Genomic DNA, 114,517 nt, shown 5'->3' with positions numbered 1-114,517 from the left:
ATGGATGCGATGGCTTTCATCTTCCCGACCCCCTGCTATTGAGTCTGTGGAACCAGACGCGCCCGGCGGTACTCCTATGTCGGCCGCTGGTGGCGAAAGGCGCCGCCGGAATGCCGGCACTTGCCAGCAGGATGGCGAGCGGCACGGTCAGATCACTGGATTTCTCTTCGGAATAGATCATTGTTCCTTCTCCTCGGCCCTGGCGGCGGAGGGCACCGCCGGGGGGCGGCCTTTCGTGACCGCTGCCAACGAACGACCTGGGTAAGGGGTCGTTCCACGCCCCAGGACCTCAGTCTGACAGACCCCGGCCTTTGGTCTGAAACCCACTTCAATGTGCGTTGCTGGCGCTATTTGCGGATCGTAAGGCGCTGCGGTCGCGGACACAGGCAGGAGATCGAAGGAGATGGCATGATCCAACCGCCGGGAAGCTGGACGCAGGCGCCTGGCGATGCGTCTGCCGCAGATGCGGAAAGCTGATAATGGGAGCTCGCGACCTGTGGAAGTTCGAGCTCTTCGAGCCCTCCAGATGGAGTCGAGTCGCGCGACTCTCTTCCGGGGCGAGCATTCAAATTCGAACCTGGTGCGCACTGGATCCTTCTGTTGGGTGTGACGCAACCGAACTCTATGACACGACGATCATTCCTCGAGCCCTTTGTCGACAGGCGCCATCGAGCTTTCGTTGAGCAATTGCGAGATCGCGGTGACCAGCTGCGCGAGGGCGAATGGCTTCTGAAGCATGACACTCTTCGGAACACCTTTTGATGCCCACTCGGCGGAACTGTCCCCACTCGTGTAAACGACAGGCATCCCCGGCGCGATTTCGCGCGCAGCGCGGGCCACCTCCCAGCCGTCCGGCCCGTCTCCCAACCGGATATCGGAGATCAACCCTTGCACGGGCGGATCGGCCGCGCCCAGATACTGCATGGCCTTCCTTCCGTCAGATACCGTATGCACCTCGAATCCCGCGTCGGTGAGCACGTGTTGGAAGACCTGCAGCACCGAAGCGTCATCATCGACGAGCAATATTGTGATCGGCTGCATCTGGCATCCCTCGGAAAGCAAAGACTCGCTCGGCAACGCGCGATAGATGAAACGGTTCCACTGAACTGTCGTATCGAAATGCGAGCGCAGGGCGTTTGCTGCCCTGCAATCGCATCCATCCGCGATATTCGGTCAGAGCGCCTTTAGCGGCTGTCCCTGGCGACAAGAAGCCCCGCGACCATTGCCATTTTATTGGCGCTTGCCGAACAATCGAGTCTGCCCATCTAAGTTCATGGCTCGAATCGAACAAGTACAATGGAAGAGGTATGGAAAATGCGGATAGAACACGCTTTCCTTTTCGATCTCGACGGCACGTTAGTCGACAGCGTTTACCAACACGTCCTAGCCTGGAAAGAAGCACTCGAGGCCGAGAGCATCGAACTATCCATCTGGCGGATCCATAGAAAGATCGGGATGAGCGGGGGACTATTCACCAATCAGTTGCTTCGTGAAACCGGGATCGAGATTACTGACGAGAAGAACGAACGGTTGCGTCAGCTTCATGCGGCCGCGTATCGCCGACTGGGAGCGCAAATAAAACCGCTGCCTGGGGCGAGCGAACTCCTTCAATGGCTTTCGAGTGAGAATATCCCCTACGCGATTGCAACAAGCGGCCGTATGGAGACCGCCGCAGTCAATATAGCGGCACTTGGCGTCGATCCGGGATCGTTTCCCGTGATCACACGCGATCAGGTGAAATATGCCAAGCCGGATCCGGATCTATTTGTCGCTGCGGCCGAGGCCTTAGGGGTTGCGATCGAAAAATCCATTGTTGTCGGGGACAGTATCTGGGACATGCTGGCGGCTACCCGATGCAGGGCGCTCGGCGTCGGGTTGCTGAGTGGAGGCTACGGCCGCGAGGAACTCCGGGATGCTGGAGCGATCCGGGTATACGAGGATCCTGCCGATCTGCTCTATCATGTCGACGAAGTGGGAGGGCGGCGATAGGTAGCTCCGCCACCGTTGGCACCTCACCCAGGCAGATCGCAACAGCTATTATGTTGGCGATGTTGGTGGATACACGGACGCCGGACATATCAGGACGAAGCGCTCATCGCCTGACTTCCCCCGGCGCAATCAATGTTTGTCATCCGGCGCTTTGACGTCGAGGAAGCTAGCCAGACCATCGTATTCTCGTTCATCAGGCAAGACCCGTTTGGTTCTCGCCCCGTCGTACATCTCATTGCAGCCTAAGTGGCTAGTCATCGACGGGGCCGCCGGTCCCGTGATCAAGGGATTTTCTGAATTCCACCCGAAGACTTTCGAGGATTTCCTTGCGGGAGTGGCCGTGAGTATAGAAGTCTACGACCCGCGTCACAAAGCCTTGATGATCTGGAGAAATTTCAGTTCATTGAATGCATCGGTGATGATCGCCTGGAGTGCTCGAGGTCGTCAACATAAATCGCGAAATCACAAAGCACGCCCAATTCCCACCCCGCAGACAAAGGCAGGGAGTGTCAGTCATCTCCCAGCCGGCCCTAAGCGGCTGAACCAAGCCATGATAGCGCGAATGCGTCCCAGGATTTAATGAAATTCCGGGCACCTCAAACCAAGGGGCGACGCTCCTCCAAGCGGCCTCTCGGAACACAAGGCGAGGTATTTAACGGCATAAAAATCGGAACTCAGAGCCGCTTTGCACATTTATGAAGCAAGTACGCCGAGCGAATACGCGAATACGCCGCTCACTCTCGCTCGGTTTCGAGCGGCAAAATCTGTGACGTCCTCCCAAACCCGCCCGTAACTCGGGCGGGTTTGGTTTGGCAGCGACATTGCCAGGACGAATGGTTGACTGACGAGTGGGCGTCCTCGTCGCTGCATGTGCGTTTTGACCGCCACGCCTCGTCGCGGACGAAGCCGTTCTATTCATGCTCTCTGTGGCGCGAGACCTTCTCGCGGTTTCCGCAGGTCCGCATGCTGCACCAGCGGCGCTTGCCGCCGCGCGACGTGTCCAGGAACAACCAGCCGCAACGGGGGCAGGAATGCAACCTTTCGCGCGGCAAGGTGAAGAAGCCTTCGATCGAGAGCATGGCAAGGACGGCGGAAACGGCGTCGGGGTCCCGCCACCGGGCAAGGGCCAGGTCGGGTCTTGTGCCGTTCAGTCCCACCGCCCCGCCGGAAAGTCCGCTTGCTGCGCACTCGAAAAGGAAGCCCAACGCTTCCGTCGCGGGCGGCTCTTTCGCGGCAATCGATCCGAAGATCCGAGCCGATGCCTCCCTTATCGCATGGATCCGCTCCACGAAAGGCTCGCCTCCTATCCCGGCGACCGCTTCGGCCTTGCGAGCGCCGGCAAGCCCGGACGCCTTGAGCCAGTTTCCGATGTCCCGGGCAGATTTGAGCAGCTCGTTGTCGGGCTCGGGCACCCTCCGGTTGAACACGGCGTTCGCGAGGTCGAGGGCGGGATGCCCGCCAATGAAGTGCTCTTGCACCCGTTTCGTCTGCGTGCTCGCCACGGAACATAACCTCTTTTTGCGTGTTATCCGGTTACAAGGTTCGTAACCGCTATTATAGCGATATCCGGTTTCGATGCCAGACGATGCTCCTGTCAAAGCGTGAGAAGGAGAAATGAGAGATGCCAAACTATCGCCACAAGACCCGCCACGAGACCGTCAATGTCCAAGGCTTGGACATCTTCTACCGGCATGCTGGAGACCCGGACATGCCGGCGATCCTGCTGCTGCATGGCTACCCGACGTCGTCCTACATGTATCGCAACCTCATCGAGCCATTGGCAGAAACCGCCTATGTCGTCGCCCCGGACCTGCCCGGTTTCGGCTACTCCTCCGCGCCATCCGCCGATGCTTACGACTACACGTTCGATAACATTGCCGACACGATCGACGCGTTCCTCGCTGCTCTGGACCTCCAGAGGTTCTTCCTGTTTGTCCACGATTTCGGCACGCCCGTGGGCTATCATCTCGCGACGCGCCGGCCGGACCGCATCCGTGGCCTGATCGTCCAGAACGGCAATGCCCATGACGAGGGGCTGGGGCCAGGTTGGGACGCTCCGAAGGCGTTCTTTGCCGATCCCACCGAGGAAAATAGGGCGAAGCTTCCCGACTGGATGAATTTCGAGACAACCCGCTACCAGTATATCGGAGAACAGCCGGAGCGCCTGATGCGTCTCTATCCTCCAGAGGGCTGGCATCTCGACTGGGAGCGCCTTTCACGGCCCGGAAACATCGACATCCAATTTAAGATCTTCTCCGACTACGGGTCGCACATCGAGCGTTTCCCGGCCATACGGGCCTACCACCGCGAGCACCAGCCGCCGTGCCTTCTGCTTTGGGGCAGGCACGACCCCTTCTTTGATATCAACGAGATCATGGCATACAACCGCATCCTTGATGCGCTGGAAATCCACGTCTTCGAAAGCGGACACCAGCTGTTGGAAACCCATCACAGAGAATGCGCGGCTCTTGTGAGCCGCTTCATGCTCGACGTGGACGCGGGGCGAGCTTAGATTCCTCCAAGCGACGGCATCGCGAGCATGACCGTGGCGGGCATCATCGGTTTTCTGGGTTGGCCTACCTGCCGCTCCGGATAGCCGAGCCAGCGCTTGATGAGCCCCGCCAATGTGAGACCGGTGCAGCTTTGAGGGGAGCGGTGCGTGATCGGTCTGCGGAACATCGCCGAGCGTGCCGTCTTTAGCTAGCATCCACGATCCAGGAGGATATCCGCATGCCCAAATTCATCACCATCGGATAAGGCGATCAGGCGGGATATGACCGTACTGAAGCGGCGGTGCGCGACAAGGCTCACGCGCATGACAAGGAACTTCAGGACAAAGGGGTCCTGATGGGGATCGCCGGCTCCCCGGTTCAGGTCCGAAACCACGCTGTCGCGAAAATCAAAACGACCCAAGGGCCGTTTCTGCAATCGCCCCTGCCACTCGCCGGCTTCGCCGTCATCGAAGCGGACAGCCTTCAAGACGCAATCGACATGGTTTCGTGGACACCCTGCGCTGTCGCGCAAGGGGTCGTGGAAGTATGGCCGTTGGAGCAACCGAAGTAAGTCGCGGATCAAGTTGACCGCACATCGCTCTTGGGAGGCAGGAAGAATGTTCGTTGTCCTGGGCGCAACAGGTCACATCGGATCGGTCGTTGCCGAAACCCTTTTGAACGAAGGGCATGAGGTTACCGCCGTCACGCGGGACACCGCAAAGGCGGCCTCTCTGAAGTCAAAAGGCGCGCAGATCGCCGTGATTGACGTTGGCGATACGCCAGCACTTCGCGCTGTGTTTCGCCGTGGTCGTCGCGCTTTTCTTCTCAATTCCCCGGCGCCCATCGATATGGACACCGATGCCGAGGAAAATCGCACCGCGGCAAGTATCGCCGAAGCCGTCGAGGGATCGGGTCTGGAGAAGGTCCTTGTCGAGTCCACCTACGGTGCACAGCCCGGCAACGTGATCGGCGATCTTTCCGTGCTCTGGAACTTCGAAACAAGTGTCGGCTCCTCCAAAAGCCCGATGGCAATCAATCGAGGCGCGTTTTATTTCACCAATCTCGACATGCTTCTCGACGGCGCCCGGGAAGGCACGATCCCGACGATGTTTCCGGCCGACCTCAAGATTCCGATGGTCGTGCCTTGCGATCTAGGTGCCGCCGCCGCCAGGCGTCTGACAACCGGCCTCGATGAGATCGGCATTCGATATGTCGAAGGACCGGAGCGGTATTCGTTCGACGACATAGCGATCGCCTTCGCCAACGCTCTCGGTCCTGCCGTCAACGCAAAAACGATCGAGCGAGCGGACTGGGAGACGAGTTTCCGGGGCATGGGCTTTTCAGAGACCGCCGCGCGAGCCTATGCCAGGATGACGGCCGCAACGGTTGATCGTCTCGAACTGCCCCGATCTCCTTCGCGAGGATCAATCAGTCTCCAGACCTACATTTCTGAACTGGTAAGATCGCGGGTCTCTTGGGGTACCTAATGTCTCGGATGACGGGAGGGTTGATGCGATCGTCTCAAGGACGTCATTGCCGGATCACTCAACATCGCAACCCGTCATACCCACCCAGACACGACCAAAATTTTAGAGGAAGGACTTAGTCGACACCGGCATTGTGCCGTAGATAGCCAAAGGGGCGCTCCCCTGATCCCGCACCTCTGTTCCTTGCCATGAATGGCGGACGCATGGCATTAAAGTCCGAGAAGCAAAGCGGCCCGCGAAGGACCGCTTGCGCAGGCGGCGTCGTGGCCGGTATCGCTGCCAACTACGCGGTGGCGGGGCTTTGCAACCTGCTCAGCAGATACTCGATCGAGCGCCAAACGGAGTTGCGTTCCGCCTAGCTTTCGACTGGCTTTAGCCAAGCTCATCTTGTCGCAGCGCTGCCGCAAGCGATTTGTCCGTGACAATCGCGTAAGATCCAAATTGTCCGCGGATATCATATAAGCCCCGTTCAGATCCGCCTTATGTGCCATGTAATCGCCTCCGTAGGTGGACGGAAAACTAGGAAGTGTGGTGTGCATGGTTCCAAGGATTGAGGATACTCACGCCAGTCGGCTCAAAATCAGCGGCGTTGCGCGTTACGACCGTCATGCCGTGGACAAGAGCTGTTGCCGCAATATACGCATCGTTGATCGGTTGGGGATCTGGAACGTGTAACCTGGCCGCCATCCTCGCGACGGCGCTATCCACCGCCAGGATCCGATCTTCGAAGGCCGGCAAAACTTGCGTTTCAAGCCAGCCTCTAAAAATAGTGCCCTGTTCCACATCGCGGCGTTCCTTTTGCAAAACACCGATTTCAAGCTCATGAATTGTGACTGCCGATATGAAAAGGGTTGCCGTCTCCAGCGTTTCGACCCACCGCGCAACATTGGGATCAGCTTTGCCAAGCCGAACCTTGCGCAGTTCGGAAATGACGTTTGTATCCAGCAACAACATCAATCAAGGTCCACCGGCGCCGCACGCTCAAGACGCGACGGAATTTCCAGGTCAATGTCAGCAAGTCGAGGCATGGCAAGCAGATCCGCAATATTCTGCCTTTTCCCGGTAAGACGATGATAGTCCTCGATGCTCAGCAGAACCTGCGCTGTTCTTCCCCGGTTCGTGATGAACACCGGCCCTTGGCGCGTCGCCTTCTGCGCCTGATTGGCGTTTTGCTGAAATTCGCGGCTCGATATGGTTGTGATTGACATGGCAACACTCCTCGCGAATACTTAATGTTGACACATTAGAACATAGCGAGCGTATTGCAAGCTTTAAAGGCCCAGAACGGCTCCCACCGATTTAACATGGTATGGCGGCCGCGTTAGATCCGGCCCTACCGGGCGCTGTTCACAAGGACATCACGGGTCGTTTGCCGTAGAGGCGACCCGAATGACAAGATCGCCTGCCGCTGACCCGAAATCGGGTAGCACATCAGCAGCGCCGGAGCGGCTGGCGTCGTCTTTGACCTCCCATTCCGCGCCGGGCACCGAGCGTTGCTTGTTGGCGTCCGCCGCGATCAGAATTGCATCAACGGCAAATCCTCGTGCGCCAACCAGCCCCTGGGCAAGACGCCGTCTCGAACATGTGCCGCAAAATGTCGCTTTGCCGAAACCGACCATGACGGTTCTTCGAGAAGCTGGAATGATCCGGCACCCTGCCGTCCTGGCTCGGTTGAGTTGCCGCTAGGCTCAGGAAGACGCGACTTTCGATTGGATAATGAGGGGGAGATTCCGAACCAAATAGCGATACCCACTAATGACACGCCTATCAGGACGCCGATTGTTGAATATAACAAAATCATGCGATCGCTCCTCTTGCGAGCGCCCATGATAACACTGCGCATAATTTTTCAACAACATCCGCCTGAAGCGGACATCGCGGCTCTTAAGTAAAGGTCATTGTGGGCCGACCGCTTATACCAAAGCTGACATCCGCCGGCCACGCGATCGAACTAGACTATGGCGCGCCGGCCATTAGTCGGCCTCTCGGCATTTCGATAGAATATCGTCGACGACGGAGGTGAACGGCGCAGTGGCGTCAATGGTCGTCGTGTTCTTGGGATTGTCTTCTTTCGTTGCATGCAGTCGCACAACCACTTCTCGTTCGGCTGGTTTTCCGCCAAACTCGTCTTCAGGTCTGTTGGCAAGCCGCCTCTTCAACGTGTCTAAATCGACGTCGAGAACGAAAACCCCGTCAAACAAATCAATAAAGTGATGGAAATTCCTTGAGCCGCCGCAGAAGAAGGAAATCGGGTGGCTTCGATCGGCCACCAAGGATTTGACTTTGTCGACATCCCAAAGGTGGTGCTCGTGCCCAAAGGCCACATCCAGACTGTTCTGCCTATGCCGCAGAGCGATCCAGCGGTTTACCCGTTTGGAGATCGCCTTGATAAGCCAACTCACGGTCACCGTGGATGGCGGGGTAACCGCGCTGCTGCAGTTCAGTGACGACCGAGGTCTTGCCAGTCCCGGAAACGCCTTCGATCAAATAGTTCCTGACGCCCATTTTGCTCTCGTTCGATGAACTGCACTTCTTGGCAATAGCCACCCCTGTCGCCTTATGGCGCAGGACGGATACGGTGTACAAATCAATATTATGCACAGATTTCCGGCTTCCATTCCAACGGGCTTGCACGAGGACTGTGTCACCGGACGATAATGCTGCAGGAAGTTGTTGACGACGAAGAGGAACGTCGGAAGACATCAAAAGATGAATGCCTGATAGGGATCATGGTTTCTGTACACCAACATACCGATGCGCGAAGAATTGAGGCGGACCGCACGGCCACGTGCAGGGGCTAAAGCACGGTTACAGGAGAGATTGGCCGCACGATCCATTCCGCCGAACATCCGAGGCGGTCGGATGTTCCTAGTCCTCCGGCGCCTTAATTTTCATCAACCGACACGAAAGCCACCTGCGATGCAAAGATCGCCTCAGCGTTGTAGCCGCGCTCGACACCTCTGCGGCATTCCGGTAGTTATTGCGCCTGCGAACTGAAGGTTTTCCGCGGCATCGGGGCGCCGACCGAGACCAAGCAAATGCGCTGCAATTGATCGCAACTTTGATGATTTGACCGGGCCGATTGCGGGCGATGCGATATCGGCTTCCAAGGAGCTTCTGCCGATGAGCCTGCCAACGGATGCTTTGAGTCCAAAACGCCATATGGGCATCGACCTGTTTCGGGTCGTCTCCTTCGTTGCTGTTGTCGCAGTTCACGCGCGCGGCTTTTACCTCGGGCCGCGGGCAACAGAGTTTTTCTTGCTCGTTCCACGTTTCGCAGTGCCCTATTTCTTTCTTGTCGCCGGATATTTTCTCAGCCGGAAACGCGTGTCCCTGGTTTCCACGGCCAAGCTTTATCTTACTCGGCTTTTCCCTGTGTTTGCCGGATGGCTGCTCATATACCTTTTGGCGCATGAACTAATTTTTGGCGATAGCGGGATTTTGGGCGTCCGACAGCTTCTCGTTGAAGGAGTTCCCGCTTACCATCTTTGGTTCCTGCCGTCTTTGGGTGTGAGCGCCGTTACCTTCGCCCTGTGTCTGAAGGTCTCAGGCATAAGAGGAGCACTCGTCGCCGGGATATTGCTCTACTGCCTGGGAGTGCCTTTCGTGGAACTGAATGTGGAGGGGCCTTCACACTGGAACTTCCGCGACGGACCGTTTTTTGGCTGCATCTTCATCGCGATCGGCTATTGGATCGGCAAGTCCGGCCTATCGCTGACGATAAAGCAGTCTGTCGCCATCGCATCGGCCGGATTTCTGCTTCAGTGCCTCGAGAGCTTTTTATTGTGGCGCTTTTTCCAGGTGCCGCCGACACGTGACATCGATTATTTCATATCGACCGTCCCTTACGCCGTCGGGATTTTTTTCCTTGCTCTTGGTTGTCAAAGCCACGTGCCGGGCACCGTCGCGAAGCTTGGCGAGAAGACGCTCGGATCGTACTGTATCCACCTTTTGTTCCTGTGGATGGTTCAGACCGTGTTTGTGCCGTCTTCCATCGCACGCGTGTTAATCACCATTGTCATCGTCAGCATCGCTTCGCTCATTGCTAGCAACTTGATGTCAAAGGTAAAGCTTTTGTCCCTGCTCGTGGAGTGACTAACGTTCAATGCAGCCGAGGCCACCGTCGCCTGTCGGCCCTCGCGGCGACAATAAGCGCAGGAGGCGCGAGAGCTGATTATAGGTGCTCGCTACTGAATGAAATGAAAACGCGACGGAAACGGGTATAACGCCTTCACGCGGCAAGGACTCGTCTAAGAGAGGTCAAAGGCGAGCCCAAGCCATGAGTACCAGGGGGAAAACCCGATGGCACTTGGGATCACGCAGTATCAGTAGCTGTGGAAGCCCGAAACGCGTGATCTCAATAAACGCCCAGCGGAAGGGAAGGTTCCCTGCGATCGACCAGAGAAGAAAAACCTCTCTTGCGAAAATCTGCGACAATCTACGAATATCCTCAGGGGCCGGTGCATCCTATCATCTCCGTGCGCCGGCGAACGGCTGAAACCGCGGCGCAGGGGGGGAATCCTCCTTGGCCGGGGTAACGTGGGAAATAGCCCCGGCCTTCACATCCTAAGCTGAATCTCGAAATCGTTGAGGGTGCAACTGCCCCGACGAGTACGATGCGGGCTCGCGCTGGCCATCGATCAACGCGAGCCCTTTCGCACCGCGTGACAAGAGGGGAAGGGGTTCGCCTCCGCCACGCAATAGCAGAATGACAGACGATCAAACGAGAGCAAATTAGTTAAAACGGCTTAGGTCGGTCCCCCGCGCCTTCAGGGAAGGTGCGGGTGCTTCGGGCGCCGAATACCTCTCACTCAGGGCATCGATAATCTCCATGGCAGTGGATTCATCAAGGCGTGTTAGCGGCAGAGTTTCAGCAATGACAGCGACCTTGTGCGTTTGCGTATGGACAATCGACCAGCTGCCATCCCCGTCGCGTCTGGCGTAATACTGCAGGCGTATTGGCATATTCACGTCTACCTCTGTTTCTCGGCAATACTGGCGAGTAACTGTTCCAAGCTGTCTTCGTTCCTGACGCCGTGCTGATAGAAATAGATGATCTGGGTTGCGAGCTCGTCGCAGGCGTCGTGACGCGTTATGTGCCCGGTCGCGCAGATATGATCGAAGACTCTTTTGCAGATCACAATATCTTCGTTCTGCAAGGGTGCATCGTTCGCAGCGAAATCATCTCTGGTCATGGTTCAACACTCCCCAAGAAGATGATCTATTTTCGTAGATCGATCCTGAACGCAGGATGAAAAGCAAATCGCTGACCGTCCATGCAGCGCTTTGATCTGCATAGCTGTTCGACCTTCCTCGATGCCTCTCGCGCATTGGACGCCCAGATGCCCAGCCGTTGCAAGGCAGGATGTTCTGCCTCTGCCAAGGGATGGTATTGATCGCCCATCGCCACTGGCGGGCGGGCGGTCCGCTGGTAAGGTCGAGATAAATGCGCCCAATTGCAAATCGCCATCCAAGGAGACAACGTCCTGGTGGTCCTCGCCCGGCCATGTCTCCCGCCATTTGTATTTCGGCTGGTATTCGGGGTGCATCCGGCTTTCGCATGCAGTTCATTTCCGGCGCGACTTGTGGGTACTTATTGTGTAGTCAATCGCGGGTTCCCATTGCCCTTGACGGTGTCCGGCGTACACTGCCCATGCCGGCCCCGATTATCGGCTGAGACCGGTTGGGCGATTATACGTCCTCTTGCCATCACAGAGGAGCACGAGATGTCTCTTCAGGATTTACTTCCCCTCGATGAAAGCCAGATCGACACGGTCACGACGGTGGTTCACCAGTGGTGCAAATTTCATCGTGTTCCGATAGAGAGCGGCCGTGGCCGTGTGGCGATGACGACCGCCGTTAGTCTCGCAATCGGAGGCGAGCATTCATCTCAAGCGCTCGCCGAGGCCCTCGGCCGCGCTATGCGGATCGAGCAGTTCAAGCGGCCGGTAGACTAGCATCCTCGTAGATTTCGCGGTGGATATTTGCGCATTGCGCGATTTAATTGTTGGATGGCAAAGCTCCCGCGTTCCTGGCCTCTTCAGGCCACCGACCAACCATTGCGAACGCGACCGCGAAAGCCTCGCGATCCGGCGTAGGCCGAACCTTCCCCTCGATCCCTTGGGTTACGCCTCAAGCACGAAGCCCAGGGGCGCGGCCTGAGAGTTCCGCTTATTCGAGGCGAACCTTGGCGGCCGTTGCTGGAGTCGCCAACGTTACTTCTGTGGCGTGTCCGCACTCTTCCCAGCGAGGCGATGCCGCTGTAGGGTGCCGAACGTGCGCCTGACCATCCCACCCGGAGGCTCTGTATGGCCGAGATCTTGTTGTTCCACCACGCACAAGGGCTGACCCCGGGTGTGCGCGCGTTCGCCGACGACTTGCGGGCTAGCGGTCACATCGTGCATACGCCGGACCTGTTCGACGGACGCACGTTCCAGAGCATCGATGAGGGTCTCGGCTACATCGGTGAGATCGGATTCGACGACATGCGGGAGCGCGGCGTCAGCGTCGCCGACGAGCTGCCTCCCAAGCTCGTCTATGCCGGGTTCTCGTTCGGTGTGCTGCCGGCGCAGAAGCTGGCACAGACACGGCCGGGAGCCCGCGGAGCCCTGCTCTTCTACTCTTGCCTGCCGATCAGTGGCGAGTGGGCCTTCGGGCCCTGGCCAGACGGCGTCGCGGTCCAGATTCACGGTAAGGAAAACGACCCGATCTTCGTCGGCGAGGGCGACATCGACGCCGCCCGCGAGATCGTGGAGAAGGTCGAGGACGCGGAGCTTTTCCTGTACCCCGGCGATCAGCACTACTTCGCCGACAGTTCGCTCCCATCGTATGACGCGGATGCGACCGCACTACTCACCATTCGAGTGCTTCAGTTCCTGGATCGCGTTTGATCCATGCCGGCGTCTTGGCTTGAGCTCAGTCCCGAAAGGTCGTCCCGCAACAGTGCCTACTTTCCAGCCGCGATAGCGATCGATCCTTGTAACATCGTCGTTCTTCGATGGGCGAGAAAGGCAATCCGCAATCGATCCATTTCAAAATCCGCTTTCGGCAATACCACGATTGCAGCCAGCCGAACCCTTTAAAGAACAACTACTTGAGATTTTTAATGTCCGGTGTTGGCGGGCGCAATCCGGCCGACCGCAGAATGGGTATTGTTATGCCGAGCTTGCCATCCCGCCCTATCGGAAATCTCGAGCTTTAGGGAACTGGCTCGGCATAGTATCCGGCTCGGGATAAATTCCGTTTCTCCACATCGATACGCTGAAGGTGAAGAGCCGAAACTTCCACCGACATAGGGGGGTGCCGGAGTGCGAGCGCCTCGAGCCGGTCCAAAAAGTGGTTCGGACGATCCAGAATCTGGATCGTTCTGCTCGGAGGTTCGACGCCTCGTCGTTAGCGCGCCGGAACTTGCCGACCGGTTCAGCGTTGCCGTCGTTGAGGAGGAGTTCCAATGTCAGTCCCTTTCGAGCCTATTGTACCGCGGCCGGCCCCGCCGCCGGATCCTGACCGTATTCCCGGCGATGAGTCGCTTCCCGATCCCGAACCCGATGAGGGCGCCGCGCCAGTCGGCCGGATGTCGGCACGCTGCCCAACAGGGGAACTCCATTTTCGAGGCGTCCGTCTGCAATCCGAGGGTCGGCCATGAGCGAAGATTGGAGAGCTGATCTCAAGGCAGCGCTCGAGGACTTCGTAGATACCTATGTGGTTAGGGGCGCGAGACAGGCTGACGTCTACGATGCTATCATCGAGGAGATCGGAAATCTGCGGGCGAACTACGAGCGGGATCCTGATCCAGCCGAAGATCGTGCGCGAGCCGATGTCGAGGAACCGTCGAACGACTGGCCCGGCGCTCAGCGCTGAGCACCAGGCAATAAAAAAGGCCGGGGCGAAACCGCACCGACCTTCTCAACATCGCTCTTCACACCAGTGCCAGTACATCCGTGGTCAAAAGCAGATAAGCGACTTCGGCAGTCGCGAACGCTCGCGTGGAGCGCTCACCAGCAACGCCGATGAGCTGCAGATAGCCGATGATTGTGTTGGTTTCAAGGGCGCGGCGGGGATGCGACGTCGTCTTCTACCCGGCATCTCCGCGAAACGAGGCCGGGATCGCTATTATAGCCTCTACTGGAACCTTCGCTAGGAACGGAGGTTAATTGCGCGAGGTCGCGGTGTGTCAATCGGACACGACGGAGATGATGAACGCACCGGTTTTTCCGATTTCTCGGTGCGGGCAACGAAACGCCAGGCGAGCATCTAACCCGTCCGCCGTGACCTTCCTCTGAAAGGCAACCTCGCCATGATCAATCCACCGAGCACCCAGCCAGATAGTCCGGAACGAAAGGTCGAGCTCGACCAAACTGTCGACTACGCCGTCCAGATCCTCGTGGAGGAGGCCCACCTCGTCGGTTGGACCCGCGTCGAGTTCCTGACCGCAATCCTCGACGCCGCGAACGCCCGGTTGTCGGCGATCGAAGAGGAACGCGAACTTGAAGCAGGCGGCAATTGAAGATCGCGACCTACACGTCAACGGGGTGAACGGTCGTCTCGAGGTTCTTCTTGGGTGGCTCGCTGAGGCCCGACGTCGTATGTTTGCAAGAATTGATAGCGCCTCAAGAGAAGTTTCCGATGAAAGCGATCGAAGAGGCGGGATAAGGCGCGGTCTGGCAGGGTCAGAAATCTTGGAACGGCGTGGCCCTGCTTGCCAAGGATCAGGAGCCACACCTGAGGCGGAAAGGACTTCCGGGCGATCCGGACGACCTTCACAGCCGATACATCGAGGCGATCGTCAAAGGAATCGTCATCGGCGGCTGCATCTTCCGAATGGCAACCCGTATCCGGGGCCTAAGTTCGACTACAAGCTACAAGCTGTCCGGAAATAAGGCGGCGGGCAAGGTTCTCAAGGTCGTCCTTTACGGCTTGCCCGCGGCGATTGGGTCGAGGATCGCTCAAGCGGCTACCGTTCCGACCATGACCTTCTCATCGTCGTCAACACCAAGAGCTTTTCCGAAGAGCATGAGCTGTGGGAGGCGCTGGAGGAACGATTGCTACAGGAACAGATCAGCCACCGGATTGAAAACCCGGTGATCCCGATCGTGCACTGCCTGGCAGACGTGGACGACCAGCTTTCGCGCGGCCGGCCGTTCTTCACCGTCATCGCCAGGGACGGCATCGTGCTCTACGAGGAGCCCGGCCATCCCCTCGCCCAGCCGAAGGCGCTGACACCGGAGGAGGCAAAGGCCGAGGCGCAGCGGTATTTCGATCAGTGGTTCGCTATATGAACGGTGTCAACTTTCGGAAGCCCAGTTCACGCTGGCACCCACCGCCGGTGTTCTGACCGGAGTCCGCGTGCCAGGATCATCCCTAAAATGGAGGGTGACTGCCCTAACATTGGAAAGCCGGCCGTTGCGCTAGGCCTTTGACTCCAAATGAGAAAACGAGCATATAGCGATCGAAGTCTTTCCCAAAGATTCGCTAGTAACATCAATGGCAACTTCCAGATTGACACGCGAAAAACGCCTGCTGCTCATCGCTGAATATATGGCAGGAGCAAAGATTATAGACTCCCTAGCGAAGAAATATGGCGTTCATCGCTCGTATCCAGTTCTATACAGACGCTATTCTAAGTGCGGAGGCACGCGTAAAGCCGCATGACTAGATTCTGTATATTTGCCGACTTTCGAGACTCTGAACCTTTATTTCGGCGACCAACCCAAAAATGGATGGTGACTATACAACATTAGCGGTCGAAAAAATGCGAGGACGCTGATGCTGTATCATCTGCTCCTGTTTAAAGGCCCGCCATCACCCCATCCTTGGCGGGCCTTTTCCATATTGGTGTCCGCGTTGAGTGACCTCGTTCGCAATTCCGGGGCTCCTTTCTAAGGTACGGCTGTTAGAGCGCTCAAAAGATCCTCTTGCGCTTATATGTTTAACCTTACCAGCTAACCGTAAGTCGCAGTGGCGCTTGCACGTCTGCGGAGATTTCGTTTTGCTGATTCAACACAAGACCGTTGGAGGCAACCATGAGAGAGACCGTTCCTCAGGGCATCGTTGACAGGCTGGAGCACGAATGGCGTATGATCGAGCGTAATCGGCCGACACCCTCACCGAAATTTCGACCAGAGGAACCAGTCGCTTTTCCTACACTGAAGGATGCCGGGTCTGTTGATGACCGGCCTGCGAACCCTTGACTCATAGCGTTTTTTCCAAGCGCTGACCAGTTCCACAAGCTGTGCCTTCGGCCCATTTATAGATTGGCTTTGGACTTGCGATGTGGATAAGAACGCAGAGCCGGGATCCAAACGATCCGAGCGGCATTGCCATCGCAAATGAATTTGAGGCCTTCAACGAGGCATTGCAGGGTATTTACGAGGTTCAGCAACTAGACCGCAGCGAAGTTGCCTCCGGCGAAGACATTGGAGTCGTTGTCCGCGTCTGTCGACCGACGCTGCATATAGGATAGGCTCATCTGGCCCAGTAGCGATTTAGTAAATGGCGGAAAGGCCTTTCTATGAGCACGTATGAAGCGGCTGCGCACGCGACGGAAGCCGCTAACATCAAAAGACGTGGCTGATCGCCGATCATCTTGTAGAACGGCTGCTGCCACAGGTACAGAGAGAAGGAAAGGAGGCCGACCACCCGGAGTGCCGTCGAATTGAAGATCTCCAACAACCATGCTGGCGAGTCACGGAATGAGATCAGGGATAAGGCTAAAAGGAAGGTGCCGATCGAATATTTGATTTCGTCCGGAACCGGATTGAGGTTCAACAGCATTCCGACAGTTCCCACGCACAAAGAGAAGTATTTGGGAAATGTTAGATGCCGGAGCGCCAGATAGATGATCGCACCGAAGAAGATGGAGCTGGCCCGGACATCCGTCCTCCAATAGACGGAGTAATAACCGCCTCCGGAGATTGTTTGCATCGCGCCGTTCGCCAAGCAAATCGCACAAAGAACTGACAGGATCGTTGCCGCAGCTGTCTCATTTCTAGAGACAGTTAGCGCGGATACCGCAAGGACGACATAAGTCCATTCCTCAATCGACAACGACCAGAGATGGTCGATCTCGTCGATGCGGGAAGCGTAAATCGACACATAGTTTTGAGTGAAGGTCAGGGCGCCAATGATGTGGTGGACCGGTATCTGATACAACGAAATCATTATCGCCACGAAGACAAACAACGCAGGCCATACGCGCGATACACGTCTTTTTAAGAAGGTGGCAACAGGCTTCTTTTGAACGAATAGGATATCCGCCATCAGTCGTCCGGAAAGAACGAAGAACAGTTCAACGCCAAGCCTTGACACATTGAAGCCTGGGATCGGAAAGAAGTGGCCAACAATGACGCCAATGATCGCGAAGCCTCGCCAGCCATCAAGATAGGCGATATGGCCCTTGTCAAACCGAGCCGGCGTGGCAGCCGTAACACCGTCAGATTTGTCGAGAATGGCTTCGGATTCCGCCACAACATTTCTCCTCATTGCCGGAGCCAAAAAAGGGCTCGCTGGCTGAGCGAGCCCTTGCACTATGGGGTGGAGTGCAGTTGCCTTGGGGAAGGCACTGCAAGAGACCATTGCTGCATTGCGGAATAAAGTAAGGAATTAGGACGAGCGCCGTCTACTCCAAACGTGTAGGTTTCACTTTCTGACGTTTAGTGAATCGAGGCCGATGACATTACAGCAACAGTCTTCAGCGTAGTAACAAAATTATATGTCAGGTCGCCCTTGAGCGACGATCAGCGCACGCACCATCTCATTCAGGATCAAAATTGCTCCAAGATTCGTATGTAACCATTGCCGCTGCTAATCTGATGCCATTTTTATTTTTCGCGTCGGCGCCGCGACCGCGCCCTGGCTTCGTTGCGTTCACTCTGGCACGATCCAAAGCGAGGATTCAGTGGATATTAGCCACAACTGTCGACCGCTCGTGAACCGTTCCAATCCCGGCCCTAGCGTGAACGCATGACGAATCGACTAAAATATCTCATCCTTGCCACTCTCGCGTCACTGGTGATCTGGGCCGGCGTAATTGGCGGCGTGCTCTGGATTACAAGCGACAAAACAGATACAGGCTTCACCGCTGGGACCCGAAAGTGATCGGACATAGTCCCTCATGAGATCCCGCCCCAGCTTCTGCGACAAGCTGAGACTGCGGACCCTGACCCGACCAAAGGTAGGCGTACGTTGCATTTGCTGCAATGAAATGGCAGTTAGCAAAATAGGATTACTTGACTGTCCGGACGAGCCTTGCCTCCAGTCCGGAAATTGGCAACTGTCGGCATTTTTGAACGAGCCACGTGGCAGCGGCCATTTCGTTTTCGTTCAGAAACCAGCTAGTCACCTGAATCCGAAGTTCGGCTCATTGTTTTCTGGCAGAAACGTTTGACGGCGGCGAGGATTTCGTCGGCGGATTTGACCCATTTATAAGGCTTGGGGTTTTCGTTGTGTGCCTTGATGAAGGCGACGATATCGGCTTCGAGTTCTGCCGTTGATCGATGGACGCCGCGTTGCAATTGCTTGCGCGTCAGCTCTGCAAACCACCGCTCAACCTGATTGATCCAGGACGCTGATGTCGGCGTGAAGTGAACATGCCAATGCGGTCGGCGGGCGAGCCAGGCCTTGATCTTCGGCGTCTTATGGGTTGCATAGTTGTCCATCACGAGATGTATGTCCGGTCCCTCGGGCATCACGGCGTCGATCCGTTTGAGGAAGTCGAGGAACTCGGTTGCCCGGTGACGCTTGTAGCATTTGCCGATCACCGCACCGGTGGCAACGTCGAGCGCCGCGAACAAGGACGTTGTGCCATTGCGCACATAGGTGTGAGTGCGGCGCTCAGGCACCCCCGGCACCATGGGCAAGACAGGCTGCTCGCGATCCAGTGCCTGGATTTGCGATTTTTCGTCAACACAAAGCACGACAGCTCGATTTGGCGGCGACATGTAAAGACCGACAATGTCCTGCACCTTGTCGACGAACAGAGGGTCGGTCGACAGCTTGAACGTTTCTGACCGATGCGGTTGCAGCCCAAACGCGGTCCAAATCCGACGGATGGTCGTGTGCGAAAGCCCGGTCTCGGCGGCCATGGAGCGGATCGACCAATGGGTGGCGTCCTTCGGAGTGCTGTTCAGCGTCCGCTCGATCACTTGAGCAACCTGGACATCCGATACTGTGCGTGGGCGACCTGCGCGATATTCGTCGGTCAACCCTTCAATGCCTTCCTGCACAAACCGCCGCCGCCACTTGCCAACCGTGTGCTCGTGGACACCAAGGCGTTCAGCGACGTCTTTACTCTGCAATCCCTCCGCGCAGAGCAGAACCATCCGGCATCGATCTGATAGTGAACGCGGCGCTTTGTGCCGCCGAACCTGAGCTTCGAGAAAAGCCCGGTCCCCATCGCTCAATACAACAAAATCCGCCTGCCGGCCTACCATCACCAATGCCCCTTCTCCATTCAAGGCATATACAATGATATTTACTTCAGTTCCAGGTGACTAGGGCGTACACTCATAACGACCGAATCCAGATGCGTGTTGCAGCCAGCTTGATGGCAGCGAGAAAGTTACGCGGGTCTTTGTCGTATCTGGTTGCGATGCCTCGGAACTGTTTGAGTTTGTTGAAGAAACGCTCGATTAGATTGCGTTGGCGATAGACCCAAGCACTGAAAGGGAAGCTATCCTTGCGGTTCCGTTTTGCCGGGATGTTGGCCCAGGCCCGTTTCTCCTTTGCCAAGTCTCGCAAGGCATTGGTGTCATAGGCACGATCGGCAAGCAGGATCGTGCCTTTGCGCATGTTCTGCAGCATGGGTTCTGCCATCCGATTATCATGGGCTTGTCCCGCTGTCAGGTCGAGACCAATCGGTCTGCCATCAGCATCGACAACCGCGTGGATTTTCGTCGTCAAGCCGCCGCGGGAACGTCCCATGCAGCCATCGTCTCGATCCCCCTTTTTCCCGTGGCCGCATGCTGATGAACGCGAACACAGGAACTGTCGATCATGACGATGTCGCCGTCGAAGGCCTTTGCGACCTCGCGCAAGACATGATCCCAAACGCCAGCCTTTCTCCATCGCACAAAGCGGTTGTAGCACGTGGTGTAGGGCCCATATCGCTCCGGCACGTCGGCCCAGGGCGAACCAGTGCGGAACCGCCATAAAATGCCATTGATCACCCGGCGGTCATCGACGCGCGGCACACCGCGGCTCTTGTTCGGCAAAAGCGGCTGAATGATCGCCCATTCGAAATCTGTCAGATCAAAACGACGACGGGTCACGCGAGGCCTCCAAATCAAAGCCTCATTGAATCATCATCTTAGCACTCAGGAAACCCGGTTTATGAGTTCGCGGCCTAGTTCATCAAAGCTCGGTGAAAATCTCCAGAAAGCGTTCGCAGGTTACCCCGTGCTCAACCGGTTCCAATTGAAAGCAGGTCCGATGACATGAATAGCGAGCGCGACGAGCATGAGATGCACTAGGGGAAGCACACATGCCAGATGCTCCACCTGTGCGTCATTGTCGCATAAACCACAGAGCACAGTGAAACGAATGGAAGCAAGAAGATTGCTGCCAAAAACAGAATTGAAACGAAAAAGAAGAAGCTGTTTTGAATGGTTCTGTACATGATGCTGTTCGATGGATGTGTCGCACTGATACAGCGCGTTAACCATGAAATCATCACCCAAAATGGGGTGGGCGAGCCTGCGATGCGTCTTGCAGGACTAGATCTCACAACACTCCGGCCGCCCATCGCAATAGCTTGCGCGGTGGGTATCGCGGGCAGTTCAACACTCCGCGACGATGGAATGAAACGTCTAGGGCTCGCGTCTAGATGAACTGCTGCACAACCCAGCACTGCCAGCGCGCTTGGCGAAGTTTCCCGAACGCGAGTTCGCAGCTTATGTTATTGTTTTTAAAAACCCGCGTTCTGACAACCAACTTTTCAATATTCGCCTTATCGACTCAGTCCTACGGGGACTATCTGGTTCGGTAAGGCTAAATGCATCTAACGCTGCAAGCTCATTTCTGACGATACGGAAATTAATTTGTTCGCTATCGATTCGAGGCCTTCCAAGCGGCCTTCCTTCACCTTCCAGCGGCGTGGAGCGAACACGTGGCCTTCCACGTTTCGGCCAGTCAGGCGGGCGATAGCCGTTCTCAAACGCCCGGACCATCTTTTCAACGAGAGGGGATATAGGCCGTGGATTTTCTTCGCGTTCCATCTCCCAAACGCGCATAGGTGTTGCATAGCCCAAAAGTTTGGCGAGCTGAATCTGAGTTAGATCTAAGGACAGTCGGACTTTTCGAAGCTCTATATTTGACATTCGTCGCAGCTTATTCCTGGTTGAGCGACTTATGTTTGCTGGCACAGTCATTGAAACCCCAATGAAATATCGTAAATTACAGGCGTTACGATAGATACGCCTGCCGACTGAAATAAATAATTCGTCCTTAATAATTTTGTTTCAATTTGTACAGATGATTCTTTAACGACTAACTGTCCACCACAGGGTTTAGTCAAGCTTGGGTCCAGGACTGATCATTGTACATCGACGGTTCCCGGCGCACATGTTGTAACCGTAAAACAAATTGGAGAACGCCGTTTAAGTAGCGAGAGAATGCACCCTTTCCTCTTCCAGAACCACCGCAACAGCCTGCCGAGCAGACGGCACTGAGGTCAAGAAGTCTTTGAGAAGTGCCATTGGCGATCCGGCCGCATTAGCTGGCGATTTTTACTGCAGACATTGCTGGACGCTGTTTTCCAGCGACCCTTAAAGCCTAAAACTGGAGCGCTCGTTCGAGACGTAGTCATTCTGGTCTTGCGGGAGATCCTGAATATTGAATAGTGATAATTACGTCACAGGGCGGCGATGGCTAAATAGATCCCCGCCCAAATCCACATTGAAATCTCAAGCGCAAGTGCCAGGCACCCTGCACGATAGGTCATGTCTTCCTCCCCGTCCGCTCCACCAAACGCGACAGAGGGTACGCGAATAAGCACGATTGTAAATCGGCAGTTTGGGTTACAGATGCGCTGTTTGCCTACTCACAACTCATCATAATACGGGGCAAGGTATTGTCGCCGACGATCGCCAAGGGTGATTGGCGGCGCTTTCTGTCAATCCACACGCCCGATCCGGAGTCGCTTTGGGGCCGCCTCCATCTGGCGTGATTCGCCTAAAGTATCTCCATGAGAATAGGAGGGTTCCCGCTCGGGATCGATCAATCGCCACTCACGTCCCAAGCGTTCGAACAGGTAGCGAGGTATACAATTGATCATTTAATGCCTCTCAAAATCTGGCGCCGTCCTCTGGACAGTCTGCATCTTCCTTCATTTCGAGCAAATTAATTCCCCCTGCAGCAGCACGGGCTCGATTGCGCATGAAAAATATAATTATTTAACTCCTTGTGCGTCCATAAAATTCTTTAAATTCTTTATATAAGAATGATTTTATCAAATAAAAATAGAAACTATTGCGTTATGATACGACACAGATCATATTGCGAAATATTATATATACTATTAATTGTAAGAAATATACACAAATTTTGTCTAAAAGATATACTCCACCTCCGCTCCAATAGTAATCCGCGCAAATATAGTTCCCATTAATAGGAATAATAACGCATTTTCGCTTTATTCAATTCACTGCGCCTTCACAAAACATTATTCATCTTGCATTAACCATCACCCGTGCTAGCTTATTGCTGCGGTGCAATATAAGCCCAGAAATGGTGCAGGGACATTAACCAACTGTTAATTTTGCGGATGACGTCGACAAACAGCCGAAGTAAAGAAGCGGCAACCTCAGATTTGAAAGAAGAGCGGACGACTATGTTGATGGCTACACGTAGAAAAGATAGTGTAAACAATATCTTTACGGCAGGTATCGTGACACAGCACATTGGTTCTGATTGGACTTTTCCGCCTGCGGCCCAGCCTATCGCTAAAGCTGCTACTTGGAACTTTGCATTTAAGCGTATCCTCGACGTAATAGTCTCCGCGACCGCACTTCTTATATTGGCGCCGTTCTTGGTGGTCGTCGCCTGCTTAATCCGGCTTGAGAGCAAGGGCTCCCCCATTTTCTCACAAATGCGTTGGGGCAAGGATGGGAAGAAAATCCGAGTATATAAATTCAGATCAATGCGCTCAGACCTTTGTGATCCAACCGGCGTCAAGCAAACGGTGAAAAACGATCCGAGGATTACGCGTCTTGGCGCAATTTTGCGCAAAACAAACCTGGACGAGCTTCCGCAATTGTTCAATGTGTTTCGAGGGGATATGTCACTCGTTGGTCCTCGCTGCCACGCCATCGGGATGCTTGCAAGTGGCATGCTCTATGAGGAACTCGTACCGAACTATCATCGTCGGCATGTGATGCGGCCAGGTCTGACCGGCCTTGCCCAGATGCGCGGACTGCGGGGCCCCACCGATAGTAGCGCAAAGGCTCGCGCCCGCATTTATTCGGATCTCTATTACATAGAGAACTTTTCTTTCGCGTTAGATCTGAAGATACTTGTAGGCACCATCAAGTCCGAATTGACCCGAGGACAAGGCTTTTAACGCATGTCGGCAGATGCGCTGCGTTAGCCATAGGAACGATGCTATTTCGTACTTGCGGTGACAATCGGATCGGTCCCGTGAGATACTGCGCGCGAAATCCAAACACCGGCGCCGATAACAAGCATCCACATCAACGCTGAAATCTGGATCGCCACCAGAAGAGACTTCAATCTCAAGCTCATTTCACAACTCCTGACATGGGCTTAGACTACAGTTGCCATGCTAATAGGTCGTGAAATTCATTGGTTACCAGAGTCTTTTTGCCAACGCCAAAACAAGAGTGTCCGAGCTGGGCAGTGGCGATTCCGGTATACTATCCTCACGTCAGTAACGACTGTGATCGAAGCAAGCATTTTATATCTCGGTACCGGCTGCACGGAGGAAGTGTTGCGAGTTGACTATTGGCAGTAAGCCGCGCCTTGGCCATCAACAAAACAACGGCCATGCGTCGCCCCCATGCTGCTACCGTCATTTCGGTTTTTGCCAGAGCGCATTCCAGGCTGTTGTCCGCCAACGTGCCCCTGCACTTCACCGTTATTTATATCAAGCTCGAAATTTTTGGTGCCAAACGTCCCGGTGTAGGCATTCGGCCCATCCTGCTGAACCTCATAATTCCGATATTGAGCGACTGCAGGAAAGCAAAATAGCGCAGGAATGAAAAACAAAAGCAACCGCATCGTAGTTCCCGTTCCGAGTAAGGACCCATGCCGTGACGGAATAGCCATAGATTAATCAACAGGTATATCGTGACGACAATAAGACCACTGACCTGTTAAAAATAGCTGAGGTCATAAATACGTCATGTCACACATACTGTTTTTTAGATATAGAGATTATCTGTTCGCGTATAGGTTAAGCAACATTGACAGCAGCAAGACAACAGATTTACCAAGTTATTGTTTTATTATCGATTATTATCGACTTGTCGGCGGTAATCATTTAAGCGAGAAGGTAGTTTATAGATGTTGATGGCAGTTCTCTGGCTTTGATTTCCGAGGCGGTCCTAATAATTTGCGTTCCGACAATTTTGTCGTGCGAGGTGTTCAGTGCGTAGAGTACAACGTGGAAGTTCATCGACGTCTGCAAGTCACGACCTGACCCGAAAGGTCGGCAGACGGTGCCGATCAGGCTTTATCGCAATCGCCGCCGCCAGCGCTCTAGTCAATATCCTTTACCTGACCGGCTCCTTCTTTATGCTTCAGGTTTACGACCGGGTTATCCCAAGTCGGAGCATAGCCTCGCTGGTTGCATTGGCCATCCTCGCGGCGTTGCTTTATTTATTCCAGGCCGCGTTCGATATTGCTCGCAGCCGAATTTTAGTGCGGATTGCGGGGGTTTTCGATGAGGTCATGGCCCGTCACGTCTTCCGGACAACCATCCAATCTACGCTGAAAATGAAACCCACAGGTGATGGGCTGCAGCTTGTGCGGGATTTCGACCAAATCCGGAATTTCCTCAGCACTTCCGGACCATCGACGTTATTCGATTTGCCGTGGATACCGCTTTATGTGGGCATTTGCTTTCTCTTCCATCCGATCATCGGCATCATGACGATTTCCGGCGGCGCGATACTCGCATTACTGACTTTCGCTGCAAATCGCAGTAGCCATAGGTCTTCCCGGCGGATTTTCGAGCTTGGCAACAACAGAACCGCCTCTATTCAGGCTGCTCAGCGGAATGCGGAAGTCGTTCATGCTCTAGGTATGTCGGACGCGCTCGCAGAGCGATGGCTACTTCAGAACAATGTCTATCGCGCCAGCTATGAGCAGAATTCGGATGTCGCCAACACCTACTCGGCCTTTTCAAAAGTCTTCCGGCTGGTTCTGCAATCGGCAGTTCTTGCCGCAGGGGCAGTACTTGTTATTGAAAACCAAGCATCCGGCGGCATCATTATTGCCTCGTCGATTTTGACCTCTCGCGCCTTGGCTCCCGTCGAGCAAGCGATATCCAACTCGCGTGGATATGCAGCGGCGCTGCAGGCATGGCGGCGGATGAAAGAGCTTCTCAATGCATTTTCTGAACCACCTTTCCCGTTGTTGTTGCCCGCCCCAAAAGGATCCCTCACCGTTGAGAATTTAGCGAGTGGCGCGCCCGGCCAGAATCAACCGCTCATTTCAGGCGTGAGTTTTGCCGTGCGGGCAGGAAGTGCCGTCGGTGTTGTCGGCCCGAGCGCATCCGGCAAATCAACGCTCGCACGGACGCTAACTGGGGTTTGGCCGATCTATCGAGGAAGTATTCGCTTGGACGGAGCTGCTCTCGACCAATGGGACGCCACCGAAATCGGTTCGCATATCGGCTACCTGCCGCAAGATATCGAATTGTTCGCGGGCACGGTGGCAGAGAACATATCCAGGTTTCAGCGCAATCCCGCGGCTGAGGATATCATCGCTGCAGCAATCGCCGCCGGCGTCCACGACCTCATCCTTCGTTTGCCGAACGGCTATGAAACAGAAATTGGCGCAGGAGGCAGCATGCTTTCTGCTGGCCAGCGCCAGCGTATAGGCCTTGCGCGAGCGCTATATGGCGATCCTTTCCTTGTTGTTCTCGACGAGCCAAACTCAAATCTTGATGCCCAAGGGGAGGCAGCCGTGACCGCTGCGATTCGCGGCATCAGAGACCGAGGCGGAATTGCTATCGTCGTAGCACATCGGCCGAGCGCCTTGTCGGGTGTGGATAATATTTTGATGATCAAGGATGGTCAGCTGCAGATGTTCGGTACGAAGGACGAGGTTCTCAACAACGTTCTAAGGAAGCAGGTGCGCCCCGTTACGTTGGAGCGAACAAGTTCCTTGAAGGTGGTGGATGCCGCTCAGGAGCAGCACGGATGAGCGCAGCTACGCCTTCTCAGGCATCATTGTCGAAACATGTCGTCTTCGTAGGTGCGCTTGGCGTGTGTCTGGTCGCCGGAATCGGCGGTTGGGCCGCGACCGCTTCTCTTTCTGGTGCGATCGTCGGTGATGGAACCGTCATTATCGATGACAACGTCAAGAAGATTCAGCATTTGACTGGCGGCATCGTTTCGAAAATGGCGGTTCGTGAAGGCGAGCACGTGGATGCTGGCGATCTCTTACTCCAGCTCGATGGAACATCCGTTCAGGCTAACCTTGCCATTATCAATAGCAGTCTGGCACAGCTTTATGCCCGCCGCGCCAGGCTCACTGCGGAGCGAAGCGGAGCGGCCACGTTTACGGAATCCGACGTTGATTTGCGTGGCTTGGAAGCCAACGTTGATCGAAATCTAATTGACGGCGAAGTCCATTTGTTTGCAACGAGGACTGCGTCACTTGTGGGTATGAGGAAACAGCTGGCCGAACGCAAAAGCCAACTCGCCTCCGAGATTGAAGGTGACACGATTCAACTACAGTCGATCGACGACGCCACCGTCTTGGTCCGCGAAGAATTGCGGGCTGCCGAAGAGCTTTATGAGAAGAAAATCGTTACGCTGCAGAAGGTGAATAGCCTGCGGCGTCAAAAAGTTGAACTCGACGGGGATCGCGGTGAGCGCCTTGCCTCTCGTGCCCAAGCAAATGGCAAGATCAACGAGATCAACTTGCAAATCTTGCAGCTTGATGAGGACCGGCGCTCAGAGATTGCGAAAGATCTCGCTGACGTCGAGGGAAAGATAGCCGAACTTGAGGAAAGGCAGGTTGCCGCCGAGGATCAAATCCGGCGTCTTGAAGTCCGAGCCCCTTTGAACGGTAAGATATTCCAGCTTGCCGTTCATACGATCGGAGGCGTTGTCAATCCGGGTGAACCCCTGATGCTTCTTGCGCCCGACGAGCGAGCCCTCACCGTTGAAGCAAGGATCGCAACCCGAAGCATTGACCAGATACACCTTGGTCAACCTGTCGATATACGCTTTACGGCTTTCGATCAGAAAACGACGCCAGAGGTGCTTGGCAATGTCTCATCAATCTCGCCGGACGTAATCAGCGATCAAAAAACCGGTATATCTTATTACGCTGTTCGTGTTGTTCCGACGCCGGAAAGCTTGGCTGACCTTAGCGGGCTCAGTCTTTATCCAGGCATGCCTGCCGAAGTGTTCATCAAAACCGGCGAGCGCACCGCTCTCTCCTATTTTGCAAAACCGCTCACAGATCAAATGAAGCATGCATTCAGAGAAGAATAGTATGGGGGCGTTGAAGAAATTGATGCTACAGCATTTGCTCAGCCGTCCCTTAGAAGGTCCTGATCGGATAGCCCTCGCCTCTTAGCACCAGAACTGGCCAAGGCATTCGATCCACAACAGGCTTGGTCGCTGGCAAGGACCAACCGCTTCAGCAGTCCCTTACCTCGACTGCAATACTAATTATGAAGCAGGAGTTTGCTTGTGCGACCTGATCAAACGGGCGGTCGCCGGCCCGCACGCCAGCGACTCCTCACTGCATTTTCTATCTCTACTCGGTCTTCTTGCCGACGGCAAAGTGGCTGAAGCCGTGGCGCGTGATTTCGGCGATGGGATAGATATTGCGCAGGTCCACGACGACAGGTTTCTTCATCGTGATCTTCAGGCGCTTGAAGTCGAGCGCGCGGAATTCATCCCATTCGGTAACGAGCACGATGGCATCGGCGCTCTCGGCAATCTCGTAAGGGTCATTGCCGTAGGTCACCGGCCCGAGCATTTCCTTGGCCGCTTGCATGCCTTCCGGGTCATAGACGTGAACCGTGGCGCCGCCGTCGAGCAAGGCCTGGATGATGGTGATCGACGGCGCATCGCGCATGTCGTCGGTGTTCGGCTTGAAGGTCAGGCCGAGGACGGCGATCTTCTTGCCGCGCACGCTGCCGTCGCAGGCGGCGATCACCTTACGACCCATGGCGCGCTTGCGGTTGTCGTTGATTGCAACCGTCGTTTCGATGAGGCGCATCGGGCTGTCATAGTCCTGCGCGGTCTTGACGAGCGCCAGCGTGTCCTTCGGAAAGCACGAGCCGCCATAGCCGGGGCCGGCATGCAGGAACTTGTCGCCGATGCGCTTGTCCATGCCGATGCCCTTGGCAACCTTTTGCACATCCGCACCGATCTGTTCGCAAAGGTCGGCGATCTCGTTGATGAAGGTAATCTTCATGGCGAGGAAGGCGTTTGCGGCGTATTTGATCAGCTCCGACGTGCGGCGCTCGCAGAAATAAAGCGGTGCCTCGTTGAGGTAGAGCGGCCGGTAGACTTCGCGCATGACTTCCGTGGCGCGCGGGTCTTCGGTGCCGATGACGATGCGGTCGGGGCGCTTGAAGTCGGTGATGGCAGCACCTTCGCGCAGGAATTCCGGGTTCGAGACGACGGCGATGTCCTTGCCAGGGAACTCTTCGCGGAAGATGCGCTCGATCTCGTCGCCGGTGCCGACGGGAACGGTGGACTTCGTGACGACGACGGTGAAGCCGCTGACGGCTGCGGCAATCTCGCGCGCGGCGGCATAGACGTAACTCAGGTCGGCATGGCCGTCGCCGCGGCGCGACGGCGTGCCGACCGCGATGAAGACGACATCGGCGTCTGCAACCGGTGCAGCCAGATCCTTGGAGAAATCCAGGCGGCCGGCGCTGCGGTTGTGCTCGATGATGGCATCGAGGCCCGGTTCGAAGATCGGCACTTCGCCGCGTTCAAGGGCGTCGATCTTCGCTTCGGATTTATCGACGCAGGTGATGTGGTGGCCGAAATCCGCAAGGCAGGCGCCGGAGACGAGACCGACATAGCCCGAACCAATCATAACAATGCGCATGAGCCCTCACTTGATTGCGTTAGAATAGCGATATTTTGTGGTTTGCATCACTGCCGCCCAAACTCGTCGACGATGCGGATGATATCGTCCTCGCCGAGGTAGGAGCCGGTCTGCACTTCGATCAGTTCGAGCAAGATCTTGCCCGGGTTTGCGAGGCGGTGCACCTCGCCGAGCGGGATATAGACAGACTCGTTTTCCCGCAGCATCTGCACATTGTCGCCGATCGTCACCTCGGCCGTGCCCTTGACGACGATCCAATGTTCCGAGCGGTGGTGATGCTTCTGCAGCGAGAGCTTCTTGCCGGGTGTGACGAAGATGCGCTTTACCTGGAAACGGTCGCCGTTGAAGATCGAGGTATAGCCGCCCCACGGCCGGTACGAGGTCGGATGGGTCTGCGTCAGTTTCGACGTCGCGGGCAGGGCGGCGAGCGTCTTGACGAGGTCGCCGACGCTCTGGCTGTCCTGCAGCTTGCCGACATAGACGGCATCCTCACTGGCGATCACCGCGACATCTTCCATCCCCTGGACGGCAAGATGCACGCCGTGGCTCATCACCAGCGAGTTGCGGCTGTTGACAAGCGTCGTATTGGCGGTCGCCACATTGCCGTTCGGGTCGCGCGTCCCGGTTTTCCAGACGGAATCCCAGCTGCCGAGATCCGACCATTTGAAGGGCGAGGGCACGACAGCGGCATTGGCCGTCTTTTCCATGATCGCATAGTCGATCGAGATGCTGGGGGCCTTCGCAAAGGATTGGGCGTCGAGACGGGTGAAGTCGAGATCGCGCGTCGCCTTCGCAACAGCCTCACCGGCAGCGGCGACGACGTCCGGCGCATAGTTGCGCATTTCCGCCAGCAGCGCGCCCACCTGGAACATGAACATGCCGGAATTCCAGTAGAAGCCGCCGGCAGCCACCATCTCCTTTGCCTTGTCCAAGGGCGGCTTTTCGATGAAGCGCTTCACGGTCTGTGCGCCTGCCGAAAGGTTCTCGCCGCCTTCGATATAGCCGTAGCCGGTTGCCGGCTCGGTCGGTTTGATGCCGAAGGTCACGAGCTTGCCGCTGGCGGCCGTTTCGCGCGCGGCGCGGACGCTGTCGAAATAGCTTTGATCGGCGACGATCTCATAGTCCGAGCCGAGGACGTGCATGATCACGTCCTTGCCGAAAAGGTCGGCGACGAGGGCGGCAGCGGCGGCAACGGCGGGTGCGGTGTTGCGGGCAACCGGCTCCAGCAGGATCGCCTTCAGCGGGTGATCGAGTTCGCGGGCCTGTTCGGCCACGAGGAAGCGGAATTCCTCATTGGTCAGCACGACCGGTGCTTCGTAGAGGGCCGCATCGGAGACGCGGGCGAGCGTTTCCTGAAACAGCGTCTTGTCGCCGATGAACTGAATGAACTGCTTGGGGGCTGCAGCGCGCGACAGCGGCCACAGGCGTGTGCCCTTGCCTCCTGCCATGATCACGGGAACGATCTTTTGCGTCATCGGGTGCGTTTCCTCAAAATCTTCTGTCTTCAATCAGTTCTGTGCGGCCCACTGCCTGATCCGGCTCAGTCCGGCTTCAAGCAACTGGCTTGCGGCATGTTCGGTTTGCGCTTCGACGTAGCAGCGCATCTCCGGCGCGTTGCCCGAGGGGCGAAAGTGGATGATGCGCCTGTCGGCCAGCGTGACGCGCAAGCCGTCGATGTCGCTCGCCGTGGACGGGCTTCCAAGGGGCTTCAGGAAATCCGCCAGGTTTTCCGGTAAGGCGCGCAGGTAAGCCATCAATTTTGCGCTCGTCTCGACGGGGAAGTTCTCCAGCCGATCGGCCGCCGCGATCGGGAGATTGTAGGAAGCGGCAATGGCCGACAGCGGCTTCTTTTGCGCCGCTGCCAGCGCAAGGACTGCCAGGATCGGCAGGAAGCAGTCGCGTGTCGGCAATGCCTCCAGCGTCCTGCCATTGACGCTGAAATCCGAACCGGTCAGCAGGCCGCCATTGGCCTCGAAGCCCATCACGCGGTCCTTGCCTGCGAAGATCGCCTCCTGCATGCCGGCGATGACGAAGGGTGAGCCGACGCGCGTGCGGGCGACGGCAAAGGCGCCGGCGGCTTCGATGCCGGAGTTGGAGGTGACAGGCGTGACCACGGTCCCGGCATCCAGAAAATTCGCAGTGATCAGCCCCAGCAAGTCGCCGCGCAGGGGCGTGCCGTTCTCATCCGTCACCAGTGGCCGGTCGCCGTCGCCATCGGCCGAAACGAGCGCATCAAGTGTCAGCGACTGCGCCCAATCCTTGAGGAGCGCAACGGTCTGCGCCGAAACGGCTTCTGTATCGACCGGGATGAAGGTCTCCGATCGTCCAAGCGGGATGGCTTCGGCGCCGTAGTGCGACAAAAGCTGCACCATCATGTCGCGGGCAACGGTGCTATGCTGATAGACGCCGATCCTTTGGCCGGAAAGGGCATTTTTGGAGAGAATGCCGGCATTGCGCGCCATGAAGGCTCTAGCGCAGTCGCCGGACCGGTCCTCGACCTTCGCTTTTTCCGCCATTGCCGCTTCAGGCAGGGAGCGGTCGAGCTTGACGGCAAGATCGGAAATCGCGGCTTCGTCCGCCTTGTCGATCTCGCCATCGGGTCGGTAGAATTTGATGCCGTTGCGGTCCGCCGGGATGTGCGAGCCGGTGATCATCAGGCTCGCGGCCTTGTTTCGGGATCCGTAAAATGCCAGCGCTGGTGTCGGGACGGTGCCGCAATCGGCGACCCTGAAGCCAAGCGCGGTCAGCGCGAAAGCGCATGTCGCAGCGATTGCAGGGCTGGAATCGCGAAAATCGCGGCCGAGCATGACGAGGTCGCCTTTTTGCGCGCGCCCGCTCTCGAGAAGATATTGCCCGAACGCTGTCGCGTAGACCATCGACGCCCTGCCTACCAGATCGGCGGAAAGGCCGCGCAGGCCGCTTGTTCCAAATTTCATAGGATAGTTTCCCCGGCAAGTGACGCCGGTATTAATCACGACATGGTACAATGTAAAAACAAATATCAGCCTATAGTTAAAGTGAGCGCTTCAATGCCGTTGAGGAAAGTGTCCGCGTACAACCTGAACATAATAGCTTCCTGGCGAGCTCGAACTCAGAAACCCATCGAAAATATCGGGCGGCACCTCGGAAAACTCGCGACGCTGCCCATTTGACAGATAGATCTTTAGCCGACGAGAATTATTGTCGTAATCGACGGATTCAATCAATTTTGAATTCAGAAGAGTTTTCACGACGGTGTTTCTCTAAATCAAATGACCTATTGCAAAGCTACGCTGCACCGCACAATTGTCAAGTCGTTAAGGTTAATCAATTCTCCACGAAACGGAAAAAGTCTTGGAAAATCTTATTTTGTTGAGATCTTCGCTGGCGATACTTCTATGAGTTCCTCTGGAATTGCGCGCCAGCGCGTCAGCCTAGCTTGCCTCTCAACTGACAATACCGCGAATCTTTCCAAAATATATGGACGCAGTCCCTCTCCGGCGTTCCTTAACACATCTCGCACGGCCTGCGGCGCAGCATAGATCAGAAGAGTACTCACATCTCGCCTTAGTGCCGGCTCTGCTGCATGAAGCGTTTCCTTGCTGAGTTGCTTCCAAAGAGAAAAACGGGCCCGCAAGCCCGAAATACTGGCTGGATCCAAGGCGACGGCTGTCGATAGAAGAGCAGCCTGTTCGCTCGGTTGTTCGCCGCCTGCCCGCCTTACCATCGCATACCGCGTCCAATACTCTGACACAGCCGGAGAGCAGCTAACTGCATGCTTCGTGAATTTCTCCGCCCGTCGCACAGAGGTAATCCACGCGTCGAAATTCCGATCAGGGCTCTGGCTATCCAAGTCAGCCAAGACGATACCAAGACCCGCGTTTAGGATATCAGATCGGCAGTAGCCGTCGGTGTATACCTTTTCGGAGAGTTGGGAGTATTCGGCCAGCACCTCACGGAGCCTGGGATCCGATGCATCAAACTTTTCATTGAGATAAGTGAGATCAATGAAGCGGAGCGTCTGGGTGGCTTCAATCCACGAGATCACCAGGACCGCGGATACGGGAACGAGAACAGCAACTCTCTTAAGCAGCGACACGGCGTCTTTTAGTTCGCATCAGCATAGTATGACGTGTAGCGCGACATATAGTACGCTTCAGAACCATGGGTCTCATAAAGTTTCAACTTCTTCGTGTCGACCTTGTTCAGGATCACGCCCACACATTTTGATTTGATATCCTCGTCTCTCGCAAGAGTCGCCGAGACGATCTTTCTGGACGTCTGACCCCACTCAATCACGAAGACGAAGTCATCTACGAGTGGCTCTATGCCGCGGGCGTCAACGACCGGAGCAAGCGGCGGCAAGTCCAGAACGATATAGTCGAACTTCTCGCGCGCGAATTCGAGCAAATCTCTCATCCCAGACGACGATAGTAATTCTGACGAATGCGGGATCCTATGGCGAACAACGGCGGGAACAAAAGCCAAACCGCTTTTTTCATTGAGTAAAACGACGTCTTGCAATTTGGCGCCCTTCATCAAGATTTCCAACAGGCCACTTTCTGCATGGGCCGCCATCCTTTTGGTGGCGCCGGGATTTCTAAAATCGCAATCGATGAGGATTACCCTGGAACCCTGCGATGCAGCCAGCTCGGCAAAATTGATCGCGACCGTCGACTTTCCTTCACCCGGAAGTGTGGAAGCCACCGCAACAACGCGACCGCCTGGGCCGCTTTTACGAAGATCAACACCAATTTTCGCGCTACGCAATGTCTCGGCGAAGATCGACAACGGATGGTCTAGGACGAACTTGGCGAGTGACCCAGTCTTTCTTAAGCTTCGACGAGCGCCGGATGTTTCCGAAGCCTCATCTCCCGTTGGCGCATCCTGGCATATGGGCAGTGAACCCAAATACTCGAGGTCGAGCTCGCCACGAATCTGTTCACCGGTTCTGAAAAAGCGGTCCCGCAACTCCCTTACCGCGCCAATTCCCGAACCCACTGCCGCTCCCAAAACGCCAAATAATCCAAGCACCATCAATTTCCTCGGATAGCTTGGACGCTGCGGCTTCACTGGACGGGTGATAATTCGTGCTTCGGTGATTGGAAAGGATTGCTGCTGTATTGCTTCCTGGTAACGTTGAAGGAAAGTTTGATACAGATTTTTGTAAGCTTCCGAGGAGCGCTCCAACTCTCGAAGCTGTACGCCGTTTTCGCCGGCAGAAGCGCTTTCAGTTTTCGCTTTCTCAACGCTTTCTTGCAGAGAAATCTCGCGAGATTGAGCAACATCCAGCTCGTTCTTATAACTCTCGGCTATGCGATTGAGTTCGTCGAACATCAATCTGCGATATTCCTGCATCTCATCGCGAAGGCGGACGGCGCGCACATGATCGGACCCGAGCCTGCTTGAGATATCGGCTTCGAGCTTCGATGCTGCGAGATATTTCTGCCGCAGCTCGTTGGAAACCGAACTTTCCAGAACTTCAGGCACGATAGCGTCAGATTGGCCCGAGTGAATAATCTGCTGAATGTGATCATACTTGGCACGGGCCTGTGCAGTTTCGGCTTGTGCGACGATAAGGGTGCTATTCAATTGCGCGAGTTGCTGATCTGCAATCAGGCCATTGCCGGTCGCCAACAAATTGTTGGTTGCGCGGTACTGCTGAACTGCCAGATCGCTCTCGAGTGCTTTCTGCTTGAGTTCGTCTATGCGTGCTTGCAACCAGTCGCTTGCCCTTCGGGTGGCATCATATTTTGCTTCAAGCTTGTCTGTAATGTAAATATCTGCAACGGCGTTGGCGACCGCTGCTGCGATGTCTCGAGAGGGCGACGTAAAACTCACGTTGAGGACGTATGACCTTCCGACACGCGCAATCGACATATTACGCTGTATGATGGCAAGCGCTTGCCGCTGATCCTCTTCTTCTTCGCGGGGTTCCAATTTGGAGCTTACGAAAAGAGACGGAAGGTTCAAAATCGCAGATACTGCGCTTCTGGCGGTCGACAACGCCGTCGAGCCCGATGCCATGAATTCCGGGTTCTTCGACAGATTGAGCTTCTCGACGACCGCAAGACCGATAGTATCCGATTTTAGCAACTCAACCTGGCTCAGGATTGTTGCGTCGTCATCCGCAATGGCCTGATCCATAGACAGCCGGTTCACCAAACCATCATTGCTGCCTCCAATGAGAAGGCTGGCGGTTGCAGTATATCGAGGAACGGCAGTGACAATATATCCGCACCCCAGGATGATCGCGATCAGCATGGTTGCAGCAACTGTCCGCCATTGACGGCGCGCAATTCCTACGGCGCGTTCCAGATCCAGCGCATTTATGAGCGGGCCGTTGTCTTCCCACACAAAGGGCGAAGCTGGTTTGTTACCTGGTGAAAGCAAAGGCAGACTCCACTCAACGATTGTCCTGCAACCCGCTCGCCTAAAATGGGCTCGTCCCTACGGTTTCATTGATATTGGTGATAGTCGTAACAAGCCGTCGCGAACGCGAGCCAATTGTAAAATCGCCCGCTGTTGTCGCGACACTGCTATCTCCTCCGAGTCCGCCGGAAGAATCGCCCGCAGTACCCCCACCGATCGCAGCGGCGCCGCCGGCGCCGCCGGCAGCACTTGCGCCCGGCCCGAGCGCTGCCGTCTGAACTTCGTTCAGTGTCGATAGAAAGGCTGTTGTCACTTCTGTCGAGTTGGCGGCTGCTACTTTTTCCTGTATCGCGAGAACATATTCCGGGCTGGTACTAGCGCAGGCCCGCGCGGTGCGAGCTAGGCCGGAACCCAAGGCGGCTTTCTGCGATGCATTGAATTGGGGAATCAACCCCATCATTGGATCAAGGGTTTCGGCACTTGAGCCCGCCAACGCGCGAACGCGCGCAACCATTTCAAATCCGCCATTGGGATATATTGTGTTTAGGGCTGACGGAGTCCCAAGAAAAGAGCCGATGTCAGCATCAGCCAATTTCGCGGGCATGACGAAGCAACCGACGGCATGAGACTGCCCAAACGACTGTTCCGGCAATGATCCTAATAGCAAGAAAGCTGTAATTACATTTCTCATATTCAGCATATTGCCCAAAACCTTCATCCAATTTCTTGTCCGAGATCAATATTTCGAAGTCTTAAAGCTGGCAAGAACTACAGATCAATTGATGAAATCAAGGTTAAATCATCAGTTGACTAGGCTCCTGCCAGCATCCTTGGCATCAGCCGCATCTGTCGCGGCGCCCGAGGTCGTCGAAGTCACCGAGTTCACGACATTAAGGAATTTAACGAGTTCGACAGAGTCCGAATTCGAAATGTAGATGATGTCCTTATCCTGCATCGCAAACTGTTGCACAGCAAAGAAAGATGCAGGATCGCGCATGTTAGCGCGGAAAATAACCGGGATTTCTGCGGCTGAGAACTTCGATGTGTCGGCCCCAAGCCCCTGCATGGTCTTGCGAGCCACCTTGCGATAGAGGAAGACTTGACCAGGATCTGCGCGCGCGTCGAGCATGCCGCCAGCCTTACCGAGAGCTTCACCAAATGTGAGCTTTGTGTCCTCGAAATCAAACCGGCCATTGAGACCCGCTGCGCCATAGACCGAGTACGTCCGTCTCTCGCGATTGATAAGAACAGTATCCCCAGGCGCAACGTAGATGTTTTCGGCCGGGGTTGTCTGTAATTTGTCGTAGGATATCGTTCCCGTTTTCCCACGGCGCTGCAGCGTGACGTATGTTTCGATACTTGGGGCGCTGATGCCGCCAGCCGCAGAGATAACATCCAGCACACGGTCCCCGGCAGAAGTCACTTCGAACTTACCTGCGCGATTGACATCGCCGAGAACGGCTACCTCGCTGGAGTGACTCGTTACCATGGTGATTACGACCTGAGGCTCAATAGCGCGGTTGGAAAGCCTTTCCTCGATCTCCTGTTCGACCTGCTCTTTCGGTCGTCCAGCAGCACCGATGCGGCCAGCATAGGGTACGGTTAATGTGCCACTACGGTCGATGGTTTGCGAAGGCAATGTGATAAAATTGCCAGGACGGCTGCCCGCCACTTCGGTCGGGATAAACAATCCCCCGGCCTGCGCTTCGAAGATTGAAACCTGCACAATATCGCCCACGCCTAACGGGATCTCAGGAGCCCCCCCGCGTCCGCCGCCAAAGCTGTCGCGTATCGAAGCACTTGCGGCCTCAGTGAAGCTTGGAAGAACATCCTTACTAATATCAACGAGCACGTAGTCGATGCCGACTTTTCGTCCTTCGGTTGAAATTCGAACGGCGGCTTGTTTTTCGACAGCCATGTCATCTGGACCTGATCGAGGCAATGCCGTACAGCCTGGCAAAGCAACGACTATTGCTATGAACGGAAAAAATATTCTCTTTGACAAAACTGATCTCGTGCGTGCCCGATAATTGCTACCGAGATCGCATATATCGGAAACTTGTAAAAGGCGTTAAATATCGCTTTATCTTAGATAACTAGTTCCATGTGGCAGGTCAGCAACATTGACCCAAACTTGGTCGATGGAGAAACGCTCGAATCACTTGGCATTAAAGAACAATCTTAAAGATATAAACTATGGAAGCATTAAAATCGATAGACTATCCTTTGCTTTGATCTTCATCGATCGCCGACTTCCTGATTGTACGACAGCAATTTTTTCGGAAATCCCTGTCGAGATATCAAATACCCGAGCTTCGCTCGATTCTAAGACAACGCTGGGCGGAAGTATTATTTCAACTTCGCTCTCGCTCTTTGTAGGCGACCAAAACGGCAGCACAAACTCGCCGCTGGAAAGTCGTTTCCATTGCAGCAATACTAAAGGATCGGCACTCTGTGAGGTGAATGTCGCGCCAGCAGGGACGAGATCATTAAGGTCCGGGAGCGCCTCAATCGTCCGCTTATAGAAGTCGAAAGCCGGCTTTCTTTCACGAAGATCGTTGCTCACTAGCCCAAAATTGTGTTCCTGCTTGGCGGGATCATTCCCGTCATTCTTGAGATCGTACCAGAATACAGCTTCCAGTGGTGCAATCTTCTGCACACGAGCATCCGCAAACAGTGCAAGCAATCGGGACAGGTATTTTGCTTTGAGGGACTCGTCGCCAATTGCTTGAAGTCCTTCGCGGGAACTAGAATAGCCAAATTCGGTGAAATACAAATCGAGTTTTCGGTTGTTCTTGTTATAGCTCTGGACCTCTGTCCAGAATTTTCCGATGGCGCGCTGGATTTGCCCGTAATCCTTGGCAGGTGGGAGGAACGGATCCACCTCGGGCGGCTTGCCCAAACTGTATGGATGTGCCGAAACGCCATCTGCGAATTCCAGCACACCGGCTTTAAGAGTTCGTCTAAACCACCGCATGCCATCGTGCCACGACAGACTAGCAAGCCCGCCAATGATTATCTTGACGTTCGGATTAGCTCGCTTAACTTCCAGGGCAATCTTGCGATAGACGTCGACATATTCTTCCGGCGTGCCATTCCAGAAGGACTTCAAATTTGGTTCATTGTGCATCTGCACGGCGACAATGGACGGATGCTTTTTCACGAGCTCGGCCAGCCAATCGGCAAATTCAGCGTTAACCTTTTCGAAATTCTTCGCTTTTGGGGTCGCAGCCAAGACGGCCAGAAGTACCCGGCGGTGATTCTGGTCATAGAGCGTTAGCCACCCATCAACCAAACGCCTTCGTTGCTCTAGCTTGGCCTTCTGCGCACGATCGAGCGTACCATCATCAACAAGCGCACGCCGCGGGTTGGCAAGCGCATAAAGCCCCTCCGTCACCCACAGAGTCCCCAAGTCATTTATGACAGGCAATGTGCGGCTTGGGTTCCAGCTATCGTCCCTGCCATCATAGAAAGTCGACGTATGCAGAAAGTGACTGGCAACACCGAAAAACGGCGTCCGCACGGGTCCGTCGGCCTCGGCCGACACGGCTTTACTTAGGCAAAGCAAGTTTAAGATCACGCTGACAATAAAATGGCGCATGCTCATTTTCGATCTCCAAACAAGTCCGGTTTCAGGTGCCCTCTATCGCATAACAAACGATCTAAGGGTTGCCCTCAGACCAATGACATTGAAGATTATGAGCGTTGTCCCAAAGACGAAGGCACCGACTGAAACAGAGACAAGCAAGCCGACAACGCCGCCGATATCGTCAGTTAGCCTCAATGCGAGCCACATGACGATATTTGCGGCTCCGATTTTCAATATTTCCGCCCAGGCGACTTCGAATCGCAAGACCAGCTTCGAAATGCAAAAGCTAACGCCCACCCCAGCAAGGCCGCCAATCAGCATTCCCATCGAGAAGACTTGCGATGAAAACCCGTGAAAGATACCAAGCAAAACCGCTGACACGATTGAAACAACTCCAGTGAAAACCGGGCCGACAATGCCTATCTGCGAACGTCCGGTGACTACAAAGATCGTATCAAGCGCAAAGCTTCTGAAGCCTATGAGACCGGCTCCAACCATCGCCCATGCAATGTTCATATTGTACGTTGACCGGTATTCATTAGGAAGGAACAGGGAGGCGAACGCATCGTTGACGGAAAGAAACCCGATGACGGAGGCAGAGATAACGGCGAATACGATTGAGATCTGACGCGTTATGCGCTGGTTGACGATGCCATCATCGCCGAATTCACGCGCGCGAACCGTTGCCTGGAAGATCAACAGGTTGATGCTTACGCCAAGAACCCCGATCACCTTCTGGGAAATGTCCATCGCCAGCATCATCTTCCCTGCTTCATCGAGGGGAATCTGATGGGTGGCGATTAGCCGCAACAGAGGGGCAAGCGAGGCAGTGGCAACTGCTGAGACTGCAACCCCAAGCCCAAATTTGACCATGAAAATCAGGGCCTTCCAATCCATTCGCATACCCTGCTCTGCTTGCAGAGGGTTGCGGGAGAAGATGAGCACGATTGCAAAAGAAGCGGCCCATGCCCACATCGCGTATAGTGCAGAGTTGGTTAGGTACGCGACGGTACAAAGAACGCAAAAGCCAAGCAGCGACCTCAGGATCAAATTCCGGATGTATGCTGCATCTTGAAACTCCGCTCGAAAGCATGCCTGGCGAGCTTCAAAAAGCGCTTGACTGGTTGCAAAGAGCAGCGACATGCTCAATATCGCCAGATATATCTGATGGGGGAAGAGAAGGCCGTAAAGAGCGACACCAAAAAGAAGCACAGCAATTGCGCGGTTTGCGGAATTGAGAACGTGTTTTCGCTTTGCGCTTTCCGTAGGGTCTTTTGCGACTCCATACCGCATGATCGAGATGCGGCTCCATTCGAACAGCAACGCCACCACGAACAGGCCGATTGAGGAGGCGAGACTGAATAGCGCAAACTGTCCTGCATCCAATATTTTGGGCAGCACGATTATGCCGGCCATGTTCAGGCCATTTGCTGCAAGCAGAGAAACAGGCAGAAGGACAGTCGTGGTGCGGGTGCGCAAGCTTTAACCTATTGTGGATGGTTTTTCGGGCTCGGCTCCAGCAGGCGAGCACTCTCGGCTAGCGCTGCAACCGAATTGTGGCGCACTTGACCCATTGTGTACGGGAAGCGGCGAACTGCGGCATGCATGAACGGCACACCGGCAATGAAGAAGGAGAAGTAGCCATAGGTGCCAAGATAGCCGATATTCCAAATGGCAAGAAGGCAGATGACGATCGACGTTGGGTTGTTGGAACGCCAAGTTCTATAGATGGATACCAAGAGCGCCAGGATCCATGCTCCGAAATAAAGATATCCAACCTCACCATATCGCATGTAAAATAGCACCCATCCGTAATGGGCGTTTGAATAGTTCAATTTCCATTCCCATGTGTATCGAACATCGTATGAGGCGCCATGTCCGGCACCAAATAAAATCCCGCCCCGCCCGAGACTGCTGACCATCTCTCCTATTGCGTCGGCTTCCGCCTCGCGTTCGCCAATCGAACCTGTTCTTGCGGACAGGTCGACGCTCTCAAGACCCGTGATGCGCCGAGATAACGCACTATCCTCGGGAAGAAGTGCAAAAACGGTAACGGCCATGAAAGCGAAGGCTGTAGCGATCGACACAACACGATATGGATGTCGGCCGACATGGCGTACCAAGTACATCAGTACTGCTGCTGCCAGAAAAAGCAGGGTGGTCCGGTTCCAGCTTTGGATCGTCGCGCCCAAAATAACGACCGTCACGAGGAACTTCGCGACATTTGCGGGCGATAGCCCCTTTAATACAATCAGCTCTGCCAGCAGAAGCGACAAACAAACGGCACTTGAAACAGACCCCCCCAGCGTAATTGATGATGAGGGATTGACGGCCATTGCGACCACGGAAAGCAAGATCATGCTGATCGCGAAATAGCGATTGACAGTGAAAACTCTCGCGAAATGCGTGTCTGCCGTGCTGCGCGGATCGGAGAAAATGACCAAATTCGCCAGCACGATGACCACGTTTACTGTGTCTATTGCCAGTCTGGTAAAGGAATTGCCCCACCATAATCCAACCAAAACACCTTGAAAAGTCATGAGGCTTAACAAGATGCCTATAGCTCCGACCCGACCCAGATTGGGTCTCAGGGACGTTCTGCCAAGGGCAATTAGCAGTAACTCGAGAGCGACAAATCCATAGAATAAGAATTGCTTCGGCTGATTAACTGTTATCGGCGGAACTCGTAGTATTATTTCATATATAATGCGTGCAATAAAATCCGGTATCAAAAAATAGTATATTAGTCGCTCAAAATATGTTGGTCTGAAGAACAAAATTTTCATACTTTTGATCTTAACGAGGGTGATCGGAAATTCCTGCTTTCAGTCCTGCTAGCGCTAGTCTTTCTTCAACTATGTCACCCGGCCAAATGAGCCAATACAATTCCGACGTCAATATCAAATGCCGTCATTTTTGCGCTGACCCGCTTAAAATTAGAAGGGCCGACCGCAGCCAGCCCTTCGTTTTACAGCGTCATTCGCTGGCTCAAACGGGTGCACCCCAATCAAGGCCGATGAACTTGATGCTATCGCCGCCATTGAAATGGAACGTCACGGAATCGCCGAGGGTATCAGCGGTTGCATGACCGTCGGCCACCAACGCCTGCAGATCATCTACGGAATCGATAGTAAAGACTACCTTGCCGTCGACATAATTGTTGTAGAGGTTGATCTTATCGCCGGCGCTAAAGTCGGTGATCGTATCGTTGCCATCGCTGTGCTTGAAGTTGAATGTATCATTTCCGCTTCCGCCCGTGAGAATGTCGTCGCCCGTTCCGCCGGCAATCTCATCATCTCCGGCGCCGCCAAAGATCAGATCCTTCCCGCCTTGCCCCCCGAGAATGTCATTCCCAGCGCCACCGGTCGCAAGGTCATCACCTTCACCACTCATGACTTTCGTATTGCCGGAGCCTGCGAATGCAACATCGTTGCCAGTTCCGACATTAATCAGGTTACCATTCGCGTCGCCAAAGATCGCGTTCGGCTGGGAGTTGCCGTTGATGTTTGCACCGGTCGCGGTTCCAAAATTCTGCAGTGTGAGCGTGCCGGATCCATAATTGATCACGAGATCACCACCCTCGATATGCGAGGTGACGCCATCGCGCAACAGGAATGCGTTGAGGTCATCCTGGGAGGCAATCGTCAGCTGCCTGTTTTCCATGTTGCTAAGCGTGCCGATAGCAAACGTCAGAACGTCGCCCTCGCCGAAGTTGAGATCGGTAATGCGATCATTTCCTGCATTTGCTTCAAGGAAGAACTTATCGTTGCCGTCGCCGCCCGACAGGACGTCGTTTCCCGTTCCGCCGCGAAGATCGTCTGCTCCTGCGCCGCCGAGAAGGACGTCATCGCCTGAGCCGCCATTCAGCAGATCATTTCCGGCGCCCCCATACAGCAGATCACTGCCGTCGTCGCCTCTAAGGATGTCGTTCCCCTCACCGCCGAAGACAATATCATTGCCGGCGCCGGCCTGCGAGATGCCGCCTACACCACTCATAAATAGTAGGTCATCCTTAGAAGAACCGTTCAGATTGGCTTGGCTCTCATCGGCGATTTTCGTACTGTCGATATCTGTAATACTCGAAACCATGACTTAGTCCCTCTTACAACCGTTACATAGTAAATACGGTACATTTAACCGTCGATTAACTGATTAATTTCTTATTAACTTTGGGTCAACAGCAATGAGCAAACATTTGTATTTTAATCTTAATAACACTTGGTCTCGAACAAGGCTCATTCTCCCGGTTGTCACAATCACGTAACTATTTTTGGGTTCATTTAAATTTTCCGAAAGAGTGTGACTGATATGGCTCACGCCGAGGACTTTCACAATACAATCTTGTGCAGCGCACCATGAGCGTTTACCTTTATCGCAAATAGCTTTTCGTCAGCATACTTTTCATGCCATGAGAGCTTGCATGGATAGCGTGATCAATTTAACTCCTTGCCAACATTAATAGCACTTATTCAAGTGTCGAAACGATACAAACCGTCCACCGAACCAGTTCGGCAAGCCAAAAGGTGAGCTTTGAAAGTCGCGATCGTACATGACTGGCTATATGTCATGGGGGGAGCCGAGAAGGTCCTTCTGGAGCTTTTCGAACTATTTCCCGATGCAGAGCTTTTTACTCTTATTGATTTTCTGCCTGAAAGAGATCGGGGGTTTCTCGAAGGTGTCAAAATCCATACAAGCTTTCTTCAAAAGGCCCCTTTTGTTCGAAAGCGGCACCGGCAATTCATCGGGATTATGCCTTTAGCAATTGAGCAGTTTGACTTTTCTCAATTTGATCTCGTGATCTCATCATCTAGCTCCATCGCAAAAGGCATTATTACTGGCCCTCGTCAGGTTCACATTTCGTATGTTCATTCTCCAATGCGTTACGCGTGGGATCAGCAGGCGGTGTATTTAAAGGAAGCACGCATGCACCGAGGCGTGAAGTCGGCGATTGCGCGGCTTCTGTTGCATTATTTAAGAATGTGGGATTTCAGGACGGCGCATGGCCCGGATTTGATGATTGCGAATTCGGCTTTTGTCGCTCGCAGGATCAAGAAGACCTACGGGATTGAGGCTACGGTGATTAACCCCCCCGTTGATCTGCAATACTTCACGCCTGAACTCCAGAAGCAGGACTATTATGTTACGGCGTCGCGAATGGTGCCGTACAAGAAGATCCCGTTGATTGTCGAAGCATTTTCAAGAATGCCCGACAAGCGTCTGATCGTTATCGGCGACGGGCCGGACTACGAAAAGGCCAAGAAGCTGGCTGCGCCGAACGTAGAAATTATGGGTTATCAGAGCAGCGACGTCTTGAGGAGCACAATTTCGAAAGCCAAGGCCTTCGTCTTTGCCGCTGAAGAGGATTTCGGGATCGTTCCTGTCGAAGCCCAGGCATGTGGTACACCAGTTATTGCTTTCGGAAAGGGCGGCACATCCGAAACCGTGCGCGGCCTCGATCAACCTTTTCCAACAGGCGTGCACTTTTATGAGCAATCCGCTGATGCAATCGTTGAAGCTGTGAACTTGTTTGAACGGCGCGCAAACGAAATATCAATTGAGAGCTGCGTTGCAAATGCGCGGAACTTCTCTCGGGAACGGTTCAAGGACGCCATCGAACGTCTTGTAGGGCAATATTTTCCGGAGGCGGCGGTCAAAAACAATGCGTAAGATAAAAGCCTTGTATCTATCGCCAGTCCCGAATTTCAAAGGAGGCGCCGAATACTCGCTCTTTGATCTCCTATCAAATCCTGGTATTGAGCCTGTCCTCGCAGTCCCCGCTCCTGGGGAGCTTGCGGACAAGGCCGGTTCACTTGGCATCCCTGTCGAAGTCATTAGTTTCGGCGCCATTCACGAGGTGCGCCGGCCATTCAAGTTCTCAGATGGTCTGAGGGTCGTTGCCGACGCGTGGCGAGCTGCTTCGCGTTTGAAGGAAGTCTCTGAAAAGAATTCAATCAGGATCGTGCACACAAACGGCCTGAAGGCTCATGCGATAGCTGCATTGATGCGGTTACGCTCGCCGACAAAGGTCGTCATGCACTTCAGGGATATTGCCTACACAAAGCAGGAAAAGCTCGTCTGGAAGATGCAGGCGTATGCTGCGTCGCGGGCCGTTTATGTTTCACGCGCTTGTTATCCAGGCGAAAAAATGCCTCGAAAAGGCAGAGTAATCTCCAACGGGATAGATCCTCGGCCAGCAATCGTTCTCGGCCTGTCCAATCCGCTGCGTATTGGGTTCATAGGGCGGATCCACCCTCATAAAGGCCTTCACGTCTTATTGGATTGGATGCATTTAGCCAAGAGCAAGGGCATCCTTTTGAAGCTATTTGTCCGCGGACGCTTTTCTCAAGAAGCGCCTGAATACGAGGGTGAGATTAAGGCGCAGATCGATGCGCTCGGTCTTTCAGACCAGGTCGAGTTCCAAGGGTTCTTCCTCGACCCAAATGAAGTTTATCAGAATTTGGACGTGGTATGTGCGCCGGCCCAGGCTGCGGAGCCCTTTGGGCGTACCGTTCTCGAGCCAATGAGCATGGGACTTCCTGTCATCGCAACTCCGACTGGCGGTACCGTCGAGATGGTCATTCACAATGTGACTGGTTTTGCGGCGAACAATGCCGACGACTTTCTGAATGCAATTCGGGTGATCCAGGACGAGCCAGATACGATCAACCGGATGGTTGTTGCCGGCCGCAACCATATAAACTCGAACTTCAGCAAAGAACGGCTCCACCAGTCAATTTATGATATGTACAGGGAATTGTTGAGCACTTGATGCCCATCTCGGAAACAAGAAAAGCGATAGCATTTCGGATCGCTTATCTTTCAATTATTGTGATATCGATCCTATCATTTGGATCGGCCACGCCTTTTTCCTTGTCATTGGTGACTATCACGATGGCTGGGCTATTTGTCTTGGTTGTCGCAACGACATCGCTCACGCCACGGACTTGGCACATCCTCCTAGCCGTTGCTGTCTTTTTGGCAATTTCTTTGACGTGGAGCGCAATCCAGGTAACCATCGACGCATCGGTTTATCCTGCCGATACGATATATTCCACGCAATTTTTTGCGTTTCCCGTCATCACTTTCATGGTTGGCTTCGCCATATGCCGCAACAGTACAGAGGCGAGAGCTCTTGTTAAGTCCTTGGGTTTATGCGGTGCCGGGGTCACTATTTTCTGTTTCTTACAGTTCCTAGTGAACGCTGATCTCGTGTTAGGGCACGTTAAGGAATTTTACGTCGACAGTTTCACCGCAAGCTTCATCAATCGAAATAATGCGGGAACGTTCATTGGTCTTACGGCTTTGATATTGCTTCGCCAACTCTGGGCTAGCTGCCGCAACATCTCTTCAGCCGACTTTTTCGGCGCGATTTTTCTTTGGCGATTAAGGCCCGATCGTAACATGCGGACGGCCATTTTTTATGTGGTCTCACTGCTCCTCATTTTGGTGTGCTTGATGCTAACAAAATCAAGAGGAGCGCTCGGATCGTCGGCAATAGCTATTCTTGCGCTCGCACTGTCGCTCCTCTGGCTACGAATGAGTGCGCGCTACAACAGAAGGAAGTTTCTACTGAACTTTTCGCTTCGGGCTGTTGCGCTGCTAGCCATCTCCATCGCAACCTTTTTTGTGGTAGGAGAACGTGTCCGCTTACGCGCTGAGACAATAGGCACTGCAGACCCGAGGTTTTGCGCACTGCCGTCTATGGCAAAAATGTTGACGGATCATTGGGCGCTAGGCACTGGCGGCGGGACCTTCGTCCACGCATTCCCTCAATATCGCAATCCCGAATGCGGATTGAGCGGGGTCTGGGAAAAGGCCCACAACTCATATCTGGAATTCTGGATCGAATTCGGGCTCGCTGGCCCCGCGTTAACGCTTGTTTGCATTCTCCTCTTCGGGATCTACGCACGCTTGCTCTTTTCGATGAGAACCATGAGATCATATGCCGCTTTGGCAGTTGCAGCCATCCTACTGGTTGGAGCGCACGCATTTGTCGATTTTTCTATAGAAATCCCCGGTATCGCTGCCTTTTTTGCAGCAATATTGGCCGGCTGCACTATGGCGTCTGTGGCCACGGCATCGTCGTCCTCGGCATGGAATATGCGTTCGCAGACGGCGGTCTAGTGTAAACTGAAATTTGCCGATTGTTTGATGGCAACGAAAATTGTTTCGCCCCTTACCAGGCTGTACTTAGACACTTCTGGTTCGTGCGCAATATGCTCAGTGACCTCGAAGCCGACCCTTCGAAGACAATCGCCGAAGTCGCTGCCATAGTAACGCAGATGATCGCTTTGGCCAAAAAGCAGGTCGCGCTGTTTTGTATCGGATATGTTGGAATCGGTGAACGACTGCTTCCACTTCTGGACCACCGGCGCCGTCAGAAGTACCCGTCCAGTCGGACGTACGACTCTGTATAATTCACGCATGGCAGCAATGTCGTCAGGAACATGTTCGAGCACTTGATGGCAGATTACCGTATCGAATGTGTTATCAGCAAACTCGATCTTCTGGATATCGACCTTTACCTCTTCACGGATCGGCACAAAATCGGCCCGGACATACCGCGCGGCACGTATCTTGTAAGCATCAACGAAACAACGTTCCGCGCCAAAATGGAGAATCTCTGCGCCATCGATCCAAGTTGGATTGCTCTGAGTGAGGAGGTGGTGCTGCCTATGGCGCTCCACAGAGCTGCATCTGTAGCAAGCCGCGTCGAAGCGCAGTGGAATTCCCACTGCGTAAAAGAACCCCTGATATCCGCAAATAGGGCACTCGCGCTTATGCCGGCCCCGAAACTGCCAGATAACTTGAAGCAGTCTACGGCACCGCGCCAATCGATCCGCGATTGCACGCGGAAGGAAGCGGCGGATTTCTGCTGCGGTTTTGCGATCCATACGCCAACCTGATGCCGTCTCAGTGAATGAACCCTAATCAGCATTCAGATGATGATTCGCGCAAGATAGAGCAGAGAAGATCCAATGGAATTTAGATTGAGTATCCTTTATAGAGCACCGCTCGCTGGCCGCAGCACATTGGGCCATCATAGCGAAACCCAGATGCGCGGGTTTTCGGTTGATTCTATTTTTACCCACCGGAGATCGGTTTGATCCCACCGGCGGATTGCATTGGTTCTATTATCAAGAACCAGATCGCCCTGGCTGGTACGAACGACGACTACCGCGTGCCCCTGACCATCGCCGGTAAATGCCACGGCAAGTCTGATCGCTCTTGAGGAGAACCCAGCGCGAATAAGCTCTTGGCGCTTCGTAACGGCATAGTCGTGGCAACTTCCGGCCGGACCGCCGATAATCCACTGTTCCTGACCGGGCGGATCCAAGAGGGGGCGGATTGCCCGGTTGATACGGAGGTTGATCTCAGAAATCTTGACTCGCATCTGCGGAGTGAGATCGATTTCCCGGGCGCCACCAATCGCCTTGCACTGATCTGGTGTCGCCATGCAAAACTTGACATGGGCGAACGGTGCAAGAGTGGCCGGCCCTTCGGCCAGGTAAGTAGCCCTTGGCACGGCCCCACGTGCAAGTGAGCCAGGACCGGCCGCGAAAGCGATGGAATTAGGCGTTACAGCAAAGGCTAGCGCCATCGCAGCCATTGCATGGAAATACTGCTTTGCTGATCTTTCCGGGTTTGGCATCGTCCGTCTCCTGTATTTTCTTGGGAGATCATGCCCGTTCCAAATTGAAACTCCGTGCTCAACTTATCTAAAATTGTCTGGAATAGCAAAATAGACTGTCTCGCATGTCAGACCTTTACTGCCGCTCGTCCGAACGCGCCAAGTGCAGTGAGCATGACCATTGTTTAAAAATGAGATCATTTAAAATTTAAACGTTCAGCTTAAGGCGACCCTCACGAACGCCGCGTATTGTTTCCCTCGACATCCGAAGACGGGGACAAGAGATGAAGAGAAAGCTTCTATACGCCGCCATTACGCTGACAGCCGTATCTTTTGCGCAGGAAAGCAACGCGCTTGGGCCTGCCAGCTTGGGCCGAAATTTCGGGCAAAGTGCCGTAGCGGTCGATTTGCGTTCGCCGGACACGGCAACCGAGGTTGGATTCATCCGTCCGATCCGGCCAACGCTTAGCTTCAACGCGGCACCGGTCACGGCAACGGATCCTGATGGGCGGATGATTGCGCCAGCCTCCCGGTTCTTCAGCGGAGCTATCGGCCAGATCGTTCAAATTGTTACTGAGGCTTTCTTTAAGCAACAACCGACTATCGGCACACGAATCTGATGATCGCCGCGGCTAAAACAGCTGAACGAGTGCCGTTGCTTGACGTCTTCCCAATAGGGCATTCGCAATTGACAGGATATTTTCCGGAAAACATTCCTCTGTTAGAGCAGATTATGTTTTTTGCTGTTTTGTGCGTTGCGAAATCTTCGTCGATTGTCTATGAAGTCTCATGGCGACTCTAGTCAGAACTTCTGCGTGGCTTGTGACTGCTGCGATAGTCTTTGTCACTGTATGCCCTATAGCTTGGCGGCCGGTTGATATTGCTTCGGTAAATTTTGATCGTGCCGCGGCGTTTGCGCTTCTTTCCTGTCTCTTTGTCATCGCTTACCCGAAACGCCTGATGGTCTGCGCCATCACGATTGTGGCGAGCGCCGGCCTCATTGAGCTTCTTCAATTCCTTTCGCCAACCCGGCATCCCCATTTCGATGATGCAGGGTTCAAAGCATCCGGTGCGCTAATCGGCTGCATCATTGCTACTGTTGCGAACCGTTTTTTCGCCAGGACTTCCCCCTTTCTCAGGCGCGTGACAGCGTCGAAAGTGCCGTTGCGATGCGACACGCCCTAGCTTTGGCCGCACGAAGTTTCAAAGTGCCCATGAAACGCCAAAGCCGTTAGTGTCTAACAGACCTGAGGCATTCCACGACCTATTAGCGCTTCGATCTGCCTGAAAGGAGTAGCATGGGTGGAGATACGTCAGTATCTCCAAATGGTAGTTTCCCTTCTCGACGAGTGTAGATTGCATTTATCGGAGGGTAATTCATGAAGATTGTCGTGTTCAATGTTAAGTTTAGCGAAAATCTTGGCGATGGACTTCTGTCAGACTGCATGAATTTACACTTGGCAACAGATGGCATTGACGTAGAGGTATTGGATCTTGCAGGCCGCGTCCGGGTTGGAACAAGTAGCCGCCGTGGACTCATTTTGGCTCTTTTGAAACGTCTTCCGCGCCTCGCCCGACAACAAGTGGTTCGATTTGGTTTACGAAAAACGCTCCATACATGCAGGGAACTTTGGGAAAGAAAGATTGCAGAAGCCGATGCCGTTGTCATTGGCGGCGGTAATCTCTTTCAGGACGATGATTTGAATTTTCCGCTTAAGGTCGGCGCAGTGATGGAAATAGTCGCCAGGCATCAAAAACCTCTGGCTGTGTTTTCTGTTGGTGTAACGGAACGATGGTCTCATTCGGCAAAAAGGCTATTCGGCCAGTTGAACCGTACGAAGTTGGTGCACTTCTCCGTCCGCGATGCTATCGCTCTACAGAACTGGCGAAAGCACTTTCCCTCCGGGCCGGTGCCGAAACTTTGCCCGGATCCTGGGCTGCTTGCGAAACATCTCCTCACTATGCCGGCTCTGCGGATCGATAATTCCGTCGGCATATGCGTTACGGCTCCGGCAATTCTGGGACGGCACGCAACACAAGCTGCTTCCTCGATCCCATTGATGGATATCGGCGCATATCGTGAGGTTATACGCCATCTAACGACTGCCGGTTTTAGTGTTTTGCTGTTTTCAAACGGCGCGCGCGAAGATCAGCGCTTCTTACGAGAGGTCTATAATGAATGCATCGCAGCAGGTGCTGCCTCGATATCTTCTCTGAGGCTTGCCCTGCGCCCTTACACCTCAGAAGACCTCTTAAATCTCATCCGCTCAAATAGCGTTATTATCGCCCACCGCCTTCATGCTTGCATTGCAGCCTACTCGCTCCAGATTCCACATCTGGGGCTCGGTTGGGACAGCAAGGTTGAGGGTTTCTTTGAGAGCGTAAACCGCCGCAGCTACTTCATAAATGGGCCGAACGTTCTTCCGCCGGATATCCTTCGTCTCGTGGCCAAGGCGAAGAGCGAAGGAATAGACCAACAAGACCACCGCACAAAGCTCGAAGAGGCTTTGCAAGGGCTCCTTGAGGCCCGCTCCGCGTTGATTGTTGATGGTCAGTCTCAAGTGACCAGCTTGGCAAGGCGCGCCTAGCGTCCCGCTTCGACGCCGTGGTCGGCTAGGTCCGGACCATTCTCGATGCGCTTTCCGGGGGTGATATGTACTCGCGCGCGATAGTCCAAATTCCAGAGATCGCGCTCGGCGAACTGCAACAACCGGATCGCCGATCCTTCTTGAACAATCGATCTGTTGCATTCCAATCAAAACCCTTCCACGCCCGACGCCCGTCATGCAGCGTCAGCCATAGTAGTGCCAGGACAGCGTCGTTGATCTTGTCCTCATCGATGTCCATGCCCCAATGATAATATGCCCGCGACGCAATATCGTACGGCCTTCAGCGTATGCGTACCGTTCTCCTGCGCCACCACAGAAAGGTGACCGAAAAACCGTTGATCACAACGGATACTCTAGGTAGGTTTTCTTGGACGTGGCATTACCATGTCGCAGCGACTGAACATACTGAAGCGGGAATAATGATTTCTAGGTCGCGGATAAGCTCTTTGCTTTTGAATTAGCGAAAACCTTGCGAAGGGACAGAGCGGGTTTCTCGATGTATCTCCACGACAGAGTTGCGAAGACGACAACGCCGATCAAGACAGCTGGTCCAAGCAAAGCAAGCTTAGCGTAGGTTGGAAAACCGACCAGATATGGCGCTGTTAGCCATATCATAGTCTGCGAAATGGGCCAGCCGTAGAGGTAGATCCCATAACTTAGATCATTTTCGACGAGCCTGTCGAACAGCGGAAATTTGCAAAAGCCTAGGTAGATCATGCAATAAGTTAGGAAAACACCACTTATTGGCGTTGCCACGTCGGTGATGATGCTTAGATAGTATGCCAGCGCCGCAAAGATAAACAAGCCAGGATGCAAATATATCCGATCAGCATTTACGTACGCGGCGGCACCCATAAAGAACAGAAGCACGATATACCAACTTGTAAAATGCGTTTGGTCAGCTCGGACCGAGTACGATTCATCATAAAATTGCAGGCCCATCCAGATTAACGTCACCATGAACGTGATGATCGTCAACTTTCGATGATGCTTCAGAAGACCGGTCGCCAAGATGGCCAACATAATCAAATAGCAATAGAATTCAGCCGGGAGCGTCCAAAGATTGCCGTTGACAATTCCTGGCCAAGGATTGTCGAGGAATACGCCCGGAAGCAAATAATATACGTGACCCACGATATTCCCGAAATAACGGTAGAGCTCTGGATCAGAAAAGTATGCCGCGATTGGCAAAACGGTCACGATCGGACCAATAACCAGGGCGGAAAGTGCAACTTCGACGCTTAAGGCCGGAAGGATACGCAGCGCTCGGTTTGTAAAAAAGACCCTAACGCTTTGTGACCGTAATGCGCTTCCCATGATGAGAAAGCCGCTCAGCGCGAAGAAAATCCCTACAAGCGAGTACAAACCCGGCCGAAGAAGCTCAACGACAAACGAACCGTAGGAATTTGCGGTTAGGATAGCACCTTTTGTGTATCCGCCGTCGGTAATAGAATTGGCTTTGCCGCCAATAATCATTACTCTTAAATGGTGGAAGAGAATCAATATTGATAGGGCATGCCTCAGAAAGTGAAACCCCGGACCGATGCCTTTGTTTTCCTCAATCGCGTCCTTAAGCAGCATATACTATGACCCTTCAATAGAAAATATCCAGAGCCTTACATTAACTCGATAACGAATTGAAGACGCCACAGTAGATAACGCCTAGAATAATGCGGGAAAGTGTGCGGATGTGAGCTTACCACGGAGCTTTTCATCCGACTGCGACACTCCTGTGCTCGCTATGACTACTAAGCAGCCGGCAACCTTCCGATGGCGACCGGCTCCCCATCCTCTGTCCGGCTGTCAAACGCCATCTCATCCGCAAGCTGCCGGATTCGGTTGAAATCCTCAGCCCCCTCGAAGAGGGCGCCCCCGAGCTTGAGCTTGAGGTCGAGTGGCGCCTCCTCGGTTTCGAAGGCAGCCTGCGAGACGCGCCTGCGGATACGTGCGCCGATGTCTTGAGCGTTTTCGGGGCTGGCGCCGGGCAGGAAAATGCCGAGTTCGTTTGAGGCGAGCCGGGCGACGAGGTCACCACTTCTGACCGAGCTTCTGATGATATCGGCAAGCGACAACATCACCGTGTCCGCCCATTGCGGGCCATAGCGGCGGCTGATCGTTTCAAGTGTCTCAACGACGACGGCGACCATGATGCCACCAGCGTCCGTCGCGATTTTCCGGCGACGGTCGGCATAGTTCTGCATTGCAGCTGCAAAGGCGGTGCCGGTGAGCGCGTTCGTCACCGGATCATGCCGGGCCGTATGGTCAACGTTCGCCTGCAGCGCCGCAAGTTCTGCATTTCGGAGCTGCAGAGCGAGGAGCAGCGGAAATGCAACAACAAGCGAAACGACGATGATGCTCATAAACCCGGCCAAAAATGGTTTATCCGGGAGAAGATTGTTTAAGACAAATAAAAGACCGAGCGACCCTGCCAGGCAGCACGACGCGCCGATCGCAGCAAGCAGCAAGGCGGATTTTACTATGGCGGGGGAGTAACGTTTGATAAAATGCATGGCGGTCAAATACTCGCTAGGGAAGAACCCAAAGCTACCCCACAGCGCAACAAATCCCGGTAAAAAAATCCCATAAAATTGTTGCTTTAGACGCGGAACCTCATCAGCTCTCTCCGCTGTGAGCTGTTGCGGGCAGTTGGTACGAAGATAGCTTAAGGAGACTTGCCTAGGCAACATCGCTGCCGCGAGCAATGATCTGGACTTGAGCGTTTTGCCCGGGTGTTGTCTTCGCGATCGCCTGCTTTTTGAGATCTGCCCTTCTTATCGTCCCGGCGATTTCGATCGATGTTCGATATCCGAGGGACCAGTTTATCATCGATCCGGCGAACCGAACGCTGTTGAGCCAAAAGGTCGCCGGCCTTGAGCGCTTCGGCTCCTTGGCGTATCAGTTCTCTCCATCGATCAAGCCCATGGGCGACGCCAGCGCTTTCTCCCTTTACGGCAACCGCCCCCGCGTCGATCAACCGTCCGACAAGGCGCAGGGCTGCCATCGAAACCTTCACCGTCTCCACCTAGGTCATGCTCGGCCCAAGGACATAGAGCACGGATTGGTGATTGGCGCCTTCCTCGTCTGCCGCGTTCCACGCTCTAGGTTCGACCCGATCCCAGCACACGGCGAATGACTGCTCCATACGATCATCCGGCTCGGCCTGAGAATAGTCCTCGTCGACGCTGAATCCCGTGGCGAAGTCGCGGATGCCTGCGATGCCGCACCGGACAAAGCCGCCAGGTTTCGATGCTTGCCCAGAAAAACAGAGAGTACGTGCCGGGCGTTGCGATCCACTTGCCTCGGCTTGCGTCATGGTCCCTGGTCAGACGAATCTGTGCCAGGCCAGACCTTCGCATGACAATTGTCGGAACGCCGGCGTACTTCGCGATGAATCCTAAACCGACGATGCCACAAGACCTCGCCTGCCATCGCTGCATCGACCTGCGCATGCTTAGCGACAGCGGGCTCAGCCAAAGCCGCAAGACCGGCTAGATGCTTCGCCGATTTCTTGCCCGCTGTTATTGCAACTCGGGTGCCATCATGGCTTTTCGACTTTGTAGCGAGTCCGACGGCGCCCGGTTTTAGGCGTCGCGCTCTCTCCACTCCCCCGCTGCTGCAAATACCGCGCTGGCATCGCTAACAGTTTCCACATGGGAATATGCCGCCTGCCCCGCGGCCGCGGCGTCCGCTCGCATGATCGCGGTCACGATCCGGCCGTGCTCCTCATAGGATTTCGCCAGACGCCCGGGCAGACGGAACTGCGCCCGCCGAAAAGGTGCGAGCCGCGCCCGCGTCTGGGTCACCATTTCGAAGACATGATCGTTATGCGCGCCGCGATAAAGCCGGGTGTGGAATTCGGTGTTGTGAGCCGAATATTCCTCTTGCGCGCCGGCATGCACCAGCCTCATCGATCCTCGATGCATCAACTCAAGCGCGCGCCGCTCATCGACCGTCATACGGTCAGCCGAAAGCCTGGCGCAGATCGCTTCGAGTTCCGCCATCGCCTCGAACATCGAATGCAGATAAATCTCGGTGACCTTGGTAACGACGGCACTGCGGTTTGGCTCGCGCACGACCAATCCCATGGCACCCAGCTCGCGCAAAGCCTCTCGCACCGGCGTGCGCGAAACGTCGAAACGAAGGGCGAGCGAGACCTCGTCCAACTTCGCGCCCGGCAGGATTTCACCTGTGACGATCATGTCGGAAATCGCCCGGACCATCTGCTCGACAGTCGTTCCGGTGCGGATCACCTCTTTGCGTCTAGCCTGCTTCACCATGCGAATCTACTTGCTCGAACACTCTGCATACAGATGCCGTTCGGGACTTCATAAGTCAAATTGCGCAGCAACATATTGTTAAATTTTCACTTTCTGGTCAGAAACCCGCATGTACCACCGGCACGTGGCGGCAACGCGGAGTCATAATGAACAATAAATACGTCGTGATTATTTCTTATGCAAACATGCGATCAATCTGTATGCACTTTGCATAACGCAGTTCTTCGCATCAATAGGAACGTATAAAAATCAGTGAATTAATTTCTGGCACGCACATTGCATGCACTTTTCTGTACTCGTTCGCAACCGGCCCAGCGCCGCAAGGAGCATCGCGATGACCAAACTCCTTTCCATGAACCGCCGCAGTTTCCTCCAGGCTTCCGCTGCCAGTGCGCTCGCCGGCGCCATGCCGGGCCTGATGAACTCCTCCGCCGCAGCCCAAACCGCTCTTACCGTCGGTTTCATCTATGTCGGCCCCAAGGACGACTACGGCTACAACCAGGCCCATGCGGAAGGCGCCGCCGTCATCAAGGCAATGCCGGGCGTGACGCTGGTCGAAGAAGAGAACGTTCCGGAGACCGTCGACGTCCAGAAGACGATGGAATCCATGACTAACCTGGACGGCGCGACCCTGCTCTTCCCGACCTCCTTCGGCTACTTCGATCCCCACATGCTGGCCATGGCGGCTAAATATCCCGATATCCAGTTCCGCCACTGCGGCGGCCTGTGGCAGGAAGGCAAACACCCGGCCAACACCGGCTCCTATTTCGGCTATATCTTCCAGGGCCAGTATCTGAACGGCATCGCCGCCGGCTATGCGACAAAAAGCAAAAAGATCGGCTTCATCGCCGCAAAGCCGATCCCGCAGGTTCTGCAGAATATCAACGCCTTCCTGCTTGGGGCGCGCACAGTCGATCCGACCATCACCTGCCAGGTGATATTCACCGGTGAATGGTCGCTCGCCGTCAAGGAAGCCGAAGCCACCAACGCGCTGGTCGACCAGGGCGCCGATGTCATCACCTGCCACGTCGACAGCCCGAAGGTCGTCGTAGAGACCGGCTCCGGCCGAGGCGCCTTCATCTGCGGTTATCACGCCAATCAAAGCCCGCTCGCCCCCGAAAAATATCTCACCGGCGCTGAATGGGCCTGGGGCAACGTCTACAGCGACTTCGTCAAAAAGGCGCAGGCCGGCGAAAAGCTCGGCAACTTCGTGCGCGGCGGCCTGAAGGACGGCTTCGTGAAGATGAGCGCGCTCGGCCCCGGCGTGTCCGAGGCGGGCCGCAAGGCTTTCGAAGCCACGCAGGCGGACATGATGAAGGGTGGCTTCTCGGTCTTCAAGGGACCATTGAAGGACAACAAGGGCGATACCGTCGTGGCTGCCGACGAGAGCTACGCCGAAGACGCGATCGAGCTCGAAAGCATGAATTACCTGGTCGAGGGCGTCGTCGGGTCCACAGCGTAAACCGCGAAGGGAGAAGCGCCATGACCATCGAGGCCAATGATCCCGCAATATCCATCGCCTCAGAAAAACCGGCTTCGCTGCGCCCCGTCCTCGAATGGATCGCGCGGCGAGCCGAGCCGATCGTCATCGGTCTTGCGGCCATCCTGATCGGACTTGCGCTCTTCTCCCTCTTCATCCTGATGGTCGGCAAGTCGCCGGCCACCCTCTTCCAACTGATGTATACCGGCGGCTTCGGCAGCTGGTTTTCGGTGCAGAACAGCCTCAGCCGCGCCGCACCCCTTCTCCTGACGGCGCTCTGCGTCGCCCTGCCCGCCCGCCTCGGCCTCGTCATCATCGGCGGGGAAGGAGCGGTCGTGCTGGGCGGCGTTGCTGCCGCGGCCATGGCTCTGCCGCTCGCCGGCGCCGCGCCTGTTTTCCTCAGCCTCATTCTGATGGCGATCGCTGCCATGGTGGTTGGCGGTATCTGGATCGGCCTTGCCGGTTTCCTGCGCCACTACCGCGGCGTCAACGAGACTATCTCGTCGCTCTTGCTCTCCTATATCGCTATCGCCCTGATGAACCAGTTCGTCGAAGGGCTGCTGCGCGATCCCGCAAGCCTCAACAAGCCGTCGACCAAGCCGCTGCCGGCGGAATACATGCTCGGCAATATTCCCGGCATGGATGTGCACTGGGGTCTGGTCGTCGGCATCCTCGCCTGCATCGTCTCCTGGATCGTGATCGAGGCGACCAGCTACGGATTTGCGGCCCGCATCGCCGGCGGCAACGTGCGCGCCGCGCAGATCCAGGGCTTGGCGGTCGGCAAGCTGATCGTCGGATTTACCGCGCTGGCCGGCGGTTTCGCCGGTCTGGCGGGCATGATCGAAGTGGCGGCGGTACAGGGAAGTGCCAACGCCTCGCTGGCGGCCGGCTACGGCTATACCGGCATCCTCGTCGCCTTCCTCGCCCGCCACAACCCGCTGGCGATCATCCCCGTCGCCATCCTGCTCGGCGGCATTGATGCTTCGGGTGGCCTCATCCAGCGGCGCATGGGTCTGCCGGATGCGACGGTTCTGGTGCTGCAGGGGACGCTCTTCATCGTCATTCTCTTCTGCGAGACCTTCTACGGACGGTTCAAGGTCTTCAATCCCGATCTTTGGAAGAGGAGCCGGTGATGGAGGAAACAGCGATCGGCATCTGGGGCGTTCCACTGGCGATCTTCGCCGGCGCCATCCGTGTCTCGACCCCGTTCATCTTTGTCAGCCTCGGCGAGACGATTACCGAACGCTCCGGGCGTATCAACCTGGGGCTCGAAGGGACCCTCGTCTTCGGCGCCATGACGGCCTATGCGGTGGCGGTGATCACCGGTTCGCCGACCCTCGGCGTGCTCGCCGCCATGGTGGCAGGCGCGATCTTCGGGCTGATCCATGGCTGGATCTGCAAGTTCCCCAAGGTCAACGACATCGCCATCGGCATCGCCATGATGCAGTTCGGGCTCGGGCTCGCCTTCTTCCTCGGAAAGTCCTTCATACAGCCGGTGGCGCCGAAACTGCCCTCGATTCCGCTCGGCGGCTGGGCAACCTCTCCGCAGATCCAGGCTGCACTCAACATCAATGTGCTGTTCTTCCTCGGCGCAGCGCTGGCACTCTTCCTCTTCTGGGGGTTCAAGAACACCCGCATCGGCCTGATCCTGCGCGTCGTCGGCGACAGCACAGACGCGGCCCGGGCCATGGGCATCCACCCGGACCGGGTTCGCTTGCTGGCGACGGCAGCCGGCGGCTCACTGGCGGCGATCGGCGGCGCCTATCTCTCGCTCTTCTATCCCGGCTCGTGGAACGAAGGCATCTCGTCGGGCCAGGGCCTGATGGCGGTCGCACTGGTCATTTTTGCGCGCTGGAACCCGATCGGCTGCTTCCTGGCCGCGCTTCTTTTCGGCGGTGCCGGCGCGCTCGGCCCGGCGCTGCAATCGGTCGGCGTCACACAAGGCTACTACCTCTTCTACGCCGCGCCTTACGTGCTCACCCTCATCATCCTGATCGCAACATCCTCGCCCACCCGCTCGCTCGCCGGTGCGCCGGGTGCGCTGTCGCTCACGAAATAACGGAGCTTTCCGATGAACGGACTTGGCGGTCTCAACAAATCCGAACACGGCGTCGGCATCGGCCTCGTGCAACTTCAGTTGCCGGTGACGGTCACCAAGGCCGATCTTGCGCGCCAGACGCAAGTGATCGTCGATCTGGTCGCCAAGGCGCGGCGCAACCAGCCTGGCATGGATCTGGTCGTCTTTCCCGAATACGCCCTGCACGGCCTCTCCATGGACATCAATCCGGAGATTATGTGCACGCTCGACGGGCCGGAGGTCGCGGCTTTCAAGCAGGCCTGCAGGGACAACGCAATCTGGGGATGCTTCTCGATCATGGAGCTCAATCCGGGTGGCATGCCCTACAATTCCGGCATCGTCATCGACGACGAGGGCGAGCTGAAGCTCTATTACCGCAAGATGCATCCCTGGGTACCGGTTGAGCCTTGGGAGCCCGGTAATTTCGGCATTCCCGTCATCGCTGGCCCGAAAGGTGCCAAGTTCGCGCTCATCATCTGCCATGACGGCATGTTCCCGGAGATGGCGCGCGAATGCGCCTACAAGGGCGCCGAAATCATGATCCGCACGGCCGGCTATACGGCGCCGATCCGCGAAGCCTGGCGCTTTACCAATCAGGCCAACGCCTTCTGCAACCTGATGGTCACCGCGAATGTCTGCATGTGCGGCTCGGACGGCACGTTCGATTCCATGGGCGAAGGCATGATCTGCAATTTCGACGGCACGATCATCGCCCATGGAACCTCCAGCCGGCCCAACGAGATCATCACCGCCGAGGTGCGTCCTGACCTAGTGCGGGAGGCCCGGCTCGGCTGGGGCGTGGAGAACAACATCTACCAGTTCGGCCATCGCGGCTATGTCGCCGTCGCCGGCGGCGCACAGGATGCGCCCTACACCTATATGCACGACCTCGTCGCCGGGAAATACCGCCTGCCGTGGGAAGACGAAATAAAGGTCAAGGACGGCACGTCCTGCGGATTTGACAAGCCGATGCGCCGGTACGGCGAACCCCTCAAACCTGCCGCGGAATAGGAGAGAGATTGATGGACGCGATGGTCGAAACCAAAGGGCATTTTGTCGACGCCGATCCGTATCCGTGGCCCTATAACGGCGCTCTGAGGCCGGACAATACCGCCCTCATCATCATCGACATGCAGACGGATTTCTGCGGCAAGGGCGGCTATGTCGACCACATGGGCTACGACCTGTCGCTGGTGCAGGCGCCGATCGAACCCATCAAACACGTGCTTGCGGCCATGCGGGCCAAGGGCTACCACATCATCCACACCCGCGAGGGCCATCGTCCCGACCTCGCCGATCTGCCGGCCAACAAACGTTGGCGCTCACAGCGGATCGGCGCCGGCATCGGGGATCCCGGCCCCTGCGGCCGCATTCTGACGCGTGGCGAACCCGGCTGGGACATCATCCCCGAACTCTACCCGATCGAAGGCGAGACGATCATCGACAAGCCCGGCAAGGGCTCGTTCTGCGCCACCGACCTCGAACTCATCCTCAATCAGAAGCGCATCGAGAACATTATCCTCACCGGAATCACCACCGATGTCTGCGTCTCGACGACGATGCGCGAGGCGAACGATCGCGGCTACGAATGCTTGCTTCTGGAGGACTGCTGCGGTGCGACCGACTACGGAAACCACCTCGCCGCCATCAAGATGGTGAAAATGCAAGGTGGCGTCTTCGGCTCCGTCTCCAATTCTGAAACGTTTGTGAGCCAGCTGCCATGAGCACCGTTCGCGACACGCCCCTCCCCAAGGCCGGCAAAGCGGTCGGCATCGATACGCTCGGCATGACCATGCGCTTCGGCTCGTTCACCGCGCTCGACAACGTCTCGATCGCCGTTCCCGCCGGCTCATTTCACGCGCTTCTTGGCGAAAACGGCGCCGGCAAGTCGACGCTCGTCAAATGCATCATGGGCTTCTATCACGCGACATCCGGCTCGCTGTCGGTCGACGGCCACGAGGTGGCAATCGCCTCACCCAGGGATGCCGCGACCTATGGGCTCGGCATGGTCTACCAGCATTTCACACTGGTTCCGTCTCTGACCGGCGCTGAAAACCTGGTGATCAGCCGTACCGAAGTACCTGGGGTGATCAACTGGGCCCGCGAACGCAAGGATCTGGCGGCCTTCATGGAACGCATACCGTTCAAAATCCCACTCGACAGGCCGGTGAGCGAGCTTGCCGCCGGCGAAAAACAGAAGCTCGAAATCGTCAAGCAGCTCTATCTCGGCCGCTCCTTCCTCGTACTCGACGAGCCGACCTCCGTGCTGACCCCCGCCGAAGCCGATGAGATGCTCGGCATCGTGCGCGGCATGACCGAACGCGGCGAGCTCACCGTGCTGATGATTTCCCACAAATTCCACGAGGTGACGAAATTCGCCGACGCTTGCTCGATCCTGCGTCGCGGCAAGCTGGTCGGCACCGGCAAGGTAGGCGAGCTCTCCACCGCCGAGATGGCGGCGATGATGATCGGCGACGTCAAGCTCGCCGAGCTCGACAGCCGTCTGCCGGTGGCGGAAGCGGCAAGACCCGTGCTGACTGTAAGCCAGGTGAAAGCCGCGGACCGGTCCGGCCTGAAGACGATCGAAATCGACGAGCTTATGGTCCGCTCCGGCGAGATTGTCGGCATTGCAGGCATTTCCGGCAACGGCCAGAAGGAGCTGACAGAAATTCTCGCTGGCCAGCGCCCGACCGATACCGGCCAGGTCATAGTCAATGGCGAGGCTTACGGCGCCACCCGCGAGGAGACCCGCAAGAACAAGGTGCGTTTCATCCCCGAAGAGCCGTTGCAGAACGCGTGCGCGCCTAAAATGACCGTCAGCGAGAACCTTGCCTTCCGCACCTTCGACTTGAAGCCGGACGGCAAGGACGCGATCTGGCTGAACAGGAGCAGCATGAAGAAGCGTGCGTCGGCGCTGATCTCAGATTTCAAGGTCAAGACGGCCTCTTCCTCCTCGCCGATCGCAGCACTTTCGGGCGGCAACGTGCAGCGTGCGGTGCTCGCCCGGGAACTGACTGGCGATGTCGATCTGCTGATCGTCTCGAATCCCTGTTTCGGCCTTGATTTCTCGGCCGTCGCCGAAATCCGCGCCCGCATCATGAAGGCTCGCAATGCCGGAGCCGCGGTCCTTCTTCTTTCGGAGGATCTCGATGAGCTCCTCGAGATGTCGGACCGCATCATGGTGATCTCGGAGGGCAAACTCGTCTACGAGACGCCGGCGCGTTCCGCCGATATCGGCGTCATCGGCGCGCATATGGCAGGGCATCACTGATGGTCGCAATCAAGGCAGAACCCTTTCCCTTTGCCGTGAAGCCCGGCGCGCTGGCGCTGATCGTCATCGACATGCAGCGCGATTTCGCCGAGCCCGGCGGCTTCGGTGCAAGCCTCGGCAACGACGTTAGCCGCATCACCAGGATCGTGCCTGATGTCAAGCGCCTCATCCAGGGCTTCCGCGCTGCCGGCCTGCCGGTCATCCATACGATGGAATGCCACCGGCCGGACCTCTCCGACCTGCCGCCGGCCAAACGCGACCGAGGCAGTCCTTCGCTTAAGATCGGTGACGAAGGCCCGATGGGCCGCATCCTGATCTCGGGCGAACCCGGCACGGCAATTCTTCCGGAAGTGGCACCCATCGACGGGGAAGTGGTGATTGAAAAGCCCGGCAAGGGCGCCTTCTATGCCACCGAGCTCGGCGACGTGCTGAAGGAAGGCGGCATCAAGCAGCTCGTGTTTGCTGGCGTCACGACGGAAGTCTGCGTCCAGACGACCATGCGCGAGGCAAACGACCGTGGCTATGAATGTCTGCTGGCCGAGGAGGCGACGGAGAGCTATTTTCCCGAATTCAAGGCCGCGGCAATGGCGATGATCCGCGCCCAGGGCGCGATCGTCGGCTGGACTGCCCATGTCGACGACATTCTGGAAAGCATCGCCCATGCCTGAAACGACCCGCGAACTTCTCACATCGGGTGGGTGGAAGGATTTGGAATTCGTCCGCTTCCGCGATGAAGTCACCATTCACTGGATTAGACCTTTCCAAGGCGACCAGCCGGGCGTGGCTCTCCTGAAATACGAGGCAGGCGCCTCTGTACCGCGCCACCGGCATGAGGGGCTTGAAACCATCCTGGTGCTCGACGGGGTACAATCCGACGAGACCGGCGATTACGGCCGCGGCAGCTATATCGTCAACGCGCCGGACACCGAACACTCCGTCTGGAGCGAGACTGGCTGCGTCGTGCTGATCCAATGGGATCGGCCCGTAAGAATACTGGAAGAGGAAAGGGTATGAACGCGACGACACCGGCCTTCGATATCACCTCGCTGCACGCGTTCTACGGGGATGGGGGCAGTGTCGCCGACGTTGTCGAAGCGGCGTTTGCCCGCATCATCGAAGTTAGCGATCCCGGCATCTTCATTCACCTGGCCGAAAAGTCTACCGTTTTGGCCGAGGCGGCGAAACTCGGAGCGTTCGATCCGGCAAAACCGCTTTTCGGCATTCCTTTCGCCGTGAAGGATAATATCGACGTTGCCGGCATGCCGACCACCGCCGCCTGCCCGGACTATGCCTACCTGCCGGAAAAGGACGCGACCGTCGTCCGCCTACTGAAAGAGGCCGGCGCTCTGGTGATCGGCAAGACCAACCTCGACCAGTTCGCGACCGGCCTCGTCGGCGTCCGCTCGCCCTACCCGATCCCGCGGAACGCTATCGATCCCAAGCTGGTGCCTGGCGGTTCATCCTCCGGTTCGGCAGTGGCGACCGCCCAAGGCATCGTCAGCTTTGCGCTCGGCACGGATACGGCCGGCTCGGGCCGTATCCCCGCCGGGCTCAACAATATCGTCGGCCTGAAGCCAAGTGTTGGCGCGTTTTCCACGACCGGCGTCATTCCCGCCTGCCGCACGCTGGACTGCGTTTCGGTCTTCGCGCTCACGGTCGATGACGCCTGGAAAGTGTTTTCCGTCGCCGCAAAATATGACGAGACGGATCCCTATTCGAAATCCGTTCCCGCACCAGGATTAGGCTCGGCCCAGCCGGTGCTCACGATAGGAGTGCCGTCTAGAGCCGATCTCGAGTTCTTCGGCGACACCGTGATGGAGGCTGCCTATTTCGATGCGCTATCCATGCTCGAAGAACTCGGCCACAATCTGGTCGAAGTGCCGTTCGGCAATTTCTATAAGGTCGCCAATCTGCTCTACGAAGGCGCTTGGGTGGCCGAACGCTACGCAGCGATCAAGCCCTTTTTCGACGATATGGAGCAGAGCCTCTATCCGGTGACGCGCCAGATTTACACTGCCGCCAAGTCGCTGTCGGCCGCCGACGCCTTTAACGGCTTTTATGCGCTGCAAGCCTTGAAGAAAGAGGTCGCGCCGCTCATCGCTTCCGTCGATCTGTTCTGCGTGCCCACCGCCCCAACCCATTATACTGTGGGCGATCTGGAGGTGGAGCCGCTCCGGGAGAACGCGCGCCTCGGCACCTATACGAACTTTGTCAACCTGCTCAACATGTGCGGCATCGCCGTGCCGACAGGCAGACGCTCTGATGGCCTGCCGGCGAGCGTGACGCTGCTTGCCGCGTCGGGCCGGGACGGGCTGACGGCAACGCTTGCCCGCGATCTCCATCAGGCAAGCGGCCTGACGCTCGGTGCGACGGGCTGGTCGCAGCCCCGGCTCAGTCCTTCCATTTTGGCGCCCGCGGATGAGGACCTGATCGATATCGTCGTCGTCGGCGCACATCTATCCGGCATGCCCCTGAACCATCAGCTGATCGATCTCGGTGGAAAATTCTCTCGCGCCGCACACACCTCTGGCGCCTACAGGCTATACGCGCTTCCCGGAACCGTGCCGCCCAAACCGGGCATGGTCGGCGTCGGCGAGGGAGAAGGCAGCGAAATCGAAGCGGAAGTCTGGAAGCTTTCACCTGCGGCTTTCGGGCGGTTCGTGGCGGCTATCCCTGCTCCCTTGAGCATCGGTACGGTCATGCTTTCGGACGGCACTTCGGCAAAGGGTTTTCTCGCCGAACCGCTCGCGCTTAAGGGAGCCTCGGACATAACGAACCATGGCGGCTGGCGAGCCTATCTCAGAAAGCTTTCGCCACCTCAGGGGATCAGCAACGCCGGTTAAGTAGCCGACCAAGCAAGAACATGCTGCTCCGCGTTGTTCCCTGCCATTCTCTCTAAGCAGATGTCCAAGGCGACCCGGCGAGCTGACGGGGCGTCAGTCAGATAGCCTTGAAAAAAGCATTCCGGGAAGCAGGTCAAAGGCGTGTTGTTCTCTTCCACCTGAGCGACGACATTAACCGCATACTCGGTCGTGGCTTCGATCTGGTCTCGGAACTCAGGCATTTGGGCCGCAGCAATCCGTACGGTCGTCGTGATGATTGGCCTCGACCAATGTCCGGTTCAAAGGTGATGCGTGCATAGTCCGATTGTGGCGACGCACTCCGGAAAAGGAAGATACATGCCGCTCTTGGTTCTGACCGGCGCGTCCGGTGCAGGAAAAACGACGATAGCCGAGGCAATCGAAATCAGACATGGCGAGAAGATCGATGTCTTCTACAAGGATCGGATCGGCGTGCCATCTGTGGACGAGATGGTCAGCAAATTTGGGTCGGTGGAAAGCTGGCAGAAGGCAGCGACTTTTGAGTGGATGTCGCGGTTGGCAGAACCGGTGGCGCAAGGTCGCAGCGTGCTGTTCGAAGGTCAATCGCGCCTTTCGTTCGTCGCGGAGGCTGCAGCACATGCTGGTATCGTGGCGTACTCGACGATCCTTGTGGATTGCGACGATGAAACGAGGATCAGACGTCTTTCATTTGATCGCGGGCAGCCTGAACTGGGCGATGATAACATGGTGAATTGGGCTCGCTTTCTGCGAAGGGAAACAACCGCCTCTGCGTGCGAGATTCTCGATACATCGCGTCTAACCCTTGAGGAGGGAATTTCCTATGTCCTGGATCGTCTTTGAAGAGCCTGTATAGGGGAACGCCAACGACGCCCCCCGAGCGCTCGTTTCAGGCTGGCATCATGCCCGCCAAGAAATCTGAACTTCCGCGACAGATTGGACAGAACTTCTGTATGAATGGCGATTTGGCATTTGCGCAACCTTCCCGATCTGATCTGAATTGTCAGCGAGATTCTTTTTGAGCGTTGCATAAGTAAGAAATGCTTTAGGGTTCGCTTCGAGGTAATCGCGAAAAGCAAGGTGCCGCTCCAGTTCCGGACTATCGGCATCGCACACGTCCAGATGATGAGACGTTGGCCGGCTGCGGCGCCGTTGCGCGATCTGAACGCGCCCTCATACGCCCCGCGCGGCGTGGACGGTTTCGCCCACTGGATTGTGATCCTTCTTCGCTGTACAGCGAGGAAGGTATTTTTGTTGCCGAGCCCATCCCTTTTAGGTGCAATTTTATGACAAGAAAAGTTTATCTGGCCGGTCCGGAGGTCTTCCTCCCAAACGCCCGTGAGATCCTCGATCGGAAGGCAGCACTTGCCCGTGAGGCGGGACTTCTCCCGCTCTCGCCCGGCGATCTGGAAATCCCGCACACGAACTCGAAGCGCGAGCGGGCCGCGGCGATCAACGCGGTGGACGAGAAGATGATGCTTCAGGCGGACGCGATCATCGCCAATCTGACGCCCTTTCGTGGCATTGCCGCCGATACCGGGACAGCCTTCGAACTCGGCTTTATGTGCGCAAGCGGTAAGCCTGTATTCGCTTATACAAATGTGGCCCGCGATCACAGCGGACGAGTGAGCGATCTCTATGGCGGGGCCGTCGCGTATGATGCGGAAGGTCGACTGCGTGACCCGAACGGGATTGCGATCGAGGATTTCGGCCTGGCCGACAATCTCATGCTGCACGCCGGGATTGAGCGGCGCGGTGGCGTCCTCATCATCGGAGACGCGGCACGTGATGCGCTCTATACGGACCTTGCCGCGTTCAAGACGTGTCTTGCCGTTGCCGTTGAGAAGCTGGGCTAAAATGTTCAGATGGCTCTGGCTTTCACTGCTGCGATAGCTGGCGCGATAGGGTTGTTTAACTGCTGGGTAGTCATCCTGCCGCGCTCTGGTGCTGGCAACAATATCTTGACCTCTATGCGGAGCGTCACTGCTCATAGAGATCGGCGCTACGATGCCTCTTGGCAAATCTGACCGCGCCTCTCTCAGCGATGCCCTGCTTAACGCCGCTCAACGTGGCGACGAGAAGTGCGAGCGCGTCAGGCGGACTTCTGACGACCTCCTTCTATGTAGAGTTGATTGAATGTTCAGGGAAGACTATGCTGCACTGCAGCGTCAATCCTTTTGGGGGATGTGCAGATGTTGTCGGTCCTGACGAATGTGCAACTCGAACGCGCGGCAGCCTTGCCGGCTAAATTCACCGACAATCCATTCCGCGCTGTAACGCTCGACGCCATACAGCGACGCAATGCTGTCCTGGATGCCGTTTTCTACGACGTCAACGCCGTCACGCACCAAGAGACGCCAGATCTTGCCTTCTGGCTTGCGCGGGAGGGAGCCATCATTTTCGTGCCGCCGACCGGCGAGGGCCGGCTGCGCGTGTTTCTAACGCCTCAGGACTATCTGCAGAAGGCGGCGCCGGTCACCGCGCTGGCCGTTGCCGGTGTTGGCAGTTCCGCGCTTGGCGCGGCCGCATTCGCGCGTAATATAGCTGACGGGCTCGGCCAACCCGTGGCGGCCGTGGTTTCCGGCTATGGCATCGCGGACATCCTGACGGAAGCGCTCGGCGGTTTCTTCTGGTTCGGTGCGCTCAACGGCATACGGCATGTGTTCGAGCCGCTCGATGCTTTCACCAAGATGTTCTCCCGTACCGAACTGCTCGAGAACGGAAACTTGTGGACGCGGACGAGCAAGGATACGGAAACCGTGATCGCGCTGCTTGAGGACGAGCGCTTCTCGCCTCGCGTTTTGGCCGGGCATTCCAAGGGCAACCTGGTCCTGTCAGAGGCGCTCTACGCGATCACTAAGGAGCGGCCCGACGTTGCGGCGAAGGTTTCGGCGCGATCCCGGATCATCACAATCAGCGCGAAAGTCGGCATGCCCTCCACCTTTAGGGATGTCATCGACGTCATGGGGGAATGGGATTGGTTCGGGGCGCTGAATTCCCGTCCCGACATTCCGGCCGATCTCGTGGTGCCGCGTGCTTGGCACAGCACCAATCCGGGTTTCCCGATGGGAATGGGAATCGACGTTTCGCAAGCCATCCGGCAGGCAATGTCCACTCGCGAAACATCGCCGAAATCGGCGCGCGGGGCGCGTTTTTCCGCGATCCTCGACGCGCCGCAACGCACGATCGCGGCGATGCGCTCAGCATAGCCGCGATGGGACGAGGCTGATCGCGCCCGTTCGCAGCCCGAAAGTCGAAGAGGTTAGACCCGAGACCTGCATGCCGCATGGAGCAACAAGCGATTTTCGCTCGGGATCGACGATATTCCCGACAAGCTCGAATGGAACTATTTCGACCTTTTCCGCAACTCCATCGGCAAGGGGTCGCATACGTGGTTCAGGGACAAAGTCGTGATCGGTCCGAGCAACAGCCAAAGATAAGAAATGTCAACCGCAGCCGACTTATTCAGCGTGAGAGCATGACTCCACCCATATAAGGGTCGGTCGCGGTCGTGTGAAAGTAAATAACGGCAGATTCTGGCAATCCTGCTTCCTGCAACGCCTCAATGACGCACGTTATCGGCAACGGCTCGGAAGAAATGATCGCTACGATTTGCCGCGCTGTTCTGCGCCCATTTTCCGCCGTGGTCACCGTGGTGCCTGGGTTTCGGTCTGTACGAGATCGAGCCGCTGGCCGATACGAATAGATCGTCAAGGTAGCAGTGAGAACGGGTCGAACAGCCTGATTTTTAAGCCAATTTGGCGCTTGACACTTTTTTAGGCGCTCCCTATGTTTTTTTGAACCAAATGGTAAAAAAAGGGGAGCAAATCAATGACCAAAGACATCTTGATTTCACGCCGTGCAGTGATCGCATCGGGCATTGCCCTCGGGGTCAGCGGGTTCGCGCCGCTGGCAAGAGCGGCCCCGATGAAGGTTGCCGGCATTCATGCCTCGCCGGTCGAGAACGCTTGGAATTCCTGTCTGCATAAAGCCTTGCAGGATGCAGCCAAGGAAGGCGTCATCGAGTATGTTTTCTCCGAAGGAGTTTCCGGCACCGACTATCCGCGCGCCATGCGCGAATATGCCGAACAGGGCAACAAGTTGATCATCGGCGAGGCCTATGCCGTCGAAAAAGAAGCGCGGCAGGTGGCCGCCGACTATCCGGACACGGCTTTTGTGCTGGGGTCGAGCGGCGCTGAGGCCGGCGGCAATTTCGGCGTCTTCGGAACCTGGAACCATGACGGCGCCTATCTTGCCGGCATGCTGGCCGGCAAGATGACCAAATCCAATATCGTCGGTTCGGTCGGCGCGATTCCGATCCCCGAAGTCAACATGCTGATCAATGCCTTCGCGGAAGGCGTCAAGGCCGTCAATCCCGATGCAAAGCATCTGGTTTCTTTCATCGGCACCTTCTTCGATCCGCCGAAGGCCCGCGAAGCCGGCCTTGCCCAGATCGACGCCGGCGCCGACATTCTTTTCGGCGAGCGCATCGGCACAGCCGACGCCGCGAAGGAACGCGGCATCAAATCGGTGGGCTCGCTGATCGACTACACGCCGCGCTATCCGGACACCGTGTTCGCCAATGCCATGTGGTACTTCCGCCCGATCCTCAATGCGGCAATCGCCGATGTCGCAGCCGGCAAGCCGGTCGGCAAGAACTACACCCTTTATGGCCTGATGAAGGAAGGCGGCAGCGATATCGTCTTCGTCAAGGGGGTGGCACCGGCCGACGCCGAAGCTGCGATGGAAGCCAAGCGGGCGGAAATAAAGGCTGGCACCTTCGAAGTCCCGAAGATGATGGACGAGCCGAAGTAGTTCGACCGATGCGCCGTGACGCGACCGACCTGGCACAGGCGATCAGGAATGGCAGCCTGACCTCTGTCGAAGCGATGCAGGCCTCGCTTGCATCGGCGGGGGACCATAAAACTCTCGGCACTATTGCTCATCTCGACGAAGCGGTGGGCATGGCGTCGGCCGAAGCCGTGGATCAAGAACGGCGCTCGGAGCCGGGCCGCTTTGCTGCCCGGCCGTTTGCCGGCGTGCCGACGCTGGCGAAGGATCTGGGCGGGCCTTTCGAAGGCATGCCGGTAACGGCCGGGTCCCGTCTCTTCGAAAGAGCCGGCAGCGAGCCGGATTCGGATCTCGCCAGCCGCTTCCGCGAAGCGGGTTTCTGCCTGTTCGGGGTGACGACAAGCCCGGAATTCGGCCTTTCGCTGGCGAGCGAACCGGCGACTGGGCCGATCTGCCGCAACCCGCTCGATCCGGCGCGCACGCCCGGCGGTTCCTCCGGCGGCGCAGCAGCGGCGGTCGCAGCCGGCATTGTAGCGATTGCCCACGCAACGGATGCCGGCGGTTCCATCCGCGTGCCTGCGGCGTGCTGCGGTCTTGTCGGGCTGAAGCCAAGCCGCGGCGCCATGCCCGCCGGCCCATCCTTCGGCAATCATCTCGGCGGCATCGCCAGCGAACTTGCCGTCTGTCGCTCGGTGCGGGATACAGCGCTGATTTTCGATACGCTGCGTGGTAAGGCAAAGGGACCGTTCCCCGATCCGGAGACCGTGGCGGATAGAGGTGGCCGGTTGCGGGTCGGCCTGCTGACAGAGACCGGCTCAAAATATCCGACGGATAGTAAGCGGCTCGAAGCAATCAAGGATGCTGCGCGCACGCTGGAGGCGGATGGACATCAGATCGTCCCGCTCGGCTGGGCCGAATTCGAGCAAAGCGTCGATGCCAGCAGTCGCGCGCTCGGCGACATCATCGCAGTCAATCTCGCATCCTTCATCGATACGCTCGAGCTCGATATTTCACGCGCCGAACCTTTGACCCAGGCATTCATTGAACGCGGGCATGCGCTCACGGGACCGACACTCTGGGCCTCGCTGAATGGCGCCGTGCACACCAGCCGCGCGCTTTGGATTATCTTCGACAGGGTCGATTGCCTATTGATGCCGATGCTTGCGAAGGCGCCCCTTGCGATCGGGTCATTTCCGTTCGATCATGGCGATACCGAGCTGCAGCTTGAGCGGATGGCTGCTTTTGCTCCGCTTGCCTCTCTCGCCAATATTTCAGGATTTCCGGCCTTGACCCTGCCCTTTGGAACCGATGCGGACGGCTTGCCCCTGCCGGTCCAGATCATGGCTCCGATGGGCCACGAGCCGCTTTTGCTGTCGCTCGCCGCACGATTGGAGGCCGAGGAACGCTGGCAGCATCGCTTTCCGGTGGCAGGGCTTGCAGCATGACAATTCCGGTTCTCGAAATCGAAGGCGTCAGCAAGCGCTTCGGCACCAATCTGGCCAATGACGACATCTCGCTGACGCTTGCCAAGGGCGAAATCGTAGCCCTGCTTGGCGAAAACGGCGCGGGCAAGACCACGCTGATGAGCATCCTCTTCGGTCATTATATGCCGGATGCCGGCCGGATTCTGATCGACGGTGCCGAACTCCCGCAGGGCAAGCCCCGCGCCGCGATCCGCGCCGGCGTCGGCATGGTCCACCAGCATTTCTCGCTGGCGCCCAATCTGACCGTTCTCGAAAACGTCATGACCGGTACGGAAAAGCTCTGGTCATGGCGTTCGGGCACATCCGCCGCGCGGAAAAAGCTTCTCGCCATTTCTGAGCGCTTTGGCCTCAAGGTCAATCCGGACGCGCGTCTTGGAGACCTGTCGGTCGGCGAGCAGCAGCGCGTCGAGATCCTCAAGGCGCTCTATAGCGACGCCCGCATCCTGATCCTAGACGAGCCAACGGCGGTACTGACCAATATCGAGGCCGAAAAGCTATTCACGACGCTGAAGGAAATGGCCCGCCAGGGCCTGTCGCTGATCTTCATCTCCCACAAGCTCGATGAGGTGATGGCTGCGGCCGACCGTATCGTCGTCTTGCGCAGCGGCAAGATGGTTGCCGAACGCAGGGTATCCGAAACCAGCAAGGCCGAACTCGCCGAGCTGATGGTCGGCCGCCGCGTAACGCGGCCGATACGCGAGCCATCGACGCCTGGCATGGTTGCGCTGGAGGCCACCGATGTCACGGTGAAGATCGACGGCGTCGAGCGGCTGAAGTCCGTCAGCTTCCATCTGCGCGAAGGCGAAATCCTCGGCATCATCGGTGTCTCGGGCAATGGCCAGGCGGCGCTGGCGCATCTTCTCTCCGGCACGCTCTCGCGCTCATCCGGCGACCTTCTGCTTTTCGGGGAACCTATCGGCAATCTCGGCGTCGGCGATGTCGTCAATGCCGGCATTGGCCGCATTCCGGAAGACCGCAACGAGGAAGGCCTGATCGGCGAAATGGCGATCTGGGAAAACGCCGTGCTGGAGCGCATTTCCTCGCCGGCGTTTTCGCAACGTGGACTTGTGAACCGCAGGGCAGGCATGGCCTTTGCCAAGGAGATCATCGACCAATTCGATGTCCGCGGCGGCAGCCCTTTAAGCCGCGCGCGGCTGCTTTCGGGCGGCAATATGCAAAAGCTTATCCTCGGCCGCAATCTGCACCGGCGGCCGCGGATCCTGATCGCCGCCCAGCCGGCGCGCGGCCTCGATGAAGGTGCCGTGGCAGCCGTACATGCGCGCCTTCTAGAGGCTCGCCGGCAAGGGACCGCTGTGCTTTTGATCTCGGAGGATCTGGACGAAGTGATCGCGCTTGCCGATCGCATCCAGGCGATCGTGGGCGGCAGGCTTTCGCCACCCGTCGAAGCGGAAGTCGCGAACGCACGCGAACTCGGACTGATGATGGCCGGTGAATGGCAGCAATTCCCAGAGGCCGATCATGCGGTTTGAGCGTCGCGAGCATCGTCCACTTTATCTCCTCGTCCTGACGCCGCTGCTCGCCGTGGTCGCAGCGCTGGCACTCTCCGGCATTTTGATCGCGATTGCCGGTGCACCGGTATTCGAGGCCTATTGGCGCATCCTAACGGGCGCCTTCGGCTCGCGGCTTTCGGCAACCGAGACATTGACGCGGGCCACGCCGCTGATGCTAACCGGGCTTGCCGCCGCCGTCGCCTTCCGGGCAAGGCTGTGGAACATCGGCGCCGAGGGTCAATTCTATCTCGGTGCCATCGCGGTTGCCGCAGCGAGTGCCAAGCTGTTTGGCAATCTTCCCGCTCCGGCTCTTATTCCCTTGCTGCTGCTTGTCGGTGCCGTCGCGGGCATGGTCCTGATCCTCATTCCGCTGTGGCTGCGCCTGCGCTTTTCGGTCGATGAGGTCGTGACCAGTCTGCTCATGAACTTCGTCGCCCTGCTCTTCGTCTCGATGCTGATCGACGGGGTGCTCAAGGATCCGCTCGCTTTCGGCTGGCCGCAGTCGCAATCGGTCAGCGATCACGCCATGCTGCCGAAGCTGGTCGCCCGCTCCCGCCTGCATATCGGCCTTGCGATCGCGATTGCGCTGGCGATCATCGTCCATTTCATCCAGTCGCGCACCGTGTTCGGCATGCAATCGCGCGCCACCGGGCTCAATCCGTCCGGCGCTGTTTTCGCCGGCGTTCAGCTTGGCAGAACGCTGGTGAAGGTCGCCTGCCTGTCGGGTGGGCTTGCGGGCCTCGCGGGGGCAATCGAGGTCATGGGCGTCAAGGGTTATGTGACGACCGACCTGTCGCCCGGTTTCGGCTATTCCGGCATCGTTGTCGCGATGCTTGCCAACCTCAATCCACTCGGCGTCGTCTTCGCCGCCATTTTCACGGCTATGATGTTCGTGGGCGCGGATGGCATGAGCCGTGGTCTCGGCATCCCGACCTATATCGCCGATGTCACGGTGGCGCTGTCGCTGCTGACGATGCTGATCGCATTGTTCTTCACCCAATACAGGATCCGGCGATGATGCAACTGTTCGACATCATCGCTTCCGCCGGGCTCTGGGCGGCAATCCTGCGGATCGCCACGCCGCTGATTTTTGGCACGCTCGGCGCACTGCTCTGTGAACGGGCTGGCGTGCTCAATCTCGGCATCGAAGGCATCATGACCATCGGCGCGATGATCGGCTGGCTTTCCGTCTATCACGGCGCCGATCTCTGGGCCGGCCTGCTGATCGCTGCGGTGGTCGGCGGGGTCTTCGGCCTGCTGCATGCGGGCCTGACGGTATCGCTGGGCCTCTCCCAGCATGTCTCCGGTCTTGGCGTCACGCTGTTTGCCTCCAGCTTCAGCTATTATGTCTTCCGGCTGATCGTGCCGCTTGCCAATACCCCACCCACCGTCGTGCCGTTCCAGCCGATCGCCATTCCTGGCCTCTCGACGCTGCCCTTCATCGGGCCGGCCTTTTTCACGCAGACGGCGCCGACCTATCTCGCGATCGCCATTGCCCTGCTGATGGCCTACATCATCTTCCGCACACCCGTCGGGCTTGCGATCCGCATGGCCGGCGAAAATCCGCATGCGGCGGAAGCACAAGGTGTCAATCCGATGAAGGTACGCTACGGCGCAGTGGTTGCTGGAAGCGCGCTGATGGGAATGGGCGGCGCCTTCCTGACATTGTCGGCGTTCAACAGCTTCTTCCCCACCATGGTGCAGGGACGCGGCTGGATCTGCATCGCGCTCGTTGTCTTCGCCTCCTGGCGGCCGGGCCGCGCGCTGTTCGGTGCCCTGCTCTTCGCCTTTTTCGATGCCTTCCAGCTTCGGCTGCAAACCGCGCTGAGCGGGCTCGTGCCCTATCAGCTTTTTCTGATGACCCCCTATATTCTTTCCATCGCCGCGCTTGCCGTCATGGCCCGCCGTGCCCGCGTCCCGCAGGCGCTGATGCAACCCTATCGCCGCGGCGAACGTTGAAACCGCTCGCATCCAATGAGGCTCCGATGTTCGATCTGATCGTCAGAAATGCAAATCTCGCCGATGGCCGAACCAGCATCGATATCGGCGTCCAGGGCGGCAGGATCATCGCTGTCGAGCGCAATCTCCAGGCGCAAGCGGGGGAAGAAATCGACGCAACCGGCCGGCTGGTCAGTCCTCCTTTCGTCGATCCGCATTTCCACATGGACGCCACCCTGTCGCTCGGACTGCCGCGCATGAACGTATCCGGCACCCTGCTCGAGGGCATCGCGCTCTGGGGAGAGTTGCGCCCGATCGTGACGAAGGAGGAACTGGTCGATCGTGCGCTGCGCTATTGCGATCTGGCGGTGACGCAGGGGCTGCTCTTCATCCGCAGTCATGTCGATACTAGCGATCCCAGACTGGTGACCGTGGAGGCGATGATCGAGGTTCGCGAAAAGGTCGCGCCCTATATCGATCTGCAGCTGGTCGCCTTCCCCCAGGACGGTTATTACCGCTCGCCGGGCGCGATCGACGCGCTCAACCGTGCCCTCGATATGGGAGTCGATATCGTCGGCGGCATTCCCCACTTCGAACGGACGATGGGCGAAGGTACGGCTTCGGTCGAGGCGCTCTGCCGCATCGCCGCCGATCGCGGCCTGCCGGTCGACATGCATTGCGACGAAACCGACGATCCGCTCTCGCGCCATATCGAGACGCTGGCCGCGGAAACCATCCGCTTCGGCCTGCAGGGACGCGTCGCCGGCTCGCATCTGACCTCGATGCACTCGATGGACAACTACTACGTCTCCAAGCTGATCCCGCTGATGGCGGAGGCGCGGATCAACGTGATCCCCAACCCCTTGATTAACATCATGCTGCAAGGCCGGCACGACACCTATCCGAAGCGCCGCGGCATGACCCGCGTGCGCGAATTGATGGATGCCGGCCTCAATGTCTCCTTCGGGCACGATTGCGTCATGGATCCCTGGTACTCGATGGGATCGGGCGACATGCTGGAGGTCGGCCACATGGCGATCCACGTCGCGCAGATGGCCGGCATCGAGGACAAGAAGAAGATCTTCCATGCTCTGACGGACAACTCGGCAAAGACGATGGGCCTTGAAGGCTATGGCCTGGAAATCGGCTGCAACGCAGACCTCGTCATCCTGCAGGCGCAGGATACGCTGGAAGCGCTGCGGCTGAAGCCGAACCGGCTCGCGGTCATCCGGCGCGGCAAGGTCATCGGCCGTTCGGCACCACGCATCGGCGAGCTTTTCCTCGATGGGCGCCCTGCAAAGGTCGATGGCGGCCTGGATTACGCACCTCGCCATTGAAATGCGGGTCGGCACAATCAGACGCCGCGCTTGTTGCTCCAGAGCCGAAGGGCAGCAGTGGTCCTGCTCGCGTAGTAGATGGAGATCGGGCCTGCGTCCGCATACTAGTTCAGACAAGTCGGACGACCTCGCCGCGCTCCAGGTACGCTAGCGCGTCAGGTTTGGATCATCGTGACGCCGAGCCCAAGAACGGCCGCCTTGCACATCGCCGCCGGGGTCGTTGATCAGCAAATCCAGTGGCAAAAGATCATTCATCGCCACGGCTGGCGTGCTCCGCGCGTGCCTGAAGGTCCTTCAAAACCGCGAGAGCACGCGGCGCCTTTTCAATTGGAACAAAGATGTGATCGTGGAAACAAGCCGCCACCACGTTGCAACTGATGCCCGCCTCGGTAAGAGCCGCAGCGAAAGCCGCGGTTAAGCCAACTGCTTCGAGGTCGGAGTGGACCGTGAGCGTGATCCATGCGGCACGAAACAGGATCTCGACGTTTGCACTCTCCGCGGCGGCCAGTTTGACTATCAGAGTCAGCCCCTCTCTTTCTCTGAACGTACCGAAAACAGCTTGCTCATCAAAAGCCTTGGCAGCTTCCCGATCTGGAACATAAATGAATGCCACTGCGCTCGGGTTCAGTTCCGGCGACACTGTTGCAAGCAGTTTACTGAGATCTGAGACCGGAGCAGACATTGACCCTCACCACGTTTCTTGTTGCGGCTGATAGGTTACTGGCTCATCCTGTGGCTACAAGCGGAGATTTTGCCATGAAGCGGCCCACCGCGTCGAGCCTTAGGGGGGATCACAGGACCGATGTACTTGTCGTAGGTGGCGGCTTCACCGGCATGACGGCCGCGCTAGGCGCAACTGAGAGCGGCGTCAAGGTCATAATGCTCGAAGCCAATGAGATTGGCCCTCGGCGTCCGGCCGCAACAACGGCCTCGTGATTTCTCATCACTCGAAGGCTTCGCTCCGCCTTCGCGGCGAGATGCGCCAACTCGTCCTCCGACAGCTACCATCTTCTTCGTGCGGGGGAAATTAAGCGCGGCCGCATCTTCTCCCTCGATATAGGTGATGGTCGACAGCAGGTCGTATGCCGGGCACAGCGCAGGGTGAGTCGCGCAATGCTGATATATAAAAGCGTATCATGTGGCTGAATTACATATAATTATGTATCGCTACGGACCTGTAACGACCATGGTCGCGTGGCGGTGTGAGAACTGACGGCGGGCAAGCTGAAGACTCATCTTCTCCTTCCTCCTCCGGTTCTTCTTCCTCTTCCCCATCCGGTGGAAATTCGCGATTCTCCATGGCGTCGCGCATATCACCATAGGCGTTATCGTCGAAGTGGCCCTCAGGCTGGGCGCATACATCGCGCGACGATCGAGCTCGCGTGATTGAGAACCAGGTCCAATCGCGAACGAAACCTATCCTGGAGAATAGGTTTCGTCCTCGAAAATTCTTGATATCCTCGCTACATCTAGCAACGCGCGAATGACCAGAAGCACAGCGGAATTGCTCACGACATGGGGATGTCATGCGTAAGAAGACTGACAGGGTTGGCCACTATAGGCGGGCGCTCAACGATCTGGCAATTGTTGCAAGGATCGCACGCAAGCAGCGCCAATCGACGAGCGCGCAACCATGAGCTTGCCTTGTTCCACCGATTCTCTCGAGAGCTCGCCGGCTGAGACAATCGGTGCGAGCCGGGACGAAACGAAGGCCGCCGATCAGAACCCTGCTAACGAAATGTCACGTGTTCTCAGGACTGCGCCAATTCATCTTGCGGCGGACCCCTCCGGCGGTGCAATCGCCCACTGGAATCACGGCCCCTTACATGATGTCGTCGAGCCCATGACCGACCACGTCATCATGGCTTACAACGGCGCGATACAGCGCATGGAACGGCGGTCAGGAAGATCGATCGTGAGCGGAACGTTTCGTCGCGGGGTTGTGATCATCATCCCGGCTGGATCAAGCTCCCGATGGGATATTCCAAAACCGGTTGATGTCGTTCAGCTCTATCTTCCCCACACGACACTGACGCGCATTGCCGACGAAACCGATACTTTCACGCCGACCGATCTCTTGGAGCGAACGGCGCATCCGGACCTCATTACATCCCGATTGCTCCTGAGCGCAGCCGATGTCCTGGAAGGCAATACGGCACTGGATACACTGTTCAGGCAGCAGTTGACCGATCTTCTGGCCACGCGCCTGCTGGCTGCACATACCGGCAAGGCACCGAGCTATCAGCCGGCGCTCGGCGGCCTCGCGCCGAGCGTGCTGCGCCGGGCCATCGAACGATTGCGATCGGACGCAGACGCGGACGTCTCCCTCGCGGCCCTCGCTGCCGATTCCGGGCTGTCACGTTTTCATTTCTGTCGCGCTTTCAAGGAAAGCACGGGGCTTTCGCCTCACAACTGGCTCCGTCAATATCGGCTCGAGCAGGCCATAATCATGCTGCGCGATCCTCAAAATTCGATCGCGTTGGTCGCAGCCTCCCTCGGTTATGCCTCGCAAACAGCATTTGCAGCTGCATTCCGAAAATTGACCGGTGAAACACCGACCGATTGGCGGCGGCGCCACGGCTGACCGCAATCTCCTTTCGCCTCGCCTCAGATTCCGGACTGTCGCGTTCTTTCGCTGCGACGTCATCGGCGCGAACAAACGACGACCATGCCGCGCGATCCCACTGGCATGGCGTTGGTCGCAGCCTCACTTGACTGCGCCTCGCAAACAGCCTTGGCCGCCACATTTCGAAAGCTGACCGGTAAAACGCCGGGCGATGCGGCGCATCCGCTAACCGCAATTGCTCTGCAATGGCGCCAATCCCTCTGGCGCAGCCGCAGACCTGTTTCGCTAAACCACTATTGCGCCCATACCAATGGATCCTGCGGAGACAAAGGATGGTCTGGGACACCGATTACGGGTCAATCAACGAAGCGACCCGTAGCGGCTTGCATACGCGATTTTAGCAACTGTCCGTCCGATTCGATGACGGGCGCCGAAACAAATATTCTACAAAGGATCAGCACAATGACCTCCATTACAACCAGCGACGGTGTTCAACTTTTTTACAAGGACTGGGGACCGAAGTCCGCTCAGCCGATCGTCTTTCACCACGGCTGGCCGCTCAGCTCCGACGATTGGGATAATCAAATGCTCTTCTTCCTTGGCAATGGCTTTCGCGTGATCGGCCATGATCGCCGCGGTCATGGCCGATCGAGCCAGGTGAGCGACGGTCATGACATGGATCACTACGCCTCCGACGTTGCCGCAATGGTCGACGACCTCGATCTTCACAACGCGATCCATGTCGGCCACTCTACCGGCGGCGGTGAAGCCGCGCGGTATGTCGCGCGCCACGGCAAGGGCCGCGTTGCCAAACTGATCCTGATTGCGGCCGTGCCGCCATTGATGTTGAAGACCGCCGCCAATCCCGGCGGTTTGCCGATCGAGGCATTCGACGGATTGCGCAGCCAGCTGGCCGCCAACCGTTCGCAGTTCTATCGCGATTTTCCAAGCGGCCCCTTCTACGGCTACAACCGCCCGGGTGCCGAGCCTTCGCAGGCGGTCATCTCAAACTGGTGGCGTCAGGGCATGATGGGCGGCGCGAAAGCGCATTACGACGGCATCAAGGCATTCTCGGAGACGGATTTCACCGAGGACCTGAAGAACATCACCGTGCCGACGCTGGTGTTGCATGGCGATGACGACCAGATCGTTCCCATCGGTGCCGCCGCTCCGTTGTCGGCGAAGCTCCTGCAGGCCGGCACGCTGAAAATCTACGAGAACCTGCCGCATGGGCTGTGCACGACACATCCAGATGTGGTCAATGCCGACATGCTGGCCTTCATCACCGCCTAAGCGACGTCGCTTCACCAATCCGTGCGCCATCGTTACCGACCATCTCGCCGCCCATCAGGAGCGGCAACGGTGACGCGCGGCCTTTTGAAACTACAAACCACGGAGTGAATAATATGAGACTTGTAATTGTAGGCGCCGGTTTCGCCGGCATGTACGCCGCACTGTCCGCAGCCCGCCTGCGCGATATCGAAGGCGTTTCGCCCGAAGAGCTCGAAATCGCGCTGGTGTCCCCGGAACCGACGCTCGTCATCCGCCCCCGGCTCTACGAGCCGAAACCCGAGACCCTGACGGCACCTCTGCAGGATGTATTTCACGCCATCGATGTCGCCTACGTGCAGGGCAGCGTGGAAGCGATCGACACGAAGGCCTGCACCGTAGAAGTCGTCAATGCCAGGGGCGAACGAAAGTCCCTTCAGTATCATCGCCTTGTGCTCGCCACCGGCAGCCGGCTGTTCCGCCCGAATATTCCGGGCCTTGCCGAATACGGCTTCAGCGTCGATAACATCGATGACGCCATTGCCCTTGATCGCCACCTGCACGAGCTTGCGAAGATGCCGGCCTCGGCCGCGCGCGACACCATCGTTGTTGCAGGCGCCGGTTTCACAGGTATCGAGGCGGCGACCGAGATGCCTTCGCGGCTGCGGACCCTGTTCGACAAAACCGCCAATCCGCGTGTCATTATCGTCGACCGCAGCAGCGCGGTAGCCCCCGACATGGGCGAAGGTCCGCGCCCGATCATCGAGGAAGCACTGCGCAAGCTCGGCGTGGAAACGCGGCTCAATGCCGGCGTTTCATCGCTGGATAAATCCGGAGTTACCCTGAATACCGGCGAGCATATAGAAACCATGACCGTGATCTGGGCGGCAGGCATGCGGGCCAATCCACTGACCACCCAAATTCCCGGCGAGCGTGACAAATTCGACCGGCTGCTGGTCGATGGCTGCCTGCGTGTGCCGTCCGTACCCGGCGTCTTCGCCACCGGGGATGCGGCGCGCGCCGCGTGCGACGGCTGCGGCAACTACGCACTGATGTCGTGCCAGCACGCCACACGCATGGGTGCCTTCGCGGGCAACAACGCCGCCGCTGAACTGTTGGGCGTGCCGGCACGGCAATATCATCAGGAAGCCTATGTCACCTGCCTCGACCTCGGCGATGCGGGAGCCCTCTTTACCCGAGGCTGGGACCGTAAGGTGGAGATGGTCGGCGAGAAAGCGAAGGCGACCAAACAGGAAATCAACACCGTCTGGATCTATCCGCCGCAGCCCGAGCGAGCCGCTGCGCTGGCTTCCGCCGATCCGGAGCGTGTGACGGACCTCTGATCACATCACGACACGAGCTGCGCTCTGTGCAAGAGCGCAGCTCGTTATATTCCGGCCTGCTCGTAAGGCGCACCATCAATTCATCGATCGTTTTCTCCTGTCGGTCACGACATGGAGCTTGGCGCCCAGGCCTGCCTTGGAACGGTCTCAGACTTTCGGCATCAGGGCCTCTTTTTTGCCTGCGTGGCTGAGGCTCTAAGAGATCCTGCCGCACTCCCCGCTCCACCCAGTCAACAGTGGCGCCGCTTGACAGTGCGGTAATCGCCAAATCACTCCGGCAGGTCGCGCCAGCGCCCACCGGAAGGGCCATCCAGAAGATCGCATCAATAAGGCGTCTGTTATCGGCTCGCGGGCCGCGCTTGCCGCGGCAGCCATCGGGCATCAAGGGCGCAAGCCAGTTCCATTGGGCTTCATCAACGGGATCGCGCTCTTCATACATGGCTGATCCACGCATTCGGGGTCAATCTCCCATGATCAGCTCGCGGCTTTACGAATAACACGGCGCCGTTGAACAATTTTCAAAAAATTCTAATATTTAATTGCCATCGCAACCCGATATGGCCCATGCGACGACAACGTCCTCGCATCCACCCAGCTTGCCTCAATTCGTATCTGGCTACGATCGGACGGTGACCTAGACCGGCCGGGATTCGGGGGGATACTGGTTGCCGATCGGTGCCGGCACGAAAGCGAGGCTTTCGGCCGGCATGGCGAGCGAAAGCCCGCTTGCTCTGCATTGGTCATGAAGCAGGTCGACGATCTCGTTCTTGGCGGGCGTTCGAATGGCGACGCTGTCGACGCGGAATTGCAGCTCGACGTCGATTGCGACCGCGTCGATGGCCGTCAGGGCAACGACCGGCGGCGGATTCTTGACGATTCGGACGCTGGCTCGCAGCACAGACCGCATGACTTCCTCGACAATCTGCGGTCTTTGCGTTGCAGCGATGCGCACACGCAACGCAATCAGGTGGGTTTCGTCAGGGCGGCTGAGGTTTGTCACGCCCTGCTTTGCCAGGATGCTGTTCGGTAGCACGACGACATTGTGCGTAACGGTCAGCAGGTTGGTGGAGCGCCAGGTGGTTTCGATGACGCGACCCTCGGTTCCGTCGTTCAACTGGACCCAGTCGCCTATTGCATAGGCCCTGCCGAGCGTCAGCGCGATGCCGGAAAAGACATCGCCAAGCGTATTCTGTAACGCGAGGCCGAAGATGACGGCTATGACGCCCGATGTTGCAACCAAGGTGCCGACCGGCATGCCGAAGACGAAACCGATGACGGAAAGCGCCACGCCGAGATAGATGACGGCAATGGCCATATCCTGGATGAGATGTGCTTCCCGTGGCTTGCGGTTCAGTCTGACGTAGATCTGGATGAAGCCGATGATCGTCCAGGCGAGATGGGTCCACCACAGGATTCTGGCCGATTTGGAAAGCAGCGCGGCAAAACCTTGCGTGTAGATACCGTCGGGCCGATGCGGAGCGATGCCCCCCAGATAGAGCACGAGGCTCATGTTGGTGAAGAACAGGATCTGGACGATCAGGCGTCCCCTCGGACGGTTGCCGCCCTGGATGTGCCACACGACGATGCCGGCAATTCCCAGAAGGTTGATCAGAACAAGCGGCACGAAATTGTCATTACCAAACATGGCAGCAATCACCGATTTTGGTTGCGTCAAAGAGCGGCCGGGCACCAGCACTGCGGGCCCGGCCTGATCGGCTATTTCTTGATCGGGAATGTCAGTTCTTGCTCGGCGCTATCGACGACGAAGACTGCAAGCAGCCTTGCCGGCTTGGTCTTGCTGGCGTTTTCGCTGACACCGTGGCGATCGCCCGGCAATTCCGAAAAGCTGTCACCGGCCTTATAGACGGTGACGGGGCCATCGTTGACCTGACTACTGATCGCGCCTTCGAGGACGGTCGCGTAAATGAAGGCGGACGCTGGATGGGTATGGCCCTCCGAGAAACCGCCCGGAGCATATTCGACGAGTACGCCCTTCATGCTCTTGCCTGGAACGTTCGGCAGTTCATGGTCATAGACCAGCGTAACCTTCGCGCCCTCGCCGCCACCCGGCGTATCATGTGCAAGAGCCGAACCTGATAGGAGAGCCGTCAACGCAACGGCAAAATGCAATGACTTGATCATGTCTATCGTCCTTTCGTGACTGAGGCAGTGGGTCGCCTATAGGACGGCCCGTATGCAAGTCGTTATTTTCTGGGGGTTGTCGTAAACCAATCATCGAAACGGATGTGGCCGATGCGAGGATGATTGTCGGAAACGAGTGAACCGTCTTCCAGTTTGGTCCCGAAATACCGGGCATCCGGATCTGCGATAACGGTGCGGGAATCTCCGATCGCCTTGAGGTAGCGCGCGGCGAAATCGCAAAGACGTGCGCGCTCGGGGCCGCAGATTTCGACGATGCCGTTAGCCGGCGCCGCAAGCGCCGCGTCCGTTACGAAATCGGCGACGTCGTCGGACGCGATCGGCTGCAGGAAACCCGTCGACAAGCGGGCCGTGTCGCCGACCGTGCCCTCTTGGGCGATGCCGCCGAGAAATTCCATGAACTGTGTGGAACGCACGATCGTATAGGGAATGCCGGCTGCCAGGATGATCTTTTCCTGGGCGACCTTGGCTCGAAGATAGCCGCTATCCGGCAACCGATCCGTGCCGACGATCGAAAGCGCGACGTGGTGTTTCACGCCGGCCTCGATTTCCGCTGCCATCAGGTTCTTGCCCGCCGTCTGAAAGAATTCGAGCACGGCCTTATCCTCGAAGGATGGCGAGTTCGCGAGGTCGATCACCACCTCGGTATTCTTCAGCGCTTCTGCCAAGCCCTCTCCGGTGAGGGAATTGACGCCAGTTTTCGGGGCAGCGGCAATGACCTCATGCCCCTTCGTGCGCAGGCGCTCTGCAGTCTTGGAACCGATCAGGCCGGTTCCGCCGATAATCACGATTTTCATAAGATGCTCCATTTGCTGCGCGCCCATGCGGTGCGCGTGGTTCAATAGGTGGTAGGTGAAGGCCTGGTTGAAGCTCGGGCTTGAAGGCCGAGCTGGACACGGCCTTCAAGGATGCTGCTCTGGTTCGGCCTTAATTCAACATGCGGTCAGTAGTCCCAGAAGACCGGTACCCAACGAAAGGCGTTGCCGTCGACCGCGACATGACCAACAGAAGGAAACGGCATATGAGTTGCCACCAGCAGTTCGCCGGTCGCTGCCAGCTCCTGCAAAAGCCGGACCCGAACGCGGGCAGCTTCCTCGGGGTCATGTTCGAAACCGTTGTGCCAGTCGGGGTGGTCGAACCCGACTGCGAACACGGCGTCGCCGGCAAACATCAGCCGGTCGTTGCCCGAGGCCACGCGGACCACGCTGTGCCCGGGGGTGTGGCCGCCGGTACGAGAGACGACCACGCCGGGCGCCACCTCATGCTCATCCTCGAACAACCGCAGCTGGCTCTGGTACTCTTTGCTGAACCGCTTGGCGGCTGCCCGAAGCGCGTCCGGGAAGCCCGCCGGCATCGAGACGTGAGAGAAATCGGGCGACTCCCAAAATTTGACCTCGGCAGCGGCCACATGGATCCGCAGGTCCGGATTCAGCCGTTCCTTCACCCCGTCGACGAGCAGCCCGCCAACGTGGTCCATGTGCATGTGGGTCAGCACCACGTCGGTCACGGATCCAAGATCAATGCCGGCGGCCGCCAGTCGCTTCATCAACTGCCCGGCCCGCGGCAGGTTCAAGTCCGGGTCCAACCCCAGCCCAGCGTCGATGAGTATGGTCTGCCCGCCGCTACGCACCACGACGACGTTCAGCGCCCAGTCGAAGGCGTCCGGCGGCAGGAACATGTCGCCCAGCCAGGCGGCCCGGGCGGCCGGATCGGCATTGTGGCCCAACATCGCGGTCGGCAGCGGTAGCACCCCATCGCTGACCACCAGCACGTCAATCTCGCCGATCCGCACCGCGTAGCGCGACGGAACCAGCTCTTCGGATTCCGGTCTACCGGGATGTGCGGTGTTGTCCAGTTTCATGCTTGCCTCCTGAGTGTTGTTGTTGATCATCTGGTTCATCTTGAAAACTCCTTTGTTCTATCTTGGTGCTAGATCCTGGGTGGCTTACGCTTCCTGGACGGGAAGCACCGTCAATGCTGGTGAAGTCTCTAGCGATCGGCGACACACCCATTGCTGGCGTGTCCTTTGATGATCTATCGAAAGTGATTTGCCGCCGCGCCAGAACGATTGCTGCCGCTGTAGAGCAATTGCTGCTGATGCATCGCATGCCGCAATCGCCCGGGGTTTCGCTGGTCAGTTGAATGCGGCCGCGAGAGAAACGTCCGGCAATGATCCTCAAGGACATCCTGGCCCTCGGGATCGTCCTTTTGGTTTTCGACCGCTTCGACCTTAAGGCCGCCAGGGTTCGCTCCATCATCTGCCGGGCCAGCGCCAGCCGGTCGTGCTCCTTCAGGCCGATTTCCGCGGCCGCGGTCAGACTTTGAGCGATCGCGAGTAGCCGGGATTCGCCATCACGATGCCGGGGGTAGATTTCCGCCTGCCGCACGATTCCTCGAGCGACCAGGAAGCATTCGTTGTCGAGTGGTCGTTTGCAGCGGAATACACAGGATGGGTTGTGCAAAAGTGTGAGTTGACCGTTTTCGATGGCGAGGCGACACTTGCAGCCTGCAGCAAGGCAGGAGAAAAAACGATGGATGAACCAGACCGCTGGCGCCACATGGCAAGCGCGCCGAAAGACGGCAGTCGGATCCTCGTCACGATCCACCCGTCCGAACAGGGGCCGGCAGAAGTTGACCTCGCGTACTGGTCGAATGGCGATCAGTTCGGTGCAGAAGGCTGGCGTGCTTCCGATTCCTCGCCCGGCCGCATCATCGAATACGCTGAGCCGGAATTGAAGTGCTGGATGCCGATGCCCTCGGCCAATCTCAATCGCACCTCGATGCCCTCACCCTGGGAGGGTGACGACGCCCTGCAGCTCGACGGCTCAGGGATTTAAGAACTCGATCCCGGGCGCGACACTATCGGTTGGGCCTCGAGCGTCTTGGCTCCGGAGTATGGGCACGCGCCGCGGGTGGCATCGGAAACGACGCAGATGATCGTGAATCCCGCGCACTTACCATAAGCTCTCAACTCCAGAAGAAGATTGGGGTTTGTGGCAACATCGATACAATCCCGAAGTCGCTCTCTCGTACATCTACTTCAGACGCAGAAGCCCAACCATACAGCAAAAGTGCACTAACGCTCTTGATAGGAAGCGAACCGACGACCCCGCCATTTCGCAACTGAAGCTCTAGCTGCACGAGCATTGCCGGAAATTCGACAACTACGGCATCAGAAGCCAACCTCTTTCTGATGGCGCACGGCGAGGACTGTCAAAAAATCCTCATCGATACGGTAGCGCGCAATATATCCGCTGTCACCGAAATCAATGAGCCATTCCCGATACTGATCAGGCAGGTCTTCAACGAGCCGTCCCATGTAGGGATGTCCGCCAAGTGCCTGCAGACCTTTGAGAATAGTTTCGCCCGCTCGCTTGGCGGCCAAGGGGTTTTTCGGCCGCAAGAATTCCCGAAGTCGTTCCAGGTCACGAATGGCAGCCGGGGAGAAGATTATTTGTGGCATTCAGGTGCAGCGCGCTCGTCGTCGGTTCCCCACGTCGAAAGCCATATTTCGACCTCATCCGCGGTCACATGCAGGGCGGTCGCCTGAAATTCATCCCAGGCGTTGAGTGTCTCACTGCGCAGCGCCTCCCGTTTCTCTTCACGATCCACATATTGTTCAATCGCTTCACGCATGATCCAGTGAGAGGAGCGGCGACGGACTTCGGCCAAGTGTTGGACGCGGCCTTTTAGCTCGTCATCGAGCTTGAGCGAGGTAGGTGATGCCATGTCAGCTTCCTTAGTCAAAGGTAATACCTATCGCTAACATAAGTTGTTTCATTGCTCGTGTCTATGATTTCGCCGGATCGCCGCGCTGGATGCAAGGAAGTCTCTCGCCTCGAACGGGTTCGAACCTGCGACCGCCGATTCCTGCGGGCTGCGTACGCCATCTTAGAGTTCTTCATTTATCTACTTGAACCATGCGAGCCTGGGTCGGTTCCGATGCCACAGGTATCGTTCAGGCGCATGCCAACCAAACGGTATCAATTCGTTTCGTTAGTGTGTCAAATGAAGTTACGAGTTGCCCCCGTACCACAACCATGACGGATAGAAGGGGAGCTCCTGAGTCCGAGCGATTAATTAACCCTCGCCCTGCCACTGACTCCTTGCGCTGGAGCTCGTCTTTTACGACGTCCGCCTGCGTGAATGGCAGCCTTCTGTTCCTTCAAGCCATGACAAGTCTCGTCAGCTCTTCGAGGCGGATAAATAACATTGCTTTGACGCTGCCTTGACGGCAGGGCGCTACGACCGGTTGCTAAGTTACGCAGAGGGTTTCAGCGGGTTATGCTTCAGTTTAATTATCACCAGAGCCTCGATCTTGCTTTCGGAGTTCCGATTTCCCTTCCCGGTTGCTTGCCAGGTGCCGCAGGTATGGCAGACTGGTCTCGAGATGCCAGGTCTTCGGCCTGCCAAACGAGCGCATCGGAGGCAACGGGGGCGGGGCCGGTGGATCGCATGAACAAGGAGCAAAATCCGTTTCGGATGTTCCTGCTCGGGCCTTTTGCCCTTGTGGACGCTGGGGGGCGATCGGTCACTCCGAAATCCAAAAAAGCCCAGGCTCTTTTGGCGATGCTTGCATTGTCCGCCCGGGGCTCGCGCTCTAGAATCTGGCTTCGGGACAAGTTGTGGAGCGACCGCTCTGACGACCAGGCGGCAGCTAGTCTGCGCCAGGCCCTTTTGGACATTCATAAGACTCTGGGGCCTGCACGTGATCTCTTGATTGCGGATAAGAATACCGTTTGGCTGGATATGCACCGACTCGTGCTTGATACCGAGCTGGTGGTTCGGACAAAGCGGTCCGCGGATCAAATCACCGACGAATTGCTCGAAGGTATAGACATCCGCGATCCAGAATTCGAGGACTGGTTAACGCTGGAACGGCAGAACTGGTATAGCCGGCTAAATGAAGGACAAGTCCACGATGTCTTCGAGCCGCGACAGCAGCCGAGCCGTGATATCGCCAAACATTCAGCCTTGCTACCTTTGACAGGCGATCCGGATATGCCAAGACGAGGCAAATCCGTGGAAATCGCCAGCAGCAACCCATATCGGCGGCCGGCCGACGGTGACTGGCAATGGATCATGGTCCTTCAGCCCCCTATTATGGTGGGTGCTGGAGAGGGCGGACAAATCGCTGCGACACGGTTCCAGAATCTCATAGCAAAAGCCATCATCGATGGGCTGGCCATTGGCGTCAGGGACCTCTCCTTCACCTTGCCAGATATTGAAGAGAACGAACAGCAGATCAGCCTTCCGATATGCCTACAGCTTCGCCTCACGTTTGACGGTGACATGGTGATGATCGAACTGGTGATGAAGCACCTGATCAACAACCGTATTCATTGGCTGGGCAGTCAGGCAATCAACCGCACGCAGTTCGAGCGGGGCGAGTTCGGCACCGCCGCTGCGCTAATCAGCCACGCCGTCGATCAGCTGGCCTATTTCCAAGAGACCCAGGCAAACGACAGTCGATTGTCGCAAGACGGCCTCCTGATCGACGCCGTCAATGCGATCTTTCGGCTGTCGCGCGGCGATCTAGATAACGCCGAGCGGCGCTTGGAAGAACAGATCCAGTATCAGCCGCGGTCATCGACTTTTGCCTGGCTGTCATTCATCCGGACTTTCCAGGTTGGCCAACGTTTCAACGCGCTTGACGCGCATCTGATCGAGGAAGCTCAGGCCTATGCGCGCAAAGCGCTGGAACTCGATCCGCAGAATTCCGTATCGCTCGCGCTCGTCGGCCACGTCCATTCGTTCCTGTTTTGCGAATATGACTATGCGGCCAACCTGTTTGAAAAATCGATCCGCCTGAACCCGGCCCTGCCGCTCAGCTGGGATCTCTATGCGATGCTTCATTGCTATGCAGGCCAGCCCGACAAGGCCGTGGCCATGGCGCGTTGGGTACAAGAGCTCGGCGTCTACAGCCCGCATAAGTATTACTTCGACACGACCAAATGCATTGCAGCAGCGCTTGCAGGCGATCATGCCGCAGCCATAGCTGCAGGGGAAGAAGCCCTGCGGGCACGGCCGAACTTCAACAGCTTGCTACGCTATCTTGCCTCCAGCCATGCTCATTTCGACGATCTAGGAGGGGCGCGCCATTACCTGCAGCGTCTTGAGGCGGTCGAGGGCAGCTTCTCCATCAATGCCTTTCGCGGCAGCGGCTATCCGCTGCTCGATACAGGCGGCGGCCAGATCTTGATCGACGGCCTGCTCAAGGCGGGCGCCAAGCTGCGCTGACCCGGACATTTTTCAGAACTTCGCGCAAGGAGGCTGCAATGGAAGAAGCGGACACTACAGTGGAATCGCAATCAAAAATCGTTTTATTTCTAAACACTTACAAATTCAGGATTGAGCCGGATACGGTTCTTCCATGCGAACCCAGGGACGATGCCGGGGCTGATCCTCTCGCCGGTGCATCGCCGGTTGCGCCTGATGCAGTCTCCGAACCTGCGCTTTTCGTCGGCACGGATGAAGATGCATCGCTCCTGGCTGGGCCCATGATGGCGACGATGGCCGTAGCCTCGGTCCTCAACAAGAGCGTGGCGAATAAGTCGGTGCTCAACAAGGCGTCGCTGAACAAAAACAAGAACAAAAATAAGAATAAAAACAAGAACAAGATGACGATGGACGGTGCCAGCCTTGGCGTGTCGCAGCTTATCCCTTCCTTCGAGCTGCGCAGGCTGCACCAGCAGCCGTCACGCAACGCCTATACCGCGGCGCGACGCTTCACCTGGGAAACGCTGGACATACTTCCGCCACCGGGCCCCGATTATACCCGTCTCGAAACGACAGTGCTGCTCTCCATGCAACGCCGCGACCGAGAACGTGCGCGGCGCCTGCCCGACATCCAGATCGAGTCGACGATCTCCGTGACGGAATTCACCCGCGCATTGCATATCGAGGATCTCGGGGGTTTTGAGCAGACGGAAGGACTTTTCCAAGCGATCCTGACGGCCTGCGAATATGTAGGACTGATCTACAAGAGTCAGTTCAACCGGCTGCGGCCAAACCAGTTCGAGCCCATGCTGCGGCCGTTGCTGGCCGTGCCCGTCCACGAGTCCTATCCCAGCAACCACTCGTTCCAGTGCTTTTCGATCGCCTTCGCATTCTCGACGATCCTGCCGGAACATCCGGCTACCGACGAGCTAGCCCGCATTGCCCAGAACGTCGCCGAAAACCGTGAATGGGCTGGCCTCCACTATCCCAGCGACACGCAGGCGGGGCGAGATCTCGCCCGACGCTTCGCTCCCTACCTCCACGACGCGTTCGGTCCTCTATTCCAGGCCGTACACGACGAATGGGTCTGAATTCGCCAGCTGCACAACAGGGATCATGAACATGACGGATCAATCACAAATGCCTGAGCCCGCCCCGATCAACTACTATTATCTCTGGCACCTGACTGCGCTTGGTGTGGTCGACGCGGAATACGGATCGGTTCCGCCTGCTCCACCCGCGCTCGATGCGAGCGCCGCACGCGCGCTCCCCGATCCCCTCATCACCGGCACGGTCTGGGATGCCATCGCTTCCGCCGGCCCGTTGCGACCCGCGCGGGTCGCGCTGATCGATGTCGGCGTATCTTCGGACCATCCCAATCTGGCAACCCGGCTTGACCGGGAAGCGTCAATCGATTTGACGACCCATCGTTACGGCGCCCGCGTGCTCGAAATACTCGATACGACTACGCCGTTTGACCGCGAGGAAAGACACGCCTTCTTTGCCGGGCTCAACATCGCTCCGCTCGGCAATATCGGCCTTTCGAATGACGACCGTGACTATCTCAGTGACCTGGTTGCCGAATACGCCACGTCGGAGGGTGTTCTCCGGCGGCTCTATAATCCAGAATCGCTTTTTGCATCGCATGGTACGTGCTGCGCAGGGCTGATCGTCGGCGAACCCGCCGTTGTTGCGGAAGAAGGCACAGCAAGCGCTCCGCCGGAGGGAGCCTTCTACGGCAATGGTGACGAGTTGCGTACGAGCGGCAATCGCAATGTCATCCCCTATTTCGGCGTTGACCCTTTTTCAAAGATCATCTCTATCAGGACGTCCTTCGAAGACGATGTCAGGCAGTTCATCGCTGCCCTTCTTTATGCCTACCATCAGAAGGCGGACGTGATCGTCTTGCCGCGTGGTCTACCGGACCCAAATCGCAGCGTCATTGATCCGAAGAATGAGCTGAAGGCCGACTTGGAACTATGGAAAAACCAGGATGCCGCCAATCTCTTCACGCGCATTGCCTTCGCCGACCAGGGCGGGCCTGAACTGGAGCCGAAGGCTGCGCAGAAAGGCTCCAATCCGGATCGCCCGTGGCATATCCTCAAACAGCTCATCCTCGCCATCAGTCGGCACATTCCGATCGTCTGCGCCGCGGGAAACAGTGGCGAAAGCCAGCTGATCTATCCGGCAAGTCTTGCCGCCGACGACAACGGCATCATCGCCGTCGGGGCCGTTACCGTCGAAGGTTTCCGTTCGGGCTACAGCAATTACGGTGAAGGATTGACGGTTGTCTCCCCCTCCGACGACGGTGAGGTCTTCAACCGGCATCAGTTGCGCCTCGACCGGCTTTCACCATTTGCCGCACAGCACGACTACAGTGCTTTTCGAATGCGGGAATACTACTATTCGCACTTCTCGCTGCTGACGACAGACCTGTCGGGGAGTTTCGGCTATGATCACGGCTCCGATCAATGGTCGGCGATCGTGCCGTTCGGAACCAATCCCGGCATCGGTGGAGGATACTACACCACCTTCGGGGGCACCTCCGGCGCGTCGGCGCAGGTGGGCGGGCTATGCGCCCTGATTCAGCGGGCCTACAAGAGCCGCCACAATCCCGGTGACCGCCTCTCGGGTCCTCATGTCAAGTCCATTCTGAAAGCCGCGTCCCGCCTGAACGCCATTGTCGCACCCGGAACGAGGAAACTGACGGCGGATTGCATGAATGCAGAAAGCGAGGACGCTCTCGACGCGGCCTATTTCTTCGGGTCAGGCCTGCCGAATGCGCGGGCGGCGGTACAGGCGGCTCTGGCGATCTGACCGCTGCGCATGCGCTTTCCAATGTTAAGCCTCCTCGATCGAGGATCCCCGATCGAGGAGGCTTTTGCTTTGTTTACGTCATTTTTTACGGATTTTTAACGCGGAACTGGCGGGCGAATGACGCCCTTGGGCAATAGTGCCTCTCAACCGACGACGCGCAACGTTCCGATGCCGGACGAAGCCGTCCCGAACTGAGGCATTTTCGCCCGATACAACCTTGATCCGTCCGAAGTCAAACCCACGGAGGCTGCCGATGTCCGCGTCCCGTATTCAAGAATTAACAGATGAGGCGCGTCTCCTGCTCAAGCGCAATCCCCTGATGGCAAGTACCGTCTCCCTGCAGCGCGTGGCAACTCGCAACCTTTTGAAGCGACGCTTCCAGTATGGCCGCACGCTTGCGGCGGCTTCGAAGCTCGCCGATTGCTCGGTCGGGATAGAGGCGCTGGCAGGTTATTTCCACGATCTAGCAGATGGCGGATACACTCGTCTGCTGGAGCTTCCGCTAGCGGTTGCCGGACCGGTCGGTGCCGACCCCTACCGTTCATCCGCGCTTGCAGCCTGGATGGGTGGGCTCGCGCGCAGTCTGGAATGGCAGGCAGCCCGCCCCGATGTGCAAGTCGTCAGCGGTTATCTGCAGCCGGATCTGATCGCATCGGATCTTGAACTCGAACGTCAGCCGGCGTGCCGGCTCTCTTGCGGCATCGGCCTCGTCCGCATCGAAAGCCCGGCGCGAAGCCCTATCATGCAAGCCCTCCTCCGCCAATGCATGCCGGACTATCCCAGGCCCGACCGCCCCATCACGGACGATGCGGAATTGGATCGCATCGCCGACCATCTGGAGAAAGCCTTCGCATTAATCGCGGAATTCGACGAGTGCGGCTATCAGCGTCTAATCGCCGGCCTGCACACGCTTCACGTTGGCGAGCGGCGCGAAGGGCAGTGTTCCTTTTCGAGTTCGAACGAATTGCCGGGCAGCGCGCTCATCGCTCTTTCCAGAGAGAGATTGCGCGACGGCGATCATGCCGCGACAGCGGCCCAACTGCTTCACGAGGCGGGAAATATCCTGCTTAGGTTTTATACGACCTCGGCGGCGGCATCCCTGCCTGGGGAGTTCCAATATGTTTCCCCATACAAAAACGACCTACAGACGCTCGAGAGCATCCTGCATACGGCCTACACCATTCCCTGGGAGTGCGCCATGCGCATGGCATGCCTATCCACCGAGGCGGATCCTGAGCACCGCGCCCGGAAAACGGCATTCATAATCGCCTATGCCGCGCGGCAAGTCCCCCTCATCGACATCGCTCGGAAAGGAATCGAACGTCTCGGCGGCGATGTCCTCCTCGACCTCCCAGACATCGCCGCCATTCCTTCCTGGAGTGGCCGGATCCTGGACCTCGTGGGCCAGTTGCTTGCCGAAGAGCCTGTCGCGCACCGCCAGGCCCATCTTGCCGAGCGCCAGCGAGTTCTCGATCGCCAAGCCTGGGATATCGGACAGATGCTCCTGCACGGCAAGGAGCCGATCGATCCCCGGATGGGCCGGCGAGAGATCGATGACAGCGGCGACAATATCAGCCTCTGGTACGACGGAAAATTCCACGTGATCCCGAAGGTCGCCGACCATGCGGTGGGCAAGGATTACGGTCGCTACGCCGCGACCATCCGCGCAATCGCGCCCAGCGAAATGGAGGCGATGTGATGATCAATTATCAGTCTGGACGATTGTCAGCGGCAGTCCGTGCGCCCGTCGACTTCCCGAACTTCTTCGCCCACAGCCTTGGGTGGGGCGGCAGGGGGGCTCTGTTCACCGATAATAGTATCGATGCTGTCGAGGAACAGAGCCCCAAAGTTACTAAGCCTGCGTTCGGCGGCGCGTTGGAGGGTTCCAATATGCCGGCTGAGGACGAATATGTCTCCGCCGCAATCGATCACGACGACGCCTCCCTGACGCCTCTTTGCCATCGGCAACGCGGCTTTGCAGGGTTTCGCGAAATCGACTTCGTCATCATCGGATGCGGCGGCCTGGGCTCGCAGATTGCCATCCAGCTTGCGGCCCTCGGCGCGCGCCATTTCCTTCTCGTGGATGCCGATCGTATCGACGAGAACAACTTGAACCATCTCCGATGGGCGAGCGAAGCTGATCTCGGCTGTCTGAAGACGGACAAGCTGGCGACCTATCTGGCCGCGTGTTTCTCGGCCAATGTCTTCGCGCTCCCCGAATTTGCGGAAGGGGCCGCGGCGCTCCGATTAATCGCAGATTACGCTTACAATCCGTTCGTCGTTCTTGCCGGCGACGATTCTCATCCGGCCCAAGAGTTCCTGACGGCCTGTCACGCATCGAAAGCCGGCCTGCCGCCCCACGTGCATGTCGGCCGCTGCGGGGCCCATTGCATGGCAGGTCCCCCGGTGGCAGTGCATGATGACGCATGCCCCGTCTGCCAATGCGTCGCCCAGGTCGCAACCGACGGCAGCTTTCTCGCCCCACCGGCCGCTGCCGACAACGCATTTATCGCTGGCCTTGCCGTGTCGCAGATCACCGAAGAGTGCCTTTCGAAGCACTCCGCATCGCGGGGACGCCGATGGATATTGGACCTCAAAAGCAATCAGGCCGAGTTCCGTTGTCTTCCCAAACACCTTGAATGGGCGAGCCTGGTTCGCCGCTACGAGAGGCGCTGATATGGATCATATCGAAATCGCTGATGCCATCTATCCGGCTGCGACAAATTCAGAGCCGCGGTCGTTCGCGCTGTGCTCAGTCATCGGCTATGCCGGTGCAACTGGCGGAAAGAACGATGAGCTGACCATATCCGAAGCTCTTCGTGATCCACTGATCGCCATGGTGATGCGCGCCGATGGCGTGACCTCCGAAGAATTCAAGCGAGTTCTTCAGACGGCAGCCCGTGAGGTGGAAACTAAACTGGCCAACGCTATCAGAGGAGATGGGAAGGAACAGGCAATGAGGACGCCCACGCCTTCGCACCAATGGGAGGATACGCGACGTTTTTGTCGAAACGACGCGGAAGATGGTTGATGAGCATGTGTAGTCAATCCCGGTTCGAACCATAGCACGGGATCACATTGGCTGTCCGGCGGAGTTCAGGGGCAATGAAATTCGATATGTTGAGAAGCTTCCCAACGATAATTCTTGCTTTCGCGGAAGGCAAAGATCGCAAGGTGATCCGTACCGCACGCGAGGCTGCCCAACTGTTGCTGAAGGAATGGCCCACCGACGATGGTGAGGAATTCTTCACGGCGGTGAGGACCTGTTTGGAGGTCCTTACCGGAAAAACCGAACCCGAGAACTTGCACGAGGCGATCGTCCGCGCCGCATATGAAGCGGGTATCGCGGCGATCACGACTGATCACCACCTGGGTATCCTCAGGATCTATCCAGTCAGCGAGGTCCGCCGGGCATGCGCTCATCGCAATCCCGCTTCCATCGAGCCGCTTCGGCTATCGCCATCAGTGCGCCGACGTCGGCAGCGAAAATGGTCGGGGCGAACCAAAAAGGCATTGATCGGAAATGCATCGGGGCGTTTCGAATGAAGGCGAAACTGCCCCCCCTGCAGGGCAAGTTGGGCTTCAAATTCCGCTGGCGAGCGATAGCCGAGGCGGAGTACAGCCGCTTGTAAGACATATTCGATAAACTTGGGCAATCGCTGGCCACGTCCCGAAAGTTTCGAAGCCAGCGGGGTAGACGCTGGAGAAATAGCGATGTCGTTTTCCCTTCGACCGCCGTTCGCTGCATATTTCGGGCCGTCGATGTTGACCTTGATCTCTGAGGCGAAGAAGTCGAAAAAAGCTCGTGTCAGAGAAGTCCAGTACGAAACCCTGCCCCCGGATGAAGTCGACGAGATCATCTACGAGGCGCAGATGGACCGTATCGAGCTAATAAACCTTCCCTCTAGATGCAGCATTGAGTTAGCTATTAATTGTTTCTTGGAGCTGCAGGCCGAAAAGGCGCTTCAAGGTCCAGCATACCCGGAAGTCTTTTTCGATGATTGTGTTGGCGCCCCCTCGAACAGCGCCTGTTTCGCCAAAGAGGGCAGCTCGACCATCAATCGGAAGAAGAGCTACACTATCCATCGATTCCACCCGACGCTGCGTTGGCAATCGATACGAGCGTCGGCCTCATCCAGGCGGGGGCCTGGACCGCAGAGGAAGCGAGCGTCTTCTTGTCACTTGCTGACAAACGACGCGCTGCGATCTGTGCAACGTCGCCGGCACGCATCGCTCCCACATGGCGAAGCGCTTGCACGACCGTGCCAGCCGCACTGCCAGGAGCGATCAAATGCTTGGGCGAGGCATGTCGCAGATCGACTACGCGCTTGCCCAAGACGACACGGCGGGAGGGACCATCGGTGAGATAGGTGTTCTTTGCCGGCACCTGCGTGCTGAGCCCGAGCGCGTTCGCGGCGCGCGCGCCCGCAATCTGCAATTGGGAACCAGTCTCGCGCGCTAGTGCTTGCGCGATATCATCTGGGGCTGGCGAAAGGAGCCCAAGCTGCGGATGGACCTTCGGGAAATCGTACAGGCCTCGTACGAGGCGCCGGAGCTTACCACCCTTGGCCAGTCGGGAAAGCGCTTGATCGATCGCGGCGCGTCCGGCGATGCCTAGGAAATCACTGGGCGTGAAAACGCTGCCACGCCCGCCAGCGCGGGCGCGCTTCATGATCTGATTCGGAACCGATGTCGCTACATTCTTCATATGTCAGAAAATAGTGCATGTTTTTCTGACATTCAAGTTCTTTCCAACGCCAAGCCGCTCGTCGTCTAACGCTGCCACCGGAATGCCCATGCCAGTTTGCCGGCAGTGAGAGCCTGCCCGCCCATCAAAGCTGAAAGGATGTTGGCGCACGCCACATCTCCGATGAGGGCCGCGACCTCAGCGCAGATGTCGTCAGATGCAATATTTGACACCGGCCCGAAGATAGACTGCTTGGTGTCCTTCGTCAGTTCCTTCATGGTTCGGCCTTGGTCGAAGCAATGTCGGGCCAATCCACGATAAATCAGAGGAGTTACAAAACCACTCGAACGCGAGACGATCATGACAACACAAAAAACGGATATGAGAATAGAACTCGCGCTCCTTCTCGCGCTCGCGACGCTTTGGGGCGCGTCCTACACGTTCATCAAGATCGGCGTGGAAACGATCCCTCCGGTGACGCTGATCGCCGCCCGCACCTTGATGGCCGGCGCGATCCTTCTTGGCGTCATCAGGTCACGCGGATTGGCCTTGCCAAGGGACCTCGCGACATGGCGGCGTTTCCTGTTTCAAGCCTGCCTCAACAGCGTGATTCCATTTACATTGATCGCCTGGGCGGAACGCACCGTGGATGCCGGGCTTGCTGCGATTCTGAATTCCACGACGCCGATCTTCGCGTTCCTTTTGACGGTCCTTATCACGCATCACGAACCAATGACTGGCCGCAAGCTGTTCGGCGTTGCAGCCGGCATTACCGGCACCTGCCTCATCATCGGCATCGAGGCATTTCATGGGCTCGGCGATGAACTGCCAGCGCAGCTTGCCATTGTGGCCGCCACTGTCTGCTACGCTGGAGCCGCTATCTTCGGCCGGGGTTTCAAGGGGCTTGACCCAATCATGCCCGCAGCGGGATCACTCATCTGCGGTGCGGTCATCCTCATTCCCGTCAGCCTTGTCGTTGATCAGCCGTGGACACTGATGCCCACTTCGGCATCGATCCTGGCATTGCTCGGCCTCTCGGTGTTTTCGACCGCCCTCGCGTTCGTCATCTATTTCCGGCTCGTTCACACACTCGGCTCGGTCGGTACGACTGCCCAGGCCTACCTCCGGGTTCCGATCGGCGTGGGGATCGGAGTCCTGTTTCTCGGTGAAACCATGACCTCAACCGCGTGGGTGGGGCTCGCTTGCGTCATTGCCGGCGTGACCGCGATGACCATTCCCGCTCGCAAGCCAGCGCTGGCCGGTTGAGAAGGATGCCACGCTTTCATGAAAGCTCACCGGAGCTATACGAACCCGTCATCGTTCCGCATGAATCCTGGAACGCAGGAGGGAATGCACCTCACTCCATTGAGTTAACCTTGCAATTATGGATCATATCTCCATAATTGCGAGCATGATACCAAGACGCAAAACAGCAGAGCTCATCGAGCTCCTCAATAACAATCCAGCGGTCGCCTTGCTCGGGCCTCGACAGGTGGGGAAAACCACCCTTGCATTGGAGGTCGGCGAGCAACGGCCGTCTATCTATCTCGATCTGGAATCCGACGCGGATCGTGCCAAACTCGCCGAGCCGGAACTTTATCTTGCCGGACATGAGGACAAACTCGTTATCCTCGACGAGGTCCATCGCGTCCCGGACCTGTTCCAGAACCTTCGCGGCCTGATCGACCGAGGGCGACGGAAGGGACTGCGCAGCGGCCGTTTCCTGTTGCTTGGCTCGGCCTCCATGGATCTCCTGAAACAGTCTGGCGAGAGCCTGGCCGGTCGGATCGCCTATCTGGAACTCGCACCGATCGACGGCCTCGAGGTCGAAGCCGGCGAACTCAACAAGCTTTGGGTTAGAGGAGGGTTCCCCGACAGCCTTCTGGCGGCCAACGACACCGTCAGCCAACGCTGGCGCATCGATTTCATCCGGACCTATCTCGAGCGTGACATCCCTCTTCTGGGTCCGAGGATCCCAGCCGAAACGCTACGCCGCTTCTGGACGATGCTCGCTCATTACCAATCAGGCCTCCTCAACGCGGCGGAGTTCGCCCGCGCACTCGGTGTCGACGGAAAGACAGTCGCTTCCTATCTCGACCTCATGGTCGATCTGCTTCTGGTGCGTCGGCTCGAGCCCTGGCACAGCAATGCCGGCAAGCGCCTGGTGAAATCGCCGCGCGTCTATGTTCGCGATTCCGGCCTGCTCCACAGTCTGCTTGGCTTGACCACGCTTGATGATGTCCTGGGCCACCCCGTGGCCGGAGCGAGTTGGGAAGGCTTCGTGATCGAGACCCTTCATGCAGTTATGCCAGAGGGTACCCAAGCCAATTTCTATCGCACCTCGGCCGGCGCCGAGATCGACCTCGTTGTCGCCTTGCCCCGTGAACGCCGCTGGGCGATCGAGATCAAGAGAAGTCTCACGCCAAAGGTAGAGCGGGGTTTCCACCACGCCTGCCTCGATCTGGAGCCGGATCGCCGCATCGTGGTGTACCCAGGCAACGAAGCGTATCCTCTTGGCAATGATATCGAGGTGCTCCCTTTGCACCAGCTTGGCGAACAACTCGCAGGCGGTCGCGAATGATATTCGCGTGGATTCTGTCGCTATTTCAGGATTTCATCGACACGTCTGGCGAACCTGTCGATCGTATCAACACGTTGTTTTGGCTTGCTCGTTCAGCGGGGCAGGTATGAAACAGGCAAAGGCACCTGATCGGCTATGCTCGCGTTTCTGGAGCAAGCGACGGAAGCTCAGGAGAGTGAGCTGCGCTCGGTCGGCGGCGACGTCATCATCCAGGAACACGGCTCCCTTTTCCCTCTCCGACGATACGGCACCCGAACATATCTCCGGCCTGTGCACGCCTCCGAAGATCCAGAAGCGGATAGAACGACATCGAAAGACGCCCGGTAATAGTATGCCGTGGCGCATCTTCCATTGTGATCATCAGAAGATCAGTGTCCGATCGGCATCCTGATCGCCTCTCGCATGACTGCCAAAAAGGAAAACCGCTGTCACAGGCATAGCGTCTGCCGGACTCGAATGGATAGTTGGTAGGTCATCAAGGATTCCTCGTCTTCCGGAGGGGCTTCGTGCGGGAATACGCTGACCAATATTTTGATACAAACTTTGGTCAGTAGCGATCAGACCTTGTTAGGCGAAACTGCCCCGCCTGCTGGGCAAGTTGGGTTTCAAATTCCGCTGGCGAACGATAGCCGAGGGCAGAGTACAGCCGCTTGTAGACCTCTTCGATAAACTTGGGCAATCGCTCGGCCACGTCCCCAAAGGTTCGTAGCCAGCGGGGTAGACGTTGGAGGAAATAGCGAAGTCGTTTTCCCTTCGAACCTCCGTTCGCTGTATTCGGGCCGTCGATGTTGACCTTGATCTCTGAGGCGAAGAAGTCGGAAAAGCTCGTGTCAGAGAAGTCTAGTACGAAACCCTGCCCCCCCGATGAAGTCGACGAGATCATCTACGAGGCGCAGCTCATGGACGACCCCTGTTCCGCCGCGTCATTGCCCAAGGCAAATTTGTCGGCGCGGAGCGGCTGAACGACAAGGAGGTTGCGCGCCTGGTGAAGCGTGCCGCCATAGCTGCCGGCGTTCGTGGTGATCTCAGCGAACTGGAGCGCGCGTTCAAATTCTCAGGCCACTCGTTGCGCGCGGGCCTCGCCTCTTCCGCCGAGGTCGATGAACGCTACGTCCAGAAGCAACTGGGACATGCCTCGGCGGAGATGACTCGCCGCTATCAGCGCCGCAGGGGCCTTTTCCGGGTGAACTTGACCAAGGCTTCAGGGCTTTAAGGTCGCCCTCCCCTACCCGTCCAAAATACTTGCGTTAGATCCGACCGTCGCATATAGTCACGATAGTCACTATAGTCAGGAGCGAATAATGCAACCATCAACGCACGATGACAAAAGCTGGACGGTCGCCGGCGCCAAGGCAAAACTTTCGGAGGTTATCGAACGCGCACAATCTGTGCCCCAGACGATCACCCGAAACGGAAAACCGAGCGTCGTCGTCGTGTCGGCCGAGGAATGGCACAAGAAGACCGCACGCAAAGGTTCGCTCGCCGAGTTCCTGATGGACTCGCCACTTCGCGGCGCCGATCTGGACCTCGAGCGTCAACGTGATGAACCACGTGATTTGCCGCTGTGAGACTGCTCCTCGACACCAATGTCTTGTCCGAGGTGACGAAGCCGCGTCCCGATACACGCGTCCTGGAATGGCTTGATGGGCTTGACGAAGATCGCGCCTTCATCAGTGTTGTATCGATCGCGGAAATTCGCCGCGGTGTTGCTCTGATGGACAGTGGGCGAAAACGCGACGCGCTGGCGGAATGGCTTGCCAGGGATCTTCCGCAACGTTTCGAGCAGCGCGTCATTCCGGCAGAGGAGCCTGTCGCCCTGGCGTGGGGCGACCTGATGGCACTTGCGAAGCGAAGCGGTCGCGGGCTCTCATCGATGGACGGTTTGATCGCTGCTACGGCAATGGCACACGATCTTACCCTCGCCACGCGCAATACCAGGGACTTTGAAGGTTTCGGAATCGAGATCGTCGATCCATGGAGCAGCTAACTAGCGACATTATCGCCCGTCGTCGGAAAGGTTGCCTGCGTGCTCTCCTACAGCCTGCTGAAAAACCATGCCGGCATTCTGCTGATCGGCGATTACACATCCCTCAGTTGGCTGCATGAGGTCATTCATGACGTCAACGACAGATCCCCGCTTGTCATGAGTCGGCTTGATGGATGCTCTACATCATTGTGGCATGGCTGCGAACTGACCGTTTCAACATTTTTAGTCAACAGCATCAGAGGCTGCCAAGGAACCGGACGTTGTCAGCGCAACCATGCGATTCGCATAGCGCATCAGAAGCGGATTTCATGGTACTGGTTGGCGCGGGACTTTCGATGACGTCATACTGCGGAGCATTTCATGACCACGCTGCAACAGGTGGCTTTTCGCGCGGGGTGTTCGCTTGCAACCGCGAGCCGGGTCTTAAACCGCAACGGTCCCGCCAGCGACGGAATGGTCCGCAACGTACGCCGGGCAGCAGCCGAACTCGGCTATCGGCCGGCGGGACTTGCCGCTGGGAAACTTGGGCGACGCCCGGTTGTCGGCGTCCTTATACCGAGCATAACCAATCCGGTTTTTGCCTCATCGCTTTCCAGCATTCAAAATCGCATGCTGGTAGCCGGTCACGGCGTTGTAATTGCCCAGTCCAATTATGATCCTGGGCGCGAGGCTGACGCCGTTGCATCGCTCCTGAACGACCGTCCAACTGGCCTGATCCTTACCGTCTGCGATCCGCTGACGAGTGCCGCCCTTCTGCCGTCCCTGCCGCCGACGGTTCTCCTCAACAACATGCCGACGCAGCGATTTCCCGCTGCGGTCACGGCCGACAACCGCCGCGCCGGACGCGAACTTACCGACTTTCTGATCGCTCTGGGACACCGACACATCCTCTTCGTTTCGGGAAATTTCGTCGCCTCCGACAGAGCTAGATCCCGCTATGCCGGTCATGTCGACGCCATGCATGAAAGGGGCCTTACGCCGCTGGATGCGGTCGAGATCCCGTTTGTCAGCGGTTATGAGGAGCTCGATCTCCGCGAGGCGATGACCACGTATTCGCCGACAGCGATCATCGCCTCCAATGATCTTCTTGCCTTCGGCGTTATCGGCGCGCTCAGGCGCGAGGGCTACTCGGTGCCCCGGGACGTTTCCGTCGCCGGCTTCGACGGTATCGCGATCGGCCGGCTGATGGACCCGCCGCTGACGACGATCGAGATGCCCGATGCCAGCATGGGAGCGACGGCGGCCTCGCTGCTCCTCGATATCGCCGAAAACGCCGCCCCTTCCCGCCATCTCGATGTTGCCTATACGCTGCGCAAAGGCGGAACGGTACGCGATCTCACTCAAGATCCGACATGGTAAAGCCGCCGAATGTGAGATGCGGCGGCTTCGTGCTGAGGCGAACGGCTCAGCTGCGCGGCAGCATGCCCTGAACGTCGTCGGCTGCGTCGTCGAGCGCTTCCTTCGGCTCGGCAGAGCCGTCGACGATGCGCGAAAGGTTGTCGACGATCGTCTGCGTGACCTTCACGCCGTTGCTGCCCGGGAAGGCATACCAAGGCACCATCACCGGCATCTGGCTCAAGCCCGCCTGGAAGAGCGGGTTCTGCTTATAGAAATCGCCGAGATATTCGGTCGACTTGGCGGCAAGTTCGTTGTTCGGAACATAACCCGTACCTGGAACGACGACGGAAGCGCCATAGGGACCGGCAGCGAACTTGGCGAACTTCCAGGCGGCGTCCTGCTTTGCTTCATCCTGCGTCAGGATGACGACGGCGTTGCCGCCGGTCGGCAGTCGCCCGTTGACCGGATCGATCAGCGGGATCTTGGCCGTGCGCAGATCGAACTTGTTGCCGACATTCTTGATCGTGTTGCGCAACGCGCCGGTCGTCTGGAATTCAAAACCGACCCTGCCGGCGGCAAAGGCCTGTTCACCGGCAGCCTTGGTGAAGACCGGCATGCCGCCTTCAGTGACCATGCGGTGCAGGGTCTCGACGGCCTTCTGACCTTCCGGGCCATTGAAGGCAACCTTGCTCTCATCCTCGTTCAGCATCTTGCCGCCGGCGCCGAAAAGCAGAGCCGAAAACATCCAGTCGTCGCCCTGCCAGCGGAAATCGATGCCGTCAACGCCGTTGCCGAGCGCCTTGATCTTGCCGCCAAGCGCAATGACCTCGTCCCAGGTCTTCGGCGGATTGTCCGGATCGCCGCCGGCTGCCTTCACGAGATCGGCATTGTAGTACATGATCGGGTTGGAGGTCGCAAAGGCGAGACCGACCTGCTTGCCGTTGACTTGCGCAAGCTTCAAGATCGTGTCGGAGAAACCCTGCTCGGCCATGTTCCCGTCCTTTTGGACGAGCGGGCTCAGATTAAGACCGACGTTACGCTCGTTTAGCATGCGCAGGCGATTGAGGCCGACGAATGTGACGTCGGGCAATTCGCTGGTGCCGACCTGGCGAAGGATCGTTTGGATACCTTCTTCGTAAGTTGCAGACGGGCTTGCGAACTGGATCTTGATATCCGGATTTTCTTCCATGAACTTCTTCGAGATCGTGTCCATCACGTCCTTGAAGAAGCCGGGCATGGGGTAGTGAACCGTCAGCGCTGTTTCGGCACGAGCCGGAAGCGAAATTGCCATCGATACAGCCGCTGCGGCGAGAAGCTTGGTGATATGTTTCATCGCTCGTTCTCCTTTGTTAGGACCGGTCAGCCTTTAAGACCGGTCATGGTGATGCCCTCGACGAAACGCTTCTGCGCCAGCAGGAAGACGGCAACGAGGGGAAGGGTAATGGTCAGCGTTGCCGCCATCAGCGCGCCGTAGTCGTCGCCAGCTTCGGCGGCGCGGAAATACATCAGACCGAGCGGCGGCGTCGCATAATCCTGCCTGCTGATGACGACCAGCGGCCAATAAAGATCGTTCCAGTGGGCGACGACCGAAAAGATCGCAAACGCGGTCACTGCAGGCCAGGCGTTGGGAACAATGACGCGGGCGACGATGCCGAGTTCCGACATGCCGTCGAGCCGGGCGGCATGGATGAGATCATCCGGCATGGCGCGAAAGAACTGCAGAAACATGAAGATCGCGAAAACCGAAATCGTAAAGGGAGCGACAAGGGCGGCATAGCTGTTGAGCAGCGAAGCGCGGTCGAAGGCCACATAAAGCGGCAAGGCGGTTGCGTGAATCGGCACCAGAAGGCCGAGCATGACCAAGACCATCATCATTCGTGCGGCGCGGAAGCGCAGCTTCGCCATAGCATAGGCGCAGGGGATCGCGACGAGCACCTGGAAGAAGAAGATCAGCCCGCAGACGACGACCCCGTTCCACAGCAGCCTCCCCATCGGCACGCGGCTCAGCGCCTTGGTGAAGTTCTGCACATAGTTGAAGTGCTCGGGGACCAGCGACAGAGATGAGGTGAAAATATCGCTCTGCGCCTTGCCGGCGGTCGAGATCATGAAGACGTAGGGCGCCAAAAACACAATGGCGCCAAGACAAAGCAGTGCCAGACGGATAATTCTGCCGAGGGGAAAGGCGCTCGTCGTCATGTGTAATGGACCCGGCGGTCAAGAAGGCGGTACTGCAGGAACATCAGCACGACGAGGATTGCGAGAAAGACGACCGTCATCGCCGAGGCATAGCCGACGCGCAGGTAGACGAAGCCTTCCTGGTAGATGGTGAAGAGCAGCACCTCCGAGGCTTTGTTCGGACCACCCTCGGTCAGCGTCTTGACAGTCTCGAAGACCTTAACGGCGTTGGTGATGCTGATGGTGATGACAAAGAGCGTCGTCGGGCCGAGCATCGGCCAGGTGACCAGAAAGAAACGATCGACTGCGGATCTGGCGCCGTCCACCTCGGCTGCGGCATAAAGCTCACGCGGGATCGCCGTCAGGCCAGCAAGGAAAAGCACCATATTGAAGCCCGCCGATTGCCAGACGCCGATGATCGACAGGCTGTAAAGCGCCGTGCCGGAGCTACCGAGCCAGTTCGGGCCGGAAAGTCCGACAAGCGAAAGCAGCGCGTTGAGCGGGCCGATGGTCGGATGGAACATATACTGCCAGACGGTCGCCATGGCGACGATCAGCGAGGCGACAGGCAGGAAATATGCGGTGCGAAAGAAACTGCGCGCCGTGGTCTCGCTTTCGATCAGCATCGCAATGCCGAGCCCGAGGCAGATCGAGACCGGCGCGACGATTGCCGTGTAGACCGCCGTGTTCCACAGCGACCTGCGAAAGGTGCGATCGGTGATCAGGTCAGCGTAGTTTTCCAAACCGACGAAACGGAACGTTCCATAGCCGAGCTCGAAGTCGGTGAAGCCGAGGATGATGACGGCAACGACCGGAAGAAGCACGAAGAGGAAAAGCAACACGATCGCCGGCAGCGCCAGCATCCAGGCAATGCGGGCTTCGCTCAGCCGATGCGCTGCGGCTGGATCTCGCGGCATGGCCATGGACGTGACGCTAGCCATGCGCCTTCTCCAGCTTGGCATCGGCAGCAGCAACGACACTGCGCAGGCGCAGGCCGTCTTCGGCAAAAACCATGGCTCGTTCGCATGAGAGCTGAAGGGCGACAGGGACGCCGGCTGAAAGACCGGCGGCCCGCGCAGGCGAAAGCTTGACGATCATTGTCTCGCCGATCGTATCCAGCCGGCAATAGATAATGACCTCTGATCCCAGGAATTCGATCCGCTCGATGCACGCGGGAAGTCCGTCATGCCTGCTCTCGGCGAGGTGAACGAATTCTGGGCGAATGGCGATGGTGACCGAAGCTTTCGACTGCGCCATGGTCTTAAGCGCCAGGCGAATTCCGCCAAAGGCGACGATACCGCCTTCAGCAACCGCCGGCAGCAGGTTGATGCGCGGCTGGCCTATGAAGCGGGCAACCTCGATATGCGCTGGGTCATCGTAGATTACTTGCGGACTCGCGAGCTGTAGTAGATTGCCGCCGATCATCACGGCGAGGCGGTCCGCCATTGAGAGAGCCTCCGCCTGGTCGTGCGTGACATAGACGGTAGGTACGCCGGCGCGGCGATGCAACTCGACGATTTCGCCGCGCGCATGGACGCGCAAGTTGGCGTCAAGGTTGGAAAGCGGCTCGTCCATCAGGAAAACGCTTGGTTGGCGTACCATGGCGCGGGCAAGGGCCACGCGTTGGCGCTGGCCGCCGGACATCTGCCCGGGCTTGCGGTCCAGCAAATGGTCGATCTTCAACGATTTCGCCATCTCCCTGACGTCACGCTCAATGCTTGCACGGATCGTGCGCTGGCCGGGCGTCAGTGGCCCCATGAGTGGCAGGCGCTGCATTCTTGAGAGCCGGCGCATTGCAAGCGGCACGGCGATATTTTGCGATGCCGTCAGGTGCGGGTAGAGCGCGTAGGATTGAAAGACCATCGCGATATTGCGGTCGGCCGCTGCCATCGCCGACACGTCGCGCCCGCCGATCGCAATTTCGCCCTCGTCGGCATGGTCGAGGCCGGCAAGGATACGCAGCAGGGTGCTCTTGCCGCAGCCTGAAGGACCGACAAGCGCGATGAACTCGCCGGGCTGCGCTTCGAGGCTCACGCCCTTGAGGATTTTGCTGCCGCCGAAGGACTTCGTGATACCGCCAAGCGAAAGCGTCGCGCTCATTCGGCCGGCTCCTGCGCCTTTGCCGCATGCGGATAGACCTCGTGCACGACGTCGTCGAGCACATGCGCCGTCATGCCGGGAACCGCGACGGTGTGGCTTTCGGCATCATCGCCAAATTCGTGGACAACGGCACCGATCAGGCGCTTGCCCGGCATTTCACGCTCCATCTTGTTGATGATGAAGGCGGCCGACGGTCCCCATGTCAGCGCTGTCTGTTCGAAGCGTCCCTGCCAGGCCCAGTGCAGATGGCCGCTGGCAAAGAGCGCGACGTCATGTGCGGCGATCAGGTCGTAAAGCCGGCGGCGCTGGGACGGCCTGACGCTCCAGTAACCGGTATCGCCTTCATGCGGCTCGTCGACGAAAAAGCGGCTTGTGCGCAAAAAGCGCAATGCGACGGCCGCCCCGGTCTTCCAAAGCCTTCCGGAGCCATTCGAACTGCGCTTCCTCCTCGTCATCCTCATGGCCGAGCAGCAGCGAATTGAGGCCGACGAAGCGCCAGGAACCTGCGTCTTCCAGCCATCGGTCCTCACCGGCCAGCCGCCGCCAGCGCTGAAGCCGCTCAGTATTGACCGGCTGACGCGAGCCTGGGAGATCGCCGACATCGTGATTACCCGGAACGATGAGCATCGGGATGGAAGCCTGACGCATGAGGCCCATCGAAAAGATGATGTCCTCGTCCAGATCCGCGCCGTCGACGCTGAGATCGCCGGTATGGATGATCAGATCGGCACCGGTTTTTTCGACCCATGTCAAAAGCGGCGCCCAATTGCCGTTGAAATGCGGCTTGTTCGGGCTGAAATGCGTATCGGTGATCTGAATGATTTTCATGGGCGCGCCTCCGGGTCAGGGAAGCGTCAAACGTCCCTTTGAACGATCGGCGCTTCTTGGTGACCTCTCTAGAAGGCTCCCATGTCAAATAGGCAGCGGCGGTTTTCAGCTGTTTTCCAGTTTTGTCATCAATCCGTCATGAAGCGTCATGTCTTCGCAGAGGCGGAAGTGAGACCTTTCAGACCCCGCACTGTTCTGGCCCTCCCGCATGGACCTATTGCGGTGTCGCCTGCGACCGCTTCGTCCTTACGGTGACGATAAAGGCGGCCGTAAACAGGATGGAGAGCATCAACACAATGGTCGGCGCTGGTGCGCTATCAATGAAAAAAGACAGATAGATTCCAGCACCTGAAGCGATTAAGGCAATGACCACCGACAGGATGAGCATCCTGCTGAAGCTGCGCGTCAGCAGGAAGGCAATAGCGCCCGGTGCAATGAGCATCGCGATGGCGAGGATAATTCCGACCGCCTTCAACGCACCGACAACGGTCAGCGAAATCAGGCAGAGCAAGCCGTAGTGCAACAGGTTGACCCGAAGGCCGACGGCCCTCGCCTGGGCCGGATCGAAGGCATGCAGCAGGAAATCCTTCCACTTGATAACGATGATGCCCGCAGTCAATGCCGCAATGACGGCCGCCTCGGCAATGTCGCGCCAGGCAACGCCCAGCATGTCCCCGAACAATATGTGATCGAGATGCACCTCGGACTGGATTTTGACGTAGAGCACCAGGCCGAAGCCGAACATGCCTGAAAACACGATGCCCATCACCGTATCCTGCTTGATGCGGCTGTTGTCTTTCAAAAAACCAGTGGCAACCGCACAGAACATGCCGGTGACGAAGGCGCCAACTGCAAAAGGGATGCCGATGATATACGCAATGACCACGCCAGGAAAAACCGCATGGGAGATGGCATCGCCCAGCAATGACCAGCCCTTGACCACGAGAAAACAGGAAAGCAGCGCCGTCGGCACGGCCACAAGCATCGAGATGACCAGCGCATTGACCATAAAGCCGAACTGGAAAGGCGAAATCAGCGTCTCAAGGATATTCATTGACGGGCCTCGTGAACTTCGGCCGCCCTGCGACGCGCCGCCAGCATTCCGTGTTTGGGAGCAAGGAAGAAGGCGGCAAGGAAGAGGAGGGTCTGCAGCACGACGATGATGCCGCCAGTTGCGCCGTCCAGGAAATAACTCGCATACGCGCCGACGAAACTGGTCGCCGCGCCAATGACGACGGCGATCGCGAGCAGCCGGGGGAAGCGGTCCGTCAGCAGATAGGCAGTGGCGCCCGGGGTCACCACCATACAGATGACGAGGAAGGCACCTACCGTCTGAAGGGCGGCGACCGTCGATGCCGAAAGCAGCGTGAAGAACATGATCTTGAGCGCAGTGGGATTGAGGCCGATCGACCGTGCATGGGTCTCGTCGAAGAAGGTGACCATGAGATCCTTCCATTTGACGAGAAGGATGGCGAGCGAGACAAACCCGATGACGGCGAGCTGGAGAGTGTCCTCCGGGGTGATGGCGAGAATGTTGCCGAGCACGATGGTCTGGACGTTCACCGAGGTCGGCGACAGGGACACCATGAAGAGGCCGAGCCCGAAAAAGGAGGAGAAGATCAGGCCGATAATGGCGTCCTCTTTCAGCCTAGTACGCTGGTTGAGGAAGAGCATCGCGGCGGCCGCAAGGCCGCCGGAGAAGAATGCGCCGACCGAAAAGGGCAGGCCCAGCATATAGGCGCCGGCCACCCCGGGGACGATGGAATGGGAAAGCGCATCGCCGATCAGTGACCAGCCCTTGAGCATCAGGTAGCAGGATAAAAACGCGCAGACACCGCCGACCAGAGCCGACACCCACATGGCATTGAGCATGTATTCGTAGGTGAAAGGCTCAATCAGAAAGGCCATCAGCGCGAGCCTCCATTACCCCGTGGCTCGTGCGCGACGAACCGGCCGTCTTGCAGCACGAGCGGGCGTTCGTCGTCGGTCATCACATCGATCGGATGTGACTGGCCATCCTTAGCCTCGGCCAGCAAGAAGTGGCGCAGCACGCCGCCAAAGGCCTTTTCAAGATTTGCCTGCGTGAAAGTCTCGGCAGTCGTGCCATGGGCGAGCACTGTGCCTTTGACGAGCACGGTGCGGTCGCAGAATTCAGGCACCGAGCCGAGATTGTGCGTGGAAACCAGCATGACCCGGCCCTCGTCGCGCAACTCGCGAAGCAATGCGATGATCTGGTCCTCGGTCTTGACGTCGACACCGGTGAAGGGCTCATCGAGCAGGATGACGCGGCCGTCCTGGGCAAGCGCGCGGGCCAGGAAAACGCGCTTCTTCTGCCCGCCTGACAGCTCGCCGATCTGGCGTGTGCGGAAGTCGCTCATGTTGACGCGTGCGAGTGCCGATGACACAGCAGCGTGATCTGCCGCCTTCGGGATGCGCATCATGCCCATGTGGCCGTAGCGGCCCATCATGACAACGTCCTCGACCAGGACTGGAAAATCCCAATCGACCTCCTCGCTTTGCGGCACGTAGGCGACGAGGTTCTTGCGGAGCGCCTCACCGACTGACATCCCGAGCACTCTTATCTCGCCCTTGGCAAGACGCACGAATCCCATGATCGACTTGAACAGCGTCGACTTGCCGGAGCCGTTGACACCGACCAGCGCGGTGATCGTGCCCATCGGGATCTGGAAACTCGCATCCCAAAGCCCAGTATGGCCATTGCGATAGGTGACGGTGGCGCTTTTCACCGCAATGCCCGATCCCGCATCGAAAGACGCGTGACGGGCAAGATTGCTGAGCGGCTCATTCATTGCGACAGGCCCTCGACAAGGCCCTTTTCGACCGTGTCGGAAGTTGCGCGAAGCAGATCAATATAGGTCGGCACAGGCCCGTCCTCCTCGCTGAGGGAATCCACATAGAGCACGCCGCCGTAATGTACGCCGGTTTCGCGCGCCACCTGCCTGGCCGGCTTGTCGGACACCGTGCTCTCGCTGAAAACGGCAACGATCTTGTTGGCATCGATGGCATCGATCACCTTGCGGACCTGTTGTGGTGTTCCCTGCTGGTCGGCATTGATCGGCCAGAGATAGAGTTCCTTCAGGCCAAAGTCACGGGCGAGGTAGGAAAAGGCGCCCTCGCTCGATACCAGCCAGCGCTTATCCTCGGGAATCTGCGCAAGCTTTTCTCGGATCGGCGTAATGGTCGCCTCGATCTTCTCTTTGTAGGCGGCAGCGTTGGCCTGGTACGCCGCGGCGTTCTTTGGATCGTACTTGACGAAGGCATCGCGAATGTTGTCGACATAGATCAGAGCATTCTTCGGCGACATCCACGCATGCGGATTGGGCTTGCCGGTATATGGTCCTTCGGAAATGCTCATCGGTTGAACGCCTTCAGAGACGACGACGCCCGGAACGTCACGGAGGTTGACGAAAAACTTTTCGAACCAGCGCTCGAGATTAAGGCCGTTCCAGAGGATAAGTTGAGCGCCCTGCGCCCTTTGTATGTCACCGGGTGTCGGCGAATAATTGTGGATCTCCGCACCCGGTTTGGTGATCGATTCCACGATGGCGGCGTCGCCCGCCACATTCTTGGCCATGTCGGCGATGACCGTAAATGTCGTCACCGCCTTGAACTTCTCCTGAGCCGCTGCCGGCATCGCTGCGACCGACACGATTGCTGCCGCGATCAGTCCGGCTAACAAGCGCCCTACCCGTTTCAACATGCCGATGCTCCTTGCTGCGAATGATTTGCATATGCAGTCTTATGGAAAGGCCTCCATCTTTGCAAGTGCGACTTATTCGCAATTATGAAAGCTTTGTGAAATTTGATCTGCGAGCCTGAAAGGGGCGGCGGCATCTACCATGGCGCTGCCACCCGATTATCCGGAAAAATTTCGAACCCTGGCCTGTCGGATTGCGCAAGGGACCTTCGTCTTATCATCAGCATTGGCGAAACGCACGCGATAGAGAGGAAAGACCCATGTTCCGCACGGCCCTGATTGCAGCAGCCCTGTTTGTCACCAGCTCCCTCCTTGCCGAGGCGCAACCGGCGGGCAACCGCGTTAAGGTCAACGGCATGCAGATCTATTACGAAGTGTCCGGCGATGGCGATCCGTTGGTCGTGCTGCACGGCGCCTATATGAATATCCCCTCCATGGGAACAATTGTCCCGAAGCTCGCCGAAACCCATAAGGTCTACGCGCTCGAACTTCAGGGGCACGGCCGCACCACCGACATCGACCGGCCGATTACCTATCCCAACCTGGCCGACGACGTGGCGGCCTTTATGGACGCGGTCGGGCTCAAGAAGGCCGACATATTCGGCTACTCCATGGGCGCGGCCGCCGGGCTGCAAGTTGCCATCCGCCATCCCGAAAAGGTGAACAAGCTGATCGCAGCCTCCGTCGCTTATGACGCTGAGGGCTGGCAGCCGGAGTTCAGGGCCTTCATCCCGCAAATGACGGTGGAAATGTTTGTCGGCATGCCGTTTGCTAAGGACTATCGCAAGCTTGCCGCCAATCCCGACGGTTTTCCCGCCCTGGTCAAGAAGCTGATCGCGCTGGAACACGAGCCGATGGCATGGGAAGCGGACGTCAAGGCGGTGAAGACACCGGTGCTGATCGTCACTGGCGACGCCGACGTTGCGACCCTCGAACATTCCGTTGCCATGTTCCGGCTGCTCGGCGGCGGCACTATGGGCGACATGGGCAAGCCGCTGCCGGCCTCGCGCCTCGCCGTCATGCCGGCGACGTCACACACGGCTGTCATCAACCAGCCCGAGCTGCTGCACGCCTTCATCGAGCCCTTCCTGAAGGGCGAGACGCCGAAGGGCATGTTCGACTAGGGTACGCATCGATGCCCGTCGTAAGCTCCCCTCGAAACAATTAGCAGCCAATCGTGGACGTGCATGTCAGCTGGATGCGAAGGCCCACCATGGCAAGCCTTCGCATCCAGCCCAGCGGCCGACAGATTTTTTCGCGGTTAACGAAACGAGGCCGAGTGAACCGCATCATAAGCCGCTGTGCCATCCGGCATGGGAAATCGACCTCATCACCGTAAAGGAAAAGCGCTGGAGATTCTTAAGGCCACGATCTCAGATCAGGAGGCTTGCGCGCTGTAGGCCAGGTCATCATCGGGCGTGGTCACCACCACGGGTCGGCGCGCGAATTCCGAGGCTGGAACGGGTCGTCCCACGTGGAATCCCTGAACATCGTCAATTCGGCATTCCCGCATCAGCTCGAGCTGTTCTTCCGTTTCGACGCCTTCTACGAGAATGCGATGCCCACGATTGCGGATGAGCCGGATTATATCGCGCAGCATGGATCTTCCACGCGCAGTATCGCTGTCGTGAAGGAAGGATCGATCAATCTTGACGGTGTCGAAGTCGATCAGGCGAAGCCAGGAAAGACCCGCGAAGCCGGTCCCAAAGTCGTCCAGCCAAATCTTGATGCCAAGCGCTTTCAGGTCGCTAATGCAACGGATAACATCCGAATGCATTTCCAGTTCAAGCCCCTCGGTTATTTCGAACGCGATCCTTGCGCCCATCACGCCGGTCTCGGAAAGGACGGCGGCGACGCAGGAGGCAAAACCAGGTGCTCTCAACTGGATCGGCGAAACATTCACGCTCACCAGTTCGATATGATTTGCAGCCAGCAGTTCCCTGCAAACGGTGCGCAGGGCCCAATAGCCAAGTTCCATTATCGCACCGGATCGCTCGGCTACCGGGATGAAGAGACTTGGCGGCGCTGCAGTGCCGTCAGGCATGCTCAGTCGCATGAGAGCCTCGACCGCATGCACGTTGCCACTTTCGACCTCTTGAATCGGCTGATAGACAAGGGAGACGAGCTCCTGAGCCACAGCAACCTTCAAAAGTGCGGCTATGTGCGCCGTTTCGTCACCGCTTTGAGGATCGTTCGGATCGAAAAGTTCTGCGCAATTGCGGCCGTTTGCTTTCGCCGAGTAAAGAGCGCGATCCGCTTCGTTGATGATTTTCTCAAGTTTCGAACCAGATTCTGGTCTTGTGACTGCCGCGC

At 57.4% G+C, this 114,517-nt stretch carries 105 protein-coding genes and 9 pseudogenes (2 of these 114 running past the window's edge); 58 read left to right on the top strand and 56 right to left on the bottom strand.

Translation table 11 applies throughout. The features are described 5' to 3' along the window. The 3 genes from ACZ9DP_RS03645 to ACZ9DP_RS03635 form a co-directional block, all read right to left on the bottom strand. Positions 1 to 20 carry the 5' portion of a BA14K family protein gene (locus ACZ9DP_RS03645; RefSeq protein WP_476200302.1) on the bottom strand. It extends 562 nt beyond the left edge of the window, so the window shows 20 of its 582 coding nt (coding positions 1-20); its start codon is at positions 18 to 20; its stop codon lies off the left edge, out of view. Further along, on the bottom strand, positions 17 to 181 hold the full coding sequence (locus tag ACZ9DP_RS03640; RefSeq protein WP_194730532.1) for a hypothetical protein: 165 nt from the start codon (positions 179 to 181) through the stop codon (positions 17 to 19). Before ACZ9DP_RS03640 ends, ACZ9DP_RS03645 begins: the two co-directional genes overlap by 4 nt. A 455-nt stretch (positions 182 to 636) precedes the next feature. After that, complete coding sequence (locus tag ACZ9DP_RS03635) at positions 637 to 1,041, bottom strand: response regulator (RefSeq protein ID WP_476200300.1); 405 nt, start codon at positions 1,039 to 1,041, stop codon at positions 637 to 639. Positions 1,042 to 1,314: 273 nt separating this feature from the next. Here ACZ9DP_RS03635 and ACZ9DP_RS03630 point away from each other — a divergent pair, with 273 nt between their 5' ends. Further along, complete coding sequence (locus tag ACZ9DP_RS03630) at positions 1,315 to 1,989, top strand: HAD family hydrolase (protein ID WP_476200298.1); 675 nt, start codon at positions 1,315 to 1,317, stop codon at positions 1,987 to 1,989. Positions 1,990 to 2,900: 911 nt separating this feature from the next. Here ACZ9DP_RS03630 and ACZ9DP_RS03625 read toward each other — a convergent pair. Continuing rightward, entirely contained in the window at positions 2,901 to 3,491 is a 591-nt protein-coding gene (locus ACZ9DP_RS03625) for a CGNR zinc finger domain-containing protein (RefSeq protein ID WP_476200296.1), read from the bottom strand. 119 nt (positions 3,492 to 3,610) lie between these two features. Between ACZ9DP_RS03625 and ACZ9DP_RS03620 the strand changes: the two genes are divergently transcribed. The 3 genes from ACZ9DP_RS03620 to ACZ9DP_RS03610 all read left to right on the top strand — a co-directional run bounded on the left by ACZ9DP_RS03620 (position 3,611) and on the right by ACZ9DP_RS03610 (position 5,968). Next, positions 3,611 to 4,501, top strand: a complete 891-nt coding sequence (locus ACZ9DP_RS03620; protein WP_476200294.1) for an alpha/beta fold hydrolase — start codon at positions 3,611 to 3,613, stop codon at positions 4,499 to 4,501. A gap of 281 nt (positions 4,502 to 4,782) precedes the next feature. After that, entirely contained in the window at positions 4,783 to 5,052 is a 270-nt protein-coding gene (locus tag ACZ9DP_RS03615) for a YciI family protein (RefSeq protein WP_476200292.1), read from the top strand. A 46-nt stretch (positions 5,053 to 5,098) separates the two neighbouring features. After that, positions 5,099 to 5,968 carry an NAD(P)H-binding protein gene (locus ACZ9DP_RS03610; RefSeq protein ID WP_476200291.1) on the top strand — a complete coding sequence of 290 codons (870 nt, stop codon included), beginning with the start codon at positions 5,099 to 5,101 and terminating at the stop codon, positions 5,966 to 5,968. 519 nt (positions 5,969 to 6,487) lie between these two features. Here the strand turns inward: ACZ9DP_RS03610 and ACZ9DP_RS03605 are convergent. From ACZ9DP_RS03605 to ACZ9DP_RS03590, 4 genes and pseudogenes are all read right to left on the bottom strand, one after another. Further along, positions 6,488 to 6,922, bottom strand: coding sequence for a PIN domain-containing protein (locus ACZ9DP_RS03605; protein ID WP_476200290.1), 435 nt, complete (start codon positions 6,920 to 6,922; stop codon positions 6,488 to 6,490). Further along, complete coding sequence (locus ACZ9DP_RS03600) at positions 6,922 to 7,176, bottom strand: type II toxin-antitoxin system prevent-host-death family antitoxin (protein ID WP_476200288.1); 255 nt, start codon at positions 7,174 to 7,176, stop codon at positions 6,922 to 6,924. Before ACZ9DP_RS03600 ends, ACZ9DP_RS03605 begins: the two co-directional genes overlap by 1 nt. A 207-nt stretch (positions 7,177 to 7,383) precedes the next feature. Further along, a pseudogene (locus ACZ9DP_RS03595) lies at positions 7,384 to 7,630 on the bottom strand (transposase); the annotation flags it as partial. 311 nt (positions 7,631 to 7,941) lie between these two features. After that, positions 7,942 to 8,473, bottom strand: a pseudogene (locus ACZ9DP_RS03590) (adenylate kinase family protein). Positions 8,474 to 9,091: 618 nt separating this feature from the next. Between ACZ9DP_RS03590 and ACZ9DP_RS03585 the strand changes: the two are divergent. Further along, positions 9,092 to 10,063, top strand: coding sequence for an acyltransferase family protein (locus ACZ9DP_RS03585; protein ID WP_476200287.1), 972 nt, complete (start codon positions 9,092 to 9,094; stop codon positions 10,061 to 10,063). Between the two features lie 878 nt (positions 10,064 to 10,941). Here ACZ9DP_RS03585 and ACZ9DP_RS03580 read toward each other — a convergent pair. Continuing rightward, positions 10,942 to 11,163, bottom strand: a complete 222-nt coding sequence (locus tag ACZ9DP_RS03580; RefSeq protein ID WP_372431778.1) for a hypothetical protein — start codon at positions 11,161 to 11,163, stop codon at positions 10,942 to 10,944. Between the two features lie 531 nt (positions 11,164 to 11,694). Here ACZ9DP_RS03580 and ACZ9DP_RS03575 point away from each other — a divergent pair. The 6 genes and pseudogenes from ACZ9DP_RS03575 to ACZ9DP_RS03550 all read left to right on the top strand — a co-directional run bounded on the left by ACZ9DP_RS03575 (position 11,695) and on the right by ACZ9DP_RS03550 (position 15,246). Beyond that, the gene (locus ACZ9DP_RS03575) at positions 11,695 to 11,925 is read left to right on the top strand and encodes a hypothetical protein (RefSeq protein WP_239602873.1); all 231 of its coding nucleotides are present in this window, start codon (positions 11,695 to 11,697) and stop codon (positions 11,923 to 11,925) included. Between the two features lie 351 nt (positions 11,926 to 12,276). After that, positions 12,277 to 12,858 carry a dienelactone hydrolase family protein gene (locus ACZ9DP_RS03570; protein ID WP_476200286.1) on the top strand — a complete coding sequence of 194 codons (582 nt, stop codon included), beginning with the start codon at positions 12,277 to 12,279 and terminating at the stop codon, positions 12,856 to 12,858. A gap of 751 nt (positions 12,859 to 13,609) precedes the next feature. After that, positions 13,610 to 13,828: a hypothetical protein gene (locus ACZ9DP_RS03565; protein WP_476200284.1), complete on the top strand. Its 219-nt coding sequence runs from the start codon at positions 13,610 to 13,612 to the stop codon at positions 13,826 to 13,828. A 436-nt stretch (positions 13,829 to 14,264) separates the two neighbouring features. Further along, on the top strand, positions 14,265 to 14,474 hold the full coding sequence (locus ACZ9DP_RS03560) for a hypothetical protein (RefSeq protein WP_074066488.1): 210 nt from the start codon (positions 14,265 to 14,267) through the stop codon (positions 14,472 to 14,474). Beyond that, positions 14,471 to 14,829, top strand: a pseudogene (locus ACZ9DP_RS03555) (endonuclease/exonuclease/phosphatase family protein); the annotation flags it as partial. The gene ACZ9DP_RS03560 and the pseudogene ACZ9DP_RS03555, both read left to right, overlap by 4 nt. Before the next feature lie 180 nt (positions 14,830 to 15,009). Then, positions 15,010 to 15,246, top strand: coding sequence for a hypothetical protein (locus ACZ9DP_RS03550; protein WP_476200282.1), 237 nt, complete (start codon positions 15,010 to 15,012; stop codon positions 15,244 to 15,246). Between the two features lie 1,186 nt (positions 15,247 to 16,432). On the opposite strand, the gene ACZ9DP_RS03545 is transcribed toward ACZ9DP_RS03550, so the two are convergent. The 3 genes from ACZ9DP_RS03545 to ACZ9DP_RS03535 all read right to left on the bottom strand — a co-directional run bounded on the left by ACZ9DP_RS03545 (position 16,433) and on the right by ACZ9DP_RS03535 (position 20,235). Continuing rightward, positions 16,433 to 17,434, bottom strand: a complete 1,002-nt coding sequence (locus ACZ9DP_RS03545; RefSeq protein WP_476200281.1) for an acyltransferase family protein — start codon at positions 17,432 to 17,434, stop codon at positions 16,433 to 16,435. A gap of 866 nt (positions 17,435 to 18,300) precedes the next feature. Further along, complete coding sequence (locus tag ACZ9DP_RS03540) at positions 18,301 to 19,398, bottom strand: IS630 family transposase (RefSeq protein ID WP_476202191.1); 1,098 nt, start codon at positions 19,396 to 19,398, stop codon at positions 18,301 to 18,303. Between the two features lie 73 nt (positions 19,399 to 19,471). Then, a protein-coding gene (locus ACZ9DP_RS03535; protein WP_476200280.1) for an IS5 family transposase occupies positions 19,472 to 20,235 on the bottom strand; the annotation gives its coding sequence in 2 pieces (ribosomal slippage) (positions 19,472 to 19,920 and positions 19,920 to 20,235; 765 coding nt in all). A 2,492-nt stretch (positions 20,236 to 22,727) separates the two neighbouring features. On the opposite strand from ACZ9DP_RS03535, the gene ACZ9DP_RS03530 reads away from it, so the two are divergent. Further along, positions 22,728 to 23,522, top strand: a complete 795-nt coding sequence (locus ACZ9DP_RS03530; RefSeq protein WP_476200279.1) for a sugar transferase — start codon at positions 22,728 to 22,730, stop codon at positions 23,520 to 23,522. Positions 23,523 to 23,563: 41 nt separating this feature from the next. Here the strand turns inward: ACZ9DP_RS03530 and ACZ9DP_RS03525 are convergent, their stop codons facing one another. Both ACZ9DP_RS03525 and ACZ9DP_RS03520 read right to left on the bottom strand, forming a co-directional pair. Then, positions 23,564 to 23,704, bottom strand: coding sequence for a hypothetical protein (locus ACZ9DP_RS03525; RefSeq protein WP_476200278.1), 141 nt, complete (start codon positions 23,702 to 23,704; stop codon positions 23,564 to 23,566). 216 nt (positions 23,705 to 23,920) lie between these two features. Then, positions 23,921 to 24,199: a hypothetical protein gene (locus tag ACZ9DP_RS03520; protein WP_476200277.1), complete on the bottom strand. Its 279-nt coding sequence runs from the start codon at positions 24,197 to 24,199 to the stop codon at positions 23,921 to 23,923. 417 nt (positions 24,200 to 24,616) lie between these two features. On the opposite strand from ACZ9DP_RS03520, the gene ACZ9DP_RS03515 reads away from it, so the two are divergent. Beyond that, positions 24,617 to 26,350 carry a type I secretion system permease/ATPase gene (locus ACZ9DP_RS03515; RefSeq protein ID WP_476202189.1) on the top strand — a complete coding sequence of 578 codons (1,734 nt, stop codon included), beginning with the start codon at positions 24,617 to 24,619 and terminating at the stop codon, positions 26,348 to 26,350. Then, entirely contained in the window at positions 26,347 to 27,651 is a 1,305-nt protein-coding gene (locus ACZ9DP_RS03510; protein WP_476200276.1) for an HlyD family type I secretion periplasmic adaptor subunit, read from the top strand. Before ACZ9DP_RS03515 ends, ACZ9DP_RS03510 begins: the two co-directional genes overlap by 4 nt. Positions 27,652 to 27,919: 268 nt before the next feature. Here the strand turns inward: ACZ9DP_RS03510 and ACZ9DP_RS03505 are convergent, their stop codons facing one another. From ACZ9DP_RS03505 to ACZ9DP_RS03450, 12 genes are all read right to left on the bottom strand, one after another. After that, positions 27,920 to 29,230: a UDP-glucose dehydrogenase family protein gene (locus tag ACZ9DP_RS03505; RefSeq protein WP_476200275.1), complete on the bottom strand. Its 1,311-nt coding sequence runs from the start codon at positions 29,228 to 29,230 to the stop codon at positions 27,920 to 27,922. Positions 29,231 to 29,277: 47 nt separating this feature from the next. Beyond that, positions 29,278 to 30,705, bottom strand: coding sequence for a mannose-1-phosphate guanylyltransferase/mannose-6-phosphate isomerase (locus tag ACZ9DP_RS03500; protein ID WP_476200274.1), 1,428 nt, complete (start codon positions 30,703 to 30,705; stop codon positions 29,278 to 29,280). A 33-nt stretch (positions 30,706 to 30,738) separates the two neighbouring features. Next, a complete protein-coding gene (locus ACZ9DP_RS03495; protein WP_476200272.1) occupies positions 30,739 to 32,166 on the bottom strand; it encodes a phosphomannomutase in 1,428 nt (475 codons plus the stop codon). A gap of 90 nt (positions 32,167 to 32,256) precedes the next feature. Further along, on the bottom strand, positions 32,257 to 32,460 hold the full coding sequence (locus tag ACZ9DP_RS03490; RefSeq protein WP_476200271.1) for a KTSC domain-containing protein: 204 nt from the start codon (positions 32,458 to 32,460) through the stop codon (positions 32,257 to 32,259). 113 nt (positions 32,461 to 32,573) lie between these two features. Further along, positions 32,574 to 33,308, bottom strand: a complete 735-nt coding sequence (locus ACZ9DP_RS03485; RefSeq protein WP_476200270.1) for a hypothetical protein — start codon at positions 33,306 to 33,308, stop codon at positions 32,574 to 32,576. A gap of 8 nt (positions 33,309 to 33,316) precedes the next feature. After that, positions 33,317 to 35,602 carry a polysaccharide biosynthesis tyrosine autokinase gene (locus ACZ9DP_RS03480; RefSeq protein WP_476200269.1) on the bottom strand — a complete coding sequence of 762 codons (2,286 nt, stop codon included), beginning with the start codon at positions 35,600 to 35,602 and terminating at the stop codon, positions 33,317 to 33,319. A gap of 40 nt (positions 35,603 to 35,642) precedes the next feature. Then, positions 35,643 to 36,299, bottom strand: coding sequence for a hypothetical protein (locus ACZ9DP_RS03475; RefSeq protein ID WP_476200268.1), 657 nt, complete (start codon positions 36,297 to 36,299; stop codon positions 35,643 to 35,645). 84 nt (positions 36,300 to 36,383) lie between these two features. Further along, complete coding sequence (locus ACZ9DP_RS03470) at positions 36,384 to 37,499, bottom strand: polysaccharide biosynthesis/export family protein (RefSeq protein ID WP_476200267.1); 1,116 nt, start codon at positions 37,497 to 37,499, stop codon at positions 36,384 to 36,386. A 276-nt stretch (positions 37,500 to 37,775) separates the two neighbouring features. Next, complete coding sequence (locus tag ACZ9DP_RS03465; protein ID WP_476200266.1) at positions 37,776 to 39,188, bottom strand: GH39 family glycosyl hydrolase; 1,413 nt, start codon at positions 39,186 to 39,188, stop codon at positions 37,776 to 37,778. 36 nt (positions 39,189 to 39,224) lie between these two features. Further along, a complete protein-coding gene (locus tag ACZ9DP_RS03460; RefSeq protein WP_476200265.1) occupies positions 39,225 to 40,649 on the bottom strand; it encodes a lipopolysaccharide biosynthesis protein in 1,425 nt (474 codons plus the stop codon). 8 nt (positions 40,650 to 40,657) lie between these two features. Further along, positions 40,658 to 41,722: a hypothetical protein gene (locus tag ACZ9DP_RS03455; protein WP_476200263.1), complete on the bottom strand. Its 1,065-nt coding sequence runs from the start codon at positions 41,720 to 41,722 to the stop codon at positions 40,658 to 40,660. A 436-nt stretch (positions 41,723 to 42,158) separates the two neighbouring features. Further along, entirely contained in the window at positions 42,159 to 43,259 is a 1,101-nt protein-coding gene (locus ACZ9DP_RS03450; protein ID WP_476200262.1) for a calcium-binding protein, read from the bottom strand. A gap of 441 nt (positions 43,260 to 43,700) precedes the next feature. On the opposite strand from ACZ9DP_RS03450, the gene ACZ9DP_RS03445 reads away from it, so the two are divergent. The 3 genes from ACZ9DP_RS03445 to ACZ9DP_RS03435 are packed head-to-tail and all read left to right on the top strand — an operon-like array spanning position 43,701 to position 47,294. Further along, a complete protein-coding gene (locus tag ACZ9DP_RS03445; protein WP_476200261.1) occupies positions 43,701 to 44,837 on the top strand; it encodes a glycosyltransferase family 4 protein in 1,137 nt (378 codons plus the stop codon). Then, on the top strand, positions 44,830 to 45,939 hold the full coding sequence (locus ACZ9DP_RS03440; RefSeq protein ID WP_476200260.1) for a glycosyltransferase family 4 protein: 1,110 nt from the start codon (positions 44,830 to 44,832) through the stop codon (positions 45,937 to 45,939). The genes ACZ9DP_RS03445 and ACZ9DP_RS03440 overlap by 8 nt, the downstream gene beginning before the upstream one ends. Then, a complete protein-coding gene (locus ACZ9DP_RS03435; protein ID WP_476200259.1) occupies positions 45,939 to 47,294 on the top strand; it encodes an O-antigen ligase family protein in 1,356 nt (451 codons plus the stop codon). Before ACZ9DP_RS03440 ends, ACZ9DP_RS03435 begins: the two co-directional genes overlap by 1 nt. On the opposite strand, the gene ACZ9DP_RS03430 is transcribed toward ACZ9DP_RS03435, so the two are convergent. Beyond that, positions 47,291 to 48,064, bottom strand: coding sequence for a class I SAM-dependent methyltransferase (locus tag ACZ9DP_RS03430; RefSeq protein WP_476200257.1), 774 nt, complete (start codon positions 48,062 to 48,064; stop codon positions 47,291 to 47,293). The genes ACZ9DP_RS03435 and ACZ9DP_RS03430 overlap by 4 nt on opposite strands. Positions 48,065 to 48,210: 146 nt before the next feature. Beyond that, positions 48,211 to 48,822: a transglutaminase-like cysteine peptidase gene (locus ACZ9DP_RS03425; RefSeq protein ID WP_476200255.1), complete on the bottom strand. Its 612-nt coding sequence runs from the start codon at positions 48,820 to 48,822 to the stop codon at positions 48,211 to 48,213. A 263-nt stretch (positions 48,823 to 49,085) separates the two neighbouring features. Between ACZ9DP_RS03425 and ACZ9DP_RS03420 the strand changes: the two genes are divergently transcribed. Beyond that, positions 49,086 to 49,421 carry a hypothetical protein gene (locus tag ACZ9DP_RS03420; protein ID WP_476200253.1) on the top strand — a complete coding sequence of 112 codons (336 nt, stop codon included), beginning with the start codon at positions 49,086 to 49,088 and terminating at the stop codon, positions 49,419 to 49,421. 759 nt (positions 49,422 to 50,180) lie between these two features. Beyond that, the gene (locus ACZ9DP_RS03415; protein ID WP_476200252.1) at positions 50,181 to 51,389 is read left to right on the top strand and encodes a polysaccharide pyruvyl transferase family protein; all 1,209 of its coding nucleotides are present in this window, start codon (positions 50,181 to 50,183) and stop codon (positions 51,387 to 51,389) included. A 136-nt stretch (positions 51,390 to 51,525) separates the two neighbouring features. Here the strand turns inward: ACZ9DP_RS03415 and ACZ9DP_RS03410 are convergent. The 4 genes and pseudogenes from ACZ9DP_RS03410 to ACZ9DP_RS03395 form a co-directional block, all read right to left on the bottom strand. After that, positions 51,526 to 51,648 (bottom strand): annotated as a pseudogene (locus tag ACZ9DP_RS03410) (DUF6429 family protein); the annotation flags it as partial. 188 nt (positions 51,649 to 51,836) lie between these two features. Next, complete coding sequence (locus tag ACZ9DP_RS03405) at positions 51,837 to 52,991, bottom strand: acyltransferase family protein (RefSeq protein WP_476200250.1); 1,155 nt, start codon at positions 52,989 to 52,991, stop codon at positions 51,837 to 51,839. Positions 52,992 to 53,158: 167 nt separating this feature from the next. Further along, complete coding sequence (locus tag ACZ9DP_RS03400; RefSeq protein ID WP_476200248.1) at positions 53,159 to 54,112, bottom strand: GGDEF domain-containing protein; 954 nt, start codon at positions 54,110 to 54,112, stop codon at positions 53,159 to 53,161. A gap of 879 nt (positions 54,113 to 54,991) precedes the next feature. Continuing rightward, the gene (locus tag ACZ9DP_RS03395) at positions 54,992 to 55,684 is read right to left on the bottom strand and encodes a GntR family transcriptional regulator (RefSeq protein WP_476202187.1); all 693 of its coding nucleotides are present in this window, start codon (positions 55,682 to 55,684) and stop codon (positions 54,992 to 54,994) included. 337 nt (positions 55,685 to 56,021) lie between these two features. On the opposite strand from ACZ9DP_RS03395, the gene ACZ9DP_RS03390 reads away from it, so the two are divergent. From ACZ9DP_RS03390 to ACZ9DP_RS03345, 10 genes are all read left to right on the top strand, one after another. Then, on the top strand, positions 56,022 to 57,149 hold the full coding sequence (locus ACZ9DP_RS03390; protein WP_476200246.1) for a BMP family ABC transporter substrate-binding protein: 1,128 nt from the start codon (positions 56,022 to 56,024) through the stop codon (positions 57,147 to 57,149). 20 nt (positions 57,150 to 57,169) lie between these two features. Continuing rightward, positions 57,170 to 58,300 carry an ABC transporter permease gene (locus tag ACZ9DP_RS03385; protein ID WP_476200245.1) on the top strand — a complete coding sequence of 377 codons (1,131 nt, stop codon included), beginning with the start codon at positions 57,170 to 57,172 and terminating at the stop codon, positions 58,298 to 58,300. Further along, entirely contained in the window at positions 58,300 to 59,226 is a 927-nt protein-coding gene (locus tag ACZ9DP_RS03380; protein ID WP_372419406.1) for an ABC transporter permease, read from the top strand. Before ACZ9DP_RS03385 ends, ACZ9DP_RS03380 begins: the two co-directional genes overlap by 1 nt. 12 nt (positions 59,227 to 59,238) lie before the next feature. Beyond that, positions 59,239 to 60,255 carry a formamidase gene (locus tag ACZ9DP_RS03375; RefSeq protein ID WP_476200243.1) on the top strand — a complete coding sequence of 339 codons (1,017 nt, stop codon included), beginning with the start codon at positions 59,239 to 59,241 and terminating at the stop codon, positions 60,253 to 60,255. 11 nt (positions 60,256 to 60,266) lie between these two features. Then, positions 60,267 to 60,968 (top strand): biuret amidohydrolase, encoded by a 702-nt coding sequence (biuH, locus tag ACZ9DP_RS03370; RefSeq protein ID WP_476200242.1) that lies wholly within the window; start codon positions 60,267 to 60,269, stop codon positions 60,966 to 60,968. Continuing rightward, positions 60,965 to 62,515 carry an ABC transporter ATP-binding protein gene (locus ACZ9DP_RS03365; protein ID WP_476200240.1) on the top strand — a complete coding sequence of 517 codons (1,551 nt, stop codon included), beginning with the start codon at positions 60,965 to 60,967 and terminating at the stop codon, positions 62,513 to 62,515. The genes biuH and ACZ9DP_RS03365 overlap by 4 nt, the downstream gene beginning before the upstream one ends. Continuing rightward, on the top strand, positions 62,515 to 63,183 hold the full coding sequence (locus ACZ9DP_RS03360; protein ID WP_476200239.1) for a cysteine hydrolase family protein: 669 nt from the start codon (positions 62,515 to 62,517) through the stop codon (positions 63,181 to 63,183). Before ACZ9DP_RS03365 ends, ACZ9DP_RS03360 begins: the two co-directional genes overlap by 1 nt. After that, on the top strand, positions 63,176 to 63,529 hold the full coding sequence (locus ACZ9DP_RS03355; protein ID WP_194730473.1) for a cupin domain-containing protein: 354 nt from the start codon (positions 63,176 to 63,178) through the stop codon (positions 63,527 to 63,529). Before ACZ9DP_RS03360 ends, ACZ9DP_RS03355 begins: the two co-directional genes overlap by 8 nt. Then, a complete protein-coding gene (gene atzF, locus ACZ9DP_RS03350) occupies positions 63,526 to 65,358 on the top strand; it encodes an allophanate hydrolase (protein WP_476200237.1) in 1,833 nt (610 codons plus the stop codon). Before ACZ9DP_RS03355 ends, atzF begins: the two co-directional genes overlap by 4 nt. A gap of 336 nt (positions 65,359 to 65,694) precedes the next feature. Then, on the top strand, positions 65,695 to 66,198 hold the full coding sequence (locus ACZ9DP_RS03345) for an AAA family ATPase (RefSeq protein WP_476200235.1): 504 nt from the start codon (positions 65,695 to 65,697) through the stop codon (positions 66,196 to 66,198). Positions 66,199 to 66,255: 57 nt separating this feature from the next. On the opposite strand, the gene ACZ9DP_RS03340 is transcribed toward ACZ9DP_RS03345, so the two are convergent. After that, on the bottom strand, positions 66,256 to 66,516 hold the full coding sequence (locus ACZ9DP_RS03340) for a GrpB family protein (protein ID WP_476202185.1): 261 nt from the start codon (positions 66,514 to 66,516) through the stop codon (positions 66,256 to 66,258). A gap of 125 nt (positions 66,517 to 66,641) precedes the next feature. On the opposite strand from ACZ9DP_RS03340, the gene ACZ9DP_RS03335 reads away from it, so the two are divergent. From ACZ9DP_RS03335 to ACZ9DP_RS03300, 8 genes are all read left to right on the top strand, one after another. Then, entirely contained in the window at positions 66,642 to 67,211 is a 570-nt protein-coding gene (locus tag ACZ9DP_RS03335; RefSeq protein ID WP_476200234.1) for a nucleoside 2-deoxyribosyltransferase, read from the top strand. A 336-nt stretch (positions 67,212 to 67,547) separates the two neighbouring features. Further along, positions 67,548 to 68,564, top strand: coding sequence for a hypothetical protein (locus ACZ9DP_RS03330; RefSeq protein WP_476200233.1), 1,017 nt, complete (start codon positions 67,548 to 67,550; stop codon positions 68,562 to 68,564). A gap of 622 nt (positions 68,565 to 69,186) precedes the next feature. Further along, positions 69,187 to 70,170 (top strand): BMP family protein, encoded by a 984-nt coding sequence (locus ACZ9DP_RS03325; protein WP_194730470.1) that lies wholly within the window; start codon positions 69,187 to 69,189, stop codon positions 70,168 to 70,170. A gap of 8 nt (positions 70,171 to 70,178) precedes the next feature. Then, positions 70,179 to 71,591 carry an amidase gene (locus ACZ9DP_RS03320; RefSeq protein ID WP_476200232.1) on the top strand — a complete coding sequence of 471 codons (1,413 nt, stop codon included), beginning with the start codon at positions 70,179 to 70,181 and terminating at the stop codon, positions 71,589 to 71,591. Beyond that, on the top strand, positions 71,588 to 73,120 hold the full coding sequence (locus tag ACZ9DP_RS03315; RefSeq protein WP_476200231.1) for an ABC transporter ATP-binding protein: 1,533 nt from the start codon (positions 71,588 to 71,590) through the stop codon (positions 73,118 to 73,120). The genes ACZ9DP_RS03320 and ACZ9DP_RS03315 overlap by 4 nt, the downstream gene beginning before the upstream one ends. Then, positions 73,110 to 74,159: an ABC transporter permease gene (locus tag ACZ9DP_RS03310; RefSeq protein ID WP_239602808.1), complete on the top strand. Its 1,050-nt coding sequence runs from the start codon at positions 73,110 to 73,112 to the stop codon at positions 74,157 to 74,159. Before ACZ9DP_RS03315 ends, ACZ9DP_RS03310 begins: the two co-directional genes overlap by 11 nt. Next, a complete protein-coding gene (locus tag ACZ9DP_RS03305; protein ID WP_476200230.1) occupies positions 74,156 to 75,100 on the top strand; it encodes an ABC transporter permease in 945 nt (314 codons plus the stop codon). Before ACZ9DP_RS03310 ends, ACZ9DP_RS03305 begins: the two co-directional genes overlap by 4 nt. Before the next feature lie 26 nt (positions 75,101 to 75,126). After that, complete coding sequence (locus ACZ9DP_RS03300) at positions 75,127 to 76,416, top strand: amidohydrolase family protein (RefSeq protein WP_476200229.1); 1,290 nt, start codon at positions 75,127 to 75,129, stop codon at positions 76,414 to 76,416. Positions 76,417 to 76,663: 247 nt separating this feature from the next. On the opposite strand, the gene ACZ9DP_RS03295 is transcribed toward ACZ9DP_RS03300, so the two are convergent. Then, positions 76,664 to 77,098, bottom strand: a complete 435-nt coding sequence (locus tag ACZ9DP_RS03295) for an ACT domain-containing protein (protein ID WP_476200228.1) — start codon at positions 77,096 to 77,098, stop codon at positions 76,664 to 76,666. Between the two features lie 74 nt (positions 77,099 to 77,172). Between ACZ9DP_RS03295 and ACZ9DP_RS03290 the strand changes: the two genes are divergently transcribed. The 4 genes from ACZ9DP_RS03290 (at position 77,173) to ACZ9DP_RS03275 (ending at position 81,594) form a co-directional block, all read left to right on the top strand. After that, positions 77,173 to 77,352, top strand: coding sequence for an FAD-dependent oxidoreductase (locus ACZ9DP_RS03290; protein WP_476200227.1), 180 nt, complete (start codon positions 77,173 to 77,175; stop codon positions 77,350 to 77,352). 697 nt (positions 77,353 to 78,049) lie between these two features. Continuing rightward, positions 78,050 to 79,000, top strand: a complete 951-nt coding sequence (locus ACZ9DP_RS03285) for a helix-turn-helix domain-containing protein (protein WP_476200226.1) — start codon at positions 78,050 to 78,052, stop codon at positions 78,998 to 79,000. Positions 79,001 to 79,444: 444 nt separating this feature from the next. Continuing rightward, a complete protein-coding gene (locus tag ACZ9DP_RS03280; RefSeq protein ID WP_476200225.1) occupies positions 79,445 to 80,275 on the top strand; it encodes an alpha/beta fold hydrolase in 831 nt (276 codons plus the stop codon). Between the two features lie 113 nt (positions 80,276 to 80,388). Continuing rightward, the gene (locus tag ACZ9DP_RS03275; protein WP_476200224.1) at positions 80,389 to 81,594 is read left to right on the top strand and encodes an NAD(P)/FAD-dependent oxidoreductase; all 1,206 of its coding nucleotides are present in this window, start codon (positions 80,389 to 80,391) and stop codon (positions 81,592 to 81,594) included. Between the two features lie 272 nt (positions 81,595 to 81,866). Here ACZ9DP_RS03275 and ACZ9DP_RS03270 read toward each other — a convergent pair. From ACZ9DP_RS03270 to ACZ9DP_RS03250, 5 genes and pseudogenes are all read right to left on the bottom strand, one after another. Next, a pseudogene (locus ACZ9DP_RS03270) lies at positions 81,867 to 82,033 on the bottom strand (transposase); the annotation flags it as partial. Between the two features lie 195 nt (positions 82,034 to 82,228). Next, a complete protein-coding gene (locus ACZ9DP_RS03265; protein ID WP_476200223.1) occupies positions 82,229 to 83,239 on the bottom strand; it encodes a mechanosensitive ion channel family protein in 1,011 nt (336 codons plus the stop codon). Between the two features lie 71 nt (positions 83,240 to 83,310). Further along, a complete protein-coding gene (locus tag ACZ9DP_RS03260; protein ID WP_239602775.1) occupies positions 83,311 to 83,736 on the bottom strand; it encodes a cupin domain-containing protein in 426 nt (141 codons plus the stop codon). Positions 83,737 to 83,798: 62 nt separating this feature from the next. Continuing rightward, positions 83,799 to 84,551: an SDR family oxidoreductase gene (locus ACZ9DP_RS03255; RefSeq protein WP_476200222.1), complete on the bottom strand. Its 753-nt coding sequence runs from the start codon at positions 84,549 to 84,551 to the stop codon at positions 83,799 to 83,801. A gap of 146 nt (positions 84,552 to 84,697) precedes the next feature. Further along, positions 84,698 to 85,654 carry an MBL fold metallo-hydrolase gene (locus ACZ9DP_RS03250; protein WP_476200221.1) on the bottom strand — a complete coding sequence of 319 codons (957 nt, stop codon included), beginning with the start codon at positions 85,652 to 85,654 and terminating at the stop codon, positions 84,698 to 84,700. A 74-nt stretch (positions 85,655 to 85,728) separates the two neighbouring features. Between ACZ9DP_RS03250 and ACZ9DP_RS03245 the strand changes: the two genes are divergently transcribed. After that, the gene (locus tag ACZ9DP_RS03245) at positions 85,729 to 85,896 is read left to right on the top strand and encodes a hypothetical protein (protein ID WP_476202288.1); all 168 of its coding nucleotides are present in this window, start codon (positions 85,729 to 85,731) and stop codon (positions 85,894 to 85,896) included. 83 nt (positions 85,897 to 85,979) lie between these two features. Here ACZ9DP_RS03245 and ACZ9DP_RS03240 read toward each other — a convergent pair. After that, positions 85,980 to 86,117, bottom strand: a pseudogene (locus ACZ9DP_RS03240) (DUF1612 domain-containing protein); the annotation flags it as partial. 168 nt (positions 86,118 to 86,285) lie between these two features. Between ACZ9DP_RS03240 and ACZ9DP_RS03235 the strand changes: the two are divergent. Further along, on the top strand, positions 86,286 to 86,591 hold the full coding sequence (locus tag ACZ9DP_RS03235) for a hypothetical protein (RefSeq protein WP_239602765.1): 306 nt from the start codon (positions 86,286 to 86,288) through the stop codon (positions 86,589 to 86,591). 335 nt (positions 86,592 to 86,926) lie between these two features. On the opposite strand, the gene ACZ9DP_RS03230 is transcribed toward ACZ9DP_RS03235, so the two are convergent. Continuing rightward, on the bottom strand, positions 86,927 to 87,217 hold the full coding sequence (locus tag ACZ9DP_RS03230) for a type II toxin-antitoxin system RelE/ParE family toxin (protein ID WP_476200220.1): 291 nt from the start codon (positions 87,215 to 87,217) through the stop codon (positions 86,927 to 86,929). Continuing rightward, positions 87,205 to 87,483, bottom strand: a complete 279-nt coding sequence (locus ACZ9DP_RS03225) for a CopG family ribbon-helix-helix protein (protein WP_476200219.1) — start codon at positions 87,481 to 87,483, stop codon at positions 87,205 to 87,207. Before ACZ9DP_RS03225 ends, ACZ9DP_RS03230 begins: the two co-directional genes overlap by 13 nt. Positions 87,484 to 88,038: 555 nt before the next feature. Between ACZ9DP_RS03225 and ACZ9DP_RS03220 the strand changes: the two genes are divergently transcribed. The 7 genes and pseudogenes from ACZ9DP_RS03220 to ACZ9DP_RS03190 form a co-directional block, all read left to right on the top strand. Further along, a complete protein-coding gene (locus ACZ9DP_RS03220) occupies positions 88,039 to 89,994 on the top strand; it encodes an SARP family transcriptional regulator (RefSeq protein WP_476200218.1) in 1,956 nt (651 codons plus the stop codon). Positions 89,995 to 90,032: 38 nt separating this feature from the next. Next, a complete protein-coding gene (locus ACZ9DP_RS03215) occupies positions 90,033 to 91,064 on the top strand; it encodes a phosphatase PAP2 family protein (protein WP_476200217.1) in 1,032 nt (343 codons plus the stop codon). A gap of 31 nt (positions 91,065 to 91,095) precedes the next feature. Further along, a complete protein-coding gene (locus tag ACZ9DP_RS03210; protein WP_476200216.1) occupies positions 91,096 to 92,790 on the top strand; it encodes a S8 family serine peptidase in 1,695 nt (564 codons plus the stop codon). Between the two features lie 253 nt (positions 92,791 to 93,043). Next, positions 93,044 to 94,489 (top strand): aKG-HExxH-type peptide beta-hydroxylase, encoded by a 1,446-nt coding sequence (locus tag ACZ9DP_RS03205; RefSeq protein ID WP_476200214.1) that lies wholly within the window; start codon positions 93,044 to 93,046, stop codon positions 94,487 to 94,489. Beyond that, the gene (locus tag ACZ9DP_RS03200; protein WP_476200213.1) at positions 94,489 to 95,466 is read left to right on the top strand and encodes a ThiF family adenylyltransferase; all 978 of its coding nucleotides are present in this window, start codon (positions 94,489 to 94,491) and stop codon (positions 95,464 to 95,466) included. The genes ACZ9DP_RS03205 and ACZ9DP_RS03200 overlap by 1 nt, the downstream gene beginning before the upstream one ends. Positions 95,467 to 95,536: 70 nt before the next feature. Then, positions 95,537 to 95,821 (top strand): hypothetical protein, encoded by a 285-nt coding sequence (locus ACZ9DP_RS03195; RefSeq protein WP_476202183.1) that lies wholly within the window; start codon positions 95,537 to 95,539, stop codon positions 95,819 to 95,821. A gap of 74 nt (positions 95,822 to 95,895) precedes the next feature. Beyond that, positions 95,896 to 96,198, top strand: a pseudogene (locus tag ACZ9DP_RS03190) (DUF982 domain-containing protein); the annotation flags it as partial. Between the two features lie 11 nt (positions 96,199 to 96,209). Here the strand turns inward: ACZ9DP_RS03190 and ACZ9DP_RS03185 are convergent. The 3 genes from ACZ9DP_RS03185 to ACZ9DP_RS03175 all read right to left on the bottom strand — a co-directional run bounded on the left by ACZ9DP_RS03185 (position 96,210) and on the right by ACZ9DP_RS03175 (position 97,755). After that, on the bottom strand, positions 96,210 to 96,650 hold the full coding sequence (locus ACZ9DP_RS03185; RefSeq protein ID WP_476202287.1) for a hypothetical protein: 441 nt from the start codon (positions 96,648 to 96,650) through the stop codon (positions 96,210 to 96,212). A gap of 218 nt (positions 96,651 to 96,868) precedes the next feature. Next, complete coding sequence (locus tag ACZ9DP_RS03180; RefSeq protein ID WP_476200211.1) at positions 96,869 to 97,462, bottom strand: DUF6088 family protein; 594 nt, start codon at positions 97,460 to 97,462, stop codon at positions 96,869 to 96,871. Positions 97,463 to 97,563: 101 nt separating this feature from the next. Then, positions 97,564 to 97,755 carry a hypothetical protein gene (locus tag ACZ9DP_RS03175; RefSeq protein WP_476200209.1) on the bottom strand — a complete coding sequence of 64 codons (192 nt, stop codon included), beginning with the start codon at positions 97,753 to 97,755 and terminating at the stop codon, positions 97,564 to 97,566. 82 nt (positions 97,756 to 97,837) lie between these two features. Between ACZ9DP_RS03175 and ACZ9DP_RS03170 the strand changes: the two genes are divergently transcribed. Next, positions 97,838 to 98,743: a DMT family transporter gene (locus ACZ9DP_RS03170; protein ID WP_476200208.1), complete on the top strand. Its 906-nt coding sequence runs from the start codon at positions 97,838 to 97,840 to the stop codon at positions 98,741 to 98,743. Positions 98,744 to 98,888: 145 nt separating this feature from the next. Next, positions 98,889 to 100,058: an ATP-binding protein gene (locus ACZ9DP_RS03165; RefSeq protein WP_476200207.1), complete on the top strand. Its 1,170-nt coding sequence runs from the start codon at positions 98,889 to 98,891 to the stop codon at positions 100,056 to 100,058. Between the two features lie 547 nt (positions 100,059 to 100,605). On the opposite strand, the gene ACZ9DP_RS03160 is transcribed toward ACZ9DP_RS03165, so the two are convergent. Continuing rightward, positions 100,606 to 100,941: a hypothetical protein gene (locus ACZ9DP_RS03160; RefSeq protein ID WP_476200206.1), complete on the bottom strand. Its 336-nt coding sequence runs from the start codon at positions 100,939 to 100,941 to the stop codon at positions 100,606 to 100,608. Between the two features lie 12 nt (positions 100,942 to 100,953). On the opposite strand from ACZ9DP_RS03160, the pseudogene ACZ9DP_RS03155 reads away from it, so the two are divergent. The 5 genes and pseudogenes from ACZ9DP_RS03155 to ACZ9DP_RS03135 all read left to right on the top strand — a co-directional run. Continuing rightward, positions 100,954 to 101,271 (top strand): annotated as a pseudogene (locus ACZ9DP_RS03155) (tyrosine-type recombinase/integrase); the annotation flags it as partial. A gap of 88 nt (positions 101,272 to 101,359) precedes the next feature. Then, the gene (locus ACZ9DP_RS03150) at positions 101,360 to 101,626 is read left to right on the top strand and encodes a type II toxin-antitoxin system Phd/YefM family antitoxin (RefSeq protein WP_372419364.1); all 267 of its coding nucleotides are present in this window, start codon (positions 101,360 to 101,362) and stop codon (positions 101,624 to 101,626) included. Further along, on the top strand, positions 101,623 to 102,045 hold the full coding sequence (locus tag ACZ9DP_RS03145) for a PIN domain-containing protein (protein ID WP_476200204.1): 423 nt from the start codon (positions 101,623 to 101,625) through the stop codon (positions 102,043 to 102,045). Before ACZ9DP_RS03150 ends, ACZ9DP_RS03145 begins: the two co-directional genes overlap by 4 nt. 39 nt (positions 102,046 to 102,084) lie before the next feature. Further along, entirely contained in the window at positions 102,085 to 102,384 is a 300-nt protein-coding gene (locus ACZ9DP_RS03140) for a hypothetical protein (RefSeq protein ID WP_476200202.1), read from the top strand. Positions 102,385 to 102,405: 21 nt separating this feature from the next. Further along, on the top strand, positions 102,406 to 103,404 hold the full coding sequence (locus ACZ9DP_RS03135) for a substrate-binding domain-containing protein (RefSeq protein WP_476200201.1): 999 nt from the start codon (positions 102,406 to 102,408) through the stop codon (positions 103,402 to 103,404). 46 nt (positions 103,405 to 103,450) lie between these two features. Here ACZ9DP_RS03135 and ACZ9DP_RS03130 read toward each other — a convergent pair whose 3' ends face one another. From ACZ9DP_RS03130 to ACZ9DP_RS03090, 9 genes and pseudogenes are all read right to left on the bottom strand, one after another. Beyond that, positions 103,451 to 104,716 carry an ABC transporter substrate-binding protein gene (locus tag ACZ9DP_RS03130; RefSeq protein ID WP_476200200.1) on the bottom strand — a complete coding sequence of 422 codons (1,266 nt, stop codon included), beginning with the start codon at positions 104,714 to 104,716 and terminating at the stop codon, positions 103,451 to 103,453. 26 nt (positions 104,717 to 104,742) lie between these two features. Further along, positions 104,743 to 105,579 carry a carbohydrate ABC transporter permease gene (locus ACZ9DP_RS03125; RefSeq protein WP_476200198.1) on the bottom strand — a complete coding sequence of 279 codons (837 nt, stop codon included), beginning with the start codon at positions 105,577 to 105,579 and terminating at the stop codon, positions 104,743 to 104,745. After that, complete coding sequence (locus tag ACZ9DP_RS03120) at positions 105,576 to 106,499, bottom strand: carbohydrate ABC transporter permease (RefSeq protein ID WP_476200197.1); 924 nt, start codon at positions 106,497 to 106,499, stop codon at positions 105,576 to 105,578. The genes ACZ9DP_RS03125 and ACZ9DP_RS03120 overlap by 4 nt, the downstream gene beginning before the upstream one ends. After that, complete coding sequence (locus ACZ9DP_RS03115; protein ID WP_476200196.1) at positions 106,492 to 107,658, bottom strand: ABC transporter ATP-binding protein; 1,167 nt, start codon at positions 107,656 to 107,658, stop codon at positions 106,492 to 106,494. Before ACZ9DP_RS03115 ends, ACZ9DP_RS03120 begins: the two co-directional genes overlap by 8 nt. Then, positions 107,655 to 108,486 (bottom strand): annotated as a pseudogene (locus tag ACZ9DP_RS03110) (metallophosphoesterase family protein). Before ACZ9DP_RS03110 ends, ACZ9DP_RS03115 begins: the two are co-directional and overlap by 4 nt. Before the next feature lie 214 nt (positions 108,487 to 108,700). Then, positions 108,701 to 109,540 carry a metal ABC transporter permease gene (locus tag ACZ9DP_RS03105; RefSeq protein WP_476200195.1) on the bottom strand — a complete coding sequence of 280 codons (840 nt, stop codon included), beginning with the start codon at positions 109,538 to 109,540 and terminating at the stop codon, positions 108,701 to 108,703. Further along, positions 109,537 to 110,394, bottom strand: a complete 858-nt coding sequence (sitC, locus tag ACZ9DP_RS03100) for an iron/manganese ABC transporter permease subunit SitC (protein ID WP_372432552.1) — start codon at positions 110,392 to 110,394, stop codon at positions 109,537 to 109,539. The genes ACZ9DP_RS03105 and sitC overlap by 4 nt, the downstream gene beginning before the upstream one ends. Continuing rightward, positions 110,394 to 111,296: a manganese/iron ABC transporter ATP-binding protein gene (locus ACZ9DP_RS03095; protein WP_476200194.1), complete on the bottom strand. Its 903-nt coding sequence runs from the start codon at positions 111,294 to 111,296 to the stop codon at positions 110,394 to 110,396. Before ACZ9DP_RS03095 ends, sitC begins: the two co-directional genes overlap by 1 nt. Continuing rightward, positions 111,293 to 112,207 carry a metal ABC transporter substrate-binding protein gene (locus ACZ9DP_RS03090; RefSeq protein WP_476200193.1) on the bottom strand — a complete coding sequence of 305 codons (915 nt, stop codon included), beginning with the start codon at positions 112,205 to 112,207 and terminating at the stop codon, positions 111,293 to 111,295. Before ACZ9DP_RS03090 ends, ACZ9DP_RS03095 begins: the two co-directional genes overlap by 4 nt. A gap of 257 nt (positions 112,208 to 112,464) precedes the next feature. On the opposite strand from ACZ9DP_RS03090, the gene ACZ9DP_RS03085 reads away from it, so the two are divergent. Beyond that, complete coding sequence (locus ACZ9DP_RS03085) at positions 112,465 to 113,328, top strand: alpha/beta fold hydrolase (RefSeq protein ID WP_476200192.1); 864 nt, start codon at positions 112,465 to 112,467, stop codon at positions 113,326 to 113,328. A gap of 254 nt (positions 113,329 to 113,582) precedes the next feature. Here the strand turns inward: ACZ9DP_RS03085 and ACZ9DP_RS03080 are convergent, their stop codons facing one another. Next, positions 113,583 to 114,517, bottom strand: the 3' portion of a protein-coding gene (locus tag ACZ9DP_RS03080; protein ID WP_476200191.1) for a putative bifunctional diguanylate cyclase/phosphodiesterase. The gene runs 1,069 nt beyond the window's last position; the window shows 935 of its 2,004 coding nt (coding positions 1,070-2,004); its start codon lies off the right edge, out of view; its stop codon occupies positions 113,583 to 113,585.

It is taken from the genome of Rhizobium sp. USDA 4016 (genome assembly GCF_056279705.1).
The sequence above is the reverse complement of the archived record's forward strand: the minus strand, read 5'-3'. Positions and strand labels throughout refer to the sequence as shown.

Coding starts and splice junctions, on each gene's coding strand:
- ACZ9DP_RS03260 (WP_239602775.1), bottom strand. CDS start 83,736: ATGATCAAGTCATTGCATTTTGCCGTTGCGTTGACGGCTCTCCTATCA.
- ACZ9DP_RS03500 (WP_476200274.1), bottom strand. CDS start 30,705: ATGACGCAAAAGATCGTTCCCGTGATCATGGCAGGAGGCAAGGGCACA.
- ACZ9DP_RS03305 (WP_476200230.1), top strand. CDS start 74,156: ATGATGCAACTGTTCGACATCATCGCTTCCGCCGGGCTCTGGGCGGCA.
- ACZ9DP_RS03130 (WP_476200200.1), bottom strand. CDS start 104,716: ATGAAACATATCACCAAGCTTCTCGCCGCAGCGGCTGTATCGATGGCA.
- ACZ9DP_RS03605 (WP_476200290.1), bottom strand. CDS start 6,922: ATGTTGTTGCTGGATACAAACGTCATTTCCGAACTGCGCAAGGTTCGG.
- ACZ9DP_RS03345 (WP_476200235.1), top strand. CDS start 65,695: ATGCCGCTCTTGGTTCTGACCGGCGCGTCCGGTGCAGGAAAAACGACG.
- sitC (WP_372432552.1), bottom strand. CDS start 110,394: ATGGCCTTTCTGATTGAGCCTTTCACCTACGAATACATGCTCAATGCC.
- ACZ9DP_RS03275 (WP_476200224.1), top strand. CDS start 80,389: ATGAGACTTGTAATTGTAGGCGCCGGTTTCGCCGGCATGTACGCCGCA.
- ACZ9DP_RS03185 (WP_476202287.1), bottom strand. CDS start 96,650: ATGATCTCGTCGACTTCATCCGGGGGCAGGGTTTCGTACTGGACTTCT.
- ACZ9DP_RS03495 (WP_476200272.1), bottom strand. CDS start 32,166: ATGAAATTTGGAACAAGCGGCCTGCGCGGCCTTTCCGCCGATCTGGTA.
- ACZ9DP_RS03320 (WP_476200232.1), top strand. CDS start 70,179: ATGCGCCGTGACGCGACCGACCTGGCACAGGCGATCAGGAATGGCAGC.
- ACZ9DP_RS03470 (WP_476200267.1), bottom strand. CDS start 37,499: ATGGCTGTCGAAAAACAAGCCGCCGTTCGAATTTCAACCGAAGGACGA.
- ACZ9DP_RS03620 (WP_476200294.1), top strand. CDS start 3,611: ATGCCAAACTATCGCCACAAGACCCGCCACGAGACCGTCAATGTCCAA.
- ACZ9DP_RS03530 (WP_476200279.1), top strand. CDS start 22,728: ATGACGTCGACAAACAGCCGAAGTAAAGAAGCGGCAACCTCAGATTTG.
- ACZ9DP_RS03525 (WP_476200278.1), bottom strand. CDS start 23,704: ATGAGCTTGAGATTGAAGTCTCTTCTGGTGGCGATCCAGATTTCAGCG.
- ACZ9DP_RS03540 (WP_476202191.1), bottom strand. CDS start 19,398: ATGGTAGGCCGGCAGGCGGATTTTGTTGTATTGAGCGATGGGGACCGG.
- ACZ9DP_RS03580 (WP_372431778.1), bottom strand. CDS start 11,163: ATGACCAGAGATGATTTCGCTGCGAACGATGCACCCTTGCAGAACGAA.
- ACZ9DP_RS03385 (WP_476200245.1), top strand. CDS start 57,170: ATGACCATCGAGGCCAATGATCCCGCAATATCCATCGCCTCAGAAAAA.
- ACZ9DP_RS03380 (WP_372419406.1), top strand. CDS start 58,300: ATGGAGGAAACAGCGATCGGCATCTGGGGCGTTCCACTGGCGATCTTC.
- ACZ9DP_RS03235 (WP_239602765.1), top strand. CDS start 86,286: ATGGATGAACCAGACCGCTGGCGCCACATGGCAAGCGCGCCGAAAGAC.
- ACZ9DP_RS03170 (WP_476200208.1), top strand. CDS start 97,838: ATGACAACACAAAAAACGGATATGAGAATAGAACTCGCGCTCCTTCTC.
- ACZ9DP_RS03290 (WP_476200227.1), top strand. CDS start 77,173: ATGAAGCGGCCCACCGCGTCGAGCCTTAGGGGGGATCACAGGACCGAT.
- ACZ9DP_RS03600 (WP_476200288.1), bottom strand. CDS start 7,176: ATGTCAATCACAACCATATCGAGCCGCGAATTTCAGCAAAACGCCAAT.
- ACZ9DP_RS03215 (WP_476200217.1), top strand. CDS start 90,033: ATGGAAGAAGCGGACACTACAGTGGAATCGCAATCAAAAATCGTTTTA.
- ACZ9DP_RS03465 (WP_476200266.1), bottom strand. CDS start 39,188: ATGAGCATGCGCCATTTTATTGTCAGCGTGATCTTAAACTTGCTTTGC.
- ACZ9DP_RS03295 (WP_476200228.1), bottom strand. CDS start 77,098: ATGTCTGCTCCGGTCTCAGATCTCAGTAAACTGCTTGCAACAGTGTCG.
- ACZ9DP_RS03315 (WP_476200231.1), top strand. CDS start 71,588: ATGACAATTCCGGTTCTCGAAATCGAAGGCGTCAGCAAGCGCTTCGGC.
- biuH (WP_476200242.1), top strand. CDS start 60,267: ATGGACGCGATGGTCGAAACCAAAGGGCATTTTGTCGACGCCGATCCG.
- ACZ9DP_RS03210 (WP_476200216.1), top strand. CDS start 91,096: ATGACGGATCAATCACAAATGCCTGAGCCCGCCCCGATCAACTACTAT.
- ACZ9DP_RS03630 (WP_476200298.1), top strand. CDS start 1,315: ATGCGGATAGAACACGCTTTCCTTTTCGATCTCGACGGCACGTTAGTC.
- ACZ9DP_RS03440 (WP_476200260.1), top strand. CDS start 44,830: ATGCGTAAGATAAAAGCCTTGTATCTATCGCCAGTCCCGAATTTCAAA.
- ACZ9DP_RS03165 (WP_476200207.1), top strand. CDS start 98,889: ATGATACCAAGACGCAAAACAGCAGAGCTCATCGAGCTCCTCAATAAC.
- ACZ9DP_RS03585 (WP_476200287.1), top strand. CDS start 9,092: ATGAGCCTGCCAACGGATGCTTTGAGTCCAAAACGCCATATGGGCATC.
- ACZ9DP_RS03085 (WP_476200192.1), top strand. CDS start 112,465: ATGTTCCGCACGGCCCTGATTGCAGCAGCCCTGTTTGTCACCAGCTCC.
- ACZ9DP_RS03430 (WP_476200257.1), bottom strand. CDS start 48,064: ATGGATCGCAAAACCGCAGCAGAAATCCGCCGCTTCCTTCCGCGTGCA.
- ACZ9DP_RS03120 (WP_476200197.1), bottom strand. CDS start 106,499: ATGGCTAGCGTCACGTCCATGGCCATGCCGCGAGATCCAGCCGCAGCG.
- ACZ9DP_RS03390 (WP_476200246.1), top strand. CDS start 56,022: ATGACCAAACTCCTTTCCATGAACCGCCGCAGTTTCCTCCAGGCTTCC.
- ACZ9DP_RS03205 (WP_476200214.1), top strand. CDS start 93,044: ATGTCCGCGTCCCGTATTCAAGAATTAACAGATGAGGCGCGTCTCCTG.
- ACZ9DP_RS03475 (WP_476200268.1), bottom strand. CDS start 36,299: ATGAAGGTTTTGGGCAATATGCTGAATATGAGAAATGTAATTACAGCT.
- ACZ9DP_RS03375 (WP_476200243.1), top strand. CDS start 59,239: ATGAACGGACTTGGCGGTCTCAACAAATCCGAACACGGCGTCGGCATC.
- ACZ9DP_RS03105 (WP_476200195.1), bottom strand. CDS start 109,540: ATGAATATCCTTGAGACGCTGATTTCGCCTTTCCAGTTCGGCTTTATG.
- ACZ9DP_RS03520 (WP_476200277.1), bottom strand. CDS start 24,199: ATGCGGTTGCTTTTGTTTTTCATTCCTGCGCTATTTTGCTTTCCTGCA.
- ACZ9DP_RS03505 (WP_476200275.1), bottom strand. CDS start 29,230: ATGCGCATTGTTATGATTGGTTCGGGCTATGTCGGTCTCGTCTCCGGC.
- ACZ9DP_RS03360 (WP_476200239.1), top strand. CDS start 62,515: ATGGTCGCAATCAAGGCAGAACCCTTTCCCTTTGCCGTGAAGCCCGGC.
- ACZ9DP_RS03180 (WP_476200211.1), bottom strand. CDS start 97,462: ATGAAGCGCGCCCGCGCTGGCGGGCGTGGCAGCGTTTTCACGCCCAGT.
- ACZ9DP_RS03115 (WP_476200196.1), bottom strand. CDS start 107,658: ATGAGCGCGACGCTTTCGCTTGGCGGTATCACGAAGTCCTTCGGCGGC.
- ACZ9DP_RS03200 (WP_476200213.1), top strand. CDS start 94,489: ATGATCAATTATCAGTCTGGACGATTGTCAGCGGCAGTCCGTGCGCCC.
- ACZ9DP_RS03150 (WP_372419364.1), top strand. CDS start 101,360: ATGCAACCATCAACGCACGATGACAAAAGCTGGACGGTCGCCGGCGCC.
- ACZ9DP_RS03405 (WP_476200250.1), bottom strand. CDS start 52,991: ATGCTGCTTAAGGACGCGATTGAGGAAAACAAAGGCATCGGTCCGGGG.
- ACZ9DP_RS03175 (WP_476200209.1), bottom strand. CDS start 97,755: ATGAAGGAACTGACGAAGGACACCAAGCAGTCTATCTTCGGGCCGGTG.
- ACZ9DP_RS03135 (WP_476200201.1), top strand. CDS start 102,406: ATGACCACGCTGCAACAGGTGGCTTTTCGCGCGGGGTGTTCGCTTGCA.
- ACZ9DP_RS03640 (WP_194730532.1), bottom strand. CDS start 181: ATGATCTATTCCGAAGAGAAATCCAGTGATCTGACCGTGCCGCTCGCC.
- ACZ9DP_RS03090 (WP_476200193.1), bottom strand. CDS start 112,207: ATGTTGAAACGGGTAGGGCGCTTGTTAGCCGGACTGATCGCGGCAGCA.
- ACZ9DP_RS03220 (WP_476200218.1), top strand. CDS start 88,039: ATGCTTCAGTTTAATTATCACCAGAGCCTCGATCTTGCTTTCGGAGTT.
- ACZ9DP_RS03250 (WP_476200221.1), bottom strand. CDS start 85,654: ATGAACCAGATGATCAACAACAACACTCAGGAGGCAAGCATGAAACTG.
- ACZ9DP_RS03300 (WP_476200229.1), top strand. CDS start 75,127: ATGTTCGATCTGATCGTCAGAAATGCAAATCTCGCCGATGGCCGAACC.
- ACZ9DP_RS03245 (WP_476202288.1), top strand. CDS start 85,729: ATGCTGGTGAAGTCTCTAGCGATCGGCGACACACCCATTGCTGGCGTG.
- ACZ9DP_RS03435 (WP_476200259.1), top strand. CDS start 45,939: ATGCCCATCTCGGAAACAAGAAAAGCGATAGCATTTCGGATCGCTTAT.
- ACZ9DP_RS03420 (WP_476200253.1), top strand. CDS start 49,086: ATGAAGAGAAAGCTTCTATACGCCGCCATTACGCTGACAGCCGTATCT.
- ACZ9DP_RS03565 (WP_476200284.1), top strand. CDS start 13,610: ATGAGCGAAGATTGGAGAGCTGATCTCAAGGCAGCGCTCGAGGACTTC.
- ACZ9DP_RS03610 (WP_476200291.1), top strand. CDS start 5,099: ATGTTCGTTGTCCTGGGCGCAACAGGTCACATCGGATCGGTCGTTGCC.
- ACZ9DP_RS03230 (WP_476200220.1), bottom strand. CDS start 87,217: ATGCCACAAATAATCTTCTCCCCGGCTGCCATTCGTGACCTGGAACGA.
- ACZ9DP_RS03285 (WP_476200226.1), top strand. CDS start 78,050: ATGAGCTTGCCTTGTTCCACCGATTCTCTCGAGAGCTCGCCGGCTGAG.
- ACZ9DP_RS03330 (WP_476200233.1), top strand. CDS start 67,548: ATGTTGTCGGTCCTGACGAATGTGCAACTCGAACGCGCGGCAGCCTTG.
- ACZ9DP_RS03570 (WP_476200286.1), top strand. CDS start 12,277: ATGGCCGAGATCTTGTTGTTCCACCACGCACAAGGGCTGACCCCGGGT.
- ACZ9DP_RS03280 (WP_476200225.1), top strand. CDS start 79,445: ATGACCTCCATTACAACCAGCGACGGTGTTCAACTTTTTTACAAGGAC.
- ACZ9DP_RS03125 (WP_476200198.1), bottom strand. CDS start 105,579: ATGACGACGAGCGCCTTTCCCCTCGGCAGAATTATCCGTCTGGCACTG.
- ACZ9DP_RS03325 (WP_194730470.1), top strand. CDS start 69,187: ATGACCAAAGACATCTTGATTTCACGCCGTGCAGTGATCGCATCGGGC.
- ACZ9DP_RS03575 (WP_239602873.1), top strand. CDS start 11,695: ATGTCTCTTCAGGATTTACTTCCCCTCGATGAAAGCCAGATCGACACG.
- ACZ9DP_RS03310 (WP_239602808.1), top strand. CDS start 73,110: ATGCGGTTTGAGCGTCGCGAGCATCGTCCACTTTATCTCCTCGTCCTG.
- ACZ9DP_RS03510 (WP_476200276.1), top strand. CDS start 26,347: ATGAGCGCAGCTACGCCTTCTCAGGCATCATTGTCGAAACATGTCGTC.
- ACZ9DP_RS03450 (WP_476200262.1), bottom strand. CDS start 43,259: ATGGTTTCGAGTATTACAGATATCGACAGTACGAAAATCGCCGATGAG.
- ACZ9DP_RS03255 (WP_476200222.1), bottom strand. CDS start 84,551: ATGAAAATCGTGATTATCGGCGGAACCGGCCTGATCGGTTCCAAGACT.
- ACZ9DP_RS03425 (WP_476200255.1), bottom strand. CDS start 48,822: ATGCCAAACCCGGAAAGATCAGCAAAGCAGTATTTCCATGCAATGGCT.
- ACZ9DP_RS03415 (WP_476200252.1), top strand. CDS start 50,181: ATGAAGATTGTCGTGTTCAATGTTAAGTTTAGCGAAAATCTTGGCGAT.
- ACZ9DP_RS03160 (WP_476200206.1), bottom strand. CDS start 100,941: ATGATCTCGTCGACTTCATCGGGGGGGCAGGGTTTCGTACTAGACTTC.
- ACZ9DP_RS03560 (WP_074066488.1), top strand. CDS start 14,265: ATGATCAATCCACCGAGCACCCAGCCAGATAGTCCGGAACGAAAGGTC.
- ACZ9DP_RS03265 (WP_476200223.1), bottom strand. CDS start 83,239: ATGTTTGGTAATGACAATTTCGTGCCGCTTGTTCTGATCAACCTTCTG.
- ACZ9DP_RS03335 (WP_476200234.1), top strand. CDS start 66,642: ATGACAAGAAAAGTTTATCTGGCCGGTCCGGAGGTCTTCCTCCCAAAC.
- ACZ9DP_RS03225 (WP_476200219.1), bottom strand. CDS start 87,483: ATGGCATCACCTACCTCGCTCAAGCTCGATGACGAGCTAAAAGGCCGC.
- atzF (WP_476200237.1), top strand. CDS start 63,526: ATGAACGCGACGACACCGGCCTTCGATATCACCTCGCTGCACGCGTTC.
- ACZ9DP_RS03365 (WP_476200240.1), top strand. CDS start 60,965: ATGAGCACCGTTCGCGACACGCCCCTCCCCAAGGCCGGCAAAGCGGTC.
- ACZ9DP_RS03355 (WP_194730473.1), top strand. CDS start 63,176: ATGCCTGAAACGACCCGCGAACTTCTCACATCGGGTGGGTGGAAGGAT.
- ACZ9DP_RS03095 (WP_476200194.1), bottom strand. CDS start 111,296: ATGAATGAGCCGCTCAGCAATCTTGCCCGTCACGCGTCTTTCGATGCG.
- ACZ9DP_RS03635 (WP_476200300.1), bottom strand. CDS start 1,041: ATGCAGCCGATCACAATATTGCTCGTCGATGATGACGCTTCGGTGCTG.